Below are 113,543 nucleotides of genomic sequence, written 5' to 3' on the forward strand. Positions count from 1 at the left end.
TGTTTCGAAACGATTATCTGTTATTTTTGGGGAATTTAAAACCGTTGTTATTGGGTATTTTACAATCGTTGATTACAAGGAGGTAGTTAGTTATGGGTAAAGATACTGTAAGAAAGGTTAAAGTTAGGTATTTAGGGGAAAAGCAAAAAACAATACAAGCGAGTAAGGATTTAAAGAGTTGTATTCAAGAAAGAGAAAATATGGTTAAAAAATTATTGGACAGTCATGAGGAAAGAGGAGACATAGTCTTTAATAATTCTTTAGGGGTATCTGGTAATTGTAACCAGTATAACGAGGTGACTCGTGCAGATTACAAATTTATAAAAAAAATTAAATCCTTATATAAAAATACTGATTATACAATTAATAAGCAGGGACATCTATGTATAACTAAAAATAAGGACATTATAACTTTGTGTAATTTAGTAATAATCCCTATTTCTCAAGAAATTATTACTGATGGTATAAATAAAGAGATGAAATTAGAGCTTATTGGATTTTTAAATTATGAAAAGAAAATGCCTATTATTAAGGTCAGCTTTGATGAATTAAGAAATCCGAATTGGATTGAAAATAAATGGGGGATTGAGTGTGTTCTATATCCAGAAAACAAATGTTATGAAAAGATTCGTTGTGCTATAAAAATTGCTTGTAAGGGAATAAAGACGAAAATGGTATATAAAAGTATTGGCTGGTCTCAATTTGAAGATGGTTATTTTTATGTACATGGGGGTGGCGTAGTAGGACAAAAAAAGAATCCGTATATCTCTGACAGTTTACAGCCATTTAATTTAGTAATTAATGAGGATATGGATGAAGTTGAAGCTTATAAAAAATCATTAAAGCTATTAGAAGTTTCACATATAAGCGTTACATTGCCATTACTTTGTTTTACTTTACTTTCTAAGATTAATACATTATTGAAGTTACATGATGTGGAACCAAAATTTGTATTATGGTTGCATGGCCCAACCGGCAGTCGAAAAACAACATTGGCAAGTTTATTTTTTAATATATTTAACCGGGATTTACCCCAGGGAATACCAGCTAATTTTAAGGATACTAAAACAGCTTTAGAATTAAAAATGTTTGAATATAAGGATTGTACCTTATTAGTAGATGATTATCATCCAACAGATAAACTTTCTGAAAAGAAAGATATGGAAAATAAAGCTGAATTTATTTTAAGGATGTATGGGGACAGGATCAGTAAGTCAAGAAGTAATATTCATTTAACTAAACAAAGAGAATTAATGACAAGAGGATTATGTTCTATAACCGCAGAAGACTCTATGGGAATAAAATCAAATATAGCTAGGTGTATTAGTGTGCCTATTGATAAAGAAAGTGTGGATTTAGGCAGATTAACTAAATGTCAGAAGGATCCACTTGCATTTCCAACAATGATATATAATTTTTTAAATAGATTAACTTTATATATAAATAAAAAAGGAATATTACCACACATAGATCTTAATGAATTTAGGAAGAAATATAGGGGGACAGAAATACATTTCAGATTAATAGAAAGTGTATGGGCTTTAAAATATGCATGCCTTTTATATTTAAGATATGGGGTAGAGCTGGGCGTAATAAAAGAAGAAGAAATGAGCGTGAAATTAAATCAAGCAGAAAAGGTATTTATTCAGCTGGTAAGTAATCAACATATTGAAATGGATATAGAGGACCCATTGCGTATGTATCTAAATACAATTGATGAATTAATTGCATCTAATAAAATGCCCTTGTCAAAAATAGGGGAAGATATAATTACACAGAAATATGGCTGGTATGATAATCAATACTATTACTTACTGCCTGAATTAACTTATAGTAATATATTTACATTTTGGCAAAAAAGAAATAAGGTTTTCCCTCTAACTATGAGAAAGTTACATGAACTTTTAGAGGAAAATGGAATTATTGAGATAGATAAGGGTTCTGGAAAAAAGTGCCCCAAAGTAACAATTGCAAAAGGGCAACGTGTAAGGCTACTAAAAATCAATAGACAAAATCTAGATAGGTATCTAAATAAAAGTGGGCACGTGGGCTTATAAGTAATAATGATATTTTTAAATAAATATTATATACGTGGAGGTTGATAATTTATGCAGGATTCTCCCTATAATTTATTAATTGATTTATTAAGTGATTGGGTAGAGGAAATATTAAAAGAAGTAGGAGGGAAGTAAAATGATAAAAGCAGTAATTTATGCAAGGGTGTCTACAGCCGAACAAGCTGAAGAAGGGTATTCAATTGACGCACAATTTGATGTAGTAAAAAAGAAATGTGAACAGGAAGGACGTATTGTTGTAGATCGATATGTTGATAGGGGCATTAGTGGAAAAAACATGGAGAACCGTCCAGACTTACAGAGATTATTAAGAGATGCAAGAGGGGATAAGTTTCAGGAAATATGGGTTTGGAAAACAAATAGATTAGCTAGGAATCATTTAGATCTTTTAAAAATTGTAGATGAATTAGATAAAAATAATGTGGGGTTTAAGAGTTGTAGTGAGGCATTTGATACTGCTACTCCTACTGGGAAATTACTTATGAATGTATTAGCCTCTATAGGAGAATTTGAACGAGAAAGTATTGTGGAAAATGTAAAAATGGGAATGAAGCAGCGAGCTAGGGAGGGAAAATGGAATGGAGGCATTGTATTAGGATATAATACTGTAAAAATAAATGAAGATGAAAATACAACAAGATTAGGAATAGATGAAAAAGAAGCATTTATTGTAAAGGAAATATTTAATTTGTACGCCAAAGGACGTGGATTAAAAGCTATTACAAATTTAGTAAATAAGCGGGGGTACAAGACTAAAAAAGGAAATTTTTTCACGCCTATTGCTATCCGTACTATTTTATTAAACCCTGTTTATATAGGGAAAATAAGATATAATGTCAGAGAAAATTGGAACGAAAAAGGGCGTAAAGGTATAAATAAAAATCCTATTTATGCAGAAGGTAAACATGAAGCCATAATTTCATTAGAGTTATGGAATAAGGTACAAGAAATATATATAAATAGATCTAGAAGACCCCAGAGGATATTTGATGGTACGTTCCCCTTGTCGGGTTTAATTAAATGTCCTATGTGTGGGGCGCCTATGGTGGCCGGTAGGGTAAAAAAGAAATTGAAGGATGGGAACATAAAGATTATTAAGTATTATCAGTGTGGGGTTTGGAGAAATAAGGGGACAGCAGCCTGCCACTCAAATGGAATTAGGGCAGATAAGATTGAAGAGGTTGTTCTTGGGAGAATAAGTACCATATTAACAAAAGATAAAATTTTAAGGGATATTATAAATAATTTAAATTTAAATATAAAAAATAAAGTTAAGCCTTTAGAAGATGAGTTAAATATCATTAATAAAAGTATTTTGAATTTTGAAGATAAAAAATGTAAAGTTTTTGATTTATATGAAGAGGGGATAATTTTAAAAGATGTATTAACGAATCGACTTGAATATATCTCAAATCAAATAGAAGTATATTTGATTAATAAGAGTCGAATTGAAAAAGAATTACAAGAAAACACTTCAGAACCTATTACTTTTGATAAGGTAAAACAATTACTTCAAAAATTTAATGATTTAATAAGGGGGACAGAATCAACAAAACAAAAATTAATATTGCAGTTAATAATAACTAAAATAACTATTAATAATAATAGGGAATTAGATTCTATTACATTGCATTTTAATAGAAAAATAGAAAAATATCTTTTAGGTATAGAAGAAGATGGAACCTCCCAACAGGTTTCATCTTCTTTTAGTTTTACAATAGTAATTTAGAAAAATCTATTTTGTCTTATAAATTTAATTCTAAATAAGGTTTAACTATTCCTTTATCTGGAAATGATAGATGCATATTAGTAACTATATAAAAAGAAAATGATAGGAGAGGGAAAGTATGGCGTATAAAGGTGATATCATTAAAGTATCCCTGGTTAGAAAAATAAATATATTACCTGATCATTATGGTATATATGATGGAGAAAATGGAGTCTATCATTTTACGGGTGATAGTTTTGAAGATGCTAGAATTATGTTTACATCTCTAGATGAATTTGAAAATGGTGGTATATCTTATATAGAAAATGTGTACTCTAAAAAATTTAGTCCTGAAGAAATTATTCAAAGAGCTACTAGTAAATTAGGTAGTGACTTTGGAAGATATCATTTAACCAAGAACAACTGTGAGCACTTTGCTTATTGGTGTGTAACTGGGGTTCGTAAATCACAGCAAGCCCTTAACATTAACTCAGAGGATGATGATAGAGATATAGTAGAAAGGGCTATAGATGTAACCTTTGATCCGTTAATTAATGCTGGTAGGACAATCGACAGAGTTTTGGGATGGGATGATAAGGTTCGTGGAGAGAAGAAAGATATAGTTGAGAAGACAATAGATAAAGTTTTTGATCCATTAATTAAAATGGGGGGAATAATAGATAGGATATTTAAGCTCTAAATCAAGTTGTAATATTATAAGGAGTATATAATTTTAACCATGCTTTTTTAATCATTTTATGTATAGTAATATAGATGTATAAAACCCTAAATTAGGTTATGGATATTAAAAAATTTACCGAATGGGTAGATACGGTGAACCGTATCATAAATAGTAATAGTACATTCAAACGGCTACAGATGTGGCCGTTTTCTATATTTCCTAAAATAAGTATGTTTCTATTTCTAAAATAAGTATGTTTCTATTTCTAAAAAAGTATGCTGTAATATGAAGAGGAAAAAGTATAAGTAGTCATAGAAGTGAGGAGTTAAAGGTGAAGAAGTTTAAGAAATTTTACTTGGAGATTACGAGTGTATGTAATCTTGCGTGCAGCTTTTGTCCGCCGACGGAAAGACAGAAGCAATTCATTTCTGTGGAGGATTTTGCAAAAAGGTTAGACCAAATTAAACCACACACAGACTACATTTATTTGCACGTGAAGGGTGAGCCGTTGCTGCATCCAAAAATAGATCAATTGTTAGATTTAAGCCATGAAAAAGGGTTTAAAGTTAATATTACAACGAACGGAACGTTAATTAATAAGAGAAGGCATAGATTGTTAAATAAGCCTGCTTTAAGACAAATGAATTTTTCACTGCATAGTTTTGATGGGCACCCAGGTTCACAAGACAAAGAGGGGTATGTAAGAAGTATACTTTCCTTCATTAGAGAGGCGACAAGTCAATCAGATTTAATTGTTTCACTAAGATTATGGAATTTAACGCAGGATAATAAAACGAATGCTGAAATTCAGAAGAATAGAGAGTTATTATCCATCATTGAAAATGAGTTTGATCTATCTTATCAAATTGAAGAGAAGCTTACACCAGGAAAAGGTATAAAAATTGCGGAACGTGTCTTTATTAATCAAGACTATGAATTCCAGTGGCCAGCATTGCATGAAGAAGAGGATGATGGAAAAGGATTCTGTCACGGGCTTCGAAATCAAGCTGGTATTTTAGCGAACGGAACGGTTATTCCTTGTTGTTTAGATGGTGAGGGAATCATTAATCTTGGGAATATTAATAATGACTCATTTTCTAACATTATAGAAGGTGAAAGAGCAACAAACATTGTTGATGGATTTTCTAGAAGAGTTGCAGTTGAAGAGCTATGTAGAAAATGTGGATACCGTAAAAGATTTGGAAAGTAAATATGAAATAAGCCCTCATAAAGCGAGGGCTTATTTTTTATTCTTGATAAGAGCGCTCTAATTCATCAATTAAGGAACCAACGTAAGAAACAGCTCTGCGGATTGCATCTGGTTTTGACATATCGACTCCGGCATGTTTCATTAATTCAAGTGGTTTCATCGTACCACCAGCGCGAAGTACATCTAACCAGCGATCAACGGCAGGTTGTCCTTCTTCTTTAATCATTTGAGCTACTGCAGTAGATGCAGTGAGGCCTGCGGAATACGTGTAAGAATATAAGCCCATATAATAATGAGGTTGACGCATCCAAGTTAAGCCAGCACCTTCATCAATTTTTACGGAATCTCCCCAGAATGTTGAAAGGACATTTGTTTTTATTTCAGTTAAAGTTGTAGCTGTAAGTGCTCCACCTTCTTCTGCTAGGCTGTATACTCTTCTTTGATATTCTCCCTCAAGTAAGTGAGTAACAAAGTTGTGATAATATGTGCCAAGTAGTTGCAGGATTACCCATCTGCGCATTCTCTTATCGTCATTCGTCGCTAATAAATGCTGGGCTAATAGTAATTCATTCATTGTAGATGGTGCTTCAACGAAGTACATAGATGGACGTACATTCATAATACGCTGGTTTTTATTTGCTAAATAAAAATGACCAGCGTGCCCAAATTCATGAGCTAATGTGAAGCAGCCGCGCATCGTATTTTGCCATGTAATTAAAATGTATGGATGAGAACCGTATGGACTTGAACAAAATGCTCCAGTTGATTTTCCTACGTTATCTGCAAGGTCGACCCATCTTTCTTTGAATCCTTTTTCGATAATGGCACTATATTCATCGCCAAGTACTTGTAAAGATTCTTGAATGATTTTTCCTGCTTCTTCGTAAGTAATTGCTGGATTAAATTCGGGATCTAAAGGTGCATGTAAGTCGCAGAACAGCATTTGATCGAGTCCTAATACTTTCTTTTTTAAATTTGCAAAACGGCGCATATGAGGCGCCAATTCTTTATAAATAATATCGAGTTGATTGTTATACATTTCAAGTGGAACTTTTTGAGGTTCTAAAAGCATATGAGTAACAGATTCAAATTTGCGTAAACGAGAGAGTGTTACTTGTTTTTTTACCTCGGTAGCATATGTTGTTGCCACGGTATTTTTATATCGCTTCAAAGTGGACACAAATGATGAGTATGCCTTTCTGCGTATGTCTACGCTTGGAGAAAACTCATATTTACTTTCAAATAATGCAAATGAGACAGGAAGTTCATTTCCTTGTTCGTCTTGTATGGAGTTAAAATCCATATCGGCTAATTTAGTCATACCGTAAATTTTGTATGGAGAACTATGTACTTCGCCGAGTGCAGCAAGTGCTTCTTCAGTTTCAGGAGAGAGCGTGTGCTGCCTTTTTTGTAATATGTCTAGTAATGATTTACGGAAAGGTTCAAGTTTTGTTTCTTGAGTTAAATATTTTTCAATTGTTCCTTCTTCTAATGAGAGAATTTCATTATGAATAAAGGATAGCGCCGTATGTACTTTCGTCCATAAAGCGGAAATTTTGGAAGAGTTCGCTTGAATAACTGGATTTGTACGGTCGGTAGATTCTTTTAAATTTGCGTAGGAGTATAGTTTTGTTAACTTCATTAAAAGCTCTTCTTCTAAAAGTAGGCAATGTAATAAGGTCGTGGGACTAGTGTGTAATTGACCTTTAAACGCATCAAGTTTTTTTATATCATCTGTTAATACACGTAATGCAGTTTCCCACTCTTTATCAGATTCGTATAAATCAGAGAGGTCCCATGTTAATTCAGTAGGAACGTCTGCACGAATATGACGTTTCTCAATAGTTTTTTTCATTTGCTATATCCCCCTTATTATAAGTATTTAAAAACATAATACTAGAAAATTCAGTAAAATGAAAATATTTTACATTTCTATATATGAAAAAGAAGGACAAGCATAAAACTGCTTGTCCTTCGAGTTAAATTTAAAAATTAATATACTTTATCACCGTTGAAAATAGAGTTTTTCACGACTACATAATCCACAGTACGAATAGAGTCTAATTTTGTTCCACCAGCGTAAGAGATAGAAGATTGAAGATCTTGTTCCATTTCGATTAAAGTGTCTTCTAAAGAACCTTTATGCTCAACGAACATTTTCTTACCTTCAACGTTTTTCTTCTCACCTTTTTGGAATTCAGAAGCTGAACCGAAGTACTCTTTATAAAGTTTGCCGTCTTTTTCGATTGTTTCCCCTGGAGACTCTTCATGACCAGCGAATAGAGAACCGATCATAACCATAGTCGCCCCAAATCGAATAGATTTAGCTACGTCGCCATGTGTACGAATACCACCGTCAGCGATAATTGGTTTACTTGCAGCTTTTGCACACCAGCGAAGTGCAGCTAGTTGCCAACCACCAGTTCCAAAGCCTGTTTTAATTTTAGTAATACAAACTTTACCAGGTCCAATACCAACTTTTGTTGCGTCAGCACCAGCGTTTTCTAATTCTCTTACCGCTTCTGGAGTTCCAACGTTTCCAGCGATAACGAAGCTTTCTGGTAAATGCTTTTTAATATGTTGAATCATGTTGATTACAGCATTAGAATGTCCATGCGCGATATCAATCGTGATGTATTCAGGTGTAAGGTGTTCAGCAGCTAACTGTTGTACGAATTCATACTCGTCCGCTTTTACACCAACGCTAATAGAAGCGATTAATCCACGTGATTGCATATCTCTAATGAATGAGATTCGTTTCTCTGGTTGGAAACGATGCATGATATAGAAGTAATTATTTTCAGCTAAATAAGTTGCAATTCTTTCATCAATAATCGTTTGCATATTTGCAGGTACGACAGGTAATTTAAATTTATGTTTACCTAAAGTGACAGTTGTATCACATTCAGAGCGGCTGTTCACAATACATTTTGCAGGAATTAATTGAATATCTTCATAGTCGAATACGTTTTCCATCATTTACACCCCTAAAATACGAATATTTTATTTTTATTAATCAAAAATGTTCGTCCATATGATAATTTACATTGTTTTCATTAAAAAGTCAAAGGATTTCTTAACATTTTTTAAAAAAGTAGATTTTATATCTAAAAAACAACGTTAAAAACGAATTTAAAACGTTTTTTTGTTTTTATTGTTCGTTTATAAAAAAGGGTTGAAAAATTAAGATAATTATACAAGGGTGTATGTATTCTTTTTATTTTTTGGAGTGGATGTAGGATTCTATGAAAAGGTTAATGCTAACAATACGAGCAAAAGATGTTATCAAGTAGTTGAATAATATATGAAATGATAAGGTTTATTTCTATGTAAAAAGATGAATCTGGCATAATCCATCTTTTTATGTGAGGTTTCAAGTATAATAAGTAGGGCGATAGTAACGTATACAAAAGATAAAAAAGAAAATAATACAGAATAAAATGAGGTTAATATATGAGTAAAAAAGGGTTTTTTGAGTATAAATTAAGTAAAGAAATTGTAAGGGCACTTACGGGGTTAGGGTATGATCATCCAACAGAAGTACAAGGTGAGGTTATTCCAGTCGCATTACAAAAGAAGGATCTTGTTGTGAAGTCCCAGACGGGAAGTGGAAAAACAGCTTCATTTGGTATTCCACTTTGTGAGATGGTGGAGTGGGAAGAGAATAAACCACAAGCATTAGTTTTAACACCAACGAGAGAGCTTGCGGTACAGGTGAAAGAAGATATTACAAATATAGGGCGATTCAAAAGAATTAAAGCCGCCGCAATTTATGGTAAGTCCCCATTTGCACGTCAAAAATTAGAGTTAAAGCAAAAGACGCATATTGTAGTAGGGACTCCAGGGCGTGTATTGGATCATATTGAAAAAGGGACCCTTTCTTTAGAGCGATTAAAATATTTAGTGATTGATGAAGCGGACGAAATGCTAAACATGGGCTTTATCGATCAAGTAGAGGCAATTATTGATGAATTACCTACAAATAGAATGACAATGTTATTTTCAGCAACTTTACCGGAAGATGTTGAAAGGTTATCACGTACATATATGAATGCACCAACTCATATTGAAATTAAAGCGGCTGGGATTACGACGGATAAAATTGAACATACCCTTTTTGAGGCGATAGAAGACGAGAAGTTTTCACTACTTAAAGATGTAACAACGATTGAGAATCCTGATAGCTGTATTATTTTCTGCCGTACACAAGAAAATGTAGATCATGTATATAGACAATTAAAACGAGCTAACTATCCTTGTGACAAAATACATGGTGGTATGGTACAAGAAGATCGTTTTGAAGTCATGGATGATTTTAGAAAAGGAAAATTCCGTTATTTAGTAGCAACAGACGTAGCTGCGAGAGGAATTGATATTGATAATATTACACATGTTATTAATTATGATATTCCACTTGAAAAAGAAAGCTATGTACATCGTACTGGAAGAACGGGACGAGCTGGAAATAGTGGAAAAGCTATTACATTTATAACACCATATGAAAATAGATTTTTAGAAGAGATTGAGGAGTATATTGGCTTTGAAATTCCAAAGGCAATTGGACCTTCAAAAGAAGAAGTTATGAAAGGGAAAGCTGCATTTGAAGAAAAGATACATGCTAAACCAATTATAAAGAAAGATAAAAATGCAGACATCAACAAAGGCATTATGAAGCTGTACTTTAATGGCGGGAAGAAAAAGAAAATTAGGGCGGTAGATTTCGTCGGTACAATTGCTAAAATTAAAGGTGTTACAGCAGAAGATATAGGTATTATTACGATACAAGATAATGTTTCTTACGTCGAAATATTAAATGGAAAAGGACCACTTGTCTTGAAAGTCATGAAGACTACAACGATTAAAGGGAAACAACTAAAAGTTCATGAAGCAATTAAGTAAATAAAAACTATCCACTTTAATAGGTGGATAGTTTTTTATTTATGATTCTTTTAAATCATCCACTAGTTGCTCCGCTAAACGTCTATACATATTACTCATAGTCACGAAGGATGTTAGTAGTAGAAATTTTTCTAGCTTTGTGTCTTCTAAGGAAGAAATCTCATTTACTTCTGTAACACGGTTATTTACGTCTTGTTTAAAGCTTTCGACATTGCTTTCAGTAAGAGCAAGATAATTTTTGTATAACGTATTTAATTCGAATGAATCATCATTTAATAAGGAGTCATTTATAGTTTCTAATGAACTTTTTATGTCGTTAATGGAAAGAGCACCTTTTAATTGATAAATTAGGCTAATTAAAATCATATGCTCTTTTGAATATTTTTTATTTTTGATAGGGATGAATAGTTTCCCTTTTGCGTAATTATTAATCATCGTTTTTGTTAATACTTTTTCATCATCAGTTCTCGTTGTATCTGCATAAGTATTCTCAAATAGTTGGACAACTTGATCTACATATAAGTCAACATTTGGAATATCCTCAAGTTTAATATTTTTTTCTAAATGCAATGTCTCAAGTAATTCATTTATATTTTCCACGTAGAATCCCTCACTTTTATAACTTAGTGGAACTTAATGTCTAATACATCCTTAAATATGGTATTACGAAACAAATAAATTGTAAATGTTGACCTTAAAAAGAAATGTGTATATAATTACATGTAGTTATTGAAACTACATGTAATTATATGAGGGGTGTTATTATGAATGCTTATGTAAGGGAACCAGTTAATGCATTTACTCACTTAGGTGGAGCGATATTATCATTTATTGCCTTATTAGCTATGCTTGTGAAAGTTTCTATCAAGATGCCATCATTTGCTGCAATTACAGCTGTTATTTTGTTTGGGATTGGAATGATGGTCCTTTATACGGCATCAGCTGTATATCATAGTGTTGTGGCCAATGAACGTGTTATTTACTTCTTTAGGAAGCTAGATCATTCTATGATTTTTATATTAATTGCAGGTACATATGCACCCTTTTGCTTAATTACATTAAATTCAGCAAGTGGTTTGTTATTATTTTGTTTAGTCTATGCAACTGCGATTTGTGGCATTGTGTTTAAAATGTTTTGGTTTAATTGTCCAAGATGGTTATCGACAGCAATTTATATTACGATGGGTTGGTTAATTGTTTTATTCTTTGCACCGTTAGCTGAGAATTTAAGTACAGGAGGCATTGTTTTCTTAGTACTTGGGGGCATTTTTTATACAATTGGTGGATTTATTTATGGAACAAAGCCAAAATGGCTAGAGTTTAAATATATGGGACATCATGAAATTTTTCACGTTTTTGTATTATTAGGTAGTCTTGCACATTTTCTAAGTGTATATTGTTACGTAATTTAATAAGAAAAACGCCACATAACAAAAATTATGTGGCATTTTTCTTATTACTTGATTGGAATCGTATATGTTATAAAATTATTATGGGATAAAATGTAAGTTTCTGTGTTCGCATATTAAACATAGGATAAGAAATATGTGATATACTTTGAGAAGTTTATAATGAATGAAATATGGAGGACTATAATTATGGCAATACTTGTAACAGGTGGAGCAGGGTATATTGGTAGTCATACATGTGTAGAATTACTAAATAGCGGTTACGAAATTATAGTAGTTGATAATCTTTCGAATAGCTCGGTAGAATCTATAAATCGAGTGAAAGAAATAACAGGAAAACAATTTAAGTTTTATAAAGAAGATGTTTTAAATCAAGAAGCACTTGACGCAATTTTTGAAGAAAATGCAATCGAAGCAGTTATTCACTTTGCAGGATTTAAAGCTGTAGGGGAATCAGTAGCAATTCCATTAACATATTATCATAACAACATTACGAGCACTTTAGTGCTATGTGAAGTAATGCAGAAACATAATGTAAAGAAGATGATTTTTAGTTCATCCGCAACTGTATATGGTATCCCGGAAACGTCACCGATTACAGAGGAGTTTCCATTAAGTGCAACAAATCCATATGGTCAAACGAAATTAATGATTGAGCAAATTATGCGTGATGTAGCATTTGCAGATAGAGAATGGAGTATCGCGTTACTCCGCTATTTCAACCCATTTGGTGCACATGAAAGTGGACGTATTGGAGAGGATCCAAATGGAATTCCAAATAACTTAATGCCATATGTTACACAAGTGGCAGTAGGTAAGCTAAAAGAATTAAGTGTATTTGGAAATGACTACCCAACGAAAGATGGAACAGGCATCCGTGACTACATACATGTTGTAGACTTAGCAAAAGGTCACGTAAAAGCGCTAGAGAAAGTACTGAATACAACAGGAGTAGATGCTTATAATTTGGGCACAGGTACAGGGTATAGTGTACTTGAGATGGTTGAAGCATTTGAAAGGGTTTCAGGAAAAAAAGTTCCTTATAAAATTACAGAGCGTCGTCCTGGTGATGTGGCAATATGTTTTGCAGATGCATCAAAGGCAAAACGTGAACTAGGATGGGAAGCAAAACGTGGATTAGAAGAAATGTGTGCAGATTCTTGGAGATGGCAATCAAATAATAAAAATGGCTATTTGGAAGTTTAATATGTAGATACAAAAAATGCCCTTTGCATGAGCAAAGGGCATTTTTGTATTTATTTCCCGTTAAGTTTATTAGCTAATTTGGTAAAAAAGGTCCGCTGTTTTATAGGAATATTTGACTGGCAAAATGTATAATAATCAATATCTTTAATGTAAGTAAAGAGCCTAGAAATAGCATATAGGAATGTAATAGAAGATCCAACTGCGAAACTAATGCCGTAACCATTGAATCCAAATGGAAGCAGGATAAGGCTTAATAACAAGTTTGTAAAAAAGAAAATAGCTGATGTTCGAAATGCCCCTTTACGATCCTCAAAGTATAGGAGTAGTAATGTAATAACGAGCACCATTCCATTTGCATAAGCACCAACTATAGTTAATTGCAGAATAGAGTAATTAAGTGTTGTCTTTCCAGATTGCGAACTAAACATCCATATTATAAAAATAATAAGTAAGGAAAAAATACCTTGATTACGAAGCATACGTTCCATTTCCTGCTTTAAGACAAAGTTCATGGAATCTTTCAATTGTAAAAGCGTATGTAATGTTCCACCATTGTTTACCGAACTGAAGAACTTTTTATATCTTTCATAAAACCTCGTTTCAATGGATACTACAAAGAAAATATAGGTTGGGATAATACTTAAATACGCCCAGAAAACAGAAGTATCATAAATTTGATGATAAATAAATGTGTCTTCAATATTTCCCCGACCGTCTCCAAACCAAATAACAAAATTACATACCCAAATACCCACATTGTAAAAGAGGCTTGACCAAAATAATTCTGGATATTTATCTAAATAAGACAGAAAGGTAAATTGTTCAGTAGCATCACTATTTGGAAACATTCGTACAATAACGATACTTAACCATACTAGTGTAATGAAAGTACCGAGTGTAAAAGAAATTAAAAGCAATAGGGCAGATCCATGTTCTAACCCAAGTGTAGGGTGCCAGTAAGCTACTAGGATAATTCCTAATAGGGAAAAAATGGATCCGATTAAAAATGCCAGTGCAATTGATTGATAATCTTTAGCTGCTGTTAAATAAATGGACTGAATCCAGATGATATTTAAAGCTAAAAATAAAAATAGCATCACGATTTTATAATATAAAGCTAACGGTGTGAAAAATGCAAACAAAAGCCATAACATAATAGCTAAAAAAAGTGTGATCTTCGTCATTCCTAAAAATGAAGAAAATACTTTATCAGCTTTTTGTTCGTATAAAAGGTCAGCTACATATCTAGTTACAATGAGCTGCAATGCTCCGTAAATAATTTGAGAAAAAATAAAGCAATATGAAATTGAAATAGTGAAAAGGCGCTGTTCTTCAATTGAAATAGAATGAAATAAATTCAAAATGAATCGAATAGTTGTTACTGCTAAAATAACGACTAACCAAGGACCAGCTGTAACAAATAACGAAAATCCATAAGCTTTTACCCTTGAAGAATAGTAGTCTTCCTGAAATAATTTTTGTAATCGAAATCCTATACCTGCCATGTTTTCGCACCCCTTTCTAAATAAAGCTTACGATAACTATCAACAACACCTGATAATTGATAATATGCTTCAATACGATTACGCCCATTGTTTCCGAATTGTTGAATGGATTCAGGGTGGCGATAATACCATTCTAAGTGGGTGGCAACTTGTTCAGGAGATACAGGTGGTACAACAAAGCCACATTGGCCGTAAGGATCTTCATCTTGTCCATAAATTAACTCCTTACAAGAACCAACGTCTGTAACAACCCATGGTAATCCCGATGCCATTCCTTCTAACATAGCTAGTGGTTGCCCTTCAGATATGCTAGTTAATACGAGAATATCCGTTTGTTTTAAGTAATCTTTAATGTTTACTCTGCCAGTCATTATTACATGTTCTTTTAATCCAAGTTGCTGAATTAAATCACGACATTCTTGGGCATACTCTGGTTCTTCTGTATCAGGACCTAATAAGTAGAAGATAAACGGAATATCTTTTTCTAATAATAATTTAGCTGCATAAATCATTGTTTTTACGTCTTTAATTGGCACAACTCGTATAATAGCAGAAATAATGAGTTTATCTGAATTATGTTTTGGCTTACGTAGCCCCTTATAGTCAGATAAAGTAACACCATTTGGAACAATTTTTAGTTTATGGGCCGGAGCTCCTAGTTCTTTTTGATATGCACTATTCCGTCCGAATAACGTAATCACATCAGCAGCTTGTTCATATGCTTGGTGAGATAAATGATGGAAGAAAGAAACCCATCTTTTTTTGTATTCGATTGGTATCCAAGTTGATTGGAGTATTTCCTCTTCACGTTCCCGAGAATAAATACCATGCTCTGTTAGAATAAATGGTATGTCAGATTTGGCACTAATTGCAGCTCCAAGAAGCCCACCATAGCCTGTAGATACAGAATGGATAAGATCTAATTCAGGAAAATCAATTTGTAAAATTTGAATGATTGGTGTGAACATAGATCTCCACATCCAAAAGTAATTTAAGAAAGAACCGCTACTTTCTTCATACAAATAGCTTTCTTTCACTATTTCATAAAATTCACGACTTTCGAAGAAGGAATGTAGTGTTCCTAGCTTTTGCTTGTTCCCTAATATTTGTAATGCTTCTGTGTCGTTAGCTTGGAATGTAAACCATTTTTGAAGTGTTTGTACTTCATCAGTCGTTAAATTGGTTTTTATATGTTTTGGGTCACTTTCTGATTGTAAGGGAATCATAATGATATCTTTTACATTGTTAGGAATTTCATATTGATATTCCTCTTCTGTTTTTATTTGCGGTACGATCGCAAAAATGGTGAATTCATGTTCTTTAAATTGTTGGATGATCATTTGTACCCAACTTGCTACTCCGCCACTGACAAAAGGATAACTTCCTTCAACGACTAAACCTATTCTCATCTGCTATACCCCTTTAATTGGAATTGTAGCGTTAGCTTGTTTTAATATAACGCTATAAATTTGTGAATCTAGCTTTGTAACTGTGCCGTATGGGAATGAACCGGTTTTCAATTTTTTCCCTTCTTCCACACGTATAATCGTTGCAGTGTGGTTTGGTAATCCTTTATATGCAATGTGAACAGCATCATCTTCATAAGAAACAGTTAAATCACCAGTTTGATAAATTTTCATGGAAGCAGTTGCTTCACTTTGTGTCATACTTTTTATATAAGGATATCTTTCTCGTATTTCTTTAATTGTCGTTTTATAAGCTTTAAATAATTCTTCCCACGTTAAATTACCCGAACGTTTTTCATCAAGGATATCATCTGGATGGACGAAATGTGAGATAACCCCTAAATTTGCGGTAACATCAGCTAAAATAAATTGTTCTTCATCTGAAATAGCATAGCCACTCGTAATACGTGGGAAGTGATAAATATTTTTGTTGTGCTCGTCTGGTCCAAATTCTTGAATTAAACTGCCGTTACTTTTACTTCCCACATATAGGGAAGCAACTGTTTCCATAGTTGGAACTGCGTCGTTTAATGCACTTAATCCAGTTGTATTTATAATATTGGATGGTGGTACATAGGTTTTTAGTTTTTCGTTTGGAAAGAAGTTATACACGAGTTTTTGTAAAGCATCTAAGGATCTCTCCATGTCCTCTTTTGAATTCCATGGAACATATTCAAGTGCTTTATCTACTGGGTCTGGTGGTAATAATAAAGGTTGATGGTTATAGCCATGAATACCGATTTCTCCACCGTGACTTAATAATTCTCTCCCAAATAATAAATAGGTATTTCTATTTTTACCTGTAAAATTTTCAAAGGGTGGCGTTACTTTATTTTGGTATGTGCCAATTGCAACCCCTGTATATTTAATATCAAGCTCTTCAGAGATATCCTTCATATTTTTCCACCAATGTTTTTTATAAAATTCTTCAACAGAAATTTTTTCTGTTGTTAAGTTTTTTAGTTCTCCACTTGGAATTGGAGATGGGAAGTCATCGATATACATAATCTCCGCTCCAAGTTGTACTGTAGCGAAAGTCGGGAAAATAGTACCCAGTGATTGAACGAACATACCTCTACCTAATTTATCGTTCAATGCTGTTGTATTCCAATATAAGACTTTTCCTTCACCGTAGTCATTGGTCCAAAGGATGGGAGTATCTTCTGCAGTAATCCAAGTATTAGTTGTATTCTCATCTAGCGTAATATTCATTGAGCTATGAGTGAACAATGGAGAAGAACTTGAGAGATCAGGATAACCAGGGAATAAAACTTCTTCAAAGGTTAATCCTTTCACATCTTTGAAGCCTTCTTTTTTTGTAATACCAAATAATGTGTTCCAGGAAGGATCTGAATCAAGTCGGTTTGCGATAATAATCCTTCCGCCCATTTGTACAAAATTTTGAATATCAGCTTGTGGAAGTTGTGCCATTATTTCACCTGTAATAATAATTCCTGTATAGGGAGAGGGAGTAAGTCCCTTAATTTCATTAGCTGTAATATCTTTGTAGTGTAGGTGTGCGTAATCCATTGCCTTTTTCGTATTAAATTCGACTTGTTGCCCTAATGTATTATCCGTTTTTAAAACGTATAATTGCATTTTTTGTCCATTTTGGGCTACATCTTTTGCTTTGAGTGTTTTAACAGTATCTGTTTCTTTAGTTTTAGGAACAGAAAACTTTTGATGGAAATTTTCTGTTCGATATATAAGGATAGATATAATTAAGAGAAATAAAATGATACTAACAATTCCGATATATATATTAATCCCCTTTTTCAATGTGTGCGCCTCCAAACTGTCTTACAAATAATTGATATTTACGCGGTAGTATATGAACTCTTTTTGCAGCTGCTAGATTATTGATTAAGTTATAGAGCTCGTCCCATAACTTTTGTTCATAATATATTTCAAGTAACCCAACGTAACCGTAATATGATTCAGGATAGAAATGAATAAGATTTAAAAATTGTTCTTCAGACTTTGCATATTGTTTTGTATGTAGAAACAGATTTCCAAGGTGGAAAGGATAAAGAGGTTCGGTAGGGAATAGTTCTACACTTTGTGTAATAAAATTCATAAATTCGGCGATTATTTTTTCCTTTTGCTGATTAGAAAGAAGACCACTGTCTATATATCTTAAATAGTTAGAAACCAACTCTTTTGCAATTTCATTTTGTGGATTTTGTAGAAATTGCTTATTTAAGTATTCGATCTGTTTTTCGTACCGTTCATTTAGTAAATTAATAGTAGTTGCTGCGTAATGTACAGTTTCAGGATCTTTATGATGAATGGCTTCTTTCAATAAGCCTCCTTCATTGGAAATAGGGGAGGAGCTTAACTGTACAATGAGTTGTTTATGTAATTCAGGCTTATCTAGTTCTAATCCAGAAGAAAATGAAATTAGGTCCATATCTTGTTTTGCTGATGCCAAAATATCTTCATAATGATCAACTTGAAAGGAAACATACTCAGAGTATTGCTGTAACCACTCGGTCTTGGAGCGTCTTATATTCAGTAATAACATGATTGCTGATACAATAAGTCCGACAAGCGGGAAAAGGAGAGAGATAATCAAGCAAAACTCAATAATTCCTTTCTTATCTTCAGTAATCAAACCTTTCGTAAATCGAAATAAAAGAAAAACCAAAATAGCATAAATAAAGTAAAGAAGGAGTAAAATCATTAGCATAGCACTCCTTTAGAAGAAAGAGCGTTTTGTATACGAGTTTGGACTGGTAATAAAAACTTTTCTTCAGTGCCAGGTAATAGAATCATAACTTTTTGTTTGGTCGTGCTATAACCGAATATATCAATATCACGCAAATGATCTTTTAAAATAGAATTTATCATTTCTAAAGAATCTTGTGGAACAGTAAATTCAAAATAGGAATATGGATAAGATAATGTTTCGGACCGTTTCTTTTCTATTTTTAGTAAATGTTCAAATTCATCTTCATAATAAATACTCGTTTTAGGGAATGTACGATCCTCTTGACTTGATAGCCAAAGATTAGAAGCGTTTTGTAAACGATCACCCATCCAGCGCAAATACCATGTGAAAAGTTCGAATTGCTCAGAAGTTACTTTTGAAAATTCAATTTCGTCTAATATAATGACGTATTGTACATCATCTTGGAATAGGACGGGACCAACTAAAAGTGGAGCGTCTTGAAAATCCTCTTCTGTACGGAAAAAAGGTCGATTATGCGCTAGAGCGTTTTTGATGACTAGCGAAGCATTTTTAACAAAAATGGATTGAGGTAAGGTATTTTTACCAGTTTCTGTTCTTAATTTAATACGAAGTGATTGTTTATTGTTATCGACGTGATAGATACCAATTTTTTTTGCTCCGAAATACATTTTTAATACATTTATTCCCTCATCGAGTACAATTTCAGGATGTGTATGATTTAAAGCTTTAAACATATGATACATTTTAGATAAGTGATTATTTGATTCAAGTACACGAGAACGTAGTGTAATACGTGTTTCATCCAATTGTTTCACAACATATTTTAATTCTTTATTTTCGGCTTTTAGCTCATTATTTATCATATGTACATCTTCATACCGTTCTTTTTGTGCAGTACTCATTAGTCCACAACATAAACTAATAACAAGTAAGAAAATCCAATTAATCCAGTAATCTAATGAATAAAAGTACAGTAATATATCATCTTCTTTATATATACCGCTTATAAAAATATAAATCATTGCTTCTAGAAAGGTGAAAAGGGCGATAGATATGCCATACCGGCTAGAAATAATTAATGTAATAAATAAGAGTAAGAAGTATTCATACGTTGGTGTTAGAAAATCAGTTAGTATTGAGAGAAAAAATAGAGCAATAAAGAGAATCGTAGGTTCAATCATTTTTTGTAATAAATTAGATTGTCTATAGTGCATAAAAAATCCCTTCTTTCGTTTGCAAATTTAATTTTGAGGAATAGTACACTGAAATAAAATACATAATTTAAAAGAATTATTTTAAAATATATAAAGCCCAAATCATTTTATCAACAGAGATGTAGTAAATTCAAGTGAAATAAATTCTAATTTTTGTTAATGTATTGTATTTATTGGAATTTTTTATTAAATATCGAGCTTGAAAAAATGTAAAATGTTATTGTATTACTATACTTGTATTAATATATAAAATGATAAAAAATTACAGTTTTATAGGGGGTAATATTATTATGGAGTGGAAACGTTCCATGTACTTTTTAGCTATATTTTCTTTTATTTTTTCCTCAAGTACATCCGCCCAAGCAAATGTCGTGGAACCAGTTTTAAAAAATGTACGAAGTTATAAAATTTATTATGGTGAAGCAAATGAGCAAGTAATTGAGGGACTTTCAAAGTATGACATGGTCATTATAGAGCCATATGCATTTATGAAAGAGCAAGTTCAGCAATTAAAAAAATCCGGAACAGTAGTCCTTGGGTATGTTAGTGTTTTAGAATTAGAATCGTGGCATAAATCGCAAGTAGTTGAATCAGACTATTATTATCGAGACGGTAAGAAAATGAAGATTGAGCAGTGGGATACATATATTATGAATTTAGCTGATGAACATTACCGGCGGATTGTTGTAAATAAAGTGAAACAGCAAGTTATTGGAAAAGGAATAGACGGTGTGTTTTTAGATACCGCTGGTGATATTGATGACTATTTTTATGATCAGCCAGTTACACAAGGGAAATTTCGCGAAGCATATGTAAATTTATTAAAAGAAATAAAAGGTGTTGATTCTGATTTGCTTCTTATACAGAATTGGGGATTTGACACAATCAAAAATACATCCTTGAATTTTATACATGGTGTATTGTGGGAGGACTTCAATAAACAAGTTATTACGAAAGATGAATGGAGTCAAAATTGGATGCGCTATTTTAAACAACAAAGTAATAAGATTGTAACGTTTACCGTTACTCCAAATACCGTATCTAAAAAATATAGTTCTATAAATGGATTTATTCCTACAATTAATCCAAATGATATTTATGATAAATAGCAATTATTAGGGATGAGAAACTATCAATATTGACTATGAAAGTTTAGGTCAGTATACGATTATCTTATAAAGATGAATGTATTACTGACTAGCTCATTTTATAATATTCCATGTTAGAAATTAGTAGAATAAGATAGAAAAAGTGCATTATCCTATTAATTTTTATAGAAATAAAAAACGTGATATTTAAAATAACATCAATACTTGTGTCATGGTTAGAGTACGTTTATAATCAAGGAATCCTATTAATGTTCTGATAGGGTTATTTATGATTGAAAGCGTTTTAAATTTGGCGTTCTTCAAGGTAGGAAGTCTGACCTATTTAGATTAAAAATTATGTATGTAGTTTGAAATAGGAAGAAAAATAATAAAGAATCACTTTATATTGTGGGGAGGTTAAAAGTGTGAAAGGGAAAGAATTTCACACGAATACATATGGGTTACGTAGGATTATTACTTTCGGGTGCAGCTTTATTTTTAAATAGTCTTGTTATATTAGGAAAAGCAGAGATGAAAAGTGCAGGTGTTTTTAATTTATTTGTGGGTGCACTACAAATTATTATTCCGTTCTATTTAATCATGATTTCTGATCAAAGTAATTGGACGGTATATTCATATGCAGCTACTTTCTTATTCGGATTAACCTATTTATATGTAGGTGTTACTTTTATAAAAGGAATGGACAGTAGCGGTTTAGGGTGGTTCTGCATTTGGGTAGCAATTATTGCTTTATTCTATATGGTTGTTTCATTTGTTCAATTCCACGATGTTGTGAATGCGTTAACGTGGTTTATGTGGGCATTACTTTGGTATTTATTCTTTGTATTAAATACACAAAAAAAGAACATCAATCAATATCTTGGAAGGATTGCCTTCGTACAATCATGGGTAACATTGACGTTACCTTCACTCTTTTATTTTATGGGAGTATGGGGAGAGGGATTCGTATATGAATTATGGGTTTATGTATCTGTAATTTCTATTTTATACTTCTGTTATTGTATTTATAAATATCGAGTACGTTAATATATTTTTTGTAGAAAAGCATGGAATCGTTAAACGAGTTCCATGCTTTTTATATGTTAGCATTTATAATAGAGAGGTAGTATTTTACAATTTATCGAAATGGGGATGATAAAGTTGAAAAAAGTATTGGTGCTAGGGGGAACAAGATTTTTTGGTAAACATTTAGTAGAAGCACTTTTGCAAGATGGGCACGATGTAACGATTGCGACGAGAGGAATTACGGAAGATTCTTTTGGGAGTAGAGTAAAAAGACTTATTGTAGATAGAGAAGATGAAAAACAACTAGCAGAGCGTCTAGCAGATAAAAGTTATGATATTGTATACGATAATTTATGCTATAGCTCGAACGCAGCGAAGATAATATGTGAAGTGTTACGAGGGAAAACGACAAAATACGTTATGACATCTTCAATGGCTGTCTATGAACCAGCACTAAGTTTATCAGAAGAGGACTTCGATCCGTACGAGTATGCAATTGCGTATGGAGATAGGAATGACTTCAATTATGGTGAAGGAAAGAGGTTAGCCGAAGCAGTTGTATTTCAGCAAGCAACATTTCCAGTTGTTGCAGTTCGTTTTCCAGTTGTTATTGGAGAAAACGATTATACGAAAAGGTTACAATTTTACGTTGAACATATTGTGAGAGAAGAACCTGTCGCAGTGAATCATCTAGATGGAAAATTGTCGTTTATACATGAAGAAGAAGCCGGGGAATTTTTAGCTTGGTGTGGGATGAAAGACATAGAAGGGCCAATTAATGCTTGTAGCAACGGGGTAGTTTCTACTCGGGAAATTATTCATTTTATAGAAGAGAATACGGGAATAAAATCACTCATTCAAGAAGTAGGAGATCATGTAGCACCTTATAATGAATTGACTAATTGTACATTACATAATGGAAAAGCTAATGAATTAGGGTTCCCGTTCCGAGGGTTGAAAATAGAAATAGAAAAAGTATTACATTATTACATACATGCAATGAAATGATCATAAATCCCCCGGTGGCAATCCGGGGGATTCTGGAGGATTTCGACAATACTAATTTTACATTACCAAACTTACCTTATACGCACGACTAATGTTTTTGTGATTGAATTGCTTGTAAATACTTTTCATTTACCCGGTCCCAGTTCACTGTATGCCACCAGTTGGTAACAAATTCTGGGCGACGATTTTGGTACTTTAAATAATAGGCATGTTCCCATACATCAATGACAAGTAATGGAATTTTGCCTTCTTGCAAAGGTGTATCTTGATTAGGTGTACTCATTACAGTAAGTTCTTCACCATCAAGGACAAGCCATCCATAACCACTTCCAAAACGGCTAATTGCTGCTTTAGACAGTTGATCTTTTAAGTTGTCAAAGGTATTGAAATAATAATCAATTACTTTTGCAACGTCTCCATTAGGCTCGCCACCACCCCGTGGGCTCATTACTTCCCAAAAAAGACTATGACAATAATGTCCACCACCGTTATTTCTGACAGCTGTAACAATTTCCTTTGGTAAAGCTTCTAAATTACATAGTAACTCTTCTAAAGATTTATTATGTAATTCCGAATGGTTTTCTAATGCGGCATTCAAATTATTTACGTATGTCGCATGGTGCTTTCCATGATGAATAGAAAGTGTATTGCTAGCGATATATGGCTCTAGTTCATCATAGTCATATGAAAGCTTTGGCAATTGAAATGAAGACATGACATTTCCTCCTTTCTCTCTAAAAGTTGGTCTAGGTAAAAATAATTTACCTGAGTAAAAAATACACCTATTTTTCATGAAAGTCAATAGTAATCTCTTAATTTTCTGAAAGATAGTACAATAAAAGTAACACTTCGACTTTCGTTTGTGACTCTTATTCTTTTTGCTTATACTGTAAAGTAGTAACGTTTTGTTGAAATAGAAGGAGATCGCTTATGAGTAAAACGAAGCAATTAATAGAGGAAGCGAGTCATTTTATTACGATTTGCTATAAAGAGCTTAATAAAGAACAATTCATAGAAGAACGCATGAAAGAAATTCGAGTTGAAATAGAGAAGACGGGGACGTATGAACATACATTTGAAGAACTTGTTCACGGATCGCGAATGGCATGGCGCAATAGTAATCGATGTATCGGAAGACTATTTTGGAGTAAGATGCACATATTAGATGCACGTGAAGTAAATGATGAGGAAGGTGTATATAATGCATTAATTCATCATATTAAATATGCAACGAACGACGGAAAAGTGAAACCGACCATTACAATTTTTAAGCAATATCAAGGTGAAGAAAATAATATACGAATTTATAATCACCAATTGATTCGGTATGCAGGATATAAAACAGAAATGGGAGTGATTGGTGACTCTCATTCCGCTGTGTTTACAGATTTTTGTCAAGAACTTGGCTGGCAAGGAGAAGGTACGAATTTCGATGTATTACCACTTGTGTTTTCTATAGATGGAAAAGCGCCTATATATAAAGAAATTCCGAAAGAAGAAGTAAAAGAGGTACCAATTGAACACCCAGAATACCCAATTTCGTCACTTGGAGCAAAATGGTACGGGGTTCCAATGATTTCAGATATGCGCTTAGAAATTGGCGGTATTTCCTATACAGCAGCTCCGTTTAATGGATGGTATATGGGAACAGAGATTGGGGCACGTAACTTAGCGGATCATGATCGCTATAATTTACTTCCAGCAGTTGCGGAAATGATGGATTTGGATACATCGAGAAACGGTACGTTATGGAAAGACAAGGCGTTAGTTGAATTAAACGTGGCTGTTTTATATTCCTTTAAAAAACAAGGAGTGAGTATTGTTGACCATCATACTGCGGCACAACAATTTCAGCAATTTGAGAAGCAAGAAGCTGCCTGTGGTCGTGTTGTAACGGGCAATTGGGTGTGGCTCATTCCGCCGTTATCTCCAGCTACCACTCATATTTATCATAAACCGTATTCGAATGAAATTTTGAAGCCGAATTTTTTTCATAAATAGTTTGTAGTATAGGGCATTTTCTGTAAAAATATAAATTTTTTTAACTACTGTTACGTAGCAAATGGAAGCCTTTACCCTCGGTTATTTTTGGAAGGAGCTTTTTGAACCAAGGAGTTCCTTATGTTATAATCAAATTTCTGTTTCGAAGACCTTATAGAAATATAAGGTCTTTTATTTTGCTTTTTTATGTAAGAGGAATAGAAATTTTCTTTTAAATAAGGGATTTAGCATATTTTTAGGGACAACATAAGTGTGTAGGAAATAGATGAATTATTATGCTTATATAATCATTGTGTTTTGGGTGTAAACAATAAAACATAATAAAGTTGTTTTTTTAGATTGCTGAGGAAGGAGGAAGTGTAAATGAGGATGAAGAGTCGAAAAACGGATTGGCCTGTATTTCTTATTAGTGGTGGTTCGCTTTTATTATTTGTAATTGCAGTTTTCTTAAATAAAAATTATGTAGAGGGAGTCATTAATAGCAGTTTTGCAGCTTCAATTAAATATTTTGGTGCCTTCTGGCAAGTTTTGTTAATTGGTACATTTATTGTTGCAATGTGTATGGCATTCTCGAAATATGGAAGAGTTAAACTTGGGGGATTAGAAAAACCTGAGATTAGTACGGCAAAGTGGCTTGCTATTATTATGTCGACATTACTTGCCGGAGGTGGCGTTTTTTGGGCAGCTGCAGAGCCAATGTACCACTTGATGACGGTGCCGCCGATACATGAAGGTATATCTGCTGGAACGAAAGAAGCAGTAATGCCTGCTTTAGCACAAAGTTATATGCATTGGGGTTTCTTGGCTTGGACGATTTTAGGTACAATCAGTGCGGTAGTTATGATGTATGGGCATTATCATAAAGGTATGCCGTTAAAACCTCGAACGCTTTTATATCCTATTTTTGGTGAGAAATTGCGAAAGAGTTTGCTTGGAACAATGATTGATGCATTTGCCATTATTGCGGTAGCTGCAGGGACGATTGGACCGATCGGATTTTTAGGCTTACAAGCAAGTTATGGCCTACAGGCATTGTTTAATATTCCTGATGTTTTTACTACTCAATTAGCAATTATTATTTGTGTAGTTGCGGTTTCTACTATATCTGCAGTAACAGGAATTAATAAAGGGATTCAAATTATAAGCGATTTAAATGTTAAATTAGCGATTTTATTAATGGTATTTGTATTATTATGTGGACCAGGTGGATTTATTATTGATTCGTTTGTATCTTCGTTTGGATTTTATATAAATGAATTTATTCCAATGAGCACATACCGCGGTGATACAGGTTGGTTAGGATCGTGGACAATCTTTTTCTGGGGATGGTTTATTGGATATGGACCGATGATGGCAATTTTAGTGAGCCGTATTTCAAGAGGAAGAACGATTCGAGAAATCATCGTTGCAATTGGAATTATTGCACCTATTATTACAACATTTTGGTTTACAATTCTGGGAGGATCAGGTGTGTTTTATGAATTAATGAAGCCTGGTTCTATTTCAAGCGCATTAAGTGAATCGGGTATGCCAGCTGCTATGATTGCAATTACAGAACAACTGCCACTCTCTCATATTATTGGACCGGCATTTCTTTTACTAACAATTTTATTTGTAGTGACAACAGGAGATTCAATGGCTTATTCGATTTCGATGGCAGTGACTGGAGACGGAGATCCTAGAATTAGCTTACGAATTTTTTGGTCGCTTATTATGGGAGCAGTTGCGGCAATTCTGTTATACATGGGTGAGGGAAGTATTAACGCCTTGCAATCATTCATCGTAGTAACAGCTGTCCCGGTATCCATTCTGTTACTCCCAATGCTATGGCTAGCGCCTAAAGTTGCAGGGGAACTAGCATTAAAACAAGGCATTGTAAAAGAAGAAGATAAAACTAGCTTCTTGTTCCAAAAAGCTAGTAGATCAAAATAAATAATTGTATTTATATAAAAAGAGGAAGCATTTCATTTGAAATGCTTCCTCTTTATTATTTATTTAACTACTTTTCTCGAAGTGGATAGTACTCTGTACAGTTTCAATCTATTCTAATACTTTATCTTTCGTCTCTGGGACACATAGTAGCATTGTAATTAAACCGATTGGATAGATAATGAAGATAAGAGATAATGCGCCCATTAAATTACCACCTGCAGCAAGTAATCCGATAATAACAGGTCCAAAGCCAGCTAAACCACGTCCTGTACCGAAAATAAAGTTTTCTGCTGTAGAGCGAGCTTCAGCAGGATAGTTTTCAGCTAAAATTGCTCCGAATCCTCCCATCATGCCATTTGCGAAGAATCCAAGCAATGCGCTGCCCCATAACAATAATGTTGGATTTGTGAATAAGAAGAAGTAAATGAGACAGTATATAGTACCACCGACATAATAGATTGTAAAAGTTTTACGGCGACCAATTTTATCAGCTAGAATTCCAAAAATTGCAATTCCAATTAACATACCGATCGTAGAGATGAACATCCAACCACTAGCTTTTGCTAATGTATAGTTATATTTATTCGCTAAAATAGTTGGCATCCATGTAAAGATACCATAATATCCGAAGTTCTGGATGAATGACATAATAATAAGGCCAATAGTTGTTACTGTTACTTTTTTATTTGCAAATAGCTTTCGAAGTGGGAACTTTTTCATTTGTTTTAGTTGTTCAGCCTCAGTAGTTGTTAAACTGCCTTCAACCTCTTTTTGTAACAATTCTTTTTTGTATCGTTGTTTTTGTTCCCATATTTTCGGTTCACTTAAACTTTTTCGTACATAAACAGCTAATAAAGCGGGAATAAGTCCAAATAGGAAAACAGCTCTCCATCCAAAATGCGGGACGATAAATGCTGGAAGGAGTGAAGCTACTAGTACGCCAAATTGCCATCCAAGTGCAACAACAGATGTCGCCTTAGCACGCATTTCTTTAGACCATGTTTCAGTTACGATGGCCATTCCAATCCCGAATTCACCACCAACTCCCATCCCCACTAAAAAGCGAAGAATTAATAATTGCCAATAATCTGTTGCGAAATAAATAAGTGCTGTTGCGAGTGAAAATAGTAAGATTGTGAAGGCCATCGTACGGATACGCCCAAATAAATCAGCAATAAATCCAAATAAATAAGACCCAATTAGCATTCCTATTGTGGTAGCTAAAGTTAAGTTTCCACCTTCAACAGGGCTTAAATGAAATTCTTTTAAAATGTAGACGAGTACGAAAGATAAGAGCAACATATCTAAGCCTTCTGCTGCATATCCTAACGCAGACCCAAATAATGTTTTATATCTTTTCTCTTTCGTTTCCTCTGTTGTTGATTGTACATCAGTAGTGACGTCCATCATTACTCCCCCTTATTTTCTTCTACAGTCGCTATGGAAGAATAACAAAAGGCCTTCTCACCTGATATGATGAGAAGGCCAAAAAAGCATACGTATTCCTAAAATAGGTCATACGTATAGTATATTCCGACTTCCTTCTCAACCTCACGGGGTTGGGTTAAAGGACTGTATTATATTACTTTATTTTTAGCACTCTTCTATTAGATTGTCAAATAGAGCGGGAATTGTTATGTGTAAAATATTGCAAAAGATATTTCATTCTTCTTGACGCCCACTTCATTATTTTCCGATAATAAAACTAACTCATATAAAAAGGAATGAATCACAGATGCTAAATTTAGTACTTATGATGATTGAACGTGTCGGGCTTATTGTTATTTTAGGGTTTTTACTTTCTCATATTAAAACGTTCAGGCGCCTTCTTCATAAGCAAGATGGGTATGTAGATAAGCTTAAGCTTATTTGTATTTTTTCAGTGTTTACAATTGTAAGCAATTACACGGGAATTGAAATTGCTGGGAATACGATTATGAATGAAAATTGGTTACAAGGTGTTTCATCATCGAGTACCATTGCGAATACACGTATTATGGGTGTTGGAATTAGTGGCTTGCTTGGTGGCCCTATCGTCGGAATTGGAGTAGGATCAATTGCTGGTATTCACCGTTATATGCTTGGCGGGACGACTGCACTAAGTTGTGCAATCTCTTCAATTTTAGCGGGGGTTATAACAGGTTATATTGGATACATTTTTAAAAAGTATAATCGTACAATTACGCCTAAATTTTCAGCGGTTTTAAGTGTGTTTATCGTTTCTTTAGAAATGATTATGATCTTATTAATTGTAGAGGATGGAATGAGTATTGTGAAAACAATTGCGATACCAATGATCCTTGTAAATAGTTTTGGAAGTTTTATTTTACTTTCTATGATACAAGCTATATTGCGTCAGGAAGAGAACGCAAAGGCACTTCAGACTCATAAGGTATTACGTATTGCAGATAAAACGTTACCGTATTTTCGCCAAGGCTTAACAGAAAAATCATGTAAGCATGTGGCACAAATTATTCACCGTTTTACAGGAACAGATGCGGTATCCTTAACAGATACAGAGAAAATATTAGCTCATGTTGGATTAGCATCAGATCACCATATTCCTTCACATAGTTTAATAACTGGTTTGTCGAAAGAAGTGTTACAAACAGGGAAAATAATGAAAGCAAAATCACGTGAGGTCATTAATTGTCAACATGAAGGATGCCCTTTGCAAGCGGCGATTGTTATTCCGCTAACTTCACATGGAAATACGATAGGGACATTAAAACTGTATTTCAAAAATCCTAATCAGTTAAGTCGTGTGGAAGAGGAATTAGCAGAAGGGTTAGCAAAAATATTCTCTACACAACTTGAATTAGGGGAAGCCGAGTTGCAAAGTAAATTATTGCAAGATGCGGAAATAAAGGCATTACAAGCACAAATTAACCCGCACTTTTTATTTAATGCGATTAATACAGTATCAGCTTTATGCCGAACAGATGTAGAGAAGGCAAGGAAGTTATTATTACAACTTAGCGTGTATTTCCGTTGTAATTTGCAAGGCGCACGTCAGTTACTGATTCCACTAGAACAAGAATTAAACCATGTACAGGCATACCTATCGCTAGAACAAGCAAGGTTCCCAAATAAGTATGAAGTAAAGATGTATATGGAGGATGAGCTAAAGACAACTTTAGTACCACCATTTGTTCTTCAACTATTGGTTGAAAATGCGTTGCGACACGCTTTCCCGAAGAAGCAACCAGTGTGCGAAGTGGAAGTGCATGTTTTTGAAAAAGAGGGTATGGTTCATTTTGAAGTAAAAGATAATGGGCAAGGAATTGAGGAAGAACGTTTAGAACAATTAGGAAAGATGGTAGTTTCGTCCAAGAAAGGGACTGGAACAGCTTTATATAATATTAATGAACGTCTTATTGGGTTATTTGGAAAAGAAACGATGCTTCATATCGAAAGTAAATTAAATGAGGGGACAGAGATTACTTTTGTTATTCCAAAAAAAGTAGGGGAGGAAGAGCAGATTGTTAAAAGTACTAGTAGTTGATGATGAAATGTTAGCACGCGATGAACTAAAGTATTTATTAGAAAGAACGAAGGAAGTTGAGATAATTGGTGAGGCTGATTGTGTAGAGGATGCATTAGAAGAGCTAATGAAAAACAAACCAGATATTGTTTTCCTAGACATTCAGTTATCTGATGATAACGGATTTGAAATTGCGAATATATTAAAGAAGATGAAAAATCCACCTGCCATTGTATTTGCGACTGCCTATGATCAATACGCGTTGCAAGCATTTGAAGTAGATGCGTTAGACTATATTTTAAAGCCATTTGATGAAGAACGTATTGTACAAACATTAAAGAAGTATAAAAAACAAAAGCAGTCGCAAATAGAAACGAAGCAAGAAATAAAAGGGGCAGATGTAACGGCAGAGATGCATAAATTAGCATTACCAATTGAAGAATCAATTGTACTTGTAAATATTGAAGATATTATATATGTAGGGCTTGTGGATGGAAAAGTGACAGTAAAAACAATGAGGGACACATATATAACACACGATACACTTGTGATTTTGGAAAAGAAGTTGCCGCAAGCAAGTTTTATGCGTGTACATCGTAGCTTTATTGCAAATATTAATCATATTACTGAAATCCAGCCGTGGTTCAATTCTACGTATAATTTAATTATGAAAGAAGGATCAAAAGTACCTGTTAGTCGTACATATGCAAAAGAACTCAAGAAGCTGCTTCGTATTTAAGAAGCAGCTTTTGTATTTCATCCTTTTATATTTGTAACTGATTCTGTATATTTGACGTTCTGTTATGTAAACGCTTACCAAGGCGGGTATATCCTATACAATAAAGGTACCAAATCGAAAGAGGTGGCCAAAATGAGTACGAAAAAAGTATATAGTTTCTTATCACAAGCATTCATATTCTCAGCTATTATGTTAATTTCTAATATTATTGCAACACATTTACCAATTCCGATGCCTTCATCGGTAATCGGGTTAGTCATTTTATTTAGTCTATTATGTTTAAAGGTTATTAAATTGGAACAAGTTGAATCACTTGGAACAGCTTTAACAGGTATTATCGGATTCCTTTTCGTCCCATCAGGTATTTCGGTTATTAATTCTCTTGGTGTAATGGGACAATATTTTGTACAAATTTTAACTGTAATTGTTGTCGCGACAGTTATTTTACTCGCTGTAACAGGATTATTTGCACAATTTATTTTAGGAAAAGATGAAAAAGAAACAGAAGATACAAAAGAATTGAAAGTAGTAAATAAAGGACGCAAGCACGGAAAAGTTGCGTAACCATTTTAGTATATATTGTTAGGAGGGAATGAACATGGCAAGCACAATGACTCCATATTTCGGAATCGTCGTTTCATTAATCGCATACGGAATCGGAACATTATTATTCAAGCATTCAAAAGGGTTCTTCTTATTCACACCATTATTCGTAGCGATGGTATTAGGGATTGTCTTTTTAAAAGTAGGTAACTTTACTTTCGAAGAATATAATACTGGTGGAAAAATGATTAGCTTTTTCTTAGAGCCAGCAACAATCGCGTTTGCAATTCCATTATATAAACAAGTGGATAAGTTGAAAAAATATTGGTGGCAAATTTTATCAGCTATCGTGGTTGGATCTATTTGTTCAGTAATTGTCGTGTTCATTGTTGCAAAAGCAATTGGCCTAGATACAGCAGTAATGAATTCAATGTTACCACAAGCGGCAACAACAGCAATTGCGTTACCAATCTCTGAAAGTATTGGTGGTATACCAGCAATTACATCGTTTGCAGTAATCTTTAACGCAGTTATCGTATACGCATTAGGAGCGTTATTCTTAAAAACATTTAGAGTGAAACATCCAATTGCAAAAGGTTTAGCACTGGGAACAGCAGGTCATGCATTAGGAGTGGCAGTAGGAATTGAAATGGGTGAAGTAGAGGCAGCTATGGCAAGTATTGCTGTAACAGTAGTTGGAGTTGTAACGGTAGTTGTCATACCGATGTTCATGCCATTCATTGGATAGTAAAACTTACTTAAAAAATGAGAAAAGCAAGCTATTTGTAGGACAGATTTCTACTGATAGCTTGCTTTTTATGTTACAGTAGTGGTAAGACCTATTTTGAAAAAATGTAAGTTTCCTTAAATCTTCATTAATACTGTGTAGAATACGTTTTGAATTAGGTCATTGTATTGTAAAATAAGAAGTAAGCTACTATAGATCTGCTAAGGTAGGCGTATAATGAGCTTATAAAAATCTTAATATGAATGAATAATTAAAAGTAGAAAAGAGAGAAAAATCTACTTATTAACGTTTTACTTTATAGGACAGGAGAGAGTACTCGTCGATTATGCAAATAAAAAACCTGTTTCAAAGCAAAGGATTTCAGAGGTTACTCGTATTAGTAATACTTGCTCTCGTATTATATGGGCTGCAAAGTATGTTGAATTTAATATTAATTACGTTTATTCTTACGTATTTAATGGATCGATTCCAAAAGTTTATTTCTCGCAAATTAGACCACTTTATGCCCATTAATCGAAAGCTCATTATAGCATTTCTATATGTTATGTTAATTGGCGGAATTGCTATTACGCTATTTAAATATTTACCAGTATTAACGATACAAATTTCACAATTGATTTATCAATTTAACGTATTTTTAAGAAACCCACCGGACAGTGAATTAATTAAGTATGCAGTTAATGCTGTTAATCATATGGAACTTTCGAAGTATGTAGGACAAGGCGTTGACATTTTGTATAAATCGATTACGAATGTTGGGAAATTTGGCCTTCAAGTGTTACTTTCTTTAATTTTAAGTTTATTTTTCTTATTGGAGAAAGCTCGTATCGTTGCTTTTACTGCAAAATTTAAAGAGAGCAGACTTGCAATTTTCTATACTGAAATCGAGTACTTCGGTAAGAAATTTGCACGTTCATTCGGAAAAGTAATCGAAGCACAATTTTTAATTGCAGTTGTTAACTGCGTTTTATCCGTTATTGCATTATGGATATTAGGATTCCCACAATTATTAGGTTTAGCGTTAATGATCTTCTTACTTGGTTTAATTCCAGTAGCTGGGGTTATCATTTCGTTATTCCCGCTTTGTATGATTGCTTACAATATCGGCGGTATTATGTACGTTGTTTATATTTTAGTTATCGTAACAGTCATTCATGCGCTTGAAAGTTACGTGTTAAATCCGAAGTTTATGTCGCAAAAAACAAACTTACCAATTTTCTATACGTTTATGGTATTAATCTTCTCGGAACACTTCTTAGGTGTATGGGGATTAATTATCGGTATTCCAATCTTCATTTTCTTATTAGATGTCTTAGATGTGACAAGTGATGAAATGGAGAAGGACGCTGGGAAAAAATAAAGTGAAGAGAAAAAAGCATCGATGTTCGATGCTTTTTCTTTTATAACATGATGTTTCTTATGCCATACTGTAAGGAGAAGATAGAATAGGGGTGAAAGAATGGCTGTAAATGAAAAGGTAGAATTAGCTACATTTGCTGGAGGGTGCTTCTGGTGTATGGTCTCGCCATTTGAAGAGATGGAAGGAATTATAAAGGTTGTTTCTGGCTATACAGGTGGTCATAAAGAGAATCCAACATATAAAGAAGTATGTTCAGAAACGACGGGACATTATGAGGCAGTACAAATTACATTTGATGCAAATAAAATGCCGTATGAAGAGTTATTAAATATATATTGGAGACAAATTGATCCGACTGATGTAGGTGGGCAATTCCACGATCGCGGACAGTCTTACGAAACAGTGATTTTTTATCATAATGAAGAACAACATAAAAAAGCAGAGGCTTCAAAAGAAGGGCTTGCAAGGAGTGGGCGCTTTTCAAAGCCGATTGCGACAAAAATATTGCCAGCTGCTACGTTTTATCCCGCAGAGGAATATCACCAAGGATATCATAAGAAAAATGAATTCCGCTACGAGTTATACCGTAAGGGCTCAGGGCGAGATGCGTTTATTAAGCAACATTGGCCAAAGGATAATGCTCATTTAAAGGAAAAACTGAATGAGATGCAATTTTATGTAACACAGGAAAATGGTACAGAACCACCATTTCGAAATGAGTATTGGAATCATAAAGAAGAAGGTCTTTATGTAGATATCGTTTCAGGTGAACCTTTGTTTACTTCTCTAGATAAATTTGATAGTGGATGTGGATGGCCTAGTTTTACGAAGCCAGTTATGTCAGCTAGTGTGAAGGAAAAAATGGATGTGAGTCATAATATGACGCGTACAGAAGTGAGAAGTAAGGAAGGAGATTCACATCTCGGGCACGTATTTCCAGATGGTCCAGGACCGAATGGACTTCGCTATTGTATAAATTCAGCAGCTCTTCGATTTATTCCAAAAGAGGAATTAGAAAAAGAAGGCTATGGTGATTTCCTAATCTTGTTTGGAAATAAAAAATAACCTCGCAGTTAGCGAGGTTATTTTTTTGTTATTTTACTTTTTTCTTTTTAAACTTGCTTAATACTTCATAAACGATTGGAACAATAAGAAGTGTTAATAATGTTGAACTTGTTAATCCACCAATTACTGTTACACCAAGTCCTTTAGAAATTAAGCCGCTACCTTCAAATCCTAATGCGAGCGGGATAAGAGCACCGATTGTTGCAATTGCAGTCATTAAAATCGGGCGAAGGCGTGTTGCACCAGCCTCTAATAAAGCTTCACGTGTTGATAGACCTTCATTTTCTTTATGAATAACGCGGTCGATAAGCACGATTGCGTTTGTTACAACGATACCGATTAACATAAGGGCACCGATCATTGCAGAGACACTTAACGTTTCACCAGAGATTAATAAGGCAACAAGAGCTCCAATGATTGTAAATGGTAGCGAGAATAAAATTGCGAATGGTGCAAGAGCACCGCCAAATGTAACGACAAGAACGAAGTATACAATAGCAATCGCAGCTAACATCGCTAAGCCAAGTTGCTTGAATGATTCTTCAATATCTTTTGTAACGCCTCCCATAGAAACATCTACGCCAGAAGGAAGATCCATTTTATCTACTTCTTTTTGAACTGCGGCTGATGCTTTTGAAACGTCATCAGATGTTAGTTTTGCACTTACTTCCGCATAAACACGGCCATCGCGGTGTTTCACTGTATTCGAAGTTTCTCCTTCTTTTACAGTCATCACATCTTTTACAGCCACTTCATTACCAAGCGGCGTTGTAATTTTACGATTTGTTAAGTCATCGATTGTTTCATAATTTTGTTTTTCAGCTTCTACATATACATTGATATCTTTACCGTCTTTTTTAATTGTTGTCAGAACAGGGCGATCATGTTGATTAGAAAGTCCCATTCCAATTTGTGCAGCCGTTAGACCCATTTTACTTAGCTTTTCCTGATCTGCGACTAAAGTGTATTCTGCGTATGTTTTTGCAATACTAGAGTCTATATCTTTTAAGTCTTTGTTTTTCTTCATTATGTTTTGAATATCTTTTACGACAGGCTTAATGTCTTCTGAGCTATCTCCGTAAACGTATAACTTGATTTCGTTACTACCGCCACTTGCCCCGAAGTCTTGGTTTTTCCATTCACCTTTTCCAGACATCTTCTGTAAATCTTTAACGACTTGTTCTTTCTCTTTTTCGAAGTTTTTCGTGTCGTTATCATATTGTACGAAGAACATTGCTTGATTTGATTGACCAGGACTCATTGGGTTTTCGCCACCTAATGAGAATTGAATTGTTTTGACGTTTTTATTATCTTGGAAGTGCTTCTCAGCTTTCGTTGCAATTTTTTCAACGTCTTCTAACGTTTGACCTGGTTCAGGGTTGTATGTTGCAATGCTCATTTTTTCTTCTTCAGATGGTAAGAAACTTACACCAATGATTGGCACAAGTGCAAGACTACCAACTAATAGAAGGATAGCGATACTTGATGTAATAATTTTGTGATTTAAAGCCCATGCAAGTATGCGTTTATAAATATTTGCTAATTTACTTGGTTTTTCTTCATGATGTACTTCTTTTTCTCTCATGCTCTCTTTCTTAAATAAAGAGTGAGCTAGCATCGGTACGATTGTAACTGCTACTAGCAACGATGCTAATAAAGCGAAGACGATAGTTAAAGCGAATGGTAAGAACATTTCACCAATCATACCTTTTACTAGTCCAAGCGGTAAAAATACAGCAATTGTTACAATGGTAGAAGACATAATCGGAATAAACATTTCTTTTGTAGCTTCACGAATTAAATCTTTCCCGCGTAGTTTCTCTCCTGATAACGACATACGTCGATAAATATTTTCGATAACAACAATGGAGTCATCCACAACGCGCCCGATAGCGACTGTCATTGCTCCGAGCGTCATAATGTTAAGTGTAATATCCATTTGCTTGATGACTAATACAGCAATTAATAAAGAAAGTGGTATGGAAACGACAGAGATTAATGTTGTTCGGATATTTCGTAGGAACAACATAATAATAACAATCGCAAAGATAGCACCAAAAATGGCTTTGCTCAGCATTGTTTCTACTGATTTCTCAATAGGTGCACCTTGGTCGAATGTTGAAATAATCTCTAAGTCTTTATATTTTTTCTCAAGTTCTTTTACTTTATCTTTAACAGCATTTACAACATCAACTGTGTTCGCGTCAGCAGCTTTGACAATTTGAATTCCAATTGCTTCTTTTCCATTTGTTCGAGAAATAGATTCTGCTTTTCCAACTTCCTTAATGTCAGCAATTTCGTCTAATGTAACTGTCGGAATCCCGTTCATAGCGGCTGGATTCATTTGCGGCACTTGTGTACCAGCTCCGGCATTTTGACTACTTTGACCGCTTGCTGATGAAGGAACGGCAGGGATTTTTAATTCTTTTAATGCTTTCATTGTTGTAATATTTCCATCTACAACAACTGACTTTTCTGTGTCTTTAAATGTATATAAACCAAGTGGTAAAGATACGTCCGATCCTTTAATTACATTTTTTACAGTATCTTCACTTAAACCTAATTCTTTCATCTTATCTTTTTTGAAGACAAGTTGTACTTCATCTACTTGTTGACCTGAAATTTGAACAGATGCGACCCCATCAAGTCCTTTTAATCCTGGAACAACATTTTTTTCTACATTTTCAGTTAAGGTAGCTAAAGATTCATTTTTACTTGCTACGCTTAATGAAATTACAGGAAAGGCATTGAAGTTCACACGTGAAACTTTCGGGTCCTTTACGCCTTCTGGCAGTTTCACATTTGCGAGAGCTTCTTTTATTTCTGTTTCAGCCTTTTCCATATTTTTATCAAAATCATATTCTACCTGAATGGAAGATGCATTTTGAAAAGATGATGAACTAACAATGTTTACACCACTTAAATTTTGCAGTTGTTCTTCCATCGGTTTTGAAACTTTATCAGCTACTTCTTCTGGTGTAGCACCAGGATAAACCGTGGTTACTGTTACAACAGGTGTTGTAATATCAGGAATTGTTTCCAGCTTCATATTCAGCCCAGAATAAATACCTGCAATGGTAACGATAATGGTTAGTAGCCAAACTGCGAACTTATTTTTTAACGAAAAATTAATAATTTTGTTCATGTTTGCGCTCCCTTTGTATTATATTGACCAACTGGTCAGTCTAATACATAATATAACTGACTGATTGGTCAGCCGTCAATGAAAAGGGATGGTATAATACATTCATAATAAGATGCGAGATTAAATTTAGGAGAGACATGATATGAAAGAAAAAGAGCGCTTAATTATAGAGATGGCTATGAAGTTATTTGCGACTAAGGGTGTAAATGCGACATCAGTGCAGGAAATTGTGACAGCTTGTGGCATATCTAAGGGAGCCTTTTATTTATACTTTAAATCAAAAGAGGAACTTTTATTAGCGACACTTCGATATTACTATGACAAGATTCAAAACAAAATGATGGATATTGAAAAAGAGTCGTTATTGCCACGTGAAAAATTTGCAAAACAATTGCATTGTCAGTTTAATGATATACAAAAGCATAAAGAATTTATTATTATGCATGCAAGGGAAAATGCGATTCCTTTTAATAAAGAAGTAGAAGAATTTATGATGCGGATGAAGTTAGAGTCTCACGCATTTTATCGGAATAGTTTACTGTCTATTTATGGTAATAAGGTTATGCCATATTTATTGGATTTAGTCATTATGGTAGAAGGCATATGCCGTGGATATTTAGAACTAATTATTTTACAAGCGCCAGAAATAGACTTATCTTACGTCTCTGCTTTTATTTTGAAAAGAGTGGATCATTTAGTAGATGGATTGGTAGAATCTTCAGAAGAACCTGTGTTACATGAAGAAAAGCTTGGAGAATTTCTTTGTAAATCAGAGCTTATTAAGGAGCAGGTTAAGGAACATTTTTTAAAAGAAATTATTGTGTTTAAACGTACTTTAGCGGATCAATTAGAAGATGAGGAATTGCTTGTTACATTAGATGTTTTGGAGGCAGAAATGAGGATGCAAAATCCAAGAATTCCGGTTATCCAAGGGATGTTGTTTAATTTAAAGGCATATCCAACTTTAAAAGAATTTCGTTTGAGGCTTATGAGCTATTACAATATAAAAAGGTAACAATGATAGTTTTCATTGTTACCTTTTTATTATGCATTCACTTTTTCTTTTTGCAGTGCAGTCTCTTCTTCATCAATGTTAATTGTTTCTTTTACGATATAAATCGGACGGTTTTTACTTTCGTCATAAATACGAGCAATATACTGGCCAACGATTCCAAGACCAAGTAATTGAATACCGCTAAAGAATGTAATAGCAACCATAATAGACGCCCAACCTGTTTGCGTTCCATGTCCAAAGACTTTCACAGTAACTGTATATAGTAAGACAATTATAGAAATAAGAACTGATAATAAACCTAAAGACATAACGATGCGTAATGGCTTTGTCGAAAATGCAATAATGCCATCAGATGCAAATTTAATCATTTTCTTTAATGGGTATTTTGTTTCACCAGCAAAGCGCTCATCACGTTCATATTCAACATACGTTTGGCGGAAGCCAACCCAAGACATCATACCGCGGATGAAGCGATTTCGCTCAGTCATTTGATTGAAAACATCAGCTATTTTACGGTCGATGATTCGGAAATCACCAGTATCTTTTGGGATATCGATATCAGACATGTAGTTTAAGAACTTATAGAAATACTTAGCTGTTAAAAGTTTGAACCAAGTTTCACCTTTACGTTGCTTACGTTTTGCATAAACAACTTCATATCCTTCTTCCCATTTTGCAATAAGTTCAGGAATAACTTCAGGTGGATCTTGTAAGTCTGCATCTATAATTACAATAGCATCACCTTTTGCGGCAGCAATACCAGCTGTAACAGCTACTTGGTGACCAAAGTTACGTGCGAAATTAACAATTTTTGTACGGTAATCATTTGCTGCAATCTCAGATAAGATTTCCATTGTGCGATCTGTACTACCGTCGTTTACAAAGACAAACTCGTAATTAATGTTATTTTGAAGCATAACGGACTTTAAACGGTTATAACATTCTTGTGCTACTTCTTCCTCGAAGTACATAGGAACTACAACCGAAATTAATTTTTGCATGTTGCATCCTCCGTATTTTTAATAAGTTGTTCAAATTTAATTAGTCACCTTTTTAGTTTGGTTGAATGTCCAAATTTTATTAAGGACAAAATTTATAACCATTCCGAAACCAATTGCGAAGATCTGTGCAATTAATGCATTAAAGGTAAGTTTATTTACTAATATAAATAAACATAATGTATTAAAAGCATATACAATTAAATTTACAGTTAGAAATTTAAAGAACATTGACGAGCCTTTACCTTTATTATTAGGTTTAAACACCCAATTTTTATTCCAATAGTAGCTATTGGCAACACCAATTGAATAGGCAATGGTATTCGCAATAAGGTAGTTCATACCGAATTTTAATAATATCCAAAAGCTAATAATTGTAATGAGTGTATTAAAGATCCCTACTAAGCCAAACTTTAAGAGTTTTTCCATAATAATATCCTCATGTTTATAATAATATATAAGTAAAACAAAAAATATAGAAGTGTTATTCATATACAACAAATAAAAATTATACCATATTTTCAAGTTTTAAATGAAATTAATCATAAAAAATTTGCCCTCAAAATGTAAATTATAAGTAAAATTGAGGGCAATTATAAATATTTTGAAAGGTATTTTCTTATTTTCTTTTTATGAGAATTTCTTTTTCGATATTAGACTATAAAAAATATATATTCCGTAGCCTTGAATTATTGTAAAGCTAGGGATAATGAAGTATCGGTACCTTGTTTGGTATTCGATTAAGAAATGAATAGCTACATAACCGATTATTAGTAATAAAAATAGAGTGTAATGTGTTTTATTTTGTTTAGTTAGGATGAGATAAAGGAGTGATAATGTGCTAAATATCATAGCGGCAGTATACATATACTTTTCATATTTTGTAAGATCCTCTTTTAATGACACCATATCCTTATCTGTCTTTTCCAATGTTACTAGGCTCCATAATGGTGCGGAGTCATAATCTGCCCACATGAGTACAAATTTATCCCCAAATAAAGATAAAACCTTCTGTGGATCAGATAGTCGCTCTTGAATTAGCTTTTTTTGAGCCGCAGTTCGTTCTTCGCCAAGTTTAAGGGACATAATATATTCCGCATCTGTACCAGAATAGCCACCTTTTGTTTCATGATTAAATCCTACTGTGAATTTCCAAAGCGGATCACGATTAGATAGAGGGTATTGTGTGATTCCGGAATATATAAATGAATAACTTACAATTTGATGTAAAAGGAAAAATACAATCAAAATGCCACCAAGTTTTTTTACAGAAGTAAAAATTTCTTTTCTTGATTTTCCTAATATACCTTGCAAAAAGACATATATAGTTATTGCAATTAAGATTATAGCACCAAGTGGACGCATGATGTCTCCTAAAGCTAGGATAGCCCCTATAAAAATCCACGTATACTTATTGCTTAGGCCTTTTGTAATTAATAAATAGAAGCCTAGATAAAATAAAAATACAGCAAGGTGTTGATTTGTTAGTACAGAACTCAATACAATACTTGGGATATAAAATGCATATAGTAATCCAGCTATTCGTCCAGACCACTCATTAAATATATAAGAAGTTATTTTATAAATTAGTAATGTTGTTCCTGTACAATAGATTATATTTAAAAATTTTAAGAGAAACGTCCCTTCGCCAAATAACTTAATAATAAAGGCTTGGTACATTGTAAATCCAAGTTGGTAAACCCATGAAGTATAATAAGTATTTTGTGCGAAACTAAAGTCTCCTTTAGCAGCTTGTATAGCGCTATGGTACATCATTGCAAAGTCTGTTTCTACAGGAGTTTGAATATTGAGCACCCAAATTAATCGAATAGAAAAAGTCAAAATGATTAGTGAGATAGAAAATGCCAATTTTGACATATATTTATTCGAAATATAGCCAAAAAGTAAAAATACAAGACCTATTAGAATAAGGACTGGTACTAAAACTAAGAGGCGAGTATCATCATGTTCTTTAATCACTGCTACCGAATGCCATGTGATAGCACCAGAAATAATTAGACATAGTACTAATAAAATTTTCACAAAAAACGTATTAAGTTTGAGAGAGAACGTACTTTCCATTATATTTGAAAACCCCTTATCAAAATTTATTACTGATTCAACTTAACTGCCCTTTGTACGTTAAGTTACAGTATAAAGGGCAGGTTAGGTAATTAAGAGTTTTGTTGTGCCCATTCTTCTATGTTCCAAACCTTTGTAATCCAATCTTCATAAAAGTCCGGTTCGTGACATACAAGAAGAATTGTTCCTTTATATGCTTTCATAGCCTTCTTAAGTTCCGCTTTTGCTGTAACATCAAGATGGTTTGTCGGCTCATCAAATAGTAGCCAGTTACTTTCTTCACCCATTAGCTTACATAAACGAACCTTTGCTTGTTCTCCACCACTTAATTGACTTAACGGGCGAGAAATATGTTCATTTTTTAATCCGCATTTTGCTAACATCGCACGAATTTGATGCTGGTCTAGGCCAGGGAATGTATTCCATACATCATCAATTGGTGTTATATTATCAGCTTTAACTTCTTGCTCAAAGTATGCTGGCTCTAAGAAGTCACCAAGACTTGTTTTACCACTTAAAGGTTTAATTTTACCTAAAATTGTTTTTAGTAACGTTGATTTACCAACACCATTACATCCAACGATAGCAATTTTTTCACCGCGTTCAATTGTCATTGATAGCTTTGGTAGTAGCGGATGTGTATATCCAATTTCTACATTTTCACCTTCAAAGACGAAGCGACTACTTGCACGACTTTCTTTAAATGAGAATTCAGGTTTAATTGCTGTTTCCGGGCGATCAATAAGTTCCATGCGATCAAGTTGTTTTTGACGACTCTTTGCACGACCTGTTGTTGAATAACGGGCTTTGTTCTTTGCAATGAAATCTTCTTGCTTTTTGATAAACTCGCGCTGCTTTTCATAAGCGTTTATATGTTGATTTTTATTGATTTCTGCTAGTTCTAGGAATTTTTCATATGTCGCTGTATAGCGTGTCATTTTTGTGAATTCTAGATGGAAAATAACATCAACACATTTGTTCATAAATTCCGTATCGTGAGAAATTAATAAGAATGCATGTGGGTATTCTTTTAAATAATTTGTTAACCAATGAATATGTTCAACGTCTAAATAGTTAGTAGGCTCATCAAGTAATAACACTTCTGGTTGTTCAAGTAATAGCTTTGCAAGCAATACTTTTGTACGTTGTCCACCGCTTAGTGCTGAAACATCACGATCTAAACCAATTGCATCAATTCCAAGACCACGTGCAGCCTCTTCAATTTTCATATCTAATAAATAGAAACCACCTGCTTCAAGTGCATCTTGTATTTCTGCCATTTGCTCAAGAAGTTCTTCTAGTTCTTCTGGTGTAGCAGTTCCCATTTTTTCTGTAACTTCATTTAAAGCTTTTTCCTTTTCAAATAGCGGTAAAAATGCATCCGCTAGTATGTCACGAATTGTACGTCCAGGCGTTAAAACCGTATGTTGATCTAAGTAACCGTAATGTGTGCCCGGTGTCCATTCTACACGACCTTGGTCATGAATAAGCTGACCAGTAATGATATTCATGAATGTTGATTTACCAACACCGTTTGCACCAACTAATCCAACGTGCTCACCTGCTAGTAATCGCATAGATACATCTTTAAATAATGTACGATCGCCAAATGTATGTCCTAATTTTTCAACTGTTAATAAGCTCATAGTATCCTCCGTCCAACTTGAAATAGTACCTTGAATCATGATACTAAATTCTTTCATATAATGCCATCATTTCAAAATGTATATATTTTCAAAACAAGCTAATGTACGAATGTTTATTGCTCATTTCCCAGACTTTTATGGTCCAAATGCAGAAAACACACTTGTCCATCATACATTAAAAGGAATACTTGCAAATAAAATGTCTAGCTTTGTTGAAGATAAAAAGATTGCCCGTGAATATATTTTTACACCAGATGGTGCAAAAGCAATAGTTGAATTAGCTTCACATGACGAGGCCTATGGACAAAATTGGAACATATCAGGTTATGGTGCCATTACAGGTGAGGAATTGATTTAACACATACGGGAATTAACGGGATATACAAAACGAATAATAACTGTAAAAAGAGGAATGATCTAGTTCATTGATCTGTTTGATAAGCAGATCAATGAATTTGTGGAAATACTATATTTGACGGAAAAATCAGTTGTATTAAGTGGAGAGAAGTACGAGAAATATATTGGGGTTGTACCTAGAACCTTTTATTATGAAGGGGAATTGTATATAAGTAAAAAACAAGCTTCTATTTACAATTTAGAAGCTTGCCTTGTTATTGTTTATCTACCTAGCTTTTTATTTACAAACCCTAAAATTAATCCACGTATTTGTGGATCAATTGCAAGGCCAATAATGCCATACAATATACCAGTAAGTACTAAAGCTACTAGTGGTGGTAAGCTAATTAGTACTGTGCGGTATATTGCATAACTAATTATAAATGCTAGTGTATTGAATATTATTCCTTTGAATAGTAATGAAAATCCTTTACGAACGAATAATGAAAATCCGATTAATAATGTAATCTCAGTGAGGATAGCAGCTACAGCAGCTCCCATCATTCCAAATTGGCTACCTAATATGATGTAACTTATGATAGCGACAGCTAATCCAATTGCCATAGTTGTTGCACGTTTCCATTGTTGACCAGCTGTTGTTAAATTATCAGCAAGCGGATAGTTGATAGATTGTAAAATGACCATAAAGGCTAAAATTGCAAGGGCATCACCAGCTGGTGCATATTTTTCACCTAATAGAGTTACAATCCAAAAACTTGGATCGGCAATAAACGGGATAGAAATTCCCATCCCTAAGAAAGACATAAGCTTTAATTCGAATTGAGATAGCTTTCTATGTTCATCAATATTATTTTCGTTTCCAAAAGCAAACAATTTTGGATAAAAGGCTGCTGCAATTACACCAGGTATTTGGTAAAGTACAGCAGGTATTTTATAGGCAGCCCCAAAGAATCCAACTTGTGCTTTCGTTGAAACTTTTTCTAAGATAATAGGACCTAACTGCGGTAAAAGCATAATGATAACGCCATTGACTGTGAAAATAAGTAATTGATCTAAAATGCCTTTATTCCAACCCTTATGAATTGTTGTATAGCGGATTGTCATTATAAAGGCAATGACTCCTGTTACAAGGCTAGATATTCCGTACATAGCAGCAACCATCATAAGTGACCATTTAAATGACATCCCTAGCAGAAGAGCAGCTGCGGCCGTCACACCTTGTAGTACAGAAATAATCGCTGTGAATTGCATACGCTCTGTTACTTGGAAATAGGCCATCCCAACCCCTTGTAAAGTAGCTCCAAACATAGTTGGTAGTACGACCCAATATACCATGGCACGTAAGTAAGCATCAGTGTAGAAGAACTGAGCGAAAATGGCGAAGAGCACAGAAATTACGATAGCTAATACTAAACGAATTCGTAAATAACTGCTTATTAATACGCTAATGTTCGCGTTGCTTCTTGTTCCTTCACGCATAAACGTATGTGTCAAACCTGCATCCGTAAAATAGCAAATGACAGCGGAAACTGCTAATGCAACTGTAAACATCCCGTACTCATCTGGTGAAACATATCTTGCAAAGAGAATTGTTGCAATAGCCAGTACAAAACGAACAGTAATGTTTCCTACAAAGAGGTAGGATGCATTTTTTAGAATTTTATTTGTTTTCATGAGAAAAGACCTTTCTATTCTTTAGGACCCGGTTAGCTTGTCCTATTTGTAATTTTAATTTGTTCACAGAAAGAGAGTATCGTTATATTTTCAGTTTAAGAAAACAGAAATTTAAGTCGTACAAACCAAAGCATTGCATATAGTTTTTTACTACGCTTTCCATTCTTTGAATAGATTTTACGGCAATATTTCTTTATATCTTTCTTGATTAATTGAACTTGTGATTTATCTAATTGAGAGTTTTCTTTAATATATATACAAGAGTTATTGATGACTGTATAAGGAAATAAATAAGTCTCAAGAATCTCAATAAGTGACTGAGGGTCTTTTGTAATGAAATCTTGAGATTTATTATGTACCCAGTCTTTCATACGATTGAATACTTCCAGCTCTTTTGCCGTTTTTAATTCATAATCTTTATATTTAGAAGAAAGATTTCCTTCTGATAAGATTCTGTAATATGTTAAGTATTCATCGACATAGCATACATTTGTCACACTCATAAGTTTAAATAAAAACTCCAAGTCTTCGCCCCAACTACATCCTGGTGTAAAACGAATGTTATGATCTATTACGATAGATTTTTTGAAAATCCAAGTACTTGTTTGAGCAACAACTTGATGTGTTAGGAATGCTTTTGTCATATCACCTTTAACAAAGTTTGTTGTATGTTCAACCTTCTCGCCTGTTTCTTCGTAGAAATTCATATAACCACAATAGCACGCGTCCATTTCGTTTTTATGCATACTTTCGACTTGCTTCTCAATTTTAGTTGGATGCCATAAGTCATCGCTATCAAGGAAAGCGACATATTCTCCGCTAGCATTTTCTATACCTGTATTACGGGCTACTGAAACGCCTTGGTTTTTTTGATGAACGTATTTTACTTGCCCTGGGTATTTTTCAGCAAGATTTTTTACGATAGAAGGTGACTGATCTTTACTCCCATCATCTACAATTACAATTTCGATATTTTTATATGTTTGATCTAATATTGACTGCATCGTTTCTTCAATATATTTTTCCGTGTTATACAGAGGTATGACAACAGAAACAAGTTGTTTTTGTTCCATCATAGAATTTTTATCTCCTCAAGTTTTTTATGTCTTGCACCATATATACAAGCCTTTTGAAAGGAAGAAGATTACAAGAACATCTGTATAATTTTAACGCATATAAACTTTGTAAATCAACTTTCTATTAAAAAGGTGGTGGCTTATGGTTAATTCTCGTATTTCAAACGGCTTTAATATGTTTATTGCATAGAAATTCTTATTTATACTATTTTTACTTAGTTAGTAAGTAGGGTATATTTATCGGAACGATTGTGAAGGGGAATAAATGATTATTGAGAATAAAAAACCTCTTAATTTTTGAAATAAATTAAGAGGTTTTTTATATTGGCTTTGAACTATTAGATTAGTCTTTGTCTGGCTCAGTTGCATTTAATTTTTGCTTTAGTAACGCATAATCTTGCGTTAATGTTACAAGTTGATGATGTTGTTTAGAAATTTTTCTTGTTAGGTCAAAAATTAAGATGAAACAGAATAATAATCCAAATAAAAATAAAATGGAAGGGGGGTATTCTACTTTTAATAGTTTTCCAATCCAGTTTATAATTTTATCGGTAGAACTTAAAATAGCCATTGCAATACAAACGAAAATCCATAAAACAGCATATTTCGTTTCTAAAGTTCCGCGACGAATAGAATTAATAATTAATAATAATAATAATAAAATAAAGATGAATGAAAAGGTAATTATAGGCATTTATTATCAACCTTTCACGATTTTTTGCATCAATATAGCAAGACTTACCTTAATCATGTAATATGCAGATTTAAAAGGTGTGATAGAAGATTGTCCACCTTGTCGCTCTTGCATATTTACAGATATTTCATTAATGCGAAGTTTTTTCTTTTTTAAATGAATAAGAACTTCTGGTTCTGGATAATCTTTTGGATAATTGTGTGCAAAAATTGTAATTACTTCTCGATTGATAGCACGATATCCAGAAGTTGGATCCATAAATGTTTGTTTTGTTAGTACTTTCAATAGGGCAGTAAAATAAAAAATACCGATTCTTCTGGAAATACTACCTTTATATGCTGTTTTTTCTGTAAAACGTGACCCTAGTACCATATCGCATTCATCTTCAGCGATAGGCTTTATAATTTTATATAAATCATCTGGGTTATGTTGTCCATCAGCATCGAACTGAATCGCAATATCATATCCATTCTCATATGCGTATTTATATCCAGTTTGTACAGCTGAGCCAATACCTAGATTATAGGGTAAATTCACAAGGTGAACAGGAAATTCTTTTACGATTTGAGCTGTTTTATCGTGTGATCCATCATTAATAACGCAAATGCTTAATCCAGTAAAATGCTGTTTTAGTTTTAATAATCTTGTTAATGTATCTGCAATTGCTTCTTCCTCGTTATACGCTGGAATAATAATTAACGTTTTTGGTATTGAAATTGGTACTTCAATAGTCATTACCGCACCATCCCTTATATACTTAATCATATTATGGTTATTTTTAAACGAACTTTATTTAATATACCATTAACAGTATAACAAAATAAAGGAAAAGCTGGTGCATGATTTAAGAGAACAGATTGAGAATAAAAGGATAAGAGAGAATATTTTGTATAAAAAATACATGCAAGGAAGAAAGAACCTATGCATGTATATGGAAGAGTATCGTATTAAATATTCCAAGGTTTATTTAAAGTTAAAACCTCAGCCATTTCTTTACTTTTTAAACGTCCTTTTTTTCTATTTTCCGCGCGTTCTGAACCGGTTGTGTGTAACCAATGTTCTTCCTCAGTTTCAGGAAGTACTTGTGGTACGGACGAAGGTTTTCCATCTTTTATTGCCACAAATGTAATGAAGCAAGTGGCGGCAATTCTACGCTCGCCTGCTAATAAATTTTCTGCGATTACTTTTACGAAAACTTCCATTGAAGATTTCCCTGTATAACATACAAATGCTTCATAACAAACAGAATCAGCTTGGTGAATTGGGGTTAAAAAATCAACTGAATCAATAGATGCTGTTACGCAATGTTTACGACTATGTCTTGCAGCCGCAATTGAAGCAATACTATCAATTTCTGCTAATAATTTCCCTCCAAAAAGTGTTTGGTGATTATTTAAATCGTTAGGAAAAACACGTGTTGTTTTAATTGCTTTTGATTCTCGCATGAATTTCTTTTCCATATATTCAGCCCCTATAGTCTGTTTTCAATCAGAATAATATGTGTAAGTGGATTACTCATATTAGATATTTAATAAAGTAAAGCGTATTCCAAAAGAGGATTATTTAAACTTCTGTATTTGTATTCATGTAACTGAAAGAAAATTTATTTTATCTAAAATGTAGTGTAAAAGAGGATTCGCTTACATTGCAAGTAAAAAGTAATGACTATGTATTTGTCATAGAAATTCCCTATCAGCCGTGTACCCATTCATGATAGAATCGTTTTGTTATGAATGGAAATAGAGGTGCAATGGACATATGAATCATATACAAACAAATTTTTCATCTTTCTTCAATAAAATTACGATTGGTGCGATGCTCGCATTTTTTGTTTATAGTTGTTGGACAGCATTTGAGACAAGTAAGCAATTTTTTGGAGGAAGTACAACAAGTGTAACAATCATATTGGCAATTTTCGTCATACTCATTTTGTTAGTGGCATCAATTTTACAATATCGTTTTACAGACAAACAATTTCTTATTTTTCTTATAAGTGTATCTATACTTGTGAGGCTTAGTATGCTGTTATTTGTAGATGCTCCAATAATTGGTGATATGAAAATGATGTATGAGTCTGCAAAGGAGATTGCAATTGGTAATAATATAGGGAATATAACTCATTTGCCGTTTATTATATATGAGTCAGTAATTATTCGTATATTTGGTAATACATTATTTGCTTTACAACTATTTAATGTGTTATTTTGCGCAGGAACTGCACTTTTTATTTATCGTATTGCGGCAATGGTTTTTGGAGAAGAATGCGGTCGTATTGCTTCCACATTTTATGCTCTGTATATTCCAAATATATTCATGAGTTCCGTATTAACTCCTGAGTCACTTGCAATGTTTTTATTTTATTTTGCTTGCTACATACTTTTATATAAAGGATTAGATCATCCTTATATGTGGGTGTTTTCAGCGATTTTATTTGCATGTAGTAATATGATTTTCCCAATGGGATTATTTCTTCTTATTTTTATCACGATATATGTATTATTAATTGAAGTGTTTCAATCAGCAACGAAACAAAAAGTGTTACTAAAGACGATAGGGATACTTATTCTGTTTTATAGTGCTCATTTTAGTGTGAATTATGGAATTAAGACAATGGGACTGTCACAATATACGATTACGAATGAGACGTATGTTCAATCTGTCTTAATTGGAAAAACGCAACGTGAGGAAAAAGTATCGAAAAATCAAAGTGTAACAGAGCATATTGATCAAAAGTTAAAAGAGATTGAGGGAGAAAGATTTAAACTTTTAGAACCGGTGATAAATCAGTTTTCAGATGAGGGAATAAATTCTATTCTTTTTAAATGTGAAAAACTGATATATATAGCGGTAACATTATTTATGACTATAGCTCTATTACACTTCCTTATTAAGAAACAACAAAACGAGGGATATATGTTGTTCTTATTGTTAATTAGCGGATACGTATTGTTAAAGCTCTTCCAAGTCGATATGGCATATTATAATCTTATTGTGCCAGCATTGTTTATTTTGCAAAGCTTTGGTGTTTATATGAGTTATGTGTATTGTCAAAAAATATTCTTTAGAAAATAAAAAGAATCCAATTTGGATTCTTTTTTTGATGGAAGATGAATACTAAGAGCTAGTAGAGATAAAAAATCGCTACTGTAATCGCTCTATCGGTTCAGTTCTAGTTGTAAACTATCAGCTGTTAGAGCCATTTTTGAGGAATCGTCTTGAATTCCTTTCATTACTTGTGAAATGGTTTCTAACTCATTTTCAATTTTTTTATTCTGTTCTTTTGAGTTAGACATGTCTTTTACGATTTCTTGGAAGTATTGATCCGTTGCAGACATACTATCAGTTCCTTCAGATACGAGAGAGCTAATTTGTTTCACGGAAGAAGAGACACGAACAATCTGTTCATTTGTTTTTTCAACGAGCTTTGTAACGTTAAATATAGATTCTTTCGTTTGCTCTGATAACTTTCTAATTTCTCCAGCTACAACAGAAAAGCCTTTGCCAAATTCCCCAGCACGCGCAGATTCAATTGCAGCGTTTAGTGCGAGTAAATTTGTTTGCTCGGCAATTGATTTTACAATATCTATAATTTCGTTAATTTTGTTAGAAATATCGAGAAGTTCATGTGTATCTGTAATAATCGTTTCCATGTTCGTTTGAATGTATTCCATTCGTTTATTTTGCTCATTTAATTGTTCTTTACCTTTATTTGCTTTTTCTTCTGATGTTGTAGCTAATGACGTACCTGTTTTAGCAATTTCTACAATCGTTTCAGATTTAGCGGTTAACTGCTGAATAGAAGCACTTGTTTTTTCAGATACAGATGCTAGTTCTGTTGCAATATGCGTAATGGTCATAGCTGTTATTTCTTTTTCTTTTTCAAGTTCTTTTTGCATTCTTTCATATTCAGATTCATAAGACGCAATAACGAGTTCTTGTTCAAGAGTAAGTAATTTGTTTATTACGTTTATAGAATAAGAAAAATCGTCAATTGTTGTAATTTTCGTTTTTAAAATCTTCATGATAGAGCGGAATAATTCTTGATAAGCGGCAGTATACCATTTTCTATGTAACCCAATTTGTACATGTCTTTTTGCAATTCTAACACGTTGTTCAATAAAGTCTTCATGCATATCTCCGCTAAATAATTCTTTTATATGTGTTTTTAAAGTTTGCTTTAGTTTTGGAATAGAGCTATAACGTTCGATAATCGTAATTAAATTAGGCTGTTTTGTAATATTGGAATAGAATTTTTCAGTAATCCAATCAATTTCTTCATAAATAAAAGGCTGTAGTACCTTTACGATTTGTAAATCTTCTTTTGAAATATGTAGCATATCCATTTGAATTTTCAGTTCAGAATTAGTAGGAACGTTAAAAGTGATTTGTTGATTCTTACTTAATTCAAGTATACTTACGTTTGTTTTATTGTTATGTTTTTTAAAAACCCCAAGCATCGTTCTTCCCCCTTGTTTGTAAAGCGTTTTTATTTTTTAGTTCTAATATAATTATATATATTTATATACAATTACTCTATATTAGTGTGTAGAATAGTATATAAATTAAGAGAATTCCATATAGAATTCTCTTAATGACCTTTATTAATTTTAGCATGTGTTTTAAAGAAAACTGGGAAATGTACATTATATATGACAGTGACAACACGAATAATGAAAGTTACCAATAAACAAACATAGAAAGCCAATACGTGTGCCCCCATTGCATATGTGATTAGGAAACTAATTGCCCCTAAAATAGAAGCGATTGCGTAAATTTCTTTTCGGAAGACGTAGGGGATATCTTGAGCGCAAATGTCACGTAAAATACCGCCTCCAATACCTGTAATGACTCCCATTGAAACAACTAAAAATGAGGCGTCAACATGATGTGACATTGCCGCATTTGCACCAATAGCTGTAAAAACGCCTAAGCCAACAGCATCTGAAAGCATAATAACAACTTGAAGTTTATTGATACGCTCAAAAAACATACAAGTAAATAATGCTGATAATACGCTTACGAAAAAGTAAATGGGTTTAACAAATGCGACGGGAGGCAGGTTACCGATCATAATATCACGAATAATACCGCCGCCGAGCGCAGTAGCTACAGCTAAACAAAGGACACCGAATAAATCTAAATCTTTTTTTAAACCAACTAATGTACCAGAAATGGCAGCGGCGATAATGCCAAGAAACGTAAATATATCGATTAATAACATGGCCTTAATCCCTTCCTCTTAAAGATGTTCCAGAGAAAAAATATACACTAAAGTATTGGAAATAACAATTACTTTTCGCTACATGTAGAAAAACGGATAAAATACATAAAGAAAGCGTTTGAAAATGTTTGGAAAATAGCTATAAAGTAATTTGAAGAAGATATGAAAAGATTAATTTTACATTTTTTTGGTGTTACCTAATTGGTGAAATGTTACAATGTTAGGTATGTTGTTTACATCTGTATAAAATGATAAAAAAATATGTATATACTGACAAAAATAAGGGGATGGTTGTTAGATAGTTTTTGTAAAAATAGGGAGTATAGCGAAAGGACAGTAATTTCTATTACTGATTAATACTTGTCCTGGCTAGTTTTAGCTGGAAAAATAGTTCTCGATTTGAATATGAGTTATGTTATAATTGCTAGGTGTGTTTGAATGATAAAAAGTTATGATTAAAAGATAATGTTAAGATTTTGTATGGAGGTCTTGGAATGTTAGCAAATCAAGCTAGGGTTAGATTTGAGCGGTTTTTGCTCTTTTTTATTATTTTACAGCCTGTTTTAGATTTATTAACGTCTCTTAGCATCACTTTATTAAAATCAAGTGCTACCGTTGGAATTTTAGTAAGATTCCTTATTATGGCTGTTGGTGGTATTTACATTTTAATTCAGGCAAAAGAGAAGGAAAATAGAAAGTTTTTAATTTATCTTATATTATTAGCCGGAGTTTTAGGGGTAGGATTTATTAATAACAAACTAGTTAAGGATCCTATTGTACTTGGTGAAGAAGTTAAATTCGTTGCGAAAGCATTATATATATATATCATGCTGGGTTCATACATTTTAGCTTTAAAATCATTGAAAAAGAAAGTTAATATTAGTGATAAGGTTCGAAATAGTATTGTATATTCTACATTAATCATTAACGCAATTATGGTTATTTCTATTTCAACATCTACTGACTTTGGTAGTTATGAATGGATGAAGGTAGGTTCTCGAGGTTGGTTCTATGCAGGGAATGAACTAGGTTCAATCTTAGCTATTATTTTCCCTATTGTGGTACTATATTCTATTCAAAAGACAAAGAGCTGGAAACACGTTTTATATTGGATTCCATCGTTTTTAATGATTTACTCATTAATTCAGGTCGGTACGAAAGTAGGAATGGGCTCAATTGGTGCTACGTTAGCGGCAGCAATCGGGATCATTGTACTACAATTATTATTTGATAGAAAAAATCCGAACAAAAAATCCCTTGCGCTTAATGCAGTAATTGCTATTGTCCTATTAGCTGGTGTAGTTGGAACGTTTAAACAAACGCCATTAGCACAAAATATGGGCATTCACAATAACTATTTATCAGAGCAAAATGTGGCACAGCAAGGTCAAAAAGAAAAAGAAATTAAAGAGAAGCTGAAAAAAGAGCAAGAACTTAAAGCAAAAGAAGAAACTCATCATAAAGGTGAAAAGCCAGAAGAAAAGGCAAAGATAGAAGAGGAAATTAAGAAAGAGCTTGAGAAAGAGCAAAAGAAAGAAAATCAAGAAAATCTTATTTTCAGCGGACGTCAAGTATATGAAGAAAGACATAAGCAGTTCTTTAAAGAAGCGCCAACGTCACAAAAGTTATTAGGAATGGGTTATGCAGGTAATTTTAAATATAATGAACAAAAGCAGCCAGATCCAAAGCTAATTGAAATGGACTTCCATGATTGGTTTTATGACTTTGGGATTATTGGTTTTGCATTACTAATGATTCCATTTGTTTATTACGGCTTAAGAATCCTACTAGTATTTATTACAAGGTTTAAAGAGATATTTAATATAAAATATGGAATGATTGCAGCAAGCTTATTGTTAGCATTAGGTATTGCTTATATTGCAGGACATATTTTAACAGCACCAGGAGTTGGGATCTACTTTGTAGTGGTGTTAGCTTATCTAATTGTAGACTTAGAAATTGAATGATTAAAATAAAAGCTAACTTTTGTTAGCTTTTATTTTTTAGTACAGTAAAATAAAGATAGATGGAAATGTGGCGAGGATTTAAAGGAGGAAAAAATATGAGGATATTGCATATGAATGCAGGAGCAGAAGATGGGGGAGGGAAAACACATATTATTTCACTTCTCGATCAGTTTCCAACTGGTGAAGTAGAATTAGCGGTATTTGAAGATGGGATTGTTGCGAAAGAAGCAAGAGAGTTAGGGATAAAAGTCCATGTGTTTTCACAAAAATCCCGCTATGATTTATCTATTTTAAAGAATATAAGCGAATTCATTAATAATGAAAAATTTGATATAGTTCATACGCATGGTCCTAGGGCTAATTTCTATGTTTCTTTAATGAAAAAGAGAATAACGGCAAAATGGGTAACGACTATTCATAGTGATCCATTTGAAGACTTTACTAAACAAGGCTTAAAAGGTTGGATTTTTACGAAATTGAATTTGAAAGCCTTAAAAAATGTAGATTTATTTTTTGTTGTAACAAATAGATTAAAGAAAAGTTTAGCTGCTTTAGGCATTTCTAATGAAAAGATGCATGTTATTTATAATGGAATTGAATACGATAAGGAAAAAGCAGAAGGTTATAATAAAAAAGAAATGTTCAATATTGATGAAGATGTATTTACGGCAATCCAAGTAGCACGATTGCATCCTGTGAAAGGACATGAAGTTCTATTTGATGCGTTACAACGAACAAAATTAGAGAAAATTAAAGTATTGTTAGTTGGTGATGGCCCGTTAGAAGAAAATCTAAAGTCATTGGCTACTGAAAAAGGGATTAATAATAAAGTTGAGTTTTTAGGGCATCGTCAAGATGTAAAACAATTATTTGCGTCGTCACATGTGAATTTATTAACCTCCCATAGTGAAGGGTTCCCACTAGTTTTATTAGAAGCGGCAAATCAACGCGTACCATCAATTGTGACTAGGGCTGGAGAGATTGAACCATTAATTGTAGATGAAACGTACGGATGGATTGTGCCAACAGATGATGGAAGGGCATTAGCATTAGCTTTAGAAGAAGCGTATGATAAGTGGAAAACTGGAGAATTAGCAGCAATGGGGAAACATATTTATGAGCATGCTATTATGAACTTCTCACTTCAAAAACTATATGAAGATACAAAGGAAACATATAAGCAATTAATAGCGAAAAACTTGTAATGATAGAGAGGATAGTTAACTATGGCAGTACAAACAGTTGATATTCTAGGCGTTCCTTTTTCTACAATGACAATGGATGAAACGGTCCAATATTTAAAAGAACAACTAGAAGTGGAGCGAACACATACTTTTCAGGTAGTAACAGCAAATCCTGAAATTGTTATGTGTGCAAAAAAGGATGAAGCATTCCATCAAACATTATTACATGCAGATTTAATTACACCTGATGGTATTGGAGTCGTAAAAGCAAGTGGTATGTTAGGTACACCTGTAAAGGAACGTGTAGCAGGTTTTGATTTAATGTGTAATTTACTTGCGTCGTTATCAGAAGACAATAAACCAGTATCAGTTTTCTTATTAGGTGCAAAACCGCATGTTGTACAAGCTGCAGCAGATCATTTAACGAAGACGTATTCAGCTGTATCTATTGTGGGTATACAAGATGGGTATTTTAAACAAGAAGAAGAGAATATTGTTTCTCGTATTCAAAAGGCAAAACCAGACTTATTGCTTGTTGCACTTGGTTTCCCGAGACAAGAGAACTTTATCCAAACGAATAAGCATCGTTTAGAAACGAAAATGGCCGTTGGAGTAGGCGGAAGTTTAGATGTATGGGCTGGAGAGGTAAAACGTGCACCAAAATGGATTCAAGCGATCCATTTAGAGTGGTTTTATAGATTGTGTAGCAATCCAACGCGTTGGCGTCGTCAGTTAGTATTAGCGGAATTTTTAAAAGAAGTCATGCGTTCAAAAAAGTAGCGTTCTATCGCTACTTTTTTATTTGTCCATTTTTAATAAAGTGCGTTTTTATTCATCTACTACCGATTGCGGACACTCACTAATCGGGTGTTTAATGGCCATGGTTTTTTTATCTATCTCTCTTTGCTTCAGCTGAATTTTGAGGTGAGGGGCCTTACTGCCCTCAAATAGTCGGATAAGTATTTTACTTTTTGGGAATGATGAAGGAGAATTTTTTGCACGAAAGTATTTTACTTATACAATTCACACATGTAAAATGATGTGTAAAGACAGCTGTGTAAGGAGGACTTCTTGTGGGCAAGGTGAAAGAAATTTCGAAGCGAAAGCTACTTAGTATAGCGGGGCTTGGATGGTTATTTGATGCAATGGATGTTGGAATGCTTTCATTTGTAATGGTAGCGCTGCAAAAAGATTGGGGATTAAGTACCCAAGAAATGGGCTGGATAGGCAGCATTAATTCAATTGGTATGGCAGTTGGAGCGCTCATTTTTGGAATACTATCGGATAAAATAGGACGGAAATCAGTCTTTATTATTACATTATTATTATTTTCTATCGGTAGTGGTTTAACGGCTTTAACGACAACACTTGCTATGTTCCTTGTTTTAAGATTTTTAATCGGTATGGGGCTAGGGGGAGAGCTTCCAGTTGCCTCTACATTAGTATCAGAGAGTGTTGAAGCGCATGAACGCGGCAAAATAGTTGTGTTATTAGAAAGTTTTTGGGCAGGTGGATGGCTAATTGCGGCTCTTATCTCGTATTTTGTTATACCGAAATATGGTTGGGAAGTTGCGATGATATTAAGTGCGATTCCAGCGCTATATGCTTTATATTTAAGATGGAATTTACCGGATTCTCCAAGATTCCAAAAGGTTGAAAAAAGGCCATCCGTTATCGAAAATATAAAGTCAGTTTGGTCTGGGGAATATCGTAAGGCAACAATTATGTTATGGATTTTATGGTTTTCTGTTGTTTTCTCCTATTATGGCATGTTCCTTTGGTTACCTAGTGTAATGGTATTAAAAGGATTTAGTTTAATAAAAAGTTTCCAATACGTACTTATTATGACGTTAGCTCAATTGCCAGGTTATTTCACAGCTGCTTGGTTTATTGAACGTCTTGGTCGTAAGTTTGTTTTAGTTACGTATTTAATTGGTACAGCTTGCAGTGCTTACTTATTTGGAGTAGCAGAGTCATTAACGGTATTAATCGTAGCAGGCATGTTACTATCATTCTTTAATTTAGGTGCTTGGGGTGCATTATATGCTTATACACCTGAACAATACCCAACAGTTATTCGTGGTACAGGTGCAGGGATGGCGGCAGCATTCGGTCGTATTGGTGGTATTCTTGGACCGCTATTAGTAGGATATTTAGTTGCTTCACAGGCTTCACTATCACTAATATTTACGATTTTCTGTGGATCAATTTTAATAGGCGTATTTGCTGTAATTATACTTGGGCAAGAAACGAAACAACGAGAATTAGTATAAGGTAAAACTTTAATCGGTAAGTGATCTCAATTATTGGTCCGTACCAATTATGTTTTAGAGTAGTAAAACTAAGAGCTCATGTTTTCTCATTCAGTGGGTTTTACTGCCTACAAATAACGGAAAAAAGGGCAGGGGGAACCATGATGGTTCCCTTTTTTCTGTTTTTTTAGATAAATAATGGTATAGTAAGAAAAAGGGAATGTTCCTTATAAAAGCGAATGTATACAACAGGACATACGGACAAAAGAATTAGGTGGTTGAAGAAATGAAAATTTTACTGATCATGGAAGATGCAGAAGAGCGAAGAAGTTTAGCTGAAACATTTACTGAAAATATAAGGAATGTAGAATGTTTTGAAGCAAATACAGGAACAGAATCATTATTTATGATGAAGAAGCATACACCAGATTTTGTTTTTTTAAATTCAAAATTACTAGATGGAACGGGTTTTGAATATGCAAGTTTATTAAGGGAAGTAAATTGTTATACGAAATTTATTTTTATGGGTGAAGATATAGAAGAATCTATTACAGCATTTCGTTTTCAAGCAGTTTATTATTTACTACGCCCATTTCGCGAGGAAGATTTGCAATTCCTTTTATATAGAATGGGTAAAGAGCAAGGTGAGAAAGCAAAGAGCTATTTGCGTAAACTACCGATAGAAGGTCAAGAAGGGATTCGGTATATTTTCCCTGAAGATATTGTATATGTAAGCAAAAATAAAGAAAACAAAACAGTTTCAATTTATACAACAAATAATCAGTATATTTCAACATATACACTCCAGGAGCTAGAAAATAAGCTAAATGCATATGATTTTTTACGTGTGCATAAAAGTTATTTAATTAATATGTCATATGTACAAGAGTTAAAGCCTTACTATAATGGCACATATAATCTGTATTTAGATAAATACGATGAGCAACCGATTCCTGTAAGTCGTAATTATGTGAAACGACTTCGAAATAAAATTGAATTATAGCAGATAATGCAAATTTTTTAACATGATAAACTAAAAATCCTTCATGATAAGGAGGATTCAAATTAAATATTCAGAAAATTTAGTACAATCCCACTAAGAAATAGTATTGGGGGGATTGTATGTGAGAACATTGAAGTCGATTTTGCTTTGGGGAGTTATTGCAGCAGTAGGAGCGGGTGCTTTTGGTGTAATAGCTTTATCGCAAGGTGAAACTATTAATGCCGTGTGGCTCTTAGTAGCTGCGGTATGTGTATATGCAGTTGCTTATCGATTTTATAGTAGATTTATAGCGAGAAAGGTATTCGGTTTAGATAATAATCGGCAAACGCCAGCTCATACATTAAATGATGGAAAAGATTATGTTCCGACAAATAAATGGGTATTGTTTGGGCATCATTTTGCAGCAATCGCTGGGGCTGGGCCTTTAGTAGGACCGATTTTGGCGGCACAAATGGGATATTTGCCAGGGACAATATGGATTATTGTAGGGGTAGTTGTCGCTGGAGCTGTGCAAGATTTTGTCATTTTATTTGCTTCGATGAGACGTAATGGTAAATCTCTCGGTGAAATGATTAAAGATGAGATTGGTCCTGTTACAGGACTTATTGCAATGATTGGTATTTTAGGCATTATGATTATTTTATTAGCAGTATTAGCATTAGTAGTAGTAAAGGCGCTTGTCGGAAGCCCTTGGGGAATGTTTACGATAGCAGCGACGATTCCTATTGCTATTTTAATGGGAGTATATATGCGCTACATTAGGCCTGGACGGGTTGGTGAAGGGTCAGTAATTGGAATTATCCTACTTATACTGTCTCTTATTGGAGGGCAGTATGTAGCGGAAAATCCAGCGCTTGCAAGCATGTTCACGTTTAGCGGAGAAACAATTGCTATAATGCTTATTGTATATGGGTTTATCGCATCGGCATTACCAGTTTGGATGCTTTTAGCACCACGTGATTATTTAAGTACATTTTTAAAAGTCGGAACAATTGTAGGATTAGCAATCGGTATTTTAATTGTAGCACCAGATTTACAAATGCCAGCAGTTTCGAAATTTATTGATGGAACTGGTCCTGTGTTCTCTGGAAACTTATTCCCGTTTTTATTTATTACTATTGCTTGTGGTGCAGTGTCTGGATTCCATGCTCTTGTTTCATCAGGTACGACGCCGAAGATGATTGAGCAAGAGGGACACGCACAGCCAATCGGTTATGGAGCAATGTTAATGGAGTCGTTTGTAGCGGCGATGGCGATGATTGCAGCTTGTGTATTAACACCGGGAACGTATTTTGCAATTAATAGTCCTGCAGCACTTATCGGTACAGATGTCTCGCAGGCAGCTCAAGTTATTTCCTCATGGGGATTTGCTATTACACCAAATGAACTAAAAGATCTCGCTGTAAACGTTGGAGAGCAAACGATTTTATCACGTACAGGTGGTGCACCAACGTTAGCGATAGGTATGGCATATATTTTCTCACAAGTAATAGGTGGAACGGCCATGATGGCATTTTGGTATCATTTTGCGATTCTCTTTGAAGCACTATTCATTTTAACAACAATTGATGCTGGAACGCGTGTCGGCCGATTTATGATTCAAGATATTTTAGGGCATGTGTATAAGCCATTTGGGAAAACGGATTCTACATTCGCGAATGTAATAGCTACAACGTTATGTGTATTAGGATGGGGTTATTTCTTATATCAAGGGGTAGTTGATCCACTTGGTGGAATTAATACATTATGGCCACTTTTCGGTATTGCAAATCAAATGTTAGCAGGTATTGCATTATTACTTGGAACGACAATTTTATTCAAAATGGGAAAAAAGGTATATGTTTGGGTGACGCTTATTCCAACTGTCGGATTGCTTATTGTAACGATGACAGCGGGTTATCAAAAGCTATTTCATGAAAACCCTAAAATAGGATTTCTATCCCACGCAAAGGTGTTTCAAGGAGCATTAGATGAAGGGAAAGTGTTAGCGCCAGCTAAAAATGTTGCCCAAATGAAGCAAATTATTTTCAATGATTATATTGATGCGGCACTTTGTGGGATTTTTATGATCGTTGTAATCGCTGTATTAATTTCTGCAATTCGAATTTGGATTCAAGTATTAAGAAATAAGCTGATGCCGCTAAAAGAGGCACCATATATCCCTAGAGATGAAAGTGAGTCGAGGAACTATGCTTAAAAGACTACGGCAAGTATGGGGACAAAGGAAACACTTTATTAGCTTACTTGTTGGGGTACCAAGCTATGAAACATATGTAGAGCATATGAAAAAGCATCATCCAGAAGAAGAAGTTGTATGTCAAAAACAATTTTTTGCAGAAGCGCAAGAAGCAAGATTTAATGCAAAGGGCGGAAAAATCTCGCGCTGTTGTTAGTGAAAAGGACGAATTTTCGTCCTTTTTATTTTTTGCTGTTTCACGTGGAACAGCAAAAAATAAATAAAAAGCTTTGGGAATTATAGGTATTTCGTATACAATAAAATAAGGAAAGGGATAGATAGAAAAGTAGGGAGATTATTTTATGTTAAGGGACTTATTTGTAAACACAACCATTATTCTTTCCTTTATTTTTATTGGAGGTCAGCTTTTAAGAGATAAACCGTTAGAAGAAGGGTTCTCTTTTTGGCAGAAATGTGTAGTAGGTATTCTTACTGGAATATTAGGTATATTACTAATGTATTTCGGTGTTCATGTTGGTACCATCCTATTGGATTTACGCTACTTAGCTGTTATTCTAGCCGTTATAATTGGTGGCCCAATAGCGAGTACTATAGCTGTTAGTATGATTTTAGTAACTAGGTTAGTATTTATGGATTATTCATTAGCTTCTCAAGTAGCTTTTTATACAATTATTGCGATAGGGATAGGTAGTATCTTTATTTCGCGTCTAAAACTTTCTCTAGGAGAAAAATGGGTATGGTTACATACATACATATATTTTATCTATTCTAATTCCCTCACTATATATATGGTTAATCAAAGATATTCACATAGTGGGATTATATTTGGTTTCTAGTGTTATTACAGGCTATATAACATTTATAAGCGCAAATTATGTATTACAATCCAATGAGTTATTTCAAAAGATGAAGCAATATGCAACGATAGATGCATTGACAGGTTTAGGAAATGTAAGGCAGTTTGATTTAGAAATGAATCATCATATTGGTAATAAGCGTATGAAAAATGATTCACTTTGTTTACTACTTATAGATATTGATCACTTTAAGTGTGTAAATGATACGTATGGGCATCCTGCAGGAGATGAAGTGTTAAAGCAAATAGGTAGTATTTTAAGGGAAGTTTCACCGTTCCCAAATTTGTCCTTTCGAAAAGGTGGAGAAGAGTTCGCGCTTTTGATACCAAAGAAGGGATTAGCTTACGGAATGCATACGGGGGAAAAAGTTCGCACAGCTGTTGAAAACCATTCATTCGAATTGTTAAATGGAACAAAAATAAAAATTACAGTTTCAGTAGGCGTTTCAGTATATGAAGAATCACCAGAGCAATTTATTCAAGCTGCCGATGATGCATTATATTACTCCAAAAGAAATGGTAGAAATCAGGTTAGTTCCGCATCTTAAAGATAGGATGACCAGAAGAGCTTATAAATAAAAACACCCACAGAGAGGGAAATACACACTCTGTGGGTGTTTTTATTTATAAGTTAGACAAGCTCTTTTGATACAACGAATTTACGATATGCACCGTGATGTGTTGGGCCTACGTATTCGTTGATCTTGAATGAATAACGGATAGCAGCTGTGATAAATTCTTTAGCAGTTTTTACTGCTTCTTTTACAGGTTTTCCTTTTGCAAGTTCTGCTGTAATTGCAGCAGAATATGTGCAACCTGCGCCGTGTGTATTTGTCGTATCAATTTTTTCTGATTCTAGAATGTCGAATGTCTCTCCATCATATAGAACGTCGATTGCAGTTTCGGTACCAAGCTTGCTACCGCCTTTAATTAGGACATACTTCGCACCTAAAGCATGGATTTTTTTCGCTGCTTCTTTCATGTCTTCGAGAGAATTAATCTTTACGCCACTTAATTGGTAAGCTTCAAATAAGTTTGGTGTGACAACTAATGCCTTTGGAACAAGAACGTCACGTAAGCAATCATTCGTTTCAGGATGTAATGCTTCATCAGCCCCTTTACATACCATAACAGGGTCAACTACTACATTTTTGAAATTATGTTTTTCGATTGTTTCTGCAACCATTTCAATAATTTCTACTGATCCAAGCATACCTGTTTTTAAAGCATCTACGCCAACTCCCTCAATTGTCGTTTCTAATTGTGGTTTTAATGTAGAAGCTGGGATTGGGAATACGTTATGTGCCCAACCGTTATGTGGATCCATCGTTACGATTGTCGTAAGAGATGTCATTCCGTACACACCAAGTTCTTGGAATGTTTTTAAATCTGCTTGTATACCAGCACCGCCACTTGTGTCAGAACCAGCGATAGTAAGTGCTTTATTTAATGTCATTATGAAAAGCCCCCTCAGGTGATATAATGAAAACTATGTTTTCACCATTATATCAATGTTACGAATAAGTACAAAGTGAAAAGTAGATGATTTATGTTAGGAACTATGTAAAATCTTGTATGTAGGAGACGAATTATGTTTCAAGAGAATCGTACAAATGAATTAGTTATATTAAAAGAGATTGCAGAAACATTAAATACATCAAATGATACATATCATGTATTGCAAGCAGTACTAGAAAAATTGCTGAGTGTAACAGGTTTAACGACAGGATGGATATTTCTTGCGGATGAAGATGGTAGGTATACAAAATTAATTGATTATCAATTACCAGAGGCACTTACATATGAAAACAAACGTCCGATGTGTGAAGGGGAATGTTGGTGTTTACGTGGCTTTGTTGATGGAAAATTAGAACGAGCTGTTAATATTATTGAATGTAAAAGAATTAATAATGCAATTGAATATAATTGGGGAGATACAGAAGGAATTCTTCATCATGCTACGGTTCCTTTAAAGGCTGGAGGAGAAAAATTTGGTTTGTTAAATGTGGCAAGCCCAGGTAAAACACATTTTTCAGAAGAAGAATTAGTATTGCTTCAATCAGTTGCCTTCCAAATTGGAACGGCTTTAAAACGAGCAAAGTTATATGAAAATGAAAAGCGAAGAGCACATTATTATGTGAAATTAGAACGGTTCATTCAAGTTTTAAGAACGATTCATCAATTTAATATATTGCCTGAAAAAGTTGTAGATCAATTAGGTGAAGTGTTTCAGTGGAATCAAGTCGCATTCTTTATTAGGGAAGAGAAAGAATTATCCTTGCGGGCATCTTATTGCCAGGAAGAATTGCAAGAGGATATAAAAAAAGCAGCGAAAGAAGCATTAGAAAAAGGTGAACCTATTTTATTAAATCATCAAGTCAGTCATAAGGTAGCCTCTAATAGGACGGTTATTGCTACACCAATACAGATTCAAACTCACATATTTGGTGTTTTATGTGTTAGTTCAAATAATGGTGAATTTGATGTGAATACGATAGATGTACTTCAAGCAATTACAAATCATATTTCCTTCGTGATAGAAAATTTAAGGTTAAATGAGCAACGGCGTGAACTTGTACGAATGGAAGAAAGAAATCGGTTAGCAAGGGATTTACATGATTCCGTCTCACAAAAGCTATTTTCGTTAACTTTTATGACAAAAGGCGCTGAGGCAGTTTTAAAAGGTCAAAATGAAAAAGTGGATCGATCTTTGCATGATATGCGTGAACTAGCGCAAGGAGCTTTAAAAGAAATGAGGACGTTAATTTGGCAACTACGTCCAGCGGGTTTAGAGAAAGGGTTATTACCAGCTTTAAAGCAATATGGTGAAAGTTTGGGATTGAAAATTCGGGAACAAGTTACAGGTGTCCGTGATTTACCACGTGTAGTAGAGGAAGCGCTATGGAGAATTGGACAAGAAGCTTTAAATAATGTAAGTAAGCATGCGAATGTTAGAGAAGCGACGATTTATTTCAAAGTGACGGAGAAGAATGTATCATTAGAAATAGTAGATCAAGGAAACGGCTTTGTAGAAAAGGATATAAAAGAGAAGAAATCACTTGGCATGACTACGATGCGCGAAAGAGTAGAACTAATCGGTGGAACAATTAAAGTTGTAAGTGATAAAAAAAGAACAAGTGTAAAAGTAAACGTACCATTATGATGTGAAAATGAGGGAAGTTTGTGAAAATAAAAGTATTGTTAGTGGATGATCATACAGTCGTTTTAAAAGGATTAGCATTTTTCTTAAGTACACAGGAAGATATAGAGTTAGTTGGAGAAGCAAGCAATGGGAAAGAGGCACTAATAAAAGTAGGGGAGACGAATCCTGATGTTGTACTAATGGATTTATATATGCCCGAAATGGATGGTGTTGAGGCGACAGCGTGTATTAAAAAAGAATATCCAGATGTGAAAGTAATTGTATTAACTAGCTTTTCTGATCAGGCGCATGTGTTACCAGCATTAAGGGCTGGAGCAAGCGGGTATATTTTAAAAGATGTAGAACCGGATCAGCTTGTTGAGGCTATTCGAAGTGCATATAAAGGTAATATTCAATTACATCCTGATATAGCAAATGCTCTTCTCTCTCAAACATTACCTGTAGAAGAAAAAGAAGAAGAGCCTTCTATTCAAGTGGATGTGCTAACAGCGAGAGAAAATGAAGTATTGCAGCTATTAGCGAAAGGGATGAGTAATAAAGAAATCGCTTCTGTTTTAGTTATTACAGAAAAAACGGTAAAAGCTCATGTAAGTAGTATTTTGAGTAAGTTGAATTTATCTGATCGTACGCAAGCGGCATTATATGCAGTGAAAAATGGAGTTGTATAAGACGAAAGTCGTAAGACCTAGTTCGCCTTTAGAAGGTGGACTTTTTTTATGGAAAAATACGTCTATGTGAGGACGAAATTGTCTTGATATAAAGATAAAATATGTTTGTAAGCAACAAAACAACAATTACAAGGGATGCCTTTTTAAAAGCATATAACAACATAAGAGTGAGTAGTAGGAGGAAAAACAATGGCAACAGTTTTATTTGTAAAAGCAAACAACCGCCCAGCGGAACAAGCAGTTAGTGTGAAATTATACGAGGCATTTTTAGCGAACTATAAAGAAGCACATCCAAATGATACAGTAGTAGAACTTGATTTATATAAAGAAGAATTACCATATGTAGGCGTAGATATGATTAATGGTACATTCAAAGCAGGTAAAGGATTTGATTTAACTGAAGAGGAAGCAAAAGCAGTAGCAGTTGCTGATAAGTATTTAAATCAATTCCTAGAAGCTGATAAAGTCGTTTTCGGTTTCCCATTATGGAACTTAACGATTCCAGCAGTATTACACACATATATTGACTATTTAAACCGAGCTGGTAAAACATTTAAATATACGCCAGAAGGCCCAGTTGGTTTAATTGGTGATAAGAAGATTGCATTATTAAACGCGCGCGGCGGTGTATATTCTGAAGGTCCAGCAGCTGAAGTAGAAATGGCTGTTAAATATGTAGCAAGCATGATGGGCTTCTTCGGTGCAACAAACATGGAAACAGTAGTTATTGAAGGACATAATCAATTCCCAGATAAAGCAGAAGAAATCATTGCAGCTGGTCTTGAAGAAGCAGCTAAAGTAGCAAGTAAATTTTAATTGAAAATAAAATCGTCACTCAAAAAAGTAGCATTAACAGATAAACGTTAATGCTACTTTTTTATATTTTAAGTTCGTCAGCTAGTTTTTCTAACTGAATTCGATCTTGTATGTAATAGGTTCTTCCATCTTTCCGTAAGTAATTTTGTTGGCAAAATTGGTTTAATACATATAAAAGGTGACGGTAGCTAACATTTAAGTATTCCGAAACCTCGGTATGTTTTTCTATATAACTGTTATTTTGTTCTGTTAATAGAATAAACGCCGCTAATCGATTTTCGAACGGATAACTATTATTTTTAGCATAACTTTCTGTTCGGGTAATGGTTTTCTCACCGATAAATTTGCATAGTTTCTGTAGAAAGGTAGCATCTTGTAACAAAAGATGCTGACAATCCTTAAGAGGAAGCGCTAAGCATATACAATCTTCAATTACTTCCACCGTTTTCGTAATAGATTCTACGCCAATTAATCCTAATTCCCCAATGAACGAAGGTGCCTGAATAAAGTTAATCAAGGAGACCTTTCCGTTTTTGTGACTCATATATATTTTTGCTTTCCCAGCAATTAAGTAATAAAGATAAGGAACATCGACCCCTTCATTACATATCTTTTCTCTTTTCTGAAAGGAATGTAGTTCAGCATACGGTAAGATATCAAAAGAAAAAAGAGTATGGAAATTGTAAGTTTGTATGTAATGAGAGATTTCTTCGCTATTTCTGCTGACTTTCATGTTTTCACCTCATGTTTAGTATGAGATATCTCCTATTATTTTTACAAGAAAGAATGATACGATTTACGTAAATTTGTTTTTGTAGAAAAGAGAGTGTGAAGGGCTTATGAAAAAATATAAAACATTATTATTCGATGTAGATGGTACATTGTTAGATTTTCAAAAGGCAGAAAAATCGGCATTACGTATGCTTTTTGAAGAGAAAGGGATGTTTCTAACTAGCGAAATTGAAGCGCAATATAAAAAAATTAATAAAAGTCTTTGGACTGCTTTTGAAGAAGGTGAAATAAGTCGTGATGAAGTTGTAAATACACGATTTTCAATTTTGTTTAAAGAATACGGGGAAGAAGTAGATGGGATATTATTCGAAAATAATTATCGCAGTTACTTAGAAGAAGGAAATCAGCTCATGGAAGGTGCTTTACAATTTATAAATCAAATTCAAAGTCAGTACGATTTATATATAGTGACAAACGGTATTTCTAAGACGCAAGATAAACGATTACGTAATGCAGGGTTACATGCCTTGTTTCAAGATATTTTCGTTTCTGAAGATACAGGTTATCAAAAGCCGATGAAAGAGCATTTTGATTATGTTTTTGAAAGGATCCCTAACTTTGTTCCTGAAGAAGGGCTCATTATTGGGGATTCGTTAAGCGCTGATATGAAAGGTGGATATGTAGCGGGAATTGATACTTGTTGGTTTAATCCAGAAAAGAAATGTAATAATAGCGAGATTGTGCCAACATATGAAGTGCAAAATTTTGAAGAGTTATACGCGTTATTGAAGCAACATGTGTAATGAGAATAGGCAGTGGAACTTTCGTCTCTACTGCCTATTTTTTATTGGTAGTTTCATTATGTTTTGGAAGTAGAAATGCATTTCCGATAGCACCTGCTCGAATCGTTTGTAATAGTAAATTAAGTGAAGGTTTTAAAAGGTCTTTTTCAAATGAATATAGAATATATTTCTTTTGTTATGTACATTAAATTCCTTGTAGTTAATTTAGAACATTCAGAAAAACTGATTGACATTAGGAAATTATTGCTATAAAATCAACGGTAATTGCATAGTCTTATCAAGAAAAGGTGGAGGGACAGGCCCGATGAAACCTTGGCAACAGCCGTATAACGGAATTGTGCCAAATCCTGCAGGTAATAAACCCTGAGAGATAAGAAAGAGCCTTTAGAGCGTGTTTTCAAACTGCTCCTTTCTTGTTTTCAGGAAAGGGGCAGTTTTTTTATTTTGTATAAAAGAAAGGAGAATAAGAGATGGGAGAATCATGGGGGAAAGGAACAATTTGCGTGCAAGGTGGCTATACGCCAAAGAATGGTGAACCGCGTGTTTTACCGCTTTATCAAAGTACAACGTATAAATACGATACTTCGGATGATTTAGCAGCCTTATTTAATTTAGAGGCAGAAGGATATATATATACGCGTATTGGAAATCCTACTTTAGCTGCATTTGAGCAAAAGCTAGCAGATTTAGAGGGTGGCGTAGGAGCTGTTGCAACGGCTTCTGGGCAGGCTGCTATTATGCTTGCTGTTTTAAACATTTGTAGTAGCGGAGACCACTTGCTTTGTTCTTCCACAGTTTATGGCGGGACGTTTAATTTATTTGGAGTGAGTTTGCGTAAGCTTGGTATCGATGTTACATTCTTTAATCCGAATTTAACTGCTGATGAAATTGTGGCCCTTGCTAATGATAAGACGAAACTCGTTTATGCAGAATCGCTAGGAAATCCGGCGATGAACGTTTTAAATTTCAAAGAACTTTCAGATGCAGCGAAAGAGTTGGAAGTACCTTTTATCGTGGATAATACATTAGCAACTCCTTATTTATGCCAAGCATTTGAACATGGAGCAAATATTATCGTTCATTCTACGACGAAATATATTGATGGTCATGCAAGTTCGTTAGGTGGCATTGTTATTGACGGAGGGAACTTCGATTGGACAAACGGGAAATATCCTGAACTAGTTGAACCGGATCCAAGTTATCACGGCGTAAGTTACGTTCAAAATTTTGGTGCAGCAGCTTATATTGTGAAGGCACGTGTTCAATTATTAAGAGACTACGGAAACTGTATGAGCCCATTTAATGCGTATATTAGCAATATCGGCTTAGAAACATTGCATTTACGAATGGAGCGTCATAGTGAAAATGCTCTTGCAGTTGCTAAGTGGCTTGCTGATCATGAACGTATTGAATGGGTGAATTATCCGGGATTAAATAGTAATGAAAATTACTCGTTAGCACAAAAGTATTTGAAAAAAGGTGCTAGTGGTGTTTTAACATTCGGCATTAAGGGAGGATTAGAAGCAGCAAAAGAATTTATCGCAAATGTAAAACTAGCAACTCTCGTAACGCACGTGGCTGATGCGCGAACTTGCGTTATACATCCCGCAAGTACAACACATAGACAATTAAGTGCTGAAGATCAGCGCTTAGCTGGCGTCACATCAGATTTAATTCGTCTATCAGTTGGTATAGAAGATGTTTCGGATATTATTGCAGATTTAGAAGCAGCGCTAGTCGGAGGCAAACAACATGCCGATCATAATTGATAAAGATTTGCCAGCTCGCAAAGTGTTGCAGGAGGAAAATATTTTTGTAATGACAAAAGAGCGAGCAGAAACACAAGATATCCGTGCATTGAAAATTGCCATATTAAACTTAATGCCTACAAAGCAAGAAACAGAAGCGCAATTACTTCGTTTAATTGGCAATACACCGTTGCAATTAGATGTTCATTTACTTCATATGGAATCGCATTTGTCTCGTAATGTCGCACAGGAACATTTAACGAGTTTCTATAAAACATTCCGTGATATTGAGAATGAGAAATTTGATGGACTCATTATTACAGGAGCACCAGTTGAAACCCTTTCTTTTGAAGAGGTAGATTATTGGGAAGAGCTTAAACGTATTATGGAGTATTCAAAAACGAATGTAACATCTACGCTTCATATTTGCTGGGGGGCACAGGCTGGTTTGTATCATCATTATGGTGTTCAAAAGTATCCTCTTAAGGAAAAAATGTTTGGTGTGTTTGAACATGAGGTTCGTGAGCAACATGTGAAATTGTTACAAGGGTTTGATGAGTTATTTTTTGCCCCGCATTCTCGTCATACGGAAGTACGAGAGAGTGACATTAGAGCAGTGAAGGAGTTAACGTTATTAGCCAACTCTGAGGAAGCGGGCGTTCATCTTGTTATTGGGCAAGAAGGAAGACAAGTGTTTGCGCTCGGTCATAGTGAATATAGTTGTGATACGTTAAAGCAAGAATACGAACGAGATCGTGACAAAGGGTTAAATATTGATGTGCCGAAAAACTATTTTAAGCATGATAATCCAAATGAGAAGCCGCTTGTAAGGTGGAGAAGCCATGGAAATCTATTATTCTCTAATTGGCTAAATTATTACGTGTATCAAGAAACCCCTTATGTATTATAAAAAAAGATTGTGTAACACGTGGCAACGTTTTCTCTGCAATGGTTAACTTATATTTTTCCGAATGTTCTAAAAACATTGTTTTTCAGATTTTTTACTCATATAATTTCATCTAAACACAATTTTTGAGGGGTGGACAGTATTATGAAAGAAATTCAAGTTGGCTTATTAGGTCTTGGGACAGTTGGTAGCGGTGTAGTTCGTATCATTACAGATCACCAAGAGCGACTGATACACCAAGTAGGTTGTCCTGTAAAAGTAACGAAAGTGCTAGTACAAAATATTGAAAAAGAGAGAGAAGTAGAGGTACCTTCTACTCTATTAACGCAAAATGCAAATGAAATTTTAGATAATCCAAATATTGATGTTGTCATCGAAGTGATGGGTGGCATTGATGACGCAAAATCGTATATTTTACAAGCTTTACAAAGCGGGAAGCATGTTGTGACTGCCAATAAAGATTTAATGGCGTTACATGGAGCGGAACTCTTAGCGGTAGCAAAAGATAATAAAGCAGATTTGTTTTATGAAGCAAGTGTAGCCGGAGGGATTCCGATTTTACGAAGTATCGTAGAGGGACTTTCTTCAGATCTTATTACGAAAGTAATGGGAATTGTAAATGGAACGACAAATTTTATTTTGACGAAAATGTCAGATGAAGGGAGAGCATATAACGACGTGTTAAAAGAAGCTCAGCAACTTGGATTTGCAGAAGCAGATCCAACATCAGATGTAGAAGGTTTAGATGCAGCAAGAAAAATGACGATTTTGGCTACCCTTGGTTTCTCTACAAATGTAGAGCTTGGAGATGTGAAGGTAAAAGGCATTACTTCTATTACAGAAGAAGATATTGAATACAGTAAGAGTTTAGGATACACGATTAAATTAATCGGTCTTGCGAAGCGAGATGGTGAGAAATTAGAGGTTACAGTTGAACCGACATTACTCCCAAATACACATCCTCTTGCGGCCGTGCAAAACGAATATAACGCTGTATATGTGTATGGTGAAGCAGTTGGAGAAACGATGTTTTATGGACCAGGTGCAGGAAGTTTACCGACAGCAACAGCTGTTGTTTCTGATTTAGTAGCTGTAATGCAAAATATTAGATTAGGGGTAACAGGAAATAGTGCTGTAGTCCCGCAATATCAAAAAGTATTAAAAGAGCCAGACGAAATTGTTGTAAAGAAATTTTTAAGACTTCATGTAAAAGATGAAATTGGTGTATTTGCAAAAATTACTTCGTTATTCTCTGAGCGTGGTGTTAGCTTTGAAAAGATTATTCAAATGCCGCTTGAAGAGAAAGGAAAGGCTGAAATTGTCATTGTAACGCATCGTGCTTCTCTTGCTGATTATGATTATATTCTACATACGTTGCAAGGGTATGAAGAAATAGATTGTTTGAAAGCAAACTACCGAATTGAAGGAGATGCTAAGTAGTATCTCTACTAATAAAAAACCTATTAAGCAGCTTGCTTAATAGGTTTTTTTCTATTTAAAATTTGTGTACCAACTTGAATAAATGCTTGTATAATCCAGCCTGTTGTAAAGGATAAAATGATTGTTCCAAAATAGATAGGTCCATCTAATAAGAAGCTTAATGTTAAAAATAAGAATGCTAACGAAATTTCTGTCCTTCTAAATGTCCATTTCTTTTTCTCAGCAACTGTTAAAACGAAAGCTTCTTGAGGTGCTGCGCAAAGATTTGTAGAGACGTAAAGACCAATACCGGCTCCAACGAATAGATTTCCGCAAATAAGTGTTATATATTTTGGAAGAGAACGGATAGCGTCCATAATAGTTGTAATGGAACCAATCCAATCAACAAAAAGAGAAATAAGAACCATTGTTACAATTGTACCGATCGTAATTTGTTTTTTATTCCAAAAGAGTACGATAAGGGTAAAAGCAAAGTTAATCATGAAAATCCAAAAACCGATACTTATCCCAAAATTTTGATATAGTGCAATAAAGAAGGAATCATAAGGGCTCAGTCCAAAGGAAGTAATTGTCGTCATCATATTAATGCCGATGGCGAGAATGAGTAGACCGCCAATGAAAAATATATGTTCTAATTTGACTCGAAGCATAGTTGTATATCCTTTCAAAAAGTATTTGCTAGGAAAGGATATACTGTGGAAAGCTTACCAGGTCAAGGGAGAATTTTTGCAGGGAAGGGGAAAATGAGATGACGAATATAAGAAAGATTGCTGAACTTGCTGGGGTATCTGTTTCAACTGTTTCACGTGTACTAAATAATCATCCATATGTGAATGAACAGAAGCGAAAAGAAATTTTAGCAATTATAGAAGAATTAAACTATACGCAAAATGTGAATGCAATTCATTTAGTGAAAGGGAAAACGAATGTCATTGGCGTTTTATTACCGCATGTAAATGACCAATATTATAGTGCTATTATTGAGGGAATATCAAAGGAAACAGCAAAGAATAATTATAATATGATGCTTTGTCAGACGAATTATAGCGAGGAAAGAGAATTAGAAATTTTGAATATGTTAAAAATGAAAAAGCTTGATGGGGTTATTATATGTTCGCGGGCAAATAGTAAGGAAAAGCTCGAAGAATATACGAAATTTGGTCCTATTGTTATGTGTGAAGAAATAGACTCGAACTACATTTCGAGTGTGCATATTGATTATTATAAAGTGTTTTCGCGCGGGATGAAGAGCTTAATAGATGCGGGCCATACAAGTATTGGGTATTGCATTGGAAGAAGTAACAGTATTAATAGTCAAAGAAGAAAACAAGCATATGAAGATTCGCTTCAACAGATTGCTGTAACACCGATAGAGGCTTGGAAGTTTAAAGGCTGTTTTACGGTGGAAGATGGGCGTAATGTAATTAGGGAATTGGCCTCTATGTCAGTAAAACCAACAGCGTTTCTTGTATCTTGCAACCATATTGCAGCGGGAATGGTAACAGAAGCGAAAAAACAAGGAATTCGTATTCCAGAGGATATTACGATTATCGGTTGTGATGATCAAGATGTAGCAGACATTTTAGGTATTACGACGATTTCATATTGTAGTAAAAATGTTGGCGTGAAGGCATTTGAATTATTATATGAAAAGATTAATGATAAGCAAATCGATATAAAGCATGTAGAGTTATTGCCACAATTAGTACATAGGGAAACAACATAATAGATAAGGTTTGAAAATCGCTTTTCAAAATTGCGTTTGGTATAATTATGGACAATCTATGAGGGCTAAAAGGGGTTTTGATATGAGATCAAAAGTAGTTAAAGTAATTCTACTCATTACAATTGCATCTTTCTGTTTATTTGCATATGGCTTTGTTTCAGGTGTAAATGATGTATTAAATCCGAAAGCTTCAAATTTAATTAAAAAGACCGATGTAGTAGCAAAAGAGAAAAAGAAAACAGGAACGTTACAAATCGTTAGTTTAGGTGATTCATTAACACGCGGTGTTGGTGATAAAGAAGGAATTGGCTATATTGGACGGATGAAAGAAGATTTACAAAAAGATTATAAGCAAAAGGTTGCCTTAACGAACTTAGCTGTTAGTGGTGCGAAAATGCCTGATTTATTAAAACAAATTGAGAGTAGTGGCGCTCAATATTCAATTAAACAAGCAGACGTAATCGTTTTAACGATTGGAGGAAATGATTTATTTCCAGGCTGGGAATCGCTTGGAAAGATAGATTTAGAAACGTATCGTCCTGATACGGAAACATTCCAAAATGAAGCGAAGAAAATTATAGAAGAAATTCGTAAGTTAAATACAGATAGCCCAATTTTTTGGCTAGGTTTATATAATCCTTTTGAAGATGTAGAAGATTTAAAGGGGTCTTCAAACATTGTTGTAGACTGGAATGCATCTTTAGAAAAATTGGCGGTAAATAATAAAAATGTGTATATTACACCGACATTTGATTTGTTCCAAAACCGTGGGAAAGATTTATTATACTCCGATCATTTTCATCCGAATGAAATAGGGTATACATATATGGCGGACCGATTAGTTCAAAATGTAGCAAGTAAATTAAAACTAGAACAAGGAGGGGTAAAATGACGACGATACTTTCCGTACGAGACGTGAAGAAGGTAATTGGAAAGAAGACTCTTGTAGAGAATATTTCTTTTGATGTAACGCAAGGAGAAGTGTTCGGCTTCCTAGGAGCAAATGGTGCTGGAAAGACGACTACCATTCGAATGTTAGTCGGATTAATTAAGGCGACAGAAGGTACAATTTCTATCGGTGGTTATTCGATTAAGGAAAATTTCAGAGAAGCGATGCGTCAAATTGGGAGTATCGTTGAAAACCCAGAGTTGTATACATATTTAACGGGATGGGAAAATTTAAAGCAATTTGCCCGTATGTTAGGTGATATATCAGATGAACGTATTATGGAAATTGCTCAAATGGTTCATTTGGATGAAAGAATTCACGATAAGGTAAAAACATACTCACTCGGTATGAAACAGCGCCTTGGCATTGCACAAGCGCTTCTTGGAAATCCTAAATTGCTCATATTAGATGAGCCGACAAACGGTTTAGATCCAGCTGGAATTAGAGAGCTTAGGGAATTTATACATAAGCTTGTAAAAGAAGAAAATATGAGCGTATTTATTTCCAGTCATTTGCTAAGTGAAGTGCAAATGATATGTGATCGCGTTGCTATTATTCATAAAGGAAAGATGATAACAGTTGCCAAGGTTGAAGAGTTAATTAAAACAGCAAGTGACCGTGTAGAATGGATTGTTACGCCGATTGGGAAAGCAAAAGATATGCTAGAAGATGCTGAGGAAGTAAGAGAAGTGAGTATAGAAGGTGATCGATTACTATGCCGTATGAATATCGCATCTATAAGTAATTGGAATAAACATTTTGTAGAAAACGAGATAGATGTACATAGCGTTAAAGAACTTGTATTTACGCTAGAAGATTTATTTATTGAACTCACAAGGGGGGAGCAGCATGCGTGAATTTGCGAATCTAGTTTTAAATGAATCAGAAAAGATTTACCGCAAGAAACGTATTTTTGTTGTCATGCTTATTTTAGCAATCTTAATCCCACTTTTTGTGTACGCGCAGTATCGTGAAATAGAAACGACACAGAAAAGGCTCGGTACAACTGATTGGAAGGTTTCATTACAACAGCAAATTGTTGATTCTCAGAACCGGTTGAACAATTCTAGGTTGCCAGAAGAATGGCGTGATTGGTTAAAGGTAAGAGTTGAGCAGCAACAATATTATTTAGATCATGATATTAACCCGATGGCACCGGGCGCACCGACTTTTGTCAGAGCGTTTATTGAACAAGGGATTACGTTATTTATTCCGCTTCTCGTAATGATTGTCGCCATTGATATCGTTTCAGGAGAACGAAGTGATGGGACGATGAAGATGTTACTTACGCGGCCGATTCGGCGCTGGAAAATACTCCTTAGTAAATACGTAACGATGTTATTTTTCATTTCGCTCATACTGTTTCTTGTAGGTTTGTTTGCTTACATACTATCAGGGCTTGTATTTGGATACTCGGGATGGAATTTACCTGTTTTAACAGGATTCGTCATTGATAAGGAAACGTTAAATACGAATTTTGTACATCTTATTCCGCAGTGGCAATATATCTTGATGGCATATGGATTAGCTTGGTTTGTTGCTATCGTTGTCGGAACTATATCATTTATGGTCTCTGTTTTAATTCGTAATACACCAGCTGGTATGGGCGTTATGCTAGCTGCATTAATTGCAGGCGGTATTTTAAGCTCGTTCGCAACATCTTGGGAAGGCGCGAAATATATTTTTAGTGTGAATTTATCATTAACGGATTATTTATCAGGAAAACTACCTGCATTACAAGGTTTATCGATGGAGTTTTCTTTAATGAATTTAACGGTTTGGGCAGTTGTTTCCCTTATTATTTCGTTTGTAGTATTTACAAAACAGGATATGGTGAATTAATTGGACAGGAAGTGAAAGCATGGAAAATGTTTTAAAAAATGATTGGGGGCCACTATTGGCACCAGAATTTGAGAAAGAATATTATCGTAAGCTAGCTGGTTTTTTGAAAGAAGAGTACAGTACACATGTTGTTTACCCAAAGAAAGAAGATATTTTTAACGCTCTAGAGTATACAAGTTATGAAAATACAAAGGTCGTTATTTTAGGACAAGATCCATATCATGGACCAAATCAAGCGCATGGTTTAAGCTTTTCTGTGCAACCCGGTATTAAAACGCCACCGTCGTTGTTAAATATGTATAAAGAACTTCGAGATGAATATGGGTATGATATTCCAAATAACGGTTATTTAGTAAAGTGGGCAGAGCAAGGCGTTTTATTATTAAATACTGTATTAACAGTTCGACAAGGTGAAGCAAATTCTCATAAGGGAAAAGGATGGGAGCATTTCACAGATCGCGTAATTGAGCTATTAAATGAACGTGAAAAGCCAGTTATTTTCATATTGTGGGGACGCCATGCACAGGCGAAGAAAAAATTAATTACAAATACGAAGCACCACATTATCGAATCTGTACATCCAAGCCCACTATCAGCAAGACGTGGTTTCTTCGGAAGTAAGCCATACTCTAAAGTAAATACGATTTTAGCTAATATGGGCGAGAGGGAAATTGATTGGGAAATTCCAAATTTGTAAATAAAAAAGGTAGTTAACAGTCGTTAACTACCTTTTCATTATTGTTGCTCGTTCTTTAATTTTGCATCTAGTACAAACGTGCCAAATGGGATAACCGATGAAACGAATGCCCCAAGTGCCCATAAAATTGATTTACGATGTACGATTGTTACTTGAATTACTGCGAAGATAAATAAAATAAATAAAACACCGTGAGCCATGCCTGTAATTTTAACAGCTGTTGCAAATCCTGCGAAATATTTTAATGGCATTGCTACAAATAATAGTAGTAGGAAAGAAATCCCTTCAATAAGTCCAATTGCTCTTAATCGTCCAATTGGTGTAGATAACATGTAAAGTGGCCTCCCTTAACGTATGCTTGTTTATAGTAAATTTGTATTCTTTTTCAAAATAAAATAGTCTATTTTGTTTCATTATATACAAAAAGAAAGTTTACACTACGAGAATAGTGCAAAGTTCAAAATATGGTCACAAAAGCATGGTAATTTAAATAAAAACCTATTTGAAGTGTTTGACTTCAAATAGGTTTTATGAATGAAAATATTAAACAAGTGCTTCTCTTTTTAGTACGAACTTCTCTACAACCTTTGCTACACCATCGTTCATATTTGTATCTGTTACATAGTTTGCAATTTCTTTAATATTATCAGGTGCATTGCCCATTGCAACACCAAGACCAGCGAATTCGATCATTGCTTGGTCATTATAGCTATCGCCCATTGCGATAACTTCTTCACGCTTAATGCCAAGTTTTTGAATCAGTTGGTTTAAGCTCGTTCCTTTTGTAACACCAGCTTCAGTAAATTCTAAGAAGAATGGTTTAGAACGCATAACGCTTAATTGTCCTTCTAGTTGTTTTTGTAGTTTTGATTCTACTTCAACAAGGCGTTCAGCTTCTTTATTCATTAATACTTTTACTACTGGCTCTTTAACAGCAGCTTTAAAGTCATCTACAACAACAATTGGCATACCAGTAATATCTCCCTCAATTTCAGTATAAGGATTATTTTCTTCTGTTACGATATCATCGCCAATATAAGTATGAATCCATACATCTTCATTTTTACTAATTTCAAATAGGTTGTGAACGATTTCAGGAGATAGCGTACTACTAAAGATTTCTTCGTTTGTTTTACAGTTAATAATTTTTGCACCATTAAAAGATAGAATGAAACTGCCGTATTCTTCTAAACGAAGTTCTTTCGCTACATTGCGCATACCAAACGTTGGACGTCCGGAAGCAAGTACAACTTTTACACCTTGTTCTTGTGCGGTCATTAGAGCTTCTTTCGTACGAGGTGAAATAGTATGGTCGTCACGTAATAAAGTATCATCTAAATCTAAAACAATCATTTTATAAGTCATATTGAAAAGTCCTTTCTTTATTTAAATCAAATATATGTTCATGGAGATGTAAGGAATAATAGTAAGACATCGAACCTCTTTAAAAAGAAGCAGATTCATTTTTATGAGTGTTTTTCTCATCATATTAATTAATAATCATTGGGGATGGACAAAACCCCAATGATTAAATGTTTATTTTATCGTAACAACTCTAAAGGTAGAGTGCAATAATGGAAGTTTTCCAATTTACGATACTTGTTTTGCTGTAGAACGAGAAAATAGTATTTCTAGCAAGATTGCCATTACAGCCCCAAGAACGAGACCATTACTTAGGAACGAAGCTAGAAATGGTGGAAGCGTGGAATATGCTCCTGCTGGAACGAACATAACCCCAATTCCTGTGAAGATTGACAGACCCGCTACTTTAAATAATCGTTCTTTATCCTGTACCGTTTCGTATTCCCGAAAGGCGAGACCGATCATGCTTGCAAATACAGGATAAATGGCAGCATAACCAACTGCAACTGGGATTGCTGCAAAGAATGAAGTGATCTTTGGGAATATACTAACGACAATAATAAAGCTTGACCCTAATATAAATGGGAGGCGTTTATAAATATTAGTCGTTGCAATAAAACCTGCTGATCCAGAAATAGCGACAGGTCCGATAGCCGAAAACAGGCCGCCTAGTAATTGATTGATTCCTGTTATAATACCGGCCTGTTTAAAACGATCTGATGCAGCATTTTCTTCATATTTAGAGACAACCTTTTGTACAACGCGAATACTCGCTAACATATTTGTTAGAAGTAAGAGTGTAACGAAAATGACCGTAATTACCATGTTCCATTCAACACGAGGCATTCCGAAAACAAATAAGGATGGAAAACGGATTATGTCGGTCACTGGTGTTATTGGATTAGATAATCCGAAGCATGCGAATAATATCCAGCCGCAAACGATACTGAAAAGAACAGAATATTGTCCGATAATAGGTAGCTTCATGATGAAAAAGGATAGTAAAATAACAATGAGTGAAAGAATAAATACGTTAGGTTGTACTTCTGTATGCTTTCCATCAAGACCGAACATTCCTTTTAAGAAGGAACCACTAAGTTGTGCAACAAGAAGAAATAAGTACGTTCCAATGACTGTCGGTGTAAAATAGCGAACGAGTTTATCAATAAGTCCAAAAACGCTAAGAATAATACAAATGATACCGCTTAATAAGAAAGCATATTGAAGAACTTTAAGTGTCTCATTGTTTGATCCAAATAATACGACACCTAAACTTGCGTAAAGGGAGAAAATTCCCCACCAAAGGCCAGCAGGACCTTCTTGAATAGGAAGTTTATGTCCAAATATAGCTTGCAGTAGACCGGCAAAGCCAAGAACAAATAATGTTCTTTGTACGAATGCAATAGCTTCAGCGCCATCAAGACCATAACTAGTTGCGACGCTAATTGGTACAATAAGACTCCCAGCTAAAATAAATAGTGCCCATTGTAAGGCGGAAAGAAATGTTTTCATTATATCAACCTCTTTCATAGATTCCGTATCTAGTATATATGTATTTCATTTCCACTGGCAAAGATTGTAGATAGAGAAAAGAGTTGAAACATGATATGAATGCACGTAAGCAATTATGGATAGCAGTTATATGTATGACCAAGGTATTGCGAATCCGTTAACAGTTCATTATATTGATACAGTACTGTATGGTGTGGAGCAGTCATTTGTAATTGAAGAAATTGCAGTCGGCGAGGGCTCTATTTTAGCTAATAAATCATTACTAGAGAGTGATGTGAGAAATCAATTTGATGTAACAATTTTAGCGATTTTGAGAAATGGGAATGTTATACATAATCCAACGGGGCAGGAAAAACTGCAAGAACATGATATGATAATAGTATTTGGTTCAGTAGAGAAGCTGGGACAATTTGAGAAAGAACTACAAAGTAAGAGGTGACGAGGAATGCAAATATCGAGTGATAAAATTTTAAATAAAATGGCGAATGAAATTGCAAAGGCAAAAAGTAGTGAAGGACAAAAATCAAAAGAACATGTATTAGTTGTGCGTGCTTTATGTGATTTATTATTAGATGAGCAAGTTGAATCTTCTACGTATAGAGAGCCACAAATTCAATCACAAATAATTGGATCACAACCAATCACGATGCAACCAATTGCACCGGTTTCTGATGAGCCAGTGTATATAAAAGAAAGTGATGCAAACGGTAATTCTTTATTTGATTTTTAGAGGATAAATCGTTTGGCTTATATGAAAAAATTGCTTATGATAAAAGTAAAAAAGGGGAATTAAGATGAAAATTTTCTTTTTACTAGGTTGTATTGCAGCGGGGCTATCTGTTGCGTTAGGGGCTTTTGGAGCACACGGTTTAGAAAATAAAGTTTCTGCAAAAATGTTAGAGGTTTGGAAAACAGGTGTTACATATCAAATGTTTCATGCAGGTGGACTATTTGTAGTTGCTTTATTGATGGATAAAATTCAATCATCACTTTTAACTACTGCTGGCTGGCTTATGGTAGCCGGGATTGTTATGTTTTCAGGTAGTTTGTATGCATTAAGTACGACGGGTATTAAGTTCTTTGGTCCAATTACACCTCTTGGTGGTGTAGCGTTTATTGTGGCATGGATCTTAGTCGGAACTGCAGTTGTAAAAGGATTATAAAAAACAAAAGCTGGCATATGCCAGCTTTTTTTATGGTCTTGGAGCATAAGTTGCTTGTTGACCAGGCAAATACGTAATTCTTTCTGGGAATTCTACATAATCTAAGTAAATCATTAGTAGTAAATAACGTTTCCCTGACTCTGGCTCACTAATTACAATATGATCACGACCAGCTGCTTCGATAATACCTGTATAGGATTGTGTACCGAGTGAACTGCCACGCTCATAAGTCATTACAATTGTGGCTTGCTTGCCCTTGTTCAAGCGAAGAATATTTTCAATATATGACTGTTCTAGAGGTAACATACCTTGAGAAACAGCATATTGAGCTTGCGCAGCTTGTTGTTGCATTGCTTGCTGTTGTTGCTGTTGCTGTGGAGTCATTTGTTGCGGTTGTACGTAAGTTCCAGATGGTTGATAGAAACCTGTTCCGTAATACGGGTTTTGTTGCTGTGCCATTCAAAAATCCCTCCTCATTTTTCATTCCTTAATATATGCTAGGGCAATCCCCAGCATTTGGCTGGAAGAAGCAGTGCTTTTTGAAGCGACCAGAGTTTTGCTGGTTATACCAAGTTGGTGGACATGCACCCTCAGGTCTAAAAAACCATAAGGCAAATTTGGCAGGCCAAAAGCGCTGCCCTTGAATGGTCCGTCTTGCCAGAGCAATATCTTGTTCACGCGCACGCTGATAAAAATATCCTTTTTGCGTTGCTTCGAAACCACCAGGGTTTTGATAAACCATTTGACGTAAATTACGAATATTTTTAAAGTCTAAACAATTCCCGCGGACACGATTTACTCCAACATTTCCAACCATTAACATTCCTTGTTGCCCTTCTCCTTCAGCTTCAGCACGCATCAATCTAGCTAATAATTTAACATCTTCTTCGTTATGCGCGATAACGCCCATTATGTGTCACCTCTCTTTTTGGAATACCTTTTGGAAAGAGGTTTATCTCTAGATGAAGTGTGTAACAATTACTAGTTCATACGTATGAGGAAAAAGAGTCAGATATGACAACCAAACGAAGTTTTACATTGGGAGTAGAAAATAAAAAAAGCTAGCGTGAGCCAGCTTTTTTATTAAAAAACTTTAGACCATAAGTTTGAGAAGAAATCACCGATAGAGCGCATTGTTAACACAAACCAATTTGCTTTTTCAACTTCTTCTGTCGTTTTTGCAGTAACTTTCATACTTTTACTACCGTCTAAGAAACCATATTTATCAGTTGATTCTAACGTAATGGAGCCTACTTTGGCATCCTTCTTAATAGGAGCAACTAAATGACCATCTTCAGCAAGTGATTTATCTGCTTCAGTTCCAATTTTATAAGGGGCTTTGCTACCTTTTTTTGCAATTACGGTTATTTCTTTTTCCGGTGCAACAGTTACTTGATCTTCTTTCCCTTGTACTACAGAGAGTGTGTTGTTTTTATCGACCTTTAGTTTTTGTTTTTCGAAGTTATTAAACCCGTATTCGATTAACTCACGAGATTCTGTGAAGCGCTCGTCCATTGATTTTGTTTTAATAATAACTGAAATAAGACGTACATCACCACGTTTAGCAGTAATAGTAAATCCGTATCCAGCTGTATCAGAACTTCCAGTTTTTAAACCATCAGTACCTTCATAAGCGAAAGCAGCTCCTGGTAACATCCAGTTCCAGTTTTCCATACGAATTGGTTTCGGATGATTATCTGGGAAGTTTCTAAATCTTTGTTTTGTATCCTCTAGCATTTCTGGATACTTTGTAATCATTGCTTTTGAAAGTATACCCATATCGCGAGCTGACATAGAGTTTTCTGCATTTTGATCAGTACCCTCAGGATGTTTTCCTTTTAAGTCAGCGTTATTTAAACCAGTAGCGTTTACAAATTTATATTTCTTTAACCCTAGTTTTTTTGCATGTTCATTTGCAAGATTTAAGAAGTTTTTCTCACTTCCTGCAAGAAGTTCTGCTAAGGCAATACTAGATCCGTTTGCAGAGAAGATAACGATAGAATGATATAGTTCTCTTACAGTATATTGACGTCCTTTTTCGAACGGCACGTTAGAGAATTCATTATTACGTGAAACTTCATAAGCGTAATCGGAAATGTTTACCTTTGTATCCCAAGTGATTTTTCCTTCTTTAATTGCTTCTAACACGGCATAAACAACAATTAATTTTGACATACTAGCGATAGCTAGTAATTCATCTGGATTTTGTTCATGCAGTATTTTTCCTGTATCTGCATCAAATAGAAGTGCAGCAGCTGCCTCAATGTGTATTTTTTCTTCTGCATGGGATGTTGTTACTCCTAAGGAAGAAATTGACAATAGAAACACTAGTAAAATAGACAAGATTTTCTTCATATACATTATCACCTTCGCATCGTTATTAGCATATAGCTCGTACCATTTTAGCATAAATTTGGATATAGAAAGGTTACAATTTTGTAAGGTATTTAAAAGGAATTTGTCGATTTTTGTTCAAATTTGCGGAAAAAAGAACTTTTTTGAGGAGAAATATAGAGAGGAATAAAAAAAGGAACGAATTCTGTTCCTTTTTCACGATTTATATGTGTAAAAATTTCTCTACTTTTTCGTCTGGTAAAATGTTTCCAACGAAAAATGTTCCGAATTCACCATAACGAGCACTTACTTCATCGAAGCGCATTTCATATATAAGCTTTTTAAATTGAAGAACATCGTCAGCGAATAATGTTACGCCCCACTCAAAATCGTCGAATCCAACAGATCCTGAAATAACTTGGCGTACTTTACCTGCGTACTGGCGACCAATTTTACTATGACTGTACATCATTTTCTTACGTTCCTCCATCGGAAGCATGTACCAGTTGTCATCACCTTGGCGACGCTTGTCCATTGGATAGAAGCAAATATGATTTGCTTTCGGTAACTCAGGATATAAGCGAGCTAAGATTTGTGGATTTTGGTATGGATCTTCATCAGCTGGAAGGTAGTTGCTTAGTTCAACAACAGATACGTAAGAGTATGCAGGAACCATATATTCAGCTAAAGTTGTTTTATTCAATTCTGTCTCAATTTCATTTAACTCTTCCATTGTTGGACGTAAAATCATAAGCATAATATCAGCTTTTTGGCCAACAACTGTATACATTGCGTGACTGCCCTTTTTTGTAGCAGCTACGTCGTTCCATTTTTCAACGACATTTAAAAATTCAGACACAGCTTGTCCGCGTTCGTCGCTAGATAATGTTTTCCATGCAGCCCAATCAATAGAACGTAAATCATGTAAACAATACCAGCCATCTAACGTTGTTGTTGCTTCACTCATTCTATTCACCTCAGTTAATGATAGTTTTACACGTTAACTATAGCATATATAGTTTTAAAATCATCTATATAAAACCTTGGCGCATAAAATTGTCACATTTAAGTGTTTAAGCAAGGTGAATTTAACGGCTGAATTTTATGAAAATATAATCATTTTTATTTTATCTATTTTTTGGGAGCTATAAGTTTAAAATATAGAGGAAAAGAAGTATTCTTAAAGATAGAGTTTTTTTAACATATGTAGGAGGGTTTATTCGTGAGCAACTTATTTACAACAGTAAAAGAAAAAGTTCAAGGAAAAGGCATTTCTATCGTACTTCCTGAAGGAACTGATGAAAGAATTTTAGGCGCTGCAGAGCGTTTAGCAAAAGAAGAGTTAGTAAAACCAATCTTAGTTGGTAATAAAGAAGAAATTAGCGCAAAAGCTGCTAGCATGAATTTAACATTAGCAGGCGTTGATATTTACGATCCAGCTACATACGAAGAAATGGATGCAATGGTAGCATCTTTCGTTGAACGCCGTAAAGGTAAAGCAACTGAAGAAGACGCTCGCAAAATCCTTAAAGACGAAAACTACTTCGGTACAATGCTTGTATACATGGGCAAAGCACACGGTTTAGTAAGTGGTGCAGCTCACTCTACAGCTGATACAGTTCGTCCAGCACTTCAAATCATTAAAACAAAACCAGGCGTTACAAAAACTTCTGGCGTATTCATCATGGTACGTGAAGAAGAGAAATATGTATTCGCTGATTGCGCAATTAACATTGCACCAAATAGCCAAGATTTAGCTGAAATTGGTATCGAAAGTGCGAAAACTGCTGAACTATTCGGCATTGATCCACGCGTTGCTATGTTAAGCTTCTCTACAAAAGGTTCTGCGAAATCTCCAGAAACAGAAAAAGTTGTAGAAGCAACTCGCATTGCAAAAGAAATGGCTCCAGAATTAGCTCTAGATGGAGAATTCCAATTCGATGCTGCATTCGTACCATCTGTAGCTGAGAAAAAAGCTCCAGGTTCTACAATTAAAGGTGATGCTAACGTATTCGTATTCCCAAGCTTAGAAGCTGGTAATATCGGCTACAAAATCGCTCAACGTTTAGGTAACTTCGAAGCAGTAGGACCAATCTTACAAGGTTTAAACATGCCTGTAAACGACCTATCTCGTGGATGTAACGAAGAAGAAGTGTACAAGTTAGCTTTAATTACAGCAGCTCAAGCACTTTAATTCTATAACGAATTGAAATAAAGACCGTCGCTAAAATAGCGACGGTCTTTATTTTTCTAAGCCAAGTGCTTTATTGTTACGATCAATAATACGTTGTAAATTCGTCTCATATAAAGGTATTTCATCTATTGTTAATTGAGATGGTGTTAACTTTGGAGCGAATTGTTGCAGTGTTTTTAAAAGGCGCATCATTAAATCTTGTACTGTAATGGTTTCGCCAAGTAATTCTGAAAGTGAAGCCATCGTACTCGGTACAATTTCAGGATAAGTAAAGCGTGTTTCTTCTCCTTGAATGGCTAGGTTGTAAAAATCACGAACGAGTGCGGCACGTTCAGAGCCACTTCCTGTAGCACAGAGATAAATTTGGACAGCGACACCACCGCGAATACGGCGCTGTGAAATGCCAGCAAATTTTTGATCGCGAATACTTAAATCGTAGCTACCAGGGCAGTAAGAACCAACGATTTCTTTTGCCTCAATTGTAACATCGTAATCCTTTAACATTTCCTGAATTAAATGCCACATTGTATCGTATCCAAGATCAATATCGATACCTTTTTCCGTCTCTTGGAATAAAAGCGATACGTTTAACACACCTTCATCAAGTACGACTGCAAGTCCGCCAGAATTACGAACGATAACATTGAAGTTGTTTTCTTTTAAAAAGGAAATACCTTCTTCCAAGCGCGGTAGGCGTGAATCTTGAATGCCAAGAACAATTGTATTGTGATGAACCCAAGAACGCATTGTTGCAGCTGATTGACCATTTCCGATACTTGTGCATAATGTGTCGTCCATTGCGAATGACTGCAATGCATGGAATGTTGGTCCCAAACTAGACTGATCTACAATACGCCACTCTGGCTGAGATAAAATGGAACGGGAATTGCTCATATAACTAACCCCTTATCTTTAAAATGACAATCTCTATTATAGCAAAAAATGAAGAATGGAGTTTCCTCATATATAAAGGGAAAGTTTAAAGGTGAAATAATAAAAAGGATGCATTATATGCACCCTTTTTATTCTGCAATTTTTTCTAAATTACCGTTTCGGTCCATTCGGAAAGATGTTTGAGAACGTTCTTCTTCATCCATGACTGCCAACTTACGAGCACGGTTCATAATATTCATGAGTGTTTCGTAATCTTCTTGTACAGTATGAGATTGTTTTTCTAATTTTTCCAATTTCTTTTCTAGTTCTTCATTTCGAAGGATTTGTGATTTAATTTCTTGTTTCAATCTCGTATTCTCGTTTTCAAGAGCTGTCACTTTTATATTTGAAGATCCGACTGTTTGTAAAAAATAAATAACATCTTGCATTGTCATAGAGCCCTTTGTAGCAGGAACGGTAGTTTCTTGATATGGAGTAGCTTCTTTATATTGTACAATTGATTCCTCTTGTACGAACTCTTCATAATTAGTTATCAAATCTGAAGCTGGTGGTGTATAAAGTAAACGTTTTTTCGCTTGTTCACCACTTGCAGCACGCATTTTATCTTTACGATGTTTTTTTGCTAGTTGAAGAGCTTGTTCATAGCTATAGCGAACAACAGCATTCCAACGGAAACCACAGGCAGCCGATGTACGATTTAATCTGTCTCCTACTTCTTCAAATGCATTTAATTGGGTACTTCCTTCTCGAACGTGACGAAGTACAGTTTCAGCAAGTAATAAATCATCCTCATCTGTCCAAGCATCTTGTCTTACTTTCATAGATTCAACTCCCTTTCTTTTTATGAACTTCCTATTTTTATAATGGGCAAAAAAATGAGCTTTTATACAAAGCTTTTAAAAATATGGTAGATTTCGATGAGAGGTATAAAGTGAAACTTTAATCAGTGGGGAGGTTCTTCATCCCCCACCTAACTTCTTTGCTTTCACTGAATTTTGAGGTGGGGATCTTACTGCCCATTAAAGCGGGATAAATTTTGCCAAGAATGATGGAAGCTGCTGTAGGAAAACATATAAATATGTAGCATTATAGGAGGAAAGAGCGTCGAAAGGAAACTTGCAACGAGCTTCAAAGAGCGGTAAAATACCATTTAGTGTTTATTTTTAAATGTACTTGAGAAAAGTTTAAAATAGAGGAAGTGTTATATAATGGGAAACGAATTTCGTGTGTGTGATGATTGTCAGGCAACGAACGTTAAAACGTTGATTCCAAAGCTAAAAAAAGTAGATTCATGTGCAACGATTGAAGTTGGATGTCAGTCTTACTGTGGCCCTGGCCGTAAAAAATCATTCGCATTTGTAAATAATCGTCCAGTTGCAGCGCCAACAGAAGATGAATTAATTGTAAAAATTGAAGCGAAGTTAAATAAGTAAGGAAAAGAAGAGTGAACAGATTACTCTTCTTTTTTTATGCCCATAAGAGGAAGAATCTATTCTGAGAAAGCTTAACTAGTGATTAATGACAGATAGGCATTATCTGTTTATTAAGGCCTCGACCTATATGAATTTGTATTTCAAAATAATGGTTGACAGTCTTTTGAAGCGATAGGTAGAATAGAAGGTGTCTGATTCTGAGAATCATTATCAGAAAAGGGCCGATTCATTTAATTTTTTTATTGCTATTTGAGAATAAATTTCATTTCATTAAATTAAATTAAACATATGTTGTTGGTTAGGATGGTTGAGGGATGGAAGCGAGCGCAAGGAGTATAGAACAGCAAGATGTGAATGTTAAAGAGATTAAGAGCAGGCCGCTCATTGCTTCTATTATTTTAGTAGCAGGTACAATTTTGTTAGCTTTAAGCATGGCATTGTCTATTTCGTTTGGTGCTGCAGATATTAGTTTAAAGACTGTATGGCAAGCTGTATTTCAGTTTGACGGTTCTATTACGCATCATAACGTAATTCAAGAACTTCGCATGCCTAGAGCAATAGGGGGCGTAGTTGCAGGTGCCTTTTTAGCGGTATCAGGAGCAATTATGCAAGGTATGACGCGAAATCCACTTGCATCACCATCGTTAATGGGGATTACAGATGGAGCTGTATTTGGAATTGCAATTATGTATGCATTCTTCCCTAATTCACCTTATTTAATGTTCGTTATCGCATCTTTTATTGGTGCTGCGTTTGGAGCGAGCATTGTATATGGTATTGGATCTTCTTCACCAGGTGGATTAACACCTGTGAAATTAGCTTTAGCAGGTGCAGCAATTAGTGCTTTATTAGGGGCCATTTCATCTGGAATTGCGCTATATTTCAATCTTGCCCAAGAGGTGAGTATGTGGAATGCAGGCGGAGTTGCTGGCGTGAAATGGGAAAGTATTAATATGTTAGTACCGATTGGTCTAGTTTGTCTCTTCATTGCAATTATGATGTCGAGGTATATTACAATTTTAAGCTTCGGTGAAGAAATTGCGATTGGACTTGGTCAAAATACGACATTAATTAAATTTATCGGGACAGTACTTGTTCTTGTGTTAACAGGTTCGGCAGTTTCTATGGCAGGATCGGTTGGATTTGTTGGTCTTGTCATCCCACATATGACTCGTTTCCTTGTAGGCTCAGACTATAGATGGGTTATTCCATGTTCTGCGGTCTTAGGCGGGCTTTTAATTGAATGTGCAGATATGTTATCTCGCGTTATTAATCCGCCGTTTGAAACGCCAATTGGAGCAATTACAGCACTAATTGGGGTTCCATTCTTCCTCTACTTAGCACGTAACGAAGGGAGAGGAAAAATGTGAGGACAAGTGTCTTAACAAAAAAGAACGTTTCGGTTTTAACAATTTTAGTAGGATTAATCGTTACTGTATTTTTAGTGAGTTTAAATACAGGGACATTTAAAATACCCCCAATGGACGTATTAAAGTCATTGGTTGGACTGGGGGCTGAAGATCAGTCTGTTATTTTATTTGAATTCCGTATGCCACGTATGGTCATTGCTATACTAGTTGGATCTGCTTTAGCGATGTCAGGTGCGATTTTGCAAGGGTTATCACGAAATCCACTTGCTGATCCAGGTATTATCGGTATTAACGCTGGAGCGGGATTAACAGTTGTTATCTTTGTCTACTTTTTCTTCGGGAAAGTAGGAACTGGTACATTTTTATCTGTATTCATTCTTCCGTTCTTCGCACTAGTTGGAGCGATATTAGCAGCTGTTATTATTTATTTATTTATTTATTTATTAGCATGGAAAGACGGCGTTTCATCAACGAGATTAATACTTGTCGGTATCGCTGTTGCAGCCGGGTTTGGTGCTGTTAGTTTAATTTTTTCTATGAAGATGACATCTAATGATTTCCGTTTTGCTACGATTTGGTTAGCAGGAAGTCTATGGGGCACAGATTGGAAGTTTGTACTAAGTGTACTTCCATGGATGGTTATTTTCATGCCACTTGCTATTAGTAAAGCTCACATATTAAACGTAATGAACCTAGGCGATTCCACAGCAGTTGGCCTTGGTGTAAATGTAGAAAAAGAAAGACGTAAATTATTATTTATTGCAGTTTGTTTAGCTGGTTGCATCTGTCGCTGTTGCCGGAGGAATTGGTTTTATCGGTTTAATGGCTCCGCATTTAGCGAGGCGCCTTGTTGGTGGTAAACATCAAATTATGCTGCCTACGGCTGCACTAATAGGGACGTTTTTACTTTTATTCGCAGACGTAATTTCAAGAAGTGTGTTAACAACTTCAGAAATACCGGTCGGTCTTGTTATTTCTGTAATTGGTGCACCGTATTTTATATACTTACTTATGAGGACAAAATAAAGGGAGGCTTTTTGTATGGCAACTTTAGCAGTTGATGCGGTATCTGTTGGCTATAATGAAGGGTTAATTATTGATGGATTAACAGTTGAAATTCCGGAAGGGAAAATTACAACAATTATTGGACCAAATGGTTGTGGGAAGTCCACATTATTAAAAACGGCTTCTCGTATTTTGAAGGCGAAAAAAGGTACTGTTTATCTTGACGGAAAAGCAATCGAGAAACAACCAACGAAAGAAATCGCAAAGAAAATGGCAATTTTACCACAGACTGCAGAAGTGCCAACTGGTCTTACTGTATTTGAACTCGTTTCATATGGACGCTTTCCTCATCAAAAAGGATTTGGAACGTTGAAAGAAGAGGATTATCGCTACATTCATTGGGCACTTGAAGTGACGGGAATGACAGAATTCGCAAATCGTCCAGCAGAGGCATTATCAGGTGGACAACGTCAACGCGTATGGATTGCAATGGCTCTTGCACAAGGGACAGAATTACTCGTATTAGATGAACCGACAACGTACTTAGATATGGCTCATCAATTAGAAGTATTAAACTTATTGAAAAAGTTAAACGAAGAAGAAGGTAGAACGATTGTTATGGTTATCCATGACTTAAACCATGCTTCTCGTTTCTCAGATCATATGATTGCATTAAAAGCTGGTAAGTTAATGAAACAAGGAACGCCAGACGAAGTGATGACAAGTGAAACGCTTCGCAGTGTATTTGAGATTGAAGCTCAAATTGTTCCATGTTCAGTAAACTGTAAGCCAATTTGTTTAACGTATGATTTAGCGATGATTAGTAATCAATTGCGTAAAAAAGCATAAGTAGAATCCCCCTCGTAAAGAGGGGGGCTTCTAATGGACGTTGAGCTTCTTATTAGTGAATAGGAAGTTGAACACCCGTTAGAACGGGGCATAAGCAACAATTAATAAATATATATTGATTAATTGTTAATCTTGTTTCTTATAGTTCACTGTAACTTATAAGAGAAATACAGCTAGAAGGAGTGGGAACATGAAGAATTTTAAAATGGCGTTATTAGCAATGGTACTAGTCGTTACTTCTGTACTATTTGCAGCTTGTTCTAACAAAGAAGAGAAAAAAGCAGATGCGAAAGATGCGAAGACCGAAGAGCGCACTGTACAACATGCAAAAGGGGAAATTAAAATTCCTGCAAATCCAAAGAAAATTGCTGACCTTAGTGGTTCAACAGAAGAATTGTTAATCTTTGGTATGAAACCAATTATTACTGCTAATACATCTCAAGAAAAAATTGATGCACATATTGCAAATAAATTAAAAGACGTTAAACCGGTTGGCTCTGCTTGGGGCGATAAAATTAATATCGAAGCAGTAGCTGCTGCAAAACCAGACTTAATTCTTGTAAACGATCGTCAAGAAAAGATTTATGATCAATTATCTAAAATTGCACCAACAGTTATGTTAAAAACTCCATTAGACCAATGGCGTCCAAAATTCGAAGAAGTAGGCCAAATCTTCGGTAAAGAGAAAGAAACAAAAGAATGGTTCAAACAGTATGATGAAAAAGCAAGCAAATTACATGATAAAATCGTTGCGAAAACTGGCGATGCTAAATTCATGAAACTGGCTGCATATCCAAACGCTTTCCGCGTATACGGTGACTACGGTTACGGTAGCGTAATCTTTAAAGATTTAAAATTACCAGCGGTTGAAGGTACACCGACTGATAAACCATTAGTTCCATTACAAAAAGAAGGACTAATCAATTACAACCCAGATTACTTATTCGTATTTACGACTGGTGACGGTTCTCAGCGTCTAAAAGAATTCCAAGAAGAATCAATTTGGAAAAATATGAACGCTGTTAAAAATAACCACGTATTTACAATTAAAAACGAAGACTTAAACAAAGGTTACTTCCCGCTAGGTAAAGAAATGATCTTAGATGAGGTTGCTGAGTTCGTTTTAGGGAAATAATGTGTAAAAAAAATCACTTTTACTCCGGTAAAAGTGGTTTTTTCTTTATATAAGGGCAATTAATATAGTCTTTCATTTCTTTCTGTTTCCTATTTCGTTTATAATATATAGTAAGAATGCAGTAAAGAAAGGGGGATGTCGGAAGGTGGTATATTTAAACGACAAACTCAGCGAAACAAAAGTGTTTAAAGACCCGGTACATAAATATGTGCACGTGCGCGATCGTGTTATTTGGGATTTAATCGGAACGAAAGAATTTCAACGCTTGCGCCGTATTAAGCAGCTTGGAACGACATTTTTTACATTTCACGGTGCAGAGCATAGTCGCTTTACTCATTCGTTAGGTGTATATGAAATTATTCGTCGTATGATTGATGATGTGTTTGATGGCAGACCGAATTGGAATGCTGAAGATAGATTGTTATGTTTATGTGCGGCATTGCTTCATGATGTCGGTCACGGTCCATTTTCTCATTCGTTTGAAAAAGTATTTTCATTAGACCATGAGAAATTTACGCAAAAGATTATCGTTGGAGATACGGAAATTAATCGTGTATTAAGTCGTGTGGATAAAGATTTCCCACAAAAGGTAGCCGATGTAATTGCGAAAACATCTACTAATAAATTAGCGATTAGCATGATTTCTAGTCAAATTGATGCAGATCGCATGGACTATTTATTAAGGGATGCGTACTTTACTGGCGTAAAATATGGAAACTTTGATATGGAACGTATACTGCGTGTTATGCGTCCGTACGGGAATCAAGTAGTTATTAAAAATAGTGGTATGCATGCTGTTGAGCATTATATTATGAGTCGTTATCAAATGTATTGGCAAGTATATTTCCATCCGGTAACGCGCAGTGCTGAAGTTATTTTAACGAAGATTTTACACCGTGCAAAATCATTGCATGAGAAGTATTATACATTTAAAAATCACCCTGTTCATTTCTATTCTTTATTTGAAGAAGAAGTGACAGTAGAGGATTATTTAAAGTTAGACGAGAACGTTATGTATTATTACTTCCAAGTATGGCAGGACGAAGAAGATCCAATTTTAAGCGATCTATGCCGTCGTTTTATGAATCGAAACCTATTTAAATATGTAGAGTTTACAGATAAGCACGGTTTAGATAATTGGATGGAATTAAGTAGCTTATTTAAAAAGATTGGACTCGATCCAGAATACTATTTAGTAGTTGATTCAACATCAGACTTACCGTACGACTTTTACCGTGCTGGTGAAGAAGAAGAACGTCTGCCAATCTTACTTCTTATGCCAAATGGAGAGCTTAGAGAGCTCTCACGTGAATCGGATATTGTTGAGGCGATTACTGGTAAGAAGAGAAGGGATCAAAAGCTATTCTACCCGCATGATTTAATCTATGAAGATGGAAGAAAAGGAAAATATAAAGAGAGAATCATCGAGTTACTAGAAGGAAGAAAATAAGAAGCAGCTAATGGCTGCTTCTTATGAAAAAACTTGAAATTATTTGTCGCTTAAGCGTTTTCCGCCAACTGCATAATGGTTTTTAGACATTTCTTCGATGAAAACAACGATGTTTTCTTCAGGAGCACCAGTTGTTTCGCTTACTGCTGCTGTTACTTTCTCAGCAAGAGCTTTCTTTTGTTCCTCTGTGCGTCCTTCTAACATTTTCACTGTTACGTATGGCATATATAATCGCTCCTTTTATGTAAGTTACAATCTTATTATAGCGGATTATGGGGAAGAACAATCGAAAAAACAAATAATTTCTTTTTTTGACATATGGAAGAGGAGATGAAGCATGGATCAGTTATTTAGATACCCGTTGCACCAAATTCCTTTGGTAGCAATGGCCATTATTATCGCATTATCAGTGCATGAATTTGCGCATGCATATGTAGCATATAAATTTGGAGACGATACAGCAAAGAGACAAGGGCGCTTAACTTTATCGCCGATGGCACATTTAGATCCTATCGGGATGATTGCTGTATTAATTCTTGGTTTTGGTTGGGCGAGACCAGTTCCTGTTAACCCATATAACTTTAAAAGACCTCGTCTTGCAGGTATATTAGTTTCAATTGCAGGACCGATTAGTAACTTAATTTTAAGTGCAATCGGTTTAATTATTTGGTATAGCTTATTAACATTTGGTGTATTAGACTCAATTCCATTTGCAGTAGCAGATACGCTAGCTCAATTTTTCCAGATTTTTATTATGCTGAATATCGTTTTACTTGTATTTAACTTATTACCAATCCCGCCACTTGATGGATATCGCGTAGTGGAGGATTTAGCACCAACAAATATTCGTGCGAAAATGACACAGTATGAAAAATACGGGGCAATTGCTTTATTAATTCTAGTTATTACACCGCTTAGTAATTACACAATCCAACCTATTTTTAGTGTTGTCATTCCATATGTATTTGCATTTTTAAACAGTATTATTGCGCCTATCTTTGGCCTTTTATAATCATTAAGTGAGGAGGACTTTACATATGACAGAGAAAAAGAAAAAAATCGGTTTTAATATCGTGAAAAATGATTCAACGGATGGACATGGTGGTTTTGGCGTTGGGACATTAAGCCTAGAAAACATTTCACCCGTATTTGTCGATGTACTAGAGAAAACAGCATTTGTTGATATTGGTGCGATGCATGCACGTAGTACAGTAGAAAAAGGTATTAAGTTTTTAACAAATAAAGATGAAGTTCCAAACGGAAAACCATACTGGCTTGTGTGGGTAACGATTGAAAGAACAGCAACAGGTGCGTATTATGCAGGTGTAACAGCTTGTGAAATGACAGTTGACCGTGAAATTCGCCGCGGATATAAGTCACTCCCAGAGCACGTAAACAAAATGGATAAATCATTGAAGCGTCACATTATGGTTGACCATATGGACGAATCATCTAAAAAAGTACTTGGTACATTCTTAAAAGAACATAATGAAGCGATTTGGAACGAATCTAGCGAAGAATTGCGCCGTGCTTTATTAAGTGAATAAAAGAAAAGGATGTCTCACTAGTCAACAATCGACTAGTGAGACATCCTTTTTATTTTGGCTTGTTGTATGAAAGTATATCAACGATTCGACTAGGAGGCTATTCCACGTTCAGTGAAATAGCCGGATATTCTACCAAGGAAGGTATTTTTTCCACCAACTTGTTTTTTTCTTTTCTTCAGTTGTCTTTTCAAATTCCTCTTTATCATCAACGTGATCCATACAATATTCAGTTGGTTCTGTACCTTTTGCAAAATACATCTTCACTGAAATTGGGCAATTTTTTGTAGCAATTTTCCCGTTTTCAGGGTTAATATCGACTGCAACGACGTCACTTGGTTGTTTAAACTCTTTTTTAGGTTGTCCATCTAAGCCTTTCTCCATCGTATCGGTCCATATTCTTTTCGCATAGCCTTGTTCTGCTACGTTTGAAATTGATTTAGGTTGATCATATCCAACCCATACGCCAGTTACGAGTTGCGGGGTAAACCCAATCATCCAACTATCTGTTTCAGTAGAGCCAGATTTTCCAGCATATGTTCTTGATAGTTTAGATAACATTGATTGACCAGTTACAGCAGCATAACTGCTTAGTTTTTTATTAAACATGCCTGTCATCATTTCTTCCATCACAAATGCTTTGCTCTTATCAAGAACTTGTTTACTCTCCAAATGAGCATCGTATAAAATATTTCCTTCATGATCCATAATGCGGCGAATGAAAATAGGTTTTACTTCTTTTCCCCCGTTTGCGAACATGCTATAAGCGTTAACCATTTCAATTGGTTTTACAGGAGATGTACCGAGTGCGAGGGAAGGGACATCTTTTAATGCACTTTTAATGCCGAATTGCTTCGCCGTTTTTGTAAGAATGTCTTCGCCTAAAAATAAATTGGTCTTCACGGCATATACGTTATCAGAGACAGCAAGAGCTTGCGCCATTGTTACAAAATCGTCTGCATAATAGTCTTTATAGTTTTTCGGTTTATACTTTGAAACACCGTCACCTAAAGTGAACACGGTGTATTCGCTTTTTAAGCGCGTAGCAGGGGTGAATCCTCGTTCTAATGCCGCATAATATAGAAATGGCTTAAATGTAGATCCAGGCTGGCGAGCGGCCTGTGTAGCCCTGTTAAATTGACTTGTATTATAATCAGTTCCACCAACAAGGGCAGCTACTTCCCCTGTTTTTGGATTCATAGAGACGAGCGCAGTTTGTATGTTTGTCGTGTCAGGTATGTGGTCTTTTACAGCTTGCTCTGCAACCGATTGTAATTTCGGGTCTAGCGTTGTATAAATACGCAAGCCGCCTTTTTGTAAGGCTTGCTCATCTAATCCGATATCACGAAGAAGAGAAGCTTGTACAGCATCTTGGAAATAAGGCGCGACCTCTGCGACTTTTTTCGTATCTAATGAAGCGAAAGTTAGTGATTCTTTCTTTGCTGAAGCTGCTTGTTTCTTTGTAATATAGCCTTGTTCTACCATTTCATCTAATATAAGAGATTGTCGTTCTTTCGCACGATCTTTTTTTAAAAAGGGAGAGTAAACACTAGGTCCTTTTGGTATACCCGCGAGCATACTAGCTTCCGCTAATTTTAATTCTTTTGCTGTTTTATCGAAATATAGACGGGACGCAGCTTCGATTCCATAAGCACCATGCCCGTAATAAATTGTATTTAAATATCCTTCTAAAATATGATTTTTATTATAATTCACTTCAAGACGGATTGTGTACATTGCTTCTAATAGTTTACGTTTCCACGTTTTATCATGATCTAAGTATAGGTTACGGGCATACTGTTGTGTAATCGTACTAGCGCCTTGGACTTTTGCCATCGCTTTTAAATCAGCAACAATGGCACCAGCGATACGCTTCATATCAAAGCCATGATGTTTGTAGAATCTTTGATCTTCGATAGAAAGTGTTGCCTCTTTTACATAAGGAGAAATTTCATTGAGAGATACATTGTATCGTTTTTGCATCTCATTACTTTGTCCTATAACAGTGTCATCATTAGCATAAAAGACACTTGTTTGCGGGACAGCGACAGGAGGAGGTCCCATAATTTTTGCAACTATAATAATAACAAAAAAGGAAAAAACGAAAAAAAGAACAGAAGAAAACATTACGGTGAAGAAAAGACGTTTATATTTTTTAAGTTTCGGATTCATAGTTTGATCCATCTTTTTCAGCCCCTCATTCATACAAACATTATTGTATTAGTATTGAGGGTTTTCGATTATTTTAAACAATGAAATTTCGAAAATAAAGAGCTCCTTCAATTAAGAAAGGAGCTCAAATGCACGTGCTGGCCAATCGGTAATAATGACATCCACGCCATAATCAATCATAGTTTGTAAATCTTTGTATTCGTTAATTGTATAAGGGCGGAAAACATACCCTTGTTTTTGCGCAAGTTGAACAAATTCCTTTGTTAGTAGTTGAAAGTTTGGGTGTAAACCAGTTGCATCTCTATTTTTTGCTTCGGCGATAGGATCAGCAAGTGGTGTATCATATAAAATTGCTCTTGGGATTTCAGGAGCAATTTCTGCTAATAATGAAACAGAGTCGTGATTAAATGAAGAGAATACAATTTGATTAGAAAGATGATATTCTCGAACGAGAGCAACAACTTTTTCTTCAATGTTTGGATAGTGAATCACGTCTGTTTTTAATTCAATATTGAGTTGTAAGCTTGTTGTAGATAACCAAATAAATACTTCTCGTAACGTCGGAACTTTTGCTTCATGGAAAGAAGGATCTTTATAGCTGCCGGCATCTAAAGCTTGTAACTCTTCTACCGTTTTTTCAGAAACAAGACCTACATCATTCGTTGTACGATCGACTGTTTCATCGTGAATCACGACAAGTTCACCATCTTTTGATAGGTGGACATCAAGTTCAATCCCGTGGGCGCCAATGCGTTCAGCTTCTTGGAAGGCAATCATCGTATTTTCTGGATGTGTTCCTTTTACGCCGCGATGAGCGAAAATAAGTGGTTTACTCATGTGAAATTCTCCTTATCATGTCTTTTCTTTCATTATGAAACTGCTTTTGAAAAAATACAATTTAATATGACAAACATTTACAAAAGTCTAACAGTTGCACAAAAGTTAACGTTAACGTAAAATGTAATAATCGAGTGAAGGGAGGAATAAACATGTATAAGATTGATGAAGTTACAAAGCAAGTTGGTTTAACAAAACGTACACTTCGTTATTATGAGGAAATTGGTTTAATTCATCCCCCAGAACGTAGTGAGGGGAACATTCGCCTGTATACAGATGAAGATATCGCTAGAATTAAAAGAATTGTGGAAGCGAAAGAAGTGTTAGGGATTACGCTTCAAGAAATGCAGCATTTCTTATCGTTAAAAGAAAGAATGGAGCAAAGAAGAAATAGTGAGAATCCCCGTGATCGTGAAGTGATTCAAGAAATTAAAGAGATGCTTGAAAAACAAGTGCAAACGCTAGACGAGAAGATGGAGCAAATGCAGCGTGTAAAGGGAGAACTTGAAGACAGCTTACATCGTGCAGTGACATTTTTAGAGAATACAAAAGGAGAGTAATCAAAATGGAGAGCAAACAAAAACTAGGGAGATTGATTACAGTGTTGGCTACTTTCCTTGCCTTTTCAGGTATAGGGGTAGTCGACCCAATTTTGCCGCTTATTGCTGAAAAGATTGGTGCATCGCATTGGCAAGTAGAGATGTTATTTACAGCATATATTTTGACGATGGCAATTATGATGTTACCAGCTGGAATATTTGCATCGAGATTTGGTGATAAACGAATGATGACAATCGGTCTTGCGATCGTGACTGTATTTGCGTTTATATGCGGTATATCGCAAACGATTGCTCAGTTATCTCTTTTCCGCGCTGGATGGGGATTAGGGAATGCGATGTTCTTCGCAACGGCGATGACTTTATTGATTGCATTAAGTAAAGAAGTTCATGAAGCAGTAGGATTGTATGAAGCAGCTATCGGTTTAGGAATGGCAGGTGGACCATTATTAGGCGGGATATTAGGTGGACATTCTTGGCGTTACCCATTTTTTGCGACGAGTATTTTAATTTTCTTAGCATTTATTTTAGTTTTCTTCTTTGTGAAAGAACCAGAGCGAAAAGTGAAGCGTAAAGCGGCAGGCGTAGGAGAATTACTTAACCTTGTGAAGTATAAGCCGTTTATGCAAGGCGCCATTTCAGGAATGTTATACTACTACGGATTTTTCGTTGTGTTAGCATATTCACCACTTATTATGCATTTATCTGCTATTCAATTAGGATTTGTATTTTGTGGATGGGGACTCGCGTTAGCTTACGGTTCTGCAATTTTAGCACATAAGCTAGAAGGGAAATATGAGCCGAAAACATTGTTGAAAGGCAGTTTACTCGTATTTGCGCTGTTCTTAATTGCACTATTCTTCGTGAAAATTATGTGGTTACAAATTGTATTAATTGTTCTATCAGGATTAGCATCAGGATTAAATAATGCATTATTTACAAGTTATGTAATGGATATTTCACCTTATGAAAGATCTGTTACATCTGGTGTTTATAACTTCGTTCGTTGGTTAGGTGGCGCAATTGCCCCCATTTTATCAGGGATTATCGGCCACACTGTTTCACCGCAAAGTCCATTTTTAGTAGGTGGGATTGTTGTATTAGTTGGTTGTGTAATGATTTTAATTCCGATTCGAAAACCGGTAGAAGTAGAGACAAAAGCCCTTTCTTAAGAAAGGGTTTTCTTTATATGTATATGTTAGAACCCTCTGACTAAAATATATTTTCGGTATTTTTGTACTTTTAACTATACTTTTTGGATGTTTTGTTTTATTTTTGTTAGGGGACATTAATGATGTCCCTATTATAAATTTGCATTGAAAGGCGTGATTGTACGATGGAACTATGGTTCACTGAAAAACAAACAAAACATTTTGGGATTACGGCGCGTATTAACCGCACATTACATACGGAGCAAACAGAATTCCAAAAACTTGATATGGTTGAAACGGAAGAGTTCGGAAACATGCTTATTTTAGATGGCATGGTTATGACAACAGAAAAAGATGAGTTCGTTTATCATGAAATGGTAGCGCACGTACCTTTATTTACACATCCAAACCCTGAAAACGTATTAGTTGTAGGTGGCGGCGATGGCGGTGTTATTCGTGAAGTGTTAAAACACCCAAGCGTAAAGAAAGCAACTCTTGTTGAAATCGATGGAAAAGTAATTGAGTACTCTAAACAGTACTTACCATCAATTGCAGGCGCGTTAGATAATGAGCGTGTAGAAGTAAAAGTAGGAGACGGTTTCCTACATATCGCAGAAAGCGAAAATGAATATGACGTAATTATGGTAGATTCTACTGAGCCAGTAGGACCAGCAGTAAACTTATTTACAAAAGGCTTCTACGCTGGAATTTCAAAAGCGTTAAAAGAAGATGGTATTTTCGTTGCACAAACGGACAACCCTTGGTTCACACCAGAACTAATTACAACTGTGTTTAAAGACGTAAAAGAGATTTTCCCAATTACTCGTTTATACACAGCGAACATTCCAACTTACCCAAGTGGTCTTTGGACGTTCACAATCGGATCTAAAAAACATGATCCATTAGAAGTAAGTGAAGAGCGTTTCCACGAAATCGAAACGAAATACTACACAAAAGAATTACACAATGCAGCATTCGCATTACCGAAATTTGTTGGCGATTTAATTAAGTAAGAGAATCGCACGGAACAAATAAAGTGTAAGTAGCTCATTTAAGGTGTTTGTCCAGAAGACTTGAACATGCTAGCTATTTACACTTCTGTAAAGAAAATTGTCTTCTTTTTATGAAACAGAAGACCCGGTAAATCGAGAAAGAGGAGCAACTCGCTCCAAATTTGAGAAATAATGAAAGGTTGGGATACCTTAAGTTCCACATAAGGAGGAAAAGAATATGCGTTTTGATGAAGCTTATTCAGGTAAAGTATTTATTAAAAGTCATCCAAGTTTTGAAGAGTCGAAGGTAGTTATTTATGGGATGCCTATGGATTGGACAGTAAGTTACCGTCCGGGATCTCGTTTTGGCCCTGCACGTATTCGTGAAGTATCAATCGGTCTTGAAGAATATAGTCCGTATTTAGATCGTGAACTAGAAGAGGTAAAATATTTTGATGCGGGTGATATCCCATTACCATTCGGAAATGCACAACGCAGCTTAGACATGATTGAAGAATATGTATCAAAACTTTTAGATGCCGATAAGTTTCCACTAGGTCTCGGCGGTGAGCACTTAGTGTCTTGGCCAATTTTTAAGGCAATGGCAAAAAAATATCCGGATTTAGCAATCATCCATATGGATGCTCATACTGATTTACGTGAATTGTATGAAGGGGAGCCTTTATCCCACTCTACACCAATTCGTAAAGTGTGTGATTTAATTGGTCCGGAAAACGTATATTCTTTCGGAATTCGTTCTGGAATGAAGGAAGAATTTGAATGGGCAAAAGAAGTAGGTATGAACTTATATAAATTTGACGTATTAGAACCGTTAAAAGAAGTATTACCGAAACTTGCAGGACGCCCAGTCTATGTCACAATCGACATTGATGTATTAGACCCAGCTCACGCTCCAGGAACAGGAACGTTAGAAGCTGGTGGTATCACATCTAAAGAATTATTAGATTCCATCGTAGCAATTGCAAATTCAAATATAAATGTAGTTGGAGCAGACTTAGTAGAAGTAGCTCCTGTCTACGACCATAGTGATCAAACACCAGTCGCAGCAAGCAAATTCGTGCGGGAAATGCTGCTCGGTTGGGTGAAATAAAAGCGGAATCCGCTGTAGCTGGATAAAGTAAGAGCCCTCTATATGATTAGGGGCTCTTATTTTGTCGTTATGTGTCGGTAAGTCGATATGTCTTGTCGAATCGTCGATATAATGAAAAAATCGTTGATATATTTTGAGTTGTGATCGATATATTTGAAAAATCGTCGATATAATTTCATTTACCATTACGTAACATGAAAAAGAGCTATTCCCAAACAACGGGAATAGCTCTTTTTCTTATGCAACCTTCTCTTCCGAAGTAATGCCGCGAATGTCATCAGCAGAGCGAATTGGATATTTACGGAACACGATTGATCCGATGTATCCAACAATCGTGGTAACGATTCCACATAATATAGCAGCAATTGTTACTTTTACAACGTCATTAAATCCGAATAAAACAAGAAGTCCTGGGATTGGTGATGCTGTTCCTGGTGCATTATTAACGAGCTGGAACAGAGATGTAATAATACCAGCAAGTGCACCGCCAACGAAGTTTGTCGCATAAATTGGAATCGGATTTGCTGAAACAACATCGGCTTGTGTTAAAGGTTCGATTGCTACAGCAATTGTATCTTTCTTTGAACAAATCTTTAGTCGTTTAAAGAAAATAAAGTTCATTGGGGCTGAGGCTGCTACGGCAAGACTACCAATTGCCATTGGTAAACCTGTTAATACAAGCATTGCAGTGAGTGCCATAGAACTCAGTGGAGAGGTAGAAATAACTGTTATTAATCCACCAAGCATAATACCCATGATAATAGGGTTTTCTGTAGTTGCAACTGAAATCATAGAACCGATTTTACCAAGTGTTGCGTTAACGAGCGGATCCATAAGCATTGCCATTCCGCGTGAGATTGGTGCAGCGATAAATAAAATTGCTAAAAACTCTACACCAGCCGGTAATTTCTTTTCGAGAAATTTCACGACAAAAGCACAAACGTATCCAGCGAAAAATCCTGGTAAAATACCGAATCCACTAGTAGCGATACCGATTAAAACAGCATATACGGGGGAAACACCGATTGCTAATGCGACTAAAATCGCTGCTGCGACACCGCTCATACTACCGGAAGCTTCTCCTACTGATTGTAAAAAGTCATTATGAAACATTTCTCCACCTATATAACGATGAAATGCTTCAATAAGAAAACTTGCGATTGCTGCATTAGCTAAAGCACCCATCGCCTTCATTCCGTAAGGCGCACGGTAACTGAAAAGTGTAAATAGACAAAGTACAACAAGTAATAGTGCTAAACCTTGCAAGATAGCCATTTGAAAACTGTCTCCTTTGATTTTTGTAATAAAAATTCGTATCATTCAATAATAATATAAAAGTTCATGAAACGGAAAAATTTTTTATTGGGAAATGGCTATAAGGTGAAAATGCCTTACAATAATGTAAGGAAAGTGTAAGACTTTTAGATAGAGTATAGTATGCCATTTTTCGTATAATAAAAGTATAGATATATGACTAGGGAAAAAGAAGTGCAAACAGGAGGTTCATGTATGAAATTGGTAATTAAAGTTTTAGCTGTATTCGCCATTATTCTAGGTGGAACAGCGTATTATTTGAACACAAAAACAGAAGGTGTACATGCTTTTGTAGACAACTTCTTTTCAAATAAAGAAATACAAGATTATTATGCGGTAGTAGATAAAGGTGAGAAAAAAGACGGAGAATACTTGTATACTTTTAAAGGGTATACAGAAGACGGAAAGTTACAGGTTATTAAAAGAATGATGAACCGTGAATTGCATACGGGTGCTTTTATAAAAATTTATGCAAAAGGTATGCAAGGAAAAGGATGGGCTGAAATCCCGAAAGAATCAATTCCGCAAAAAGCGTTGGAAAAAATAGAAAAACGATAAAAGGAGCGACTCATTCGCTCCTTTTTTAGTGCGTTAAAATAGTAATAGATGTTTTTTCTTTGTTAGAAATGATTTTTACACGTCCGCCAATTGGGAAAGTGAAAATCGGGGTTGTATGACCGAAACTTGCGTTTGCAATGATAGGGATATGTGCAAGCTCAGGCTTTGAAGCAATCATTTCTTGCATGTCTTCTATCGTACATTCTGCACCTTTTTGCATCTTTCCTATAACGATGCCTTTTACATGTTCAAAATCTTGCTGCTGCATAAGAGAATGTAAATATCGATCAAAAGTTTTAAGGGTAGCTCTCCCAGTTAAACTATCCTCTTCAAGAAATAAAATTTTATCCTTTAAGTTTGGCATATATGGTGTACCTTGCAATAAGTTCAATGTGCTCATATTACCACCAATAATCTCTCCAGTTGCTTCGCCCTCGTGAATTGAAACATATCCTTCATTCTTAATAAACTCTCGATTTTCCTGATCAATGTACCAAGAATCATCACTCCATGTTTCAGATGGTAGGACTTCAATCGGCTCATTAGAAGTTACGCATTTTACAAAGTAATCTGTTGTATACTCGAGCCCTTTCTCCATTCCAAATGAAGAGAAATGGGGTCCTGAATATGTAACGAGTCCTGTTTTAGTGTAAATTGCATTATTTAGTGCAGTAATATCCGAATAGCCACAGAAAAATTTCGGATTTTCTCGAATTAAATTATAATTGAGGTGTTTCAATAAACCGTTAGAGTTGTATCCGCCAATTGTCGTTAAAATGGCTTTTACATTCGGGTCTCTAAATGCTTCGTGAAGGTCTTGAACGCGTGAAGAAATAGAAGAGGAAGCAAATTTGTCTATTTCATCAGCATATGTTGAGAATGTAACGTGAAAGCCCATGTCGGTTAACCTTTTTACAGCAAGCTTCCTGTTTTCAGTTGAGACAATACTTAAACTACAAGATGGTGATATTACTCTAATTTCATCACCTTTTTTCAATTTTGTTGGTAGCACTTCATTCACCTCTTTAAATGAAAGAATATTTAGATTTAAAAAATATTTTATCATATGAAATAAAGAAAGTGAATTATGTTTTGAAATGGAGTTTTCCTGATTTTTCAGCAGACAGACAGAGGTTTTTTTTGATATGATAGGAAAAGTGATTTATTATAAGTAGTATTTAATATCTATAACAGTTGAAAGGTGTGCAAGACGTGGAGAAACAACTTGCAGGCTTGCCGGTACACGTTCATTTCGTAACAGAAATCCGTGAAGGGGCGAGGAAGGAAACCGTTGCTTTTGAAGCAAATGGTCAATACTATGTAAAAGGTCAAGGTACATACGTAACATTCCAAGAGCCGAACGAACAAGGCGAAGTGAAAACAATTATTAAAATTCAAGATGAACAAGTTCTCATTATGCGTTCAGGTGCTGTTTCTATGCGTCAAACGCATGTGAAAGGTGAATGGACAACTGGTACGTACACGAGTGAACTTGGTACGTTTGCATTGCAAACAAAGACTGATAACGTTCTTTTTAAATGGTCGGATGAAAAGAAAAAAGGACAACTCTTCTTAACGTACGCATTGCTTCTAAGTGAACAAGAAGCTGGCAGATATACAATTACGATTAATTTGAAGGAGGCAAAATAATGAATTCTTTAGAACAAGTAAAAGGATTAATTAAAGAAGAAATTCAAGCTGCTGTATTAAAGGCAGAATTAGCGACAGAAGAACAGATTCCAAATGTGGTATTAGAATCTCCAAAAGATAAGACAAATGGTGATTTCTCTACAAATATGGCAATGCAACTTGCACGCGTTGCGAAAAAAGCACCTCGTATGATCGCAGAAGAATTAGTTGCAAACTTCGATAAAGCAAAAGCTTCTATTGAAAAGATTGAAATCGCAGGTCCTGGTTTCATTAACTTCTACATGGATAATAGCTACTTAACAGACTTAATCCCAACGATCGTTAATGCTGGTGAAGCTTACGGTGAAACGAATACTGGTAAAGGTGAAAAAGTACAAGTTGAGTTCGTATCTGCGAATCCAACAGGTGACCTTCACTTAGGACATGCACGTGGTGCAGCAGTAGGTGACACGTTATGTAACTTATTAGCAAAAGCAGGATATGATGTATCTCGTGAGTACTACATTAATGATGCTGGTAACCAAATCCATAACTTAGCTCTTTCTGTTGAAGCTCGTTACATGCAAGCTTTAGGCTTAGAGAAAGAAATGCCAGAAGACGGATACCATGGTGCGGACATCATTGCAATCGGTAAGCGTTTAGCTGAAGAGTTTGGCGATCGTTATGCGAAAGCTGATGAAAAAGAAAGTTATGAATTCTACCGTGAGTACGGTTTAAAATATGAGTTAGCAAAACTTCAAAAAGACTTAGAAAGTTTCCGTGTTAAATTTGATGTATGGTTCTCAGAAACATCATTATACAAAAACGGAAAAATCGATCAAGCTCTTGCTGTATTAAAAGAGCGCGATGAGATTTTTGAAGAAGATGGTGCAACTTGGTTCCGCTCAATGACTTACGGTGATGATAAAAACCGTGTATTAATTAAAAATGACGGTTCTTACACGTACTTAACACCAGATATCGCGTATCACCGTGATAAATTAGAGCGTGGTTTCGATAAGTTAATCAACATTTGGGGTGCTGACCACCACGGTTACATTCCACGTATGAAAGCTGCTATTCAAGCGCTAGGTTACGATAAAGAAACACTAGAAGTAGAAATCATCCAAATGGTACAACTGTATCAAAATGGTGAGAAAATGAAGATGAGTAAACGTACAGGTAAAGCAGTTACACTTCGTGAGCTTATGGAAGAAGTAGGCGTGGACGCAATGCGTTACTTCTTCGCAATGCGTAGCGGTGATTCTCATTTAGACTTCGATATGGACTTAGCTGTATCAAAATCTAATGAAAACCCAGTATACTACGCACAATACGCTCACGCTCGCGTATGCAGTATCCTTCGTCAAGGTGAAGAATTAGGATTAGCTACAGGCGGAGACGTGAACTACAAACTTGTTACTTCTGAGAAAGAAGTAGAGTTACTGAAAAAACTTGGTGAATTCCCAGCAGTAGTTGCGGATGCAGCACAAAAACGTCTACCACACCGTATTACAAACTATGCATTTGAATTAGCAGCAGCATTACACAGCTTCTACAATGCAGAAAAAGTATTAAACCAAGATAACTTAGAATTAAGTAAAGCTCGCTACGAGTTAATGAAAGCTGTACGCACTACACTTCAAAACGCATTAGCAATCGTAGGAGTATCTGCACCGGAAAAAATGTAATGAAGAAAAGCGGAAGCGGCTCGTTCAGAATAGGAGGGGGATGGAGTTCCTGACAGAGAGGCGTACTTTGCCTCGGAAGAAGGCGCGAAGCCACCGAGTATTCTAGCCGCTGAAGCTGGACAATGAAGAAAAGCGGAGCCGACTGTTTAGTCCCGAAGGCTAAGGTTCTTTCCCACAGAAGATGCATTTTATCTTCTCGTGGGGAAGGTTCTTAGATGGAAGGGGCTAGGAGGCAGAGCTAGACATAGAGAAAAGCGGAGCCGATTTTTCGCTTTCAGTAAAAGGCAATCACACGATGTTGTGATTGCCTTTTTGTATGGAGATAATAAAAAAATAAAATTTTATCAAACAAAAGGAAAATTTGCGTCGTCTTATATAAATGACAGGAGGTTTATGATGGAAGAAAAGGTAGAAGAATTGATTGATATATATAAGCAGCAAATATATTCCTTATGCTATAAGTTAGCGAAGACGAAAGAAGACGCGGAAGATATTTTTCAAGAGACGTGGATAAAAGTTTTTTCATCGCGGCACCAACTTTCTTACGTGGAGAATCATAAAAAGTGGATTACTACAATTTGTGTTCGTACGTTTTATGATTTTTATCGTAAGAAAAAAAGATGGAAAGATCGAATGTTGGATTTGTTTCATAAAGAAGATGGTGGAGAAATAGACTTCTCGGATGAAGTGAATATATCAGAAGAATTTATTCAAAAAGTGGAAGCAGAAATGATACGGGAAGTTATACAGTTATTGAATGAAAAGTATAAAACTGTGCTCGTACTCTACTATTATGAACAATATTCTTATAAGGAAATGAGTGAAATATTAAATATACCGATTGGTACAGTGAAATACCGCCTTAATTATGCGAAAAAGCAAATGCGAGAACATTTGGAGGGGTTCGTTTATGAAGGAAGATAAATTTGAACAGAAGATAAAGAGTAGCTTAGCAGAAGAGATAACTCCAAGCGAAGAGCTGATAGATAACACGAAGCAGGGCGTGCGAAAGGCTCAGAAGTTAGAGAAGAGATGGGTGATTTATATTCACGCCATTTGGATTGTTTTATTAACAGTTGTTATAGAACAATTTGTCATTCATTTGGATCATAAAATTCCTATGTTGATAGCAATTGTGATTATGATGCACGTATACATTCCAATATATGTTGTCATACAGTCATTTTTAAAGAAGGAGTATAAATTACATGATAGAGTTCGCTAATCCGTTTGTAATATTTGAAGTAGCTGGAGTGACAATGTTTTTAGCTTTTATAGCACTTTTAATATGTGTTGCATCATGGGTATATACAGATGCTAAAGCACATCAAATGAGTAAAGGATGGAGTGTTTTAGCGGTTATATTGCCATTCTTTATCGGGTTTTTATTATATATGGTAAGAAGAAGTAAAAGGAAAGTTGAAGGAGAATATAAGATGAATTTTGTTAAAAAGCAGAAGGTAACATTAGTTGCGATATTGGCAAGTACGATGTTTGTATTACTTAGTGGCTTTACTTTTGCACAGACGTTAGATGATGCGTGGAGAGCAGGAGATATATATTTAGAAAATGAGAAGCAAGGAGAGACAAGTTACGAGGCAAAATTCTCATCATGGGATATTGCTGGGAAAGATATTGAACTTGAGTATGCAAAAGATACAGAAGTAACATTTTTTTATGAGACGGATGCAAAACGTGGAAATTTGTGCTTTAGCTTGTATGAAAGGCAAGGAGAAGGTATAAGAGAGTTAAAAGAGATCTGTAAATCGAAAAAAGGTACTTTTAAATTGACGTTGAAAGCAAATGAAAAATATGTATTGAATATAAGTGGATTAAAAGTAAAAGATGGTTTTGTAAAAGTGAATTGGGAAACAAAATAAAGGACCATGAGAAAGGCCCTTTATTTTATCGGATTGTATACGTAACCGAAAAGCTAACAGGACTATAGTAAACGTAAGGTGCATGAAATTGAACGTACATATTCCCATCTATTTTTGCAGTGAAAATTCGTCCGTATCCATCAGAATAACGTCCAATAAGATTATGATTTGAGTCATAAACACTGTAACTAGGAGTTTTGCTGTTAGGTTGAATTGTTAGCTCTTGTCCCTTTTGAAGGAAAATAGGTTCTTGCTCAGAACTACCTCCAGTTTGCAAAGAATAAAATTTCGTAAAGCTCTGTTCTTGAGTTGCGGCAGCAACTTTCGTTTCAGCAATAAAAGCGGTAGCACCAGTAATTCCTGCTAAAGTTAACGCACCGGCTAAAATCATTTTTTTCATAGTAGAAAAACCTCCTTATTAGTTGTAATCATTTTTGTTACAGTTAATATTGTATACGATAATGAGTAGGAGAAAATATGCTTTTATGCATATGTATTTTTTCTCAATAAAGACCACTGATAAAAATCAGTGGTCTTTTAAATGATTAAGCAGCTTTCTGTTCGGTTTGAGCAACAGGTTTTTGAAGAGTGTTATAAACACCAGTTCCGATAACTTCTAATGCCATTTTCATACGTTCAGGTGAAATATTCTCCAATACGTTATCTTGAGGTGTATGGTATACCTTCTCAATATGATAGATTAATGGATTCCAACTATCGACACCCATCCAGATGAATAGGGCGGCCGGAATCCCAACTTCAGCAAATGGCACGTGATCACTAGAGCCAAATTTCCCTTGAAGAACGAGGTCATTATTTAATTGTTTACCTGCTTGTAAGGCCGCGTCTGTTACAAGGTTTGGAGAACCGTTAGGCGTCATAGCATATAAATTCTTCGCCTTATCGTAATTTGTTGCAACCATGTCTGCGTTAAAGACACCTAAAATCCGGTCACGTTCTTTTTGGGATAGACTATTAACGTAATGATCAGAGCCAAGTAAGCCAGTCTCTTCAGAACCGAAAGCAATAAAACGAATTTCTTTATCAGTTTCTACATTTTGAAAAGCGCGTGCTAACTCTAATACTAACCCTGTACCAGAAGCATTGTCATTTGCTCCAGGTGCTCCAACGACACTATCATAGTGTGAACTTACAACGACAGCTTTTTCATTACCTGTACTATTTTTTGGTTTCTTTTTAGCAATGACGTTTAATGACGTTAAATTAGATTCATGTCTTGCTTTTAGGGAAAGAATTGTTGTCCCTTTTTTAGCGATTTCTTCTTTAAATGCATTTCCTTGTGCATAAGCAAGACCAAAGACAGGGATAGACTGTTTTTTCGTTAGGCGGGGATTGAAAGTTTGTCCGTAATTTCCACGTCCACCAATTAAGCTGTATAAAAGAACACCTTTTGCTCCTTTGCTAACAGCATTTTCAACTTGTTTATTATAGTCTGCAACTGTTGTTCCTCTTTCGAATAGAACGATTTTTCCGTTTACTTCATTTGGGATATCCTCTAATTTTGTCCCACCTTGAACAAAGATAAGAGGGGCTGTAACAGCCTCTGTAGAAATTAGTGTGTTAGGGGCAGCACCAGCTTGCCAATTACGTTTTGTGGATAATGGTGATTCAATAAATCCAACGTATTGATCCGGCACTTGGAATGGTTGATATTCTACTTCATAGCCCATTGATTTAAGCTGCATACCAACGTAGCGGGAAGCCCATTCCTCTGATTTTGTTCCACCGGGGCGAGGACCAATTGTTTCGGATAAGAAACGGATGTGTTCGATAGCACGGCTTGCATCAACTTGTTTTGTAATAGATGAAGTCTGTGTGATTTCTGACGTGGAATCAGCTTTGGCTTGTCCAATCGGGGCTAAGCTAACAGCGAGTGATACAGCAAGCAAAGAGCTTACTATTTTTTGTTTCAAAGATTTTTTCATTTCTTCCTCTCCTATTCTTCTATTCTCTCTGACTGACAAAAGAAGACGGATAACGACTTCATTTTACCTTTACCTTTATAGTTTTTCAATATTCTGACATTGAGAAATAAAAAAGTTATATGCATATTTACATATTTTTGACGGAGATATGTATGCTATCATTTTAAATGAAGGTTCGCTTTCTGCTTGGAAAGCTCCTACATTGCATGAATCTAGTGTACCCAAACTTTAGATTATGTAGAGAAAAGAATTCACTGTAGGGTTTCTTTTCTCGTGTTTGAATCATGTGATGATAAGTATGTTTCCGCATTTCATAATTATCATCAGTGATATATGTAAGGCATCCATATGAAAATACGAGGCTGTTCAAAGGTTTTCCGTACTTTTGGACAGCCTCACCCCGTTAAAAGGACGATACTCTATGTATCGTCCTTTTTTGTATAAAAAAACACCCCATCAAATATTCACTTGATGGGGTGTGAAAAACTATTAATAATATTTTTTTCGTTTTGTAGCTAAAATACTTAACAATCCAGCTAGTAGAAGTACGATACCTACTGTTTGAGTAGGATCTTTTTTGTGACCTGTATTTGGAAGTTCTTTACCCGTATTTCGGTCATCTTGCTGTTTGTTTATTTGTGTTTCAGGGTTACCTTTTTCTAGTTCTTCGGAAGTTCCTTTACCGTGTGCTTCAGGATTTCCTTTCTCTAGTTCTTCAGAAGTTTCTTTTCCTGTTTCCTCTTCTTTATTAGGAGGAGTAACTGGTTTCTCCTCTCCACCTGATGAAGAATCGATTTTTTTATTTGAAACTGTAATTTGTAGTGGTGTAGCTTGCGCTTTTTCAATTGTAAAGCTTATTGGTGATGCATCTAATTGATAGCCTGTAGGAGCCTTTGTTTCCACTAATTGATAATTACCAGGTTTCAAATCATTTACGATTAATTTACCATGCCCATCTGTTTTTAAACCTTCTCGTACTACTTTTCCATCTTGATTTAAAATATTGAAAATGGCACCTTCAAGTGTTCCATTGTGATCCATATCAACTTTCGTTAACTCCATTGAACCTGTTGTTAAACTATTTAAAGCAGTCACAGAAGTAACATGAGATTGTCCTTTCGTAATAGTGAAAGGAATTGGCTTAGCGTTTAAATCGTATCCAGTAGGAGCTTTCGTTTCAATAAACTGATAGTCTCCTGGACGTAAATCAGAAACAGAAATTTTGCCATCTTTATTAGTAGTTAAATCAGAACGAACGTCATTGCCGTTCATATCAACGATTTTAAATACTGCGCCTTCAAGAGTAACACCGTCGATGTCATCAACTTTCGTTAATTCCACAGCGCCCTTCGTTAAGCTATTCTTAGCGGTAACAGAAGCAGTAGCGGTTTGACTCTTTTCAACAGTAAAGTTGATAGGAGTTTGATTTAAGTCGTAATGAGTAGGAGCCTTCGTTTCAACGAATTGATAGTCTCCTGGACGTAAATCAGAAACAGAAATTTTGCCATCTTTATTAGTAGTTAAATCAGAACGAACGTCATT

101 protein-coding genes, 5 pseudogenes and 1 riboswitch are annotated in these 113,543 nt (G+C 35.0%); of the genes and pseudogenes, 63 read left to right on the forward strand and 43 right to left on the reverse strand.

Annotated features, from left to right (window positions below; genetic code table 11):
* Positions 1 to 92 precede the first annotated feature (92 nt).
* The 4 genes from PDQ68_RS17415 to PDQ68_RS17430 all read left to right on the forward strand — a co-directional run bounded on the left by PDQ68_RS17415 (position 93) and on the right by PDQ68_RS17430 (position 5,675).
* On the forward strand, positions 93 to 2,057 hold the full coding sequence (locus PDQ68_RS17415; RefSeq protein ID WP_046952062.1) for a hypothetical protein: 1,965 nt from the start codon (positions 93 to 95) through the stop codon (positions 2,055 to 2,057).
* Positions 2,058 to 2,193: 136 nt separating this feature from the next.
* Positions 2,194 to 3,804 carry a recombinase family protein gene (locus PDQ68_RS17420; protein ID WP_048532883.1) on the forward strand — a complete coding sequence of 537 codons (1,611 nt, stop codon included), beginning with the start codon at positions 2,194 to 2,196 and terminating at the stop codon, positions 3,802 to 3,804.
* Between the two features lie 118 nt (positions 3,805 to 3,922).
* Complete coding sequence (locus PDQ68_RS17425; protein ID WP_048532881.1) at positions 3,923 to 4,483, forward strand: lecithin retinol acyltransferase family protein; 561 nt, start codon at positions 3,923 to 3,925, stop codon at positions 4,481 to 4,483.
* A gap of 313 nt (positions 4,484 to 4,796) precedes the next feature.
* On the forward strand, positions 4,797 to 5,675 hold the full coding sequence (locus PDQ68_RS17430; protein ID WP_000713634.1) for a radical SAM/SPASM domain-containing protein: 879 nt from the start codon (positions 4,797 to 4,799) through the stop codon (positions 5,673 to 5,675).
* Positions 5,676 to 5,712: 37 nt separating this feature from the next.
* Here PDQ68_RS17430 and pepF read toward each other — a convergent pair whose 3' ends face one another.
* Positions 5,713 to 7,530: an oligoendopeptidase F gene (pepF, locus tag PDQ68_RS17435; protein ID WP_016719070.1), complete on the reverse strand. Its 1,818-nt coding sequence runs from the start codon at positions 7,528 to 7,530 to the stop codon at positions 5,713 to 5,715.
* Between the two features lie 137 nt (positions 7,531 to 7,667).
* Positions 7,668 to 8,651, reverse strand: a complete 984-nt coding sequence (guaC, locus tag PDQ68_RS17440; protein WP_000432432.1) for a GMP reductase — start codon at positions 8,649 to 8,651, stop codon at positions 7,668 to 7,670.
* A 477-nt stretch (positions 8,652 to 9,128) separates the two neighbouring features.
* Here guaC and dbpA point away from each other — a divergent pair, with 477 nt between their 5' ends.
* Positions 9,129 to 10,574, forward strand: coding sequence for an ATP-dependent RNA helicase DbpA (dbpA, locus tag PDQ68_RS17445; protein ID WP_000037422.1), 1,446 nt, complete (start codon positions 9,129 to 9,131; stop codon positions 10,572 to 10,574).
* A 39-nt stretch (positions 10,575 to 10,613) separates the two neighbouring features.
* Here the strand turns inward: dbpA and PDQ68_RS17450 are convergent, their stop codons facing one another.
* Positions 10,614 to 11,174, reverse strand: a complete 561-nt coding sequence (locus tag PDQ68_RS17450) for a DUF1836 domain-containing protein (RefSeq protein ID WP_000427879.1) — start codon at positions 11,172 to 11,174, stop codon at positions 10,614 to 10,616.
* 164 nt (positions 11,175 to 11,338) lie between these two features.
* Here PDQ68_RS17450 and trhA point away from each other — a divergent pair, with 164 nt between their 5' ends.
* A complete protein-coding gene (gene trhA, locus PDQ68_RS17455; protein WP_000995364.1) occupies positions 11,339 to 11,986 on the forward strand; it encodes a PAQR family membrane homeostasis protein TrhA in 648 nt (215 codons plus the stop codon).
* A gap of 186 nt (positions 11,987 to 12,172) precedes the next feature.
* Positions 12,173 to 13,189 (forward strand): UDP-glucose 4-epimerase GalE, encoded by a 1,017-nt coding sequence (galE, locus tag PDQ68_RS17460; protein ID WP_000996533.1) that lies wholly within the window; start codon positions 12,173 to 12,175, stop codon positions 13,187 to 13,189.
* A 50-nt stretch (positions 13,190 to 13,239) separates the two neighbouring features.
* On the opposite strand, the gene pelG is transcribed toward galE, so the two are convergent.
* The 5 genes from pelG to PDQ68_RS17485 are packed head-to-tail and all read right to left on the reverse strand — an operon-like array spanning position 13,240 to position 20,066.
* Positions 13,240 to 14,694, reverse strand: a complete 1,455-nt coding sequence (gene pelG, locus PDQ68_RS17465) for an exopolysaccharide Pel transporter PelG (protein ID WP_061184136.1) — start codon at positions 14,692 to 14,694, stop codon at positions 13,240 to 13,242.
* On the reverse strand, positions 14,682 to 16,103 hold the full coding sequence (gene pelF / locus PDQ68_RS17470; RefSeq protein ID WP_016719066.1) for a GT4 family glycosyltransferase PelF: 1,422 nt from the start codon (positions 16,101 to 16,103) through the stop codon (positions 14,682 to 14,684). The genes pelG and pelF overlap by 13 nt, the downstream gene beginning before the upstream one ends.
* A gap of 3 nt (positions 16,104 to 16,106) precedes the next feature.
* Positions 16,107 to 17,939: a DUF2194 domain-containing protein gene (locus PDQ68_RS17475; protein ID WP_061184137.1), complete on the reverse strand. Its 1,833-nt coding sequence runs from the start codon at positions 17,937 to 17,939 to the stop codon at positions 16,107 to 16,109.
* Positions 17,923 to 18,843, reverse strand: coding sequence for a tetratricopeptide repeat protein (locus PDQ68_RS17480; RefSeq protein WP_044791870.1), 921 nt, complete (start codon positions 18,841 to 18,843; stop codon positions 17,923 to 17,925). Before PDQ68_RS17480 ends, PDQ68_RS17475 begins: the two co-directional genes overlap by 17 nt.
* Positions 18,843 to 20,066: a GAF domain-containing protein gene (locus PDQ68_RS17485; RefSeq protein ID WP_270786898.1), complete on the reverse strand. Its 1,224-nt coding sequence runs from the start codon at positions 20,064 to 20,066 to the stop codon at positions 18,843 to 18,845. Before PDQ68_RS17485 ends, PDQ68_RS17480 begins: the two co-directional genes overlap by 1 nt.
* Positions 20,067 to 20,356: 290 nt before the next feature.
* Here PDQ68_RS17485 and PDQ68_RS17490 point away from each other — a divergent pair, with 290 nt between their 5' ends.
* The 3 genes from PDQ68_RS17490 to PDQ68_RS17500 all read left to right on the forward strand — a co-directional run bounded on the left by PDQ68_RS17490 (position 20,357) and on the right by PDQ68_RS17500 (position 23,188).
* Complete coding sequence (locus PDQ68_RS17490; protein WP_061184139.1) at positions 20,357 to 21,175, forward strand: endo alpha-1,4 polygalactosaminidase; 819 nt, start codon at positions 20,357 to 20,359, stop codon at positions 21,173 to 21,175.
* Between the two features lie 435 nt (positions 21,176 to 21,610).
* Entirely contained in the window at positions 21,611 to 22,201 is a 591-nt protein-coding gene (locus PDQ68_RS17495) for an AmiS/UreI family transporter (protein WP_000542569.1), read from the forward strand.
* Between the two features lie 105 nt (positions 22,202 to 22,306).
* Positions 22,307 to 23,188, forward strand: coding sequence for an NAD-dependent epimerase/dehydratase family protein (locus PDQ68_RS17500; RefSeq protein ID WP_033678606.1), 882 nt, complete (start codon positions 22,307 to 22,309; stop codon positions 23,186 to 23,188).
* A gap of 88 nt (positions 23,189 to 23,276) precedes the next feature.
* Here the strand turns inward: PDQ68_RS17500 and sodA are convergent, their stop codons facing one another.
* Positions 23,277 to 23,903 (reverse strand): superoxide dismutase [Mn], encoded by a 627-nt coding sequence (gene sodA, locus PDQ68_RS17505; protein WP_061184140.1) that lies wholly within the window; start codon positions 23,901 to 23,903, stop codon positions 23,277 to 23,279.
* A 215-nt stretch (positions 23,904 to 24,118) separates the two neighbouring features.
* On the opposite strand from sodA, the gene PDQ68_RS17510 reads away from it, so the two are divergent.
* Positions 24,119 to 25,189 (forward strand): nitric oxide synthase oxygenase, encoded by a 1,071-nt coding sequence (locus tag PDQ68_RS17510; protein WP_016719061.1) that lies wholly within the window; start codon positions 24,119 to 24,121, stop codon positions 25,187 to 25,189.
* 363 nt (positions 25,190 to 25,552) lie between these two features.
* A complete protein-coding gene (locus PDQ68_RS17515; protein ID WP_061184141.1) occupies positions 25,553 to 27,121 on the forward strand; it encodes a BCCT family transporter in 1,569 nt (522 codons plus the stop codon).
* 108 nt (positions 27,122 to 27,229) lie between these two features.
* Here the strand turns inward: PDQ68_RS17515 and PDQ68_RS17520 are convergent, their stop codons facing one another.
* A complete protein-coding gene (locus tag PDQ68_RS17520) occupies positions 27,230 to 28,528 on the reverse strand; it encodes an MFS transporter (protein WP_029141244.1) in 1,299 nt (432 codons plus the stop codon).
* Positions 28,529 to 28,856: 328 nt separating this feature from the next.
* Here PDQ68_RS17520 and lytS point away from each other — a divergent pair, with 328 nt between their 5' ends.
* From lytS to msrB, 6 genes are all read left to right on the forward strand, one after another.
* Positions 28,857 to 30,626 carry a two-component system sensor histidine kinase LytS gene (gene lytS / locus PDQ68_RS17525; RefSeq protein WP_061184143.1) on the forward strand — a complete coding sequence of 590 codons (1,770 nt, stop codon included), beginning with the start codon at positions 28,857 to 28,859 and terminating at the stop codon, positions 30,624 to 30,626.
* The gene (locus tag PDQ68_RS17530) at positions 30,604 to 31,344 is read left to right on the forward strand and encodes a LytR/AlgR family response regulator transcription factor (protein ID WP_000921835.1); all 741 of its coding nucleotides are present in this window, start codon (positions 30,604 to 30,606) and stop codon (positions 31,342 to 31,344) included. Before lytS ends, PDQ68_RS17530 begins: the two co-directional genes overlap by 23 nt.
* 132 nt (positions 31,345 to 31,476) lie before the next feature.
* Positions 31,477 to 31,908, forward strand: coding sequence for an antiholin-like murein hydrolase modulator LrgA (gene lrgA, locus PDQ68_RS17535; protein WP_000104901.1), 432 nt, complete (start codon positions 31,477 to 31,479; stop codon positions 31,906 to 31,908).
* A 34-nt stretch (positions 31,909 to 31,942) separates the two neighbouring features.
* Entirely contained in the window at positions 31,943 to 32,635 is a 693-nt protein-coding gene (gene lrgB / locus PDQ68_RS17540; protein WP_000168869.1) for an antiholin-like protein LrgB, read from the forward strand.
* A gap of 325 nt (positions 32,636 to 32,960) precedes the next feature.
* Positions 32,961 to 33,995 (forward strand): AI-2E family transporter, encoded by a 1,035-nt coding sequence (locus tag PDQ68_RS17545; RefSeq protein ID WP_001166015.1) that lies wholly within the window; start codon positions 32,961 to 32,963, stop codon positions 33,993 to 33,995.
* Between the two features lie 99 nt (positions 33,996 to 34,094).
* The gene (msrB, locus tag PDQ68_RS17550) at positions 34,095 to 35,060 is read left to right on the forward strand and encodes a peptide-methionine (R)-S-oxide reductase MsrB (protein ID WP_000290166.1); all 966 of its coding nucleotides are present in this window, start codon (positions 34,095 to 34,097) and stop codon (positions 35,058 to 35,060) included.
* A gap of 28 nt (positions 35,061 to 35,088) precedes the next feature.
* Here the strand turns inward: msrB and PDQ68_RS17555 are convergent, their stop codons facing one another.
* Positions 35,089 to 38,205: an efflux RND transporter permease subunit gene (locus PDQ68_RS17555; RefSeq protein WP_270786899.1), complete on the reverse strand. Its 3,117-nt coding sequence runs from the start codon at positions 38,203 to 38,205 to the stop codon at positions 35,089 to 35,091.
* 142 nt (positions 38,206 to 38,347) lie between these two features.
* Here PDQ68_RS17555 and PDQ68_RS17560 point away from each other — a divergent pair, with 142 nt between their 5' ends.
* Positions 38,348 to 39,220: a TetR/AcrR family transcriptional regulator gene (locus PDQ68_RS17560; RefSeq protein ID WP_061184145.1), complete on the forward strand. Its 873-nt coding sequence runs from the start codon at positions 38,348 to 38,350 to the stop codon at positions 39,218 to 39,220.
* Positions 39,221 to 39,249: 29 nt separating this feature from the next.
* Here PDQ68_RS17560 and PDQ68_RS17565 read toward each other — a convergent pair whose 3' ends face one another.
* The 4 genes from PDQ68_RS17565 to PDQ68_RS17580 all read right to left on the reverse strand — a co-directional run bounded on the left by PDQ68_RS17565 (position 39,250) and on the right by PDQ68_RS17580 (position 43,946).
* Positions 39,250 to 40,221, reverse strand: coding sequence for a glycosyltransferase family 2 protein (locus PDQ68_RS17565; RefSeq protein ID WP_016719054.1), 972 nt, complete (start codon positions 40,219 to 40,221; stop codon positions 39,250 to 39,252).
* Positions 40,222 to 40,257: 36 nt separating this feature from the next.
* Positions 40,258 to 40,647 carry a GtrA family protein gene (locus PDQ68_RS17570; protein ID WP_016719053.1) on the reverse strand — a complete coding sequence of 130 codons (390 nt, stop codon included), beginning with the start codon at positions 40,645 to 40,647 and terminating at the stop codon, positions 40,258 to 40,260.
* A gap of 201 nt (positions 40,648 to 40,848) precedes the next feature.
* Positions 40,849 to 42,300 (reverse strand): ArnT family glycosyltransferase, encoded by a 1,452-nt coding sequence (locus tag PDQ68_RS17575; RefSeq protein WP_016719052.1) that lies wholly within the window; start codon positions 42,298 to 42,300, stop codon positions 40,849 to 40,851.
* 92 nt (positions 42,301 to 42,392) lie between these two features.
* On the reverse strand, positions 42,393 to 43,946 hold the full coding sequence (locus PDQ68_RS17580; RefSeq protein WP_029141243.1) for an ABC-F family ATP-binding cassette domain-containing protein: 1,554 nt from the start codon (positions 43,944 to 43,946) through the stop codon (positions 42,393 to 42,395).
* Between the two features lie 88 nt (positions 43,947 to 44,034).
* Here PDQ68_RS17580 and PDQ68_RS17585 point away from each other — a divergent pair.
* A pseudogene (locus PDQ68_RS17585) lies at positions 44,035 to 44,502 on the forward strand (Rossmann-fold NAD(P)-binding domain-containing protein); the annotation flags it as partial.
* Between the two features lie 62 nt (positions 44,503 to 44,564).
* Here PDQ68_RS17585 and PDQ68_RS17590 read toward each other — a convergent pair.
* The 5 genes from PDQ68_RS17590 to PDQ68_RS17610 all read right to left on the reverse strand — a co-directional run bounded on the left by PDQ68_RS17590 (position 44,565) and on the right by PDQ68_RS17610 (position 49,207).
* Positions 44,565 to 45,977, reverse strand: a complete 1,413-nt coding sequence (locus PDQ68_RS17590) for an oligosaccharide flippase family protein (RefSeq protein WP_016719048.1) — start codon at positions 45,975 to 45,977, stop codon at positions 44,565 to 44,567.
* Positions 45,978 to 46,072: 95 nt separating this feature from the next.
* Positions 46,073 to 47,053, reverse strand: a complete 981-nt coding sequence (locus PDQ68_RS17595) for a glycosyltransferase family 2 protein (protein ID WP_061184146.1) — start codon at positions 47,051 to 47,053, stop codon at positions 46,073 to 46,075.
* A 343-nt stretch (positions 47,054 to 47,396) separates the two neighbouring features.
* Entirely contained in the window at positions 47,397 to 47,747 is a 351-nt protein-coding gene (locus PDQ68_RS17600) for a DUF2304 domain-containing protein (protein ID WP_001121774.1), read from the reverse strand.
* Positions 47,748 to 47,753: 6 nt separating this feature from the next.
* Entirely contained in the window at positions 47,754 to 48,482 is a 729-nt protein-coding gene (locus tag PDQ68_RS17605) for a glycosyltransferase family 2 protein (protein ID WP_000151538.1), read from the reverse strand.
* Between the two features lie 212 nt (positions 48,483 to 48,694).
* Positions 48,695 to 49,207 carry an acyl-CoA thioesterase gene (locus PDQ68_RS17610; RefSeq protein WP_000412121.1) on the reverse strand — a complete coding sequence of 171 codons (513 nt, stop codon included), beginning with the start codon at positions 49,205 to 49,207 and terminating at the stop codon, positions 48,695 to 48,697.
* 298 nt (positions 49,208 to 49,505) lie between these two features.
* On the opposite strand from PDQ68_RS17610, the gene PDQ68_RS17615 reads away from it, so the two are divergent.
* The gene (locus PDQ68_RS17615) at positions 49,506 to 50,819 is read left to right on the forward strand and encodes an ArnT family glycosyltransferase (protein ID WP_061184147.1); all 1,314 of its coding nucleotides are present in this window, start codon (positions 49,506 to 49,508) and stop codon (positions 50,817 to 50,819) included.
* An 83-nt stretch (positions 50,820 to 50,902) separates the two neighbouring features.
* Here the strand turns inward: PDQ68_RS17615 and PDQ68_RS29020 are convergent, their stop codons facing one another.
* The 3 genes and pseudogenes from PDQ68_RS29020 to PDQ68_RS17625 form a co-directional block, all read right to left on the reverse strand.
* Positions 50,903 to 51,643 (reverse strand): methyl-accepting chemotaxis protein, encoded by a 741-nt coding sequence (locus PDQ68_RS29020; protein WP_370530095.1) that lies wholly within the window; start codon positions 51,641 to 51,643, stop codon positions 50,903 to 50,905.
* Positions 51,644 to 51,706: 63 nt separating this feature from the next.
* A pseudogene (locus tag PDQ68_RS29025) lies at positions 51,707 to 52,204 on the reverse strand (protoglobin family protein); the annotation flags it as partial.
* Positions 52,205 to 52,335: 131 nt separating this feature from the next.
* A complete protein-coding gene (locus PDQ68_RS17625) occupies positions 52,336 to 52,968 on the reverse strand; it encodes a trimeric intracellular cation channel family protein (RefSeq protein WP_000924376.1) in 633 nt (210 codons plus the stop codon).
* 494 nt (positions 52,969 to 53,462) lie between these two features.
* Between PDQ68_RS17625 and PDQ68_RS17630 the strand changes: the two genes are divergently transcribed.
* From PDQ68_RS17630 to PDQ68_RS17665, 8 genes and pseudogenes are all read left to right on the forward strand, one after another.
* Entirely contained in the window at positions 53,463 to 54,935 is a 1,473-nt protein-coding gene (locus PDQ68_RS17630; protein ID WP_061184148.1) for an O-antigen ligase family protein, read from the forward strand.
* Positions 54,936 to 55,030: 95 nt separating this feature from the next.
* On the forward strand, positions 55,031 to 56,140 hold the full coding sequence (locus PDQ68_RS17635; RefSeq protein WP_001221234.1) for a glycosyltransferase family 4 protein: 1,110 nt from the start codon (positions 55,031 to 55,033) through the stop codon (positions 56,138 to 56,140).
* Between the two features lie 21 nt (positions 56,141 to 56,161).
* Positions 56,162 to 56,899: a WecB/TagA/CpsF family glycosyltransferase gene (locus PDQ68_RS17640; RefSeq protein WP_061184149.1), complete on the forward strand. Its 738-nt coding sequence runs from the start codon at positions 56,162 to 56,164 to the stop codon at positions 56,897 to 56,899.
* A 293-nt stretch (positions 56,900 to 57,192) separates the two neighbouring features.
* On the forward strand, positions 57,193 to 58,392 hold the full coding sequence (locus PDQ68_RS17645) for an MFS transporter (protein WP_016719043.1): 1,200 nt from the start codon (positions 57,193 to 57,195) through the stop codon (positions 58,390 to 58,392).
* Between the two features lie 265 nt (positions 58,393 to 58,657).
* Positions 58,658 to 59,374, forward strand: coding sequence for a LytR/AlgR family response regulator transcription factor (locus tag PDQ68_RS17650; RefSeq protein ID WP_061184150.1), 717 nt, complete (start codon positions 58,658 to 58,660; stop codon positions 59,372 to 59,374).
* 121 nt (positions 59,375 to 59,495) lie between these two features.
* On the forward strand, positions 59,496 to 61,571 hold the full coding sequence (gene cstA / locus PDQ68_RS17655) for a carbon starvation protein CstA (protein ID WP_061184151.1): 2,076 nt from the start codon (positions 59,496 to 59,498) through the stop codon (positions 61,569 to 61,571).
* Positions 61,564 to 61,767: a YbdD/YjiX family protein gene (locus PDQ68_RS17660; protein WP_000919824.1), complete on the forward strand. Its 204-nt coding sequence runs from the start codon at positions 61,564 to 61,566 to the stop codon at positions 61,765 to 61,767. Before cstA ends, PDQ68_RS17660 begins: the two co-directional genes overlap by 8 nt.
* A 145-nt stretch (positions 61,768 to 61,912) precedes the next feature.
* Positions 61,913 to 62,975, forward strand: a pseudogene (locus PDQ68_RS17665) (GGDEF domain-containing protein).
* A gap of 83 nt (positions 62,976 to 63,058) precedes the next feature.
* On the opposite strand, the gene pdxK reads toward PDQ68_RS17665, so the two are convergent.
* Positions 63,059 to 63,883 carry a pyridoxine/pyridoxal/pyridoxamine kinase gene (gene pdxK / locus PDQ68_RS17670; RefSeq protein WP_000174249.1) on the reverse strand — a complete coding sequence of 275 codons (825 nt, stop codon included), beginning with the start codon at positions 63,881 to 63,883 and terminating at the stop codon, positions 63,059 to 63,061.
* Positions 63,884 to 64,018: 135 nt separating this feature from the next.
* Between pdxK and PDQ68_RS17675 the strand changes: the two genes are divergently transcribed.
* The 3 genes from PDQ68_RS17675 (at position 64,019) to PDQ68_RS17685 (ending at position 67,074) form a co-directional block, all read left to right on the forward strand.
* The gene (locus PDQ68_RS17675) at positions 64,019 to 65,590 is read left to right on the forward strand and encodes a GAF domain-containing sensor histidine kinase (protein ID WP_000485089.1); all 1,572 of its coding nucleotides are present in this window, start codon (positions 64,019 to 64,021) and stop codon (positions 65,588 to 65,590) included.
* A 20-nt stretch (positions 65,591 to 65,610) separates the two neighbouring features.
* Positions 65,611 to 66,258 (forward strand): response regulator, encoded by a 648-nt coding sequence (locus PDQ68_RS17680; RefSeq protein ID WP_000695782.1) that lies wholly within the window; start codon positions 65,611 to 65,613, stop codon positions 66,256 to 66,258.
* A gap of 189 nt (positions 66,259 to 66,447) precedes the next feature.
* Positions 66,448 to 67,074 carry an FMN-dependent NADH-azoreductase gene (locus PDQ68_RS17685; RefSeq protein ID WP_000246724.1) on the forward strand — a complete coding sequence of 209 codons (627 nt, stop codon included), beginning with the start codon at positions 66,448 to 66,450 and terminating at the stop codon, positions 67,072 to 67,074.
* A gap of 61 nt (positions 67,075 to 67,135) precedes the next feature.
* Here PDQ68_RS17685 and PDQ68_RS17690 read toward each other — a convergent pair whose 3' ends face one another.
* Positions 67,136 to 67,807: a transcriptional regulator YeiL gene (locus PDQ68_RS17690; RefSeq protein ID WP_000868835.1), complete on the reverse strand. Its 672-nt coding sequence runs from the start codon at positions 67,805 to 67,807 to the stop codon at positions 67,136 to 67,138.
* A gap of 106 nt (positions 67,808 to 67,913) precedes the next feature.
* Between PDQ68_RS17690 and PDQ68_RS17695 the strand changes: the two genes are divergently transcribed.
* The 4 genes from PDQ68_RS17695 to PDQ68_RS17710 all read left to right on the forward strand — a co-directional run bounded on the left by PDQ68_RS17695 (position 67,914) and on the right by PDQ68_RS17710 (position 72,704).
* Positions 67,914 to 68,609, forward strand: coding sequence for a YjjG family noncanonical pyrimidine nucleotidase (locus PDQ68_RS17695; protein ID WP_061184152.1), 696 nt, complete (start codon positions 67,914 to 67,916; stop codon positions 68,607 to 68,609).
* Between the two features lie 271 nt (positions 68,610 to 68,880).
* A riboswitch (SAM riboswitch) is annotated at positions 68,881 to 68,986 on the forward strand.
* A 93-nt stretch (positions 68,987 to 69,079) separates the two neighbouring features.
* Positions 69,080 to 70,378: a bifunctional O-acetylhomoserine aminocarboxypropyltransferase/cysteine synthase gene (locus tag PDQ68_RS17700; RefSeq protein ID WP_000504756.1), complete on the forward strand. Its 1,299-nt coding sequence runs from the start codon at positions 69,080 to 69,082 to the stop codon at positions 70,376 to 70,378.
* Entirely contained in the window at positions 70,362 to 71,267 is a 906-nt protein-coding gene (metA, locus tag PDQ68_RS17705; RefSeq protein ID WP_061184153.1) for a homoserine O-acetyltransferase MetA, read from the forward strand. Before PDQ68_RS17700 ends, metA begins: the two co-directional genes overlap by 17 nt.
* Before the next feature lie 141 nt (positions 71,268 to 71,408).
* Positions 71,409 to 72,704, forward strand: coding sequence for a homoserine dehydrogenase (locus PDQ68_RS17710; RefSeq protein ID WP_016719037.1), 1,296 nt, complete (start codon positions 71,409 to 71,411; stop codon positions 72,702 to 72,704).
* 23 nt (positions 72,705 to 72,727) lie between these two features.
* Here the strand turns inward: PDQ68_RS17710 and PDQ68_RS17715 are convergent, their stop codons facing one another.
* Positions 72,728 to 73,354 (reverse strand): YczE/YyaS/YitT family protein, encoded by a 627-nt coding sequence (locus PDQ68_RS17715; protein ID WP_000946665.1) that lies wholly within the window; start codon positions 73,352 to 73,354, stop codon positions 72,728 to 72,730.
* A 98-nt stretch (positions 73,355 to 73,452) separates the two neighbouring features.
* Here PDQ68_RS17715 and PDQ68_RS17720 point away from each other — a divergent pair, with 98 nt between their 5' ends.
* The 5 genes from PDQ68_RS17720 to PDQ68_RS17740 are packed head-to-tail and all read left to right on the forward strand — an operon-like array spanning position 73,453 to position 77,918.
* On the forward strand, positions 73,453 to 74,430 hold the full coding sequence (locus PDQ68_RS17720; protein ID WP_000181973.1) for a LacI family DNA-binding transcriptional regulator: 978 nt from the start codon (positions 73,453 to 73,455) through the stop codon (positions 74,428 to 74,430).
* 10 nt (positions 74,431 to 74,440) lie between these two features.
* On the forward strand, positions 74,441 to 75,322 hold the full coding sequence (locus PDQ68_RS17725) for an SGNH/GDSL hydrolase family protein (RefSeq protein WP_141114906.1): 882 nt from the start codon (positions 74,441 to 74,443) through the stop codon (positions 75,320 to 75,322).
* On the forward strand, positions 75,319 to 76,236 hold the full coding sequence (locus tag PDQ68_RS17730) for an ABC transporter ATP-binding protein (protein WP_061184154.1): 918 nt from the start codon (positions 75,319 to 75,321) through the stop codon (positions 76,234 to 76,236). The genes PDQ68_RS17725 and PDQ68_RS17730 overlap by 4 nt, the downstream gene beginning before the upstream one ends.
* Positions 76,229 to 77,221, forward strand: a complete 993-nt coding sequence (locus tag PDQ68_RS17735) for an ABC transporter permease subunit (protein ID WP_001206473.1) — start codon at positions 76,229 to 76,231, stop codon at positions 77,219 to 77,221. The genes PDQ68_RS17730 and PDQ68_RS17735 overlap by 8 nt, the downstream gene beginning before the upstream one ends.
* Positions 77,222 to 77,240: 19 nt before the next feature.
* Complete coding sequence (locus PDQ68_RS17740) at positions 77,241 to 77,918, forward strand: uracil-DNA glycosylase (protein WP_000432538.1); 678 nt, start codon at positions 77,241 to 77,243, stop codon at positions 77,916 to 77,918.
* 38 nt (positions 77,919 to 77,956) lie between these two features.
* Here the strand turns inward: PDQ68_RS17740 and PDQ68_RS17745 are convergent, their stop codons facing one another.
* The 3 genes from PDQ68_RS17745 to PDQ68_RS17755 all read right to left on the reverse strand — a co-directional run bounded on the left by PDQ68_RS17745 (position 77,957) and on the right by PDQ68_RS17755 (position 80,792).
* Entirely contained in the window at positions 77,957 to 78,250 is a 294-nt protein-coding gene (locus PDQ68_RS17745; protein ID WP_000953390.1) for a DUF3817 domain-containing protein, read from the reverse strand.
* 211 nt (positions 78,251 to 78,461) lie between these two features.
* Positions 78,462 to 79,283 (reverse strand): Cof-type HAD-IIB family hydrolase, encoded by an 822-nt coding sequence (locus PDQ68_RS17750; protein ID WP_061184155.1) that lies wholly within the window; start codon positions 79,281 to 79,283, stop codon positions 78,462 to 78,464.
* Between the two features lie 225 nt (positions 79,284 to 79,508).
* Positions 79,509 to 80,792 (reverse strand): purine/pyrimidine permease, encoded by a 1,284-nt coding sequence (locus tag PDQ68_RS17755; protein ID WP_000847022.1) that lies wholly within the window; start codon positions 80,790 to 80,792, stop codon positions 79,509 to 79,511.
* A gap of 139 nt (positions 80,793 to 80,931) precedes the next feature.
* Between PDQ68_RS17755 and PDQ68_RS17760 the strand changes: the two are divergent.
* From PDQ68_RS17760 to PDQ68_RS17770, 3 genes and pseudogenes are all read left to right on the forward strand, one after another.
* Positions 80,932 to 81,231, forward strand: a pseudogene (locus tag PDQ68_RS17760) (cation:proton antiporter regulatory subunit); the annotation flags it as partial.
* Between the two features lie 6 nt (positions 81,232 to 81,237).
* Positions 81,238 to 81,522 carry a YwdI family protein gene (locus tag PDQ68_RS17765; RefSeq protein ID WP_001167353.1) on the forward strand — a complete coding sequence of 95 codons (285 nt, stop codon included), beginning with the start codon at positions 81,238 to 81,240 and terminating at the stop codon, positions 81,520 to 81,522.
* Positions 81,523 to 81,586: 64 nt separating this feature from the next.
* A complete protein-coding gene (locus tag PDQ68_RS17770) occupies positions 81,587 to 81,955 on the forward strand; it encodes a DUF423 domain-containing protein (RefSeq protein ID WP_000688323.1) in 369 nt (122 codons plus the stop codon).
* A 30-nt stretch (positions 81,956 to 81,985) separates the two neighbouring features.
* Here the strand turns inward: PDQ68_RS17770 and gerQ are convergent, their stop codons facing one another.
* From gerQ to hemQ, 4 genes are all read right to left on the reverse strand, one after another.
* Complete coding sequence (gerQ, locus tag PDQ68_RS17775) at positions 81,986 to 82,414, reverse strand: spore coat protein GerQ (protein ID WP_061184156.1); 429 nt, start codon at positions 82,412 to 82,414, stop codon at positions 81,986 to 81,988.
* Between the two features lie 28 nt (positions 82,415 to 82,442).
* Positions 82,443 to 82,865, reverse strand: coding sequence for a cell wall hydrolase (locus PDQ68_RS17780; protein WP_061184157.1), 423 nt, complete (start codon positions 82,863 to 82,865; stop codon positions 82,443 to 82,445).
* 173 nt (positions 82,866 to 83,038) lie between these two features.
* Positions 83,039 to 84,316 carry a serine hydrolase gene (locus tag PDQ68_RS17785; RefSeq protein ID WP_178378406.1) on the reverse strand — a complete coding sequence of 426 codons (1,278 nt, stop codon included), beginning with the start codon at positions 84,314 to 84,316 and terminating at the stop codon, positions 83,039 to 83,041.
* A 196-nt stretch (positions 84,317 to 84,512) separates the two neighbouring features.
* Entirely contained in the window at positions 84,513 to 85,256 is a 744-nt protein-coding gene (gene hemQ, locus PDQ68_RS17790) for a hydrogen peroxide-dependent heme synthase (protein ID WP_001287588.1), read from the reverse strand.
* 255 nt (positions 85,257 to 85,511) lie between these two features.
* On the opposite strand from hemQ, the gene pta reads away from it, so the two are divergent.
* Positions 85,512 to 86,483, forward strand: a complete 972-nt coding sequence (pta, locus tag PDQ68_RS17795) for a phosphate acetyltransferase (protein WP_000067214.1) — start codon at positions 85,512 to 85,514, stop codon at positions 86,481 to 86,483.
* Positions 86,484 to 86,531: 48 nt separating this feature from the next.
* Here the strand turns inward: pta and lipL are convergent, their stop codons facing one another.
* Entirely contained in the window at positions 86,532 to 87,377 is an 846-nt protein-coding gene (lipL, locus tag PDQ68_RS17800; protein WP_061184159.1) for an octanoyl-[GcvH]:protein N-octanoyltransferase, read from the reverse strand.
* A gap of 128 nt (positions 87,378 to 87,505) precedes the next feature.
* Positions 87,506 to 88,198, reverse strand: a complete 693-nt coding sequence (locus PDQ68_RS17805; RefSeq protein WP_061184160.1) for an RsfA family transcriptional regulator — start codon at positions 88,196 to 88,198, stop codon at positions 87,506 to 87,508.
* 387 nt (positions 88,199 to 88,585) lie between these two features.
* Here PDQ68_RS17805 and PDQ68_RS17810 point away from each other — a divergent pair, with 387 nt between their 5' ends.
* The 6 genes and pseudogenes from PDQ68_RS17810 to PDQ68_RS17835 all read left to right on the forward strand — a co-directional run bounded on the left by PDQ68_RS17810 (position 88,586) and on the right by PDQ68_RS17835 (position 94,619).
* On the forward strand, positions 88,586 to 88,810 hold the full coding sequence (locus PDQ68_RS17810) for a YuzB family protein (RefSeq protein WP_000526077.1): 225 nt from the start codon (positions 88,586 to 88,588) through the stop codon (positions 88,808 to 88,810).
* Positions 88,811 to 89,124: 314 nt separating this feature from the next.
* Positions 89,125 to 90,180, forward strand: coding sequence for a FecCD family ABC transporter permease (locus PDQ68_RS17815; RefSeq protein ID WP_000388276.1), 1,056 nt, complete (start codon positions 89,125 to 89,127; stop codon positions 90,178 to 90,180).
* A pseudogene (locus tag PDQ68_RS17820) lies at positions 90,177 to 91,206 on the forward strand (FecCD family ABC transporter permease). The gene PDQ68_RS17815 and the pseudogene PDQ68_RS17820 overlap by 4 nt, the downstream one beginning before the upstream one ends.
* A 15-nt stretch (positions 91,207 to 91,221) precedes the next feature.
* A complete protein-coding gene (locus PDQ68_RS17825; protein ID WP_270786900.1) occupies positions 91,222 to 92,034 on the forward strand; it encodes an ABC transporter ATP-binding protein in 813 nt (270 codons plus the stop codon).
* Between the two features lie 190 nt (positions 92,035 to 92,224).
* Positions 92,225 to 93,169, forward strand: coding sequence for an ABC transporter substrate-binding protein (locus PDQ68_RS17830; RefSeq protein ID WP_061184161.1), 945 nt, complete (start codon positions 92,225 to 92,227; stop codon positions 93,167 to 93,169).
* A 145-nt stretch (positions 93,170 to 93,314) separates the two neighbouring features.
* A complete protein-coding gene (locus PDQ68_RS17835) occupies positions 93,315 to 94,619 on the forward strand; it encodes an HD domain-containing protein (RefSeq protein WP_016719028.1) in 1,305 nt (434 codons plus the stop codon).
* Positions 94,620 to 94,658: 39 nt separating this feature from the next.
* On the opposite strand, the gene PDQ68_RS17840 is transcribed toward PDQ68_RS17835, so the two are convergent.
* Positions 94,659 to 94,844, reverse strand: a complete 186-nt coding sequence (locus PDQ68_RS17840; protein ID WP_001147171.1) for a 2-hydroxymuconate tautomerase — start codon at positions 94,842 to 94,844, stop codon at positions 94,659 to 94,661.
* 112 nt (positions 94,845 to 94,956) lie between these two features.
* Here PDQ68_RS17840 and PDQ68_RS17845 point away from each other — a divergent pair, with 112 nt between their 5' ends.
* Positions 94,957 to 95,631, forward strand: a complete 675-nt coding sequence (locus PDQ68_RS17845) for a site-2 protease family protein (RefSeq protein ID WP_061184162.1) — start codon at positions 94,957 to 94,959, stop codon at positions 95,629 to 95,631.
* A gap of 25 nt (positions 95,632 to 95,656) precedes the next feature.
* Entirely contained in the window at positions 95,657 to 96,166 is a 510-nt protein-coding gene (locus PDQ68_RS17850; RefSeq protein ID WP_270786901.1) for a YwhD family protein, read from the forward strand.
* Positions 96,167 to 96,295: 129 nt separating this feature from the next.
* On the opposite strand, the gene PDQ68_RS17855 is transcribed toward PDQ68_RS17850, so the two are convergent.
* Positions 96,296 to 98,347: a transglycosylase domain-containing protein gene (locus tag PDQ68_RS17855; protein WP_061184163.1), complete on the reverse strand. Its 2,052-nt coding sequence runs from the start codon at positions 98,345 to 98,347 to the stop codon at positions 96,296 to 96,298.
* 99 nt (positions 98,348 to 98,446) lie between these two features.
* Positions 98,447 to 99,172, reverse strand: a complete 726-nt coding sequence (locus tag PDQ68_RS17860; RefSeq protein WP_061184164.1) for a glycerophosphodiester phosphodiesterase — start codon at positions 99,170 to 99,172, stop codon at positions 98,447 to 98,449.
* 152 nt (positions 99,173 to 99,324) lie between these two features.
* On the opposite strand from PDQ68_RS17860, the gene PDQ68_RS17865 reads away from it, so the two are divergent.
* The 4 genes from PDQ68_RS17865 (at position 99,325) to speB (ending at position 102,983) form a co-directional block, all read left to right on the forward strand.
* Complete coding sequence (locus PDQ68_RS17865; RefSeq protein ID WP_000276568.1) at positions 99,325 to 99,732, forward strand: MerR family transcriptional regulator; 408 nt, start codon at positions 99,325 to 99,327, stop codon at positions 99,730 to 99,732.
* Between the two features lie 5 nt (positions 99,733 to 99,737).
* The gene (locus tag PDQ68_RS17870) at positions 99,738 to 100,901 is read left to right on the forward strand and encodes an MFS transporter (RefSeq protein ID WP_061184165.1); all 1,164 of its coding nucleotides are present in this window, start codon (positions 99,738 to 99,740) and stop codon (positions 100,899 to 100,901) included.
* 164 nt (positions 100,902 to 101,065) lie between these two features.
* Complete coding sequence (gene speE, locus PDQ68_RS17875; protein WP_000424696.1) at positions 101,066 to 101,893, forward strand: polyamine aminopropyltransferase; 828 nt, start codon at positions 101,066 to 101,068, stop codon at positions 101,891 to 101,893.
* A 217-nt stretch (positions 101,894 to 102,110) separates the two neighbouring features.
* Positions 102,111 to 102,983 carry an agmatinase gene (speB, locus tag PDQ68_RS17880; protein WP_061184166.1) on the forward strand — a complete coding sequence of 291 codons (873 nt, stop codon included), beginning with the start codon at positions 102,111 to 102,113 and terminating at the stop codon, positions 102,981 to 102,983.
* Between the two features lie 237 nt (positions 102,984 to 103,220).
* Here the strand turns inward: speB and PDQ68_RS17885 are convergent, their stop codons facing one another.
* Complete coding sequence (locus PDQ68_RS17885; protein WP_016719025.1) at positions 103,221 to 104,258, reverse strand: PTS sugar transporter subunit IIC; 1,038 nt, start codon at positions 104,256 to 104,258, stop codon at positions 103,221 to 103,223.
* A gap of 234 nt (positions 104,259 to 104,492) precedes the next feature.
* Here PDQ68_RS17885 and PDQ68_RS17890 point away from each other — a divergent pair, with 234 nt between their 5' ends.
* Positions 104,493 to 104,855, forward strand: a complete 363-nt coding sequence (locus PDQ68_RS17890) for a YxeA family protein (protein WP_000779929.1) — start codon at positions 104,493 to 104,495, stop codon at positions 104,853 to 104,855.
* 25 nt (positions 104,856 to 104,880) lie between these two features.
* Here the strand turns inward: PDQ68_RS17890 and PDQ68_RS17895 are convergent, their stop codons facing one another.
* On the reverse strand, positions 104,881 to 105,867 hold the full coding sequence (locus PDQ68_RS17895; RefSeq protein ID WP_061184167.1) for a S66 family peptidase: 987 nt from the start codon (positions 105,865 to 105,867) through the stop codon (positions 104,881 to 104,883).
* Between the two features lie 200 nt (positions 105,868 to 106,067).
* On the opposite strand from PDQ68_RS17895, the gene PDQ68_RS17900 reads away from it, so the two are divergent.
* From PDQ68_RS17900 to PDQ68_RS17920, 5 genes are all read left to right on the forward strand, one after another.
* Positions 106,068 to 106,505 (forward strand): YwiB family protein, encoded by a 438-nt coding sequence (locus PDQ68_RS17900; RefSeq protein ID WP_000414867.1) that lies wholly within the window; start codon positions 106,068 to 106,070, stop codon positions 106,503 to 106,505.
* Complete coding sequence (gene argS / locus PDQ68_RS17905) at positions 106,505 to 108,175, forward strand: arginine--tRNA ligase (RefSeq protein WP_016719022.1); 1,671 nt, start codon at positions 106,505 to 106,507, stop codon at positions 108,173 to 108,175. The genes PDQ68_RS17900 and argS overlap by 1 nt, the downstream gene beginning before the upstream one ends.
* Positions 108,176 to 108,571: 396 nt before the next feature.
* Positions 108,572 to 109,099, forward strand: coding sequence for an RNA polymerase sigma factor (locus PDQ68_RS17910; RefSeq protein ID WP_016719021.1), 528 nt, complete (start codon positions 108,572 to 108,574; stop codon positions 109,097 to 109,099).
* Positions 109,086 to 109,400, forward strand: a complete 315-nt coding sequence (locus PDQ68_RS17915; RefSeq protein ID WP_049111413.1) for a hypothetical protein — start codon at positions 109,086 to 109,088, stop codon at positions 109,398 to 109,400. The genes PDQ68_RS17910 and PDQ68_RS17915 overlap by 14 nt, the downstream gene beginning before the upstream one ends.
* Positions 109,384 to 110,055 carry a hypothetical protein gene (locus PDQ68_RS17920; protein WP_061184169.1) on the forward strand — a complete coding sequence of 224 codons (672 nt, stop codon included), beginning with the start codon at positions 109,384 to 109,386 and terminating at the stop codon, positions 110,053 to 110,055. Before PDQ68_RS17915 ends, PDQ68_RS17920 begins: the two co-directional genes overlap by 17 nt.
* A 25-nt stretch (positions 110,056 to 110,080) precedes the next feature.
* Here the strand turns inward: PDQ68_RS17920 and PDQ68_RS17925 are convergent, their stop codons facing one another.
* The 3 genes from PDQ68_RS17925 to PDQ68_RS17935 form a co-directional block, all read right to left on the reverse strand.
* On the reverse strand, positions 110,081 to 110,455 hold the full coding sequence (locus PDQ68_RS17925; RefSeq protein WP_061184170.1) for a hypothetical protein: 375 nt from the start codon (positions 110,453 to 110,455) through the stop codon (positions 110,081 to 110,083).
* A 145-nt stretch (positions 110,456 to 110,600) separates the two neighbouring features.
* Positions 110,601 to 112,001 (reverse strand): M28 family metallopeptidase, encoded by a 1,401-nt coding sequence (locus PDQ68_RS17930; protein ID WP_061184171.1) that lies wholly within the window; start codon positions 111,999 to 112,001, stop codon positions 110,601 to 110,603.
* A gap of 489 nt (positions 112,002 to 112,490) precedes the next feature.
* On the reverse strand, positions 112,491 to 113,543 hold a 1,053-nt coding region (locus PDQ68_RS17935), incomplete at its 5' end, for an MSCRAMM family protein (protein ID WP_270786902.1).

The organism is Bacillus cereus group sp. Bc010, assembly GCF_027716745.1.
GTDB classification, from domain to species: domain Bacteria; phylum Bacillota; class Bacilli; order Bacillales; family Bacillaceae_G; genus Bacillus_A; species Bacillus_A pacificus.

Bases quoted from the DNA above. Each gene is read 5' to 3' on its own strand.
- PDQ68_RS17565 (WP_016719054.1), bottom strand. From the start codon at position 40,221: ATGCAAAAATTAATTTCGGTTGTAGTTCCTATGTACTTCGAGGAAGAA.
- PDQ68_RS17815 (WP_000388276.1), top strand. From the start codon at position 89,125: ATGGAAGCGAGCGCAAGGAGTATAGAACAGCAAGATGTGAATGTTAAA.
- PDQ68_RS17560 (WP_061184145.1), top strand. From the start codon at position 38,348: ATGAAAGAAAAAGAGCGCTTAATTATAGAGATGGCTATGAAGTTATTT.
- gerQ (WP_061184156.1), bottom strand. From the start codon at position 82,414: ATGGCACAGCAACAAAACCCGTATTACGGAACAGGTTTCTATCAACCA.
- pdxK (WP_000174249.1), bottom strand. From the start codon at position 63,883: ATGACATTAAATAAAGCACTTACTATCGCTGGTTCTGACACAAGTGGC.
- PDQ68_RS17785 (WP_178378406.1), bottom strand. From the start codon at position 84,316: ATGTATATGAAGAAAATCTTGTCTATTTTACTAGTGTTTCTATTGTCA.
- PDQ68_RS29020 (WP_370530095.1), bottom strand. From the start codon at position 51,643: ATGCAAAAAGAACTTGAAAAAGAAAAAGAAATAACAGCTATGACCATT.
- PDQ68_RS17640 (WP_061184149.1), top strand. From the start codon at position 56,162: ATGGCAGTACAAACAGTTGATATTCTAGGCGTTCCTTTTTCTACAATG.
- PDQ68_RS17600 (WP_001121774.1), bottom strand. From the start codon at position 47,747: ATGCCTATAATTACCTTTTCATTCATCTTTATTTTATTATTATTATTA.
- dbpA (WP_000037422.1), top strand. From the start codon at position 9,129: ATGAGTAAAAAAGGGTTTTTTGAGTATAAATTAAGTAAAGAAATTGTA.
- PDQ68_RS17700 (WP_000504756.1), top strand. From the start codon at position 69,080: ATGGGAGAATCATGGGGGAAAGGAACAATTTGCGTGCAAGGTGGCTAT.
- PDQ68_RS17735 (WP_001206473.1), top strand. From the start codon at position 76,229: ATGCGTGAATTTGCGAATCTAGTTTTAAATGAATCAGAAAAGATTTAC.
- PDQ68_RS17750 (WP_061184155.1), bottom strand. From the start codon at position 79,283: ATGACTTATAAAATGATTGTTTTAGATTTAGATGATACTTTATTACGT.
- speB (WP_061184166.1), top strand. From the start codon at position 102,111: ATGCGTTTTGATGAAGCTTATTCAGGTAAAGTATTTATTAAAAGTCAT.
- PDQ68_RS17860 (WP_061184164.1), bottom strand. From the start codon at position 99,172: ATGAGTAAACCACTTATTTTCGCTCATCGCGGCGTAAAAGGAACACAT.
- PDQ68_RS17710 (WP_016719037.1), top strand. From the start codon at position 71,409: ATGAAAGAAATTCAAGTTGGCTTATTAGGTCTTGGGACAGTTGGTAGC.
- PDQ68_RS17520 (WP_029141244.1), bottom strand. From the start codon at position 28,528: ATGGACGTCACTACTGATGTACAATCAACAACAGAGGAAACGAAAGAG.
- PDQ68_RS17605 (WP_000151538.1), bottom strand. From the start codon at position 48,482: ATGACTATTGAAGTACCAATTTCAATACCAAAAACGTTAATTATTATT.
- msrB (WP_000290166.1), top strand. From the start codon at position 34,095: ATGGCTGTAAATGAAAAGGTAGAATTAGCTACATTTGCTGGAGGGTGC.
- PDQ68_RS17635 (WP_001221234.1), top strand. From the start codon at position 55,031: ATGAGGATATTGCATATGAATGCAGGAGCAGAAGATGGGGGAGGGAAA.
- PDQ68_RS17755 (WP_000847022.1), bottom strand. From the start codon at position 80,792: ATGAAAACATTTCTTTCCGCCTTACAATGGGCACTATTTATTTTAGCT.
- PDQ68_RS17650 (WP_061184150.1), top strand. From the start codon at position 58,658: ATGAAAATTTTACTGATCATGGAAGATGCAGAAGAGCGAAGAAGTTTA.
- sodA (WP_061184140.1), bottom strand. From the start codon at position 23,903: ATGTCTTCATTTCAATTGCCAAAGCTTTCATATGACTATGATGAACTA.
- PDQ68_RS17425 (WP_048532881.1), top strand. From the start codon at position 3,923: ATGGCGTATAAAGGTGATATCATTAAAGTATCCCTGGTTAGAAAAATA.
- PDQ68_RS17920 (WP_061184169.1), top strand. From the start codon at position 109,384: ATGATAGAGTTCGCTAATCCGTTTGTAATATTTGAAGTAGCTGGAGTG.
- PDQ68_RS17930 (WP_061184171.1), bottom strand. From the start codon at position 112,001: ATGAAAAAATCTTTGAAACAAAAAATAGTAAGCTCTTTGCTTGCTGTA.
- PDQ68_RS17825 (WP_270786900.1), top strand. From the start codon at position 91,222: ATGGCAACTTTAGCAGTTGATGCGGTATCTGTTGGCTATAATGAAGGG.
- PDQ68_RS17865 (WP_000276568.1), top strand. From the start codon at position 99,325: ATGTATAAGATTGATGAAGTTACAAAGCAAGTTGGTTTAACAAAACGT.
- PDQ68_RS17720 (WP_000181973.1), top strand. From the start codon at position 73,453: ATGACGAATATAAGAAAGATTGCTGAACTTGCTGGGGTATCTGTTTCA.
- PDQ68_RS17675 (WP_000485089.1), top strand. From the start codon at position 64,019: ATGTTTCAAGAGAATCGTACAAATGAATTAGTTATATTAAAAGAGATT.
- metA (WP_061184153.1), top strand. From the start codon at position 70,362: ATGCCGATCATAATTGATAAAGATTTGCCAGCTCGCAAAGTGTTGCAG.
- PDQ68_RS17845 (WP_061184162.1), top strand. From the start codon at position 94,957: ATGGATCAGTTATTTAGATACCCGTTGCACCAAATTCCTTTGGTAGCA.
- hemQ (WP_001287588.1), bottom strand. From the start codon at position 85,256: ATGAGTGAAGCAACAACAACGTTAGATGGCTGGTATTGTTTACATGAT.
- PDQ68_RS17765 (WP_001167353.1), top strand. From the start codon at position 81,238: ATGCAAATATCGAGTGATAAAATTTTAAATAAAATGGCGAATGAAATT.
- guaC (WP_000432432.1), bottom strand. From the start codon at position 8,651: ATGGAAAACGTATTCGACTATGAAGATATTCAATTAATTCCTGCAAAA.
- PDQ68_RS17915 (WP_049111413.1), top strand. From the start codon at position 109,086: ATGAAGGAAGATAAATTTGAACAGAAGATAAAGAGTAGCTTAGCAGAA.
- PDQ68_RS17685 (WP_000246724.1), top strand. From the start codon at position 66,448: ATGGCAACAGTTTTATTTGTAAAAGCAAACAACCGCCCAGCGGAACAA.
- PDQ68_RS17545 (WP_001166015.1), top strand. From the start codon at position 32,961: ATGCAAATAAAAAACCTGTTTCAAAGCAAAGGATTTCAGAGGTTACTC.
- PDQ68_RS17515 (WP_061184141.1), top strand. From the start codon at position 25,553: ATGAGGATGAAGAGTCGAAAAACGGATTGGCCTGTATTTCTTATTAGT.
- PDQ68_RS17730 (WP_061184154.1), top strand. From the start codon at position 75,319: ATGACGACGATACTTTCCGTACGAGACGTGAAGAAGGTAATTGGAAAG.
- PDQ68_RS17850 (WP_270786901.1), top strand. From the start codon at position 95,657: ATGACAGAGAAAAAGAAAAAAATCGGTTTTAATATCGTGAAAAATGAT.
- PDQ68_RS17780 (WP_061184157.1), bottom strand. From the start codon at position 82,865: ATGGGCGTTATCGCGCATAACGAAGAAGATGTTAAATTATTAGCTAGA.
- PDQ68_RS17595 (WP_061184146.1), bottom strand. From the start codon at position 47,053: ATGATGGAACAAAAACAACTTGTTTCTGTTGTCATACCTCTGTATAAC.
- lrgA (WP_000104901.1), top strand. From the start codon at position 31,477: ATGAGTACGAAAAAAGTATATAGTTTCTTATCACAAGCATTCATATTC.
- PDQ68_RS17510 (WP_016719061.1), top strand. From the start codon at position 24,119: ATGAGTAAAACGAAGCAATTAATAGAGGAAGCGAGTCATTTTATTACG.
- pelF (WP_016719066.1), bottom strand. From the start codon at position 16,103: ATGAGAATAGGTTTAGTCGTTGAAGGAAGTTATCCTTTTGTCAGTGGC.
- PDQ68_RS17570 (WP_016719053.1), bottom strand. From the start codon at position 40,647: ATGGAAAAACTCTTAAAGTTTGGCTTAGTAGGGATCTTTAATACACTC.
- PDQ68_RS17885 (WP_016719025.1), bottom strand. From the start codon at position 104,258: ATGGCTATCTTGCAAGGTTTAGCACTATTACTTGTTGTACTTTGTCTA.
- PDQ68_RS17925 (WP_061184170.1), bottom strand. From the start codon at position 110,455: ATGAAAAAAATGATTTTAGCCGGTGCGTTAACTTTAGCAGGAATTACT.
- PDQ68_RS17630 (WP_061184148.1), top strand. From the start codon at position 53,463: ATGTTAGCAAATCAAGCTAGGGTTAGATTTGAGCGGTTTTTGCTCTTT.
- PDQ68_RS17615 (WP_061184147.1), top strand. From the start codon at position 49,506: ATGAATCATATACAAACAAATTTTTCATCTTTCTTCAATAAAATTACG.
- PDQ68_RS17490 (WP_061184139.1), top strand. From the start codon at position 20,357: ATGGAGTGGAAACGTTCCATGTACTTTTTAGCTATATTTTCTTTTATT.
- PDQ68_RS17870 (WP_061184165.1), top strand. From the start codon at position 99,738: ATGGAGAGCAAACAAAAACTAGGGAGATTGATTACAGTGTTGGCTACT.
- lrgB (WP_000168869.1), top strand. From the start codon at position 31,943: ATGGCAAGCACAATGACTCCATATTTCGGAATCGTCGTTTCATTAATC.
- trhA (WP_000995364.1), top strand. From the start codon at position 11,339: ATGAATGCTTATGTAAGGGAACCAGTTAATGCATTTACTCACTTAGGT.
- PDQ68_RS17715 (WP_000946665.1), bottom strand. From the start codon at position 73,354: ATGCTTCGAGTCAAATTAGAACATATATTTTTCATTGGCGGTCTACTC.
- PDQ68_RS17580 (WP_029141243.1), bottom strand. From the start codon at position 43,946: ATGAGCTTATTAACAGTTGAAAAATTAGGACATACATTTGGCGATCGT.
- PDQ68_RS17770 (WP_000688323.1), top strand. From the start codon at position 81,587: ATGAAAATTTTCTTTTTACTAGGTTGTATTGCAGCGGGGCTATCTGTT.
- PDQ68_RS17805 (WP_061184160.1), bottom strand. From the start codon at position 88,198: ATGAAAGTAAGACAAGATGCTTGGACAGATGAGGATGATTTATTACTT.
- argS (WP_016719022.1), top strand. From the start codon at position 106,505: ATGAATTCTTTAGAACAAGTAAAAGGATTAATTAAAGAAGAAATTCAA.
- PDQ68_RS17590 (WP_016719048.1), bottom strand. From the start codon at position 45,977: ATGAAAACAAATAAAATTCTAAAAAATGCATCCTACCTCTTTGTAGGA.
- PDQ68_RS17420 (WP_048532883.1), top strand. From the start codon at position 2,194: ATGATAAAAGCAGTAATTTATGCAAGGGTGTCTACAGCCGAACAAGCT.
- PDQ68_RS17625 (WP_000924376.1), bottom strand. From the start codon at position 52,968: ATGTTATTAATCGATATATTTACGTTTCTTGGCATTATCGCCGCTGCC.
- PDQ68_RS17910 (WP_016719021.1), top strand. From the start codon at position 108,572: ATGGAAGAAAAGGTAGAAGAATTGATTGATATATATAAGCAGCAAATA.
- PDQ68_RS17740 (WP_000432538.1), top strand. From the start codon at position 77,241: ATGGAAAATGTTTTAAAAAATGATTGGGGGCCACTATTGGCACCAGAA.
- speE (WP_000424696.1), top strand. From the start codon at position 101,066: ATGGAACTATGGTTCACTGAAAAACAAACAAAACATTTTGGGATTACG.
- lytS (WP_061184143.1), top strand. From the start codon at position 28,857: ATGCTAAATTTAGTACTTATGATGATTGAACGTGTCGGGCTTATTGTT.
- PDQ68_RS17575 (WP_016719052.1), bottom strand. From the start codon at position 42,300: ATGGAAAGTACGTTCTCTCTCAAACTTAATACGTTTTTTGTGAAAATT.
- galE (WP_000996533.1), top strand. From the start codon at position 12,173: ATGGCAATACTTGTAACAGGTGGAGCAGGGTATATTGGTAGTCATACA.
- PDQ68_RS17690 (WP_000868835.1), bottom strand. From the start codon at position 67,807: ATGAAAGTCAGCAGAAATAGCGAAGAAATCTCTCATTACATACAAACT.
- PDQ68_RS17415 (WP_046952062.1), top strand. From the start codon at position 93: ATGGGTAAAGATACTGTAAGAAAGGTTAAAGTTAGGTATTTAGGGGAA.
- PDQ68_RS17495 (WP_000542569.1), top strand. From the start codon at position 21,611: ATGGGTTACGTAGGATTATTACTTTCGGGTGCAGCTTTATTTTTAAAT.
- pepF (WP_016719070.1), bottom strand. From the start codon at position 7,530: ATGAAAAAAACTATTGAGAAACGTCATATTCGTGCAGACGTTCCTACT.
- PDQ68_RS17660 (WP_000919824.1), top strand. From the start codon at position 61,564: ATGCTTAAAAGACTACGGCAAGTATGGGGACAAAGGAAACACTTTATT.
- PDQ68_RS17830 (WP_061184161.1), top strand. From the start codon at position 92,225: ATGAAGAATTTTAAAATGGCGTTATTAGCAATGGTACTAGTCGTTACT.
- PDQ68_RS17500 (WP_033678606.1), top strand. From the start codon at position 22,307: ATGATAAAGTTGAAAAAAGTATTGGTGCTAGGGGGAACAAGATTTTTT.
- PDQ68_RS17890 (WP_000779929.1), top strand. From the start codon at position 104,493: ATGAAATTGGTAATTAAAGTTTTAGCTGTATTCGCCATTATTCTAGGT.
- pelG (WP_061184136.1), bottom strand. From the start codon at position 14,694: ATGGCAGGTATAGGATTTCGATTACAAAAATTATTTCAGGAAGACTAC.
- PDQ68_RS17555 (WP_270786899.1), bottom strand. From the start codon at position 38,205: ATGAACAAAATTATTAATTTTTCGTTAAAAAATAAGTTCGCAGTTTGG.
- PDQ68_RS17610 (WP_000412121.1), bottom strand. From the start codon at position 49,207: ATGGAAAAGAAATTCATGCGAGAATCAAAAGCAATTAAAACAACACGT.
- lipL (WP_061184159.1), bottom strand. From the start codon at position 87,377: ATGAGCAATTCCCGTTCCATTTTATCTCAGCCAGAGTGGCGTATTGTA.
- PDQ68_RS17480 (WP_044791870.1), bottom strand. From the start codon at position 18,843: ATGATTTTACTCCTTCTTTACTTTATTTATGCTATTTTGGTTTTTCTT.
- PDQ68_RS17840 (WP_001147171.1), bottom strand. From the start codon at position 94,844: ATGCCATACGTAACAGTGAAAATGTTAGAAGGACGCACAGAGGAACAA.
- PDQ68_RS17485 (WP_270786898.1), bottom strand. From the start codon at position 20,066: ATGCACTATAGACAATCTAATTTATTACAAAAAATGATTGAACCTACG.
- PDQ68_RS17855 (WP_061184163.1), bottom strand. From the start codon at position 98,347: ATGGATCAAACTATGAATCCGAAACTTAAAAAATATAAACGTCTTTTC.
- PDQ68_RS17745 (WP_000953390.1), bottom strand. From the start codon at position 78,250: ATGTTATCTACACCAATTGGACGATTAAGAGCAATTGGACTTATTGAA.
- PDQ68_RS17695 (WP_061184152.1), top strand. From the start codon at position 67,914: ATGAAAAAATATAAAACATTATTATTCGATGTAGATGGTACATTGTTA.
- PDQ68_RS17810 (WP_000526077.1), top strand. From the start codon at position 88,586: ATGGGAAACGAATTTCGTGTGTGTGATGATTGTCAGGCAACGAACGTT.